The organism is Pseudoalteromonas sp. NSLLW218 (assembly GCF_015864775.1).
Classification (GTDB): Bacteria; Pseudomonadota; Gammaproteobacteria; order Enterobacterales; family Alteromonadaceae; genus Pseudoalteromonas.
On sequence record NZ_JADYWO010000004.1, the window covers coordinates 1 to 115,343 of the forward strand.

At 38.2% G+C, this 115,343-nt stretch carries 104 protein-coding genes; 64 read left to right on the top strand and 40 right to left on the bottom strand.

Annotated features, from left to right (window positions below; translation table 11 throughout):
* Positions 1-691 (top strand): IS110 family transposase (locus I6E80_RS06875; RefSeq protein ID WP_197185168.1); only part of this gene is annotated, 691 nt, incomplete at its 5' end.
* Between the two features lie 28 nt (positions 692-719).
* On the opposite strand, the gene I6E80_RS06880 is transcribed toward I6E80_RS06875, so the two are convergent.
* The 3 genes from I6E80_RS06880 to I6E80_RS06890 all read right to left on the bottom strand — a co-directional run bounded on the left by I6E80_RS06880 (position 720) and on the right by I6E80_RS06890 (position 2,936).
* Positions 720-1,259 (bottom strand): hypothetical protein, encoded by a 540-nt coding sequence (locus I6E80_RS06880; RefSeq protein ID WP_169045172.1) that lies wholly within the window; start codon positions 1,257-1,259, stop codon positions 720-722.
* A 79-nt stretch (positions 1,260-1,338) separates the two neighbouring features.
* A complete protein-coding gene (locus I6E80_RS06885) occupies positions 1,339-2,025 on the bottom strand; it encodes a hypothetical protein (RefSeq protein WP_197185169.1) in 687 nt (228 codons plus the stop codon).
* A 281-nt stretch (positions 2,026-2,306) separates the two neighbouring features.
* Entirely contained in the window at positions 2,307-2,936 is a 630-nt protein-coding gene (locus I6E80_RS06890; RefSeq protein ID WP_197185170.1) for a hemolysin III family protein, read from the bottom strand.
* 185 nt (positions 2,937-3,121) lie between these two features.
* Here I6E80_RS06890 and I6E80_RS06895 point away from each other — a divergent pair, with 185 nt between their 5' ends.
* Together I6E80_RS06895 and I6E80_RS06900 are read left to right on the top strand one after the other, a co-directional pair.
* Positions 3,122-3,472: a hypothetical protein gene (locus tag I6E80_RS06895; protein WP_197185171.1), complete on the top strand. Its 351-nt coding sequence runs from the start codon at positions 3,122-3,124 to the stop codon at positions 3,470-3,472.
* Positions 3,473-3,871: 399 nt separating this feature from the next.
* Positions 3,872-5,350 (top strand): cellulase family glycosylhydrolase, encoded by a 1,479-nt coding sequence (locus I6E80_RS06900; protein ID WP_197185172.1) that lies wholly within the window; start codon positions 3,872-3,874, stop codon positions 5,348-5,350.
* A 60-nt stretch (positions 5,351-5,410) separates the two neighbouring features.
* Here the strand turns inward: I6E80_RS06900 and I6E80_RS06905 are convergent, their stop codons facing one another.
* A complete protein-coding gene (locus tag I6E80_RS06905) occupies positions 5,411-7,102 on the bottom strand; it encodes an alkaline phosphatase (RefSeq protein WP_197185173.1) in 1,692 nt (563 codons plus the stop codon).
* A gap of 299 nt (positions 7,103-7,401) precedes the next feature.
* On the opposite strand from I6E80_RS06905, the gene I6E80_RS06910 reads away from it, so the two are divergent.
* The 15 genes from I6E80_RS06910 to I6E80_RS06980 all read left to right on the top strand — a co-directional run bounded on the left by I6E80_RS06910 (position 7,402) and on the right by I6E80_RS06980 (position 18,684).
* Positions 7,402-7,674: a hypothetical protein gene (locus I6E80_RS06910; protein WP_170071444.1), complete on the top strand. Its 273-nt coding sequence runs from the start codon at positions 7,402-7,404 to the stop codon at positions 7,672-7,674.
* Between the two features lie 235 nt (positions 7,675-7,909).
* Positions 7,910-8,488: an LON peptidase substrate-binding domain-containing protein gene (locus I6E80_RS06915; RefSeq protein WP_024598118.1), complete on the top strand. Its 579-nt coding sequence runs from the start codon at positions 7,910-7,912 to the stop codon at positions 8,486-8,488.
* Between the two features lie 68 nt (positions 8,489-8,556).
* On the top strand, positions 8,557-9,180 hold the full coding sequence (locus I6E80_RS06920) for a sigma-70 family RNA polymerase sigma factor (protein WP_024598117.1): 624 nt from the start codon (positions 8,557-8,559) through the stop codon (positions 9,178-9,180).
* Entirely contained in the window at positions 9,173-9,853 is a 681-nt protein-coding gene (locus I6E80_RS06925; RefSeq protein WP_197185174.1) for a ChrR family anti-sigma-E factor, read from the top strand. Before I6E80_RS06920 ends, I6E80_RS06925 begins: the two co-directional genes overlap by 8 nt.
* 8 nt (positions 9,854-9,861) lie before the next feature.
* On the top strand, positions 9,862-10,815 hold the full coding sequence (locus tag I6E80_RS06930; protein ID WP_076924725.1) for a DUF523 and DUF1722 domain-containing protein: 954 nt from the start codon (positions 9,862-9,864) through the stop codon (positions 10,813-10,815).
* A complete protein-coding gene (gene phrB, locus I6E80_RS06935; RefSeq protein ID WP_024598114.1) occupies positions 10,815-12,209 on the top strand; it encodes a deoxyribodipyrimidine photo-lyase in 1,395 nt (464 codons plus the stop codon). Before I6E80_RS06930 ends, phrB begins: the two co-directional genes overlap by 1 nt.
* 1 nt (position 12,210) lies before the next feature.
* Positions 12,211-12,639, top strand: coding sequence for a nuclear transport factor 2 family protein (locus I6E80_RS06940; RefSeq protein WP_197185175.1), 429 nt, complete (start codon positions 12,211-12,213; stop codon positions 12,637-12,639).
* A 2-nt stretch (positions 12,640-12,641) separates the two neighbouring features.
* Positions 12,642-13,352: an SDR family NAD(P)-dependent oxidoreductase gene (locus I6E80_RS06945; protein ID WP_197185176.1), complete on the top strand. Its 711-nt coding sequence runs from the start codon at positions 12,642-12,644 to the stop codon at positions 13,350-13,352.
* Positions 13,349-14,605, top strand: a complete 1,257-nt coding sequence (locus tag I6E80_RS06950; RefSeq protein ID WP_197185177.1) for an NAD(P)/FAD-dependent oxidoreductase — start codon at positions 13,349-13,351, stop codon at positions 14,603-14,605. Before I6E80_RS06945 ends, I6E80_RS06950 begins: the two co-directional genes overlap by 4 nt.
* Positions 14,598-15,335, top strand: coding sequence for a DUF1365 domain-containing protein (locus I6E80_RS06955; RefSeq protein WP_076924722.1), 738 nt, complete (start codon positions 14,598-14,600; stop codon positions 15,333-15,335). Before I6E80_RS06950 ends, I6E80_RS06955 begins: the two co-directional genes overlap by 8 nt.
* A gap of 37 nt (positions 15,336-15,372) precedes the next feature.
* Positions 15,373-16,635: a cyclopropane-fatty-acyl-phospholipid synthase family protein gene (locus I6E80_RS06960; RefSeq protein ID WP_197185178.1), complete on the top strand. Its 1,263-nt coding sequence runs from the start codon at positions 15,373-15,375 to the stop codon at positions 16,633-16,635.
* Complete coding sequence (locus I6E80_RS06965; protein ID WP_076924720.1) at positions 16,613-17,113, top strand: DUF2878 domain-containing protein; 501 nt, start codon at positions 16,613-16,615, stop codon at positions 17,111-17,113. Before I6E80_RS06960 ends, I6E80_RS06965 begins: the two co-directional genes overlap by 23 nt.
* A 55-nt stretch (positions 17,114-17,168) precedes the next feature.
* Positions 17,169-17,657 (top strand): chalcone isomerase family protein, encoded by a 489-nt coding sequence (locus I6E80_RS06970; protein WP_170071453.1) that lies wholly within the window; start codon positions 17,169-17,171, stop codon positions 17,655-17,657.
* 1 nt (position 17,658) lies between these two features.
* Positions 17,659-18,198 (top strand): DUF3833 domain-containing protein, encoded by a 540-nt coding sequence (locus tag I6E80_RS06975; RefSeq protein ID WP_024598106.1) that lies wholly within the window; start codon positions 17,659-17,661, stop codon positions 18,196-18,198.
* A 210-nt stretch (positions 18,199-18,408) separates the two neighbouring features.
* Complete coding sequence (locus I6E80_RS06980) at positions 18,409-18,684, top strand: HU family DNA-binding protein (RefSeq protein ID WP_002962474.1); 276 nt, start codon at positions 18,409-18,411, stop codon at positions 18,682-18,684.
* A 92-nt stretch (positions 18,685-18,776) separates the two neighbouring features.
* On the opposite strand, the gene ilvN is transcribed toward I6E80_RS06980, so the two are convergent.
* On the bottom strand, positions 18,777-19,274 hold the full coding sequence (ilvN, locus tag I6E80_RS06985; protein ID WP_007580691.1) for an acetolactate synthase small subunit: 498 nt from the start codon (positions 19,272-19,274) through the stop codon (positions 18,777-18,779).
* Positions 19,274-20,998, bottom strand: a complete 1,725-nt coding sequence (locus I6E80_RS06990; protein WP_024598105.1) for an acetolactate synthase 3 large subunit — start codon at positions 20,996-20,998, stop codon at positions 19,274-19,276. The genes ilvN and I6E80_RS06990 overlap by 1 nt, the downstream gene beginning before the upstream one ends.
* Before the next feature lie 488 nt (positions 20,999-21,486).
* On the opposite strand from I6E80_RS06990, the gene I6E80_RS06995 reads away from it, so the two are divergent.
* Positions 21,487-24,483, top strand: coding sequence for an immune inhibitor A domain-containing protein (locus I6E80_RS06995; protein ID WP_197185179.1), 2,997 nt, complete (start codon positions 21,487-21,489; stop codon positions 24,481-24,483).
* Positions 24,484-24,540: 57 nt separating this feature from the next.
* On the opposite strand, the gene I6E80_RS07000 is transcribed toward I6E80_RS06995, so the two are convergent.
* From I6E80_RS07000 to I6E80_RS07025, 6 genes are all read right to left on the bottom strand, one after another.
* A complete protein-coding gene (locus tag I6E80_RS07000; protein ID WP_024598103.1) occupies positions 24,541-25,548 on the bottom strand; it encodes an isocitrate dehydrogenase in 1,008 nt (335 codons plus the stop codon).
* A 206-nt stretch (positions 25,549-25,754) separates the two neighbouring features.
* On the bottom strand, positions 25,755-27,443 hold the full coding sequence (locus I6E80_RS07005; RefSeq protein ID WP_197185180.1) for a hypothetical protein: 1,689 nt from the start codon (positions 27,441-27,443) through the stop codon (positions 25,755-25,757).
* A gap of 11 nt (positions 27,444-27,454) precedes the next feature.
* Positions 27,455-27,838 (bottom strand): DUF3192 domain-containing protein, encoded by a 384-nt coding sequence (locus I6E80_RS07010; RefSeq protein WP_024598101.1) that lies wholly within the window; start codon positions 27,836-27,838, stop codon positions 27,455-27,457.
* A gap of 69 nt (positions 27,839-27,907) precedes the next feature.
* Entirely contained in the window at positions 27,908-28,681 is a 774-nt protein-coding gene (gene xni, locus I6E80_RS07015; protein ID WP_197185181.1) for a flap endonuclease Xni, read from the bottom strand.
* Between the two features lie 10 nt (positions 28,682-28,691).
* The gene (ppnN, locus tag I6E80_RS07020; RefSeq protein WP_197185182.1) at positions 28,692-30,035 is read right to left on the bottom strand and encodes a nucleotide 5'-monophosphate nucleosidase PpnN; all 1,344 of its coding nucleotides are present in this window, start codon (positions 30,033-30,035) and stop codon (positions 28,692-28,694) included.
* A gap of 65 nt (positions 30,036-30,100) precedes the next feature.
* On the bottom strand, positions 30,101-31,636 hold the full coding sequence (locus tag I6E80_RS07025; protein ID WP_197185183.1) for a GGDEF domain-containing protein: 1,536 nt from the start codon (positions 31,634-31,636) through the stop codon (positions 30,101-30,103).
* A 204-nt stretch (positions 31,637-31,840) separates the two neighbouring features.
* Between I6E80_RS07025 and I6E80_RS07030 the strand changes: the two genes are divergently transcribed.
* From I6E80_RS07030 to I6E80_RS07040, 3 genes are all read left to right on the top strand, one after another.
* Positions 31,841-33,628 carry a M61 family metallopeptidase gene (locus I6E80_RS07030; protein ID WP_197185184.1) on the top strand — a complete coding sequence of 596 codons (1,788 nt, stop codon included), beginning with the start codon at positions 31,841-31,843 and terminating at the stop codon, positions 33,626-33,628.
* A gap of 180 nt (positions 33,629-33,808) precedes the next feature.
* On the top strand, positions 33,809-35,899 hold the full coding sequence (locus I6E80_RS07035) for a bifunctional diguanylate cyclase/phosphodiesterase (protein ID WP_197185185.1): 2,091 nt from the start codon (positions 33,809-33,811) through the stop codon (positions 35,897-35,899).
* 98 nt (positions 35,900-35,997) lie between these two features.
* Positions 35,998-38,169 (top strand): S46 family peptidase, encoded by a 2,172-nt coding sequence (locus I6E80_RS07040; protein WP_197185186.1) that lies wholly within the window; start codon positions 35,998-36,000, stop codon positions 38,167-38,169.
* Positions 38,170-38,297: 128 nt separating this feature from the next.
* Here I6E80_RS07040 and I6E80_RS07045 read toward each other — a convergent pair whose 3' ends face one another.
* The 3 genes from I6E80_RS07045 to I6E80_RS07055 all read right to left on the bottom strand — a co-directional run bounded on the left by I6E80_RS07045 (position 38,298) and on the right by I6E80_RS07055 (position 40,449).
* Entirely contained in the window at positions 38,298-38,474 is a 177-nt protein-coding gene (locus I6E80_RS07045; protein WP_165722958.1) for a hypothetical protein, read from the bottom strand.
* Between the two features lie 450 nt (positions 38,475-38,924).
* Complete coding sequence (locus tag I6E80_RS07050; RefSeq protein ID WP_197185187.1) at positions 38,925-39,563, bottom strand: hypothetical protein; 639 nt, start codon at positions 39,561-39,563, stop codon at positions 38,925-38,927.
* A gap of 181 nt (positions 39,564-39,744) precedes the next feature.
* Entirely contained in the window at positions 39,745-40,449 is a 705-nt protein-coding gene (locus tag I6E80_RS07055; RefSeq protein WP_197185188.1) for a toll/interleukin-1 receptor domain-containing protein, read from the bottom strand.
* A gap of 410 nt (positions 40,450-40,859) precedes the next feature.
* On the opposite strand from I6E80_RS07055, the gene I6E80_RS07060 reads away from it, so the two are divergent.
* From I6E80_RS07060 to gntR, 4 genes are all read left to right on the top strand, one after another.
* On the top strand, positions 40,860-42,131 hold the full coding sequence (locus tag I6E80_RS07060) for an O-acetylhomoserine aminocarboxypropyltransferase/cysteine synthase family protein (RefSeq protein ID WP_197185189.1): 1,272 nt from the start codon (positions 40,860-40,862) through the stop codon (positions 42,129-42,131).
* Between the two features lie 257 nt (positions 42,132-42,388).
* A complete protein-coding gene (locus tag I6E80_RS07065; protein ID WP_002960288.1) occupies positions 42,389-42,769 on the top strand; it encodes a BlaI/MecI/CopY family transcriptional regulator in 381 nt (126 codons plus the stop codon).
* Between the two features lie 11 nt (positions 42,770-42,780).
* Positions 42,781-44,397 carry a M56 family metallopeptidase gene (locus I6E80_RS07070; RefSeq protein ID WP_197185190.1) on the top strand — a complete coding sequence of 539 codons (1,617 nt, stop codon included), beginning with the start codon at positions 42,781-42,783 and terminating at the stop codon, positions 44,395-44,397.
* A 204-nt stretch (positions 44,398-44,601) separates the two neighbouring features.
* Positions 44,602-45,612, top strand: a complete 1,011-nt coding sequence (gntR, locus tag I6E80_RS07075) for a gluconate operon transcriptional repressor GntR (RefSeq protein WP_197185191.1) — start codon at positions 44,602-44,604, stop codon at positions 45,610-45,612.
* Between the two features lie 95 nt (positions 45,613-45,707).
* On the opposite strand, the gene gntU is transcribed toward gntR, so the two are convergent.
* On the bottom strand, positions 45,708-47,051 hold the full coding sequence (gene gntU / locus I6E80_RS07080; RefSeq protein WP_165723886.1) for a gluconate transporter: 1,344 nt from the start codon (positions 47,049-47,051) through the stop codon (positions 45,708-45,710).
* 149 nt (positions 47,052-47,200) lie between these two features.
* Here gntU and I6E80_RS07085 point away from each other — a divergent pair, with 149 nt between their 5' ends.
* Complete coding sequence (locus tag I6E80_RS07085; RefSeq protein WP_024598090.1) at positions 47,201-47,749, top strand: gluconokinase; 549 nt, start codon at positions 47,201-47,203, stop codon at positions 47,747-47,749.
* Positions 47,750-47,788: 39 nt separating this feature from the next.
* Here I6E80_RS07085 and I6E80_RS07090 read toward each other — a convergent pair whose 3' ends face one another.
* The 10 genes from I6E80_RS07090 to hisG all read right to left on the bottom strand — a co-directional run bounded on the left by I6E80_RS07090 (position 47,789) and on the right by hisG (position 55,734).
* The gene (locus I6E80_RS07090; RefSeq protein WP_002960277.1) at positions 47,789-47,977 is read right to left on the bottom strand and encodes a DUF1289 domain-containing protein; all 189 of its coding nucleotides are present in this window, start codon (positions 47,975-47,977) and stop codon (positions 47,789-47,791) included.
* Between the two features lie 2 nt (positions 47,978-47,979).
* Complete coding sequence (locus tag I6E80_RS07095) at positions 47,980-48,534, bottom strand: hypothetical protein (protein ID WP_197185192.1); 555 nt, start codon at positions 48,532-48,534, stop codon at positions 47,980-47,982.
* A 115-nt stretch (positions 48,535-48,649) separates the two neighbouring features.
* Entirely contained in the window at positions 48,650-49,264 is a 615-nt protein-coding gene (hisIE, locus tag I6E80_RS07100; protein ID WP_007376299.1) for a bifunctional phosphoribosyl-AMP cyclohydrolase/phosphoribosyl-ATP diphosphatase HisIE, read from the bottom strand.
* Complete coding sequence (hisF, locus tag I6E80_RS07105; RefSeq protein ID WP_024598087.1) at positions 49,255-50,034, bottom strand: imidazole glycerol phosphate synthase subunit HisF; 780 nt, start codon at positions 50,032-50,034, stop codon at positions 49,255-49,257. Before hisF ends, hisIE begins: the two co-directional genes overlap by 10 nt.
* The gene (locus I6E80_RS07110; RefSeq protein ID WP_010552951.1) at positions 50,016-50,750 is read right to left on the bottom strand and encodes a 1-(5-phosphoribosyl)-5-[(5-phosphoribosylamino)methylideneamino] imidazole-4-carboxamide isomerase; all 735 of its coding nucleotides are present in this window, start codon (positions 50,748-50,750) and stop codon (positions 50,016-50,018) included. The genes hisF and I6E80_RS07110 overlap by 19 nt, the downstream gene beginning before the upstream one ends.
* Positions 50,751-50,783: 33 nt before the next feature.
* Complete coding sequence (hisH, locus tag I6E80_RS07115) at positions 50,784-51,374, bottom strand: imidazole glycerol phosphate synthase subunit HisH (RefSeq protein ID WP_165725513.1); 591 nt, start codon at positions 51,372-51,374, stop codon at positions 50,784-50,786.
* Complete coding sequence (gene hisB, locus I6E80_RS07120; protein WP_024598085.1) at positions 51,371-52,432, bottom strand: bifunctional histidinol-phosphatase/imidazoleglycerol-phosphate dehydratase HisB; 1,062 nt, start codon at positions 52,430-52,432, stop codon at positions 51,371-51,373. Before hisB ends, hisH begins: the two co-directional genes overlap by 4 nt.
* Positions 52,429-53,538, bottom strand: a complete 1,110-nt coding sequence (gene hisC, locus I6E80_RS07125; protein WP_197185193.1) for a histidinol-phosphate transaminase — start codon at positions 53,536-53,538, stop codon at positions 52,429-52,431. Before hisC ends, hisB begins: the two co-directional genes overlap by 4 nt.
* On the bottom strand, positions 53,528-54,829 hold the full coding sequence (hisD, locus tag I6E80_RS07130; protein WP_197185194.1) for a histidinol dehydrogenase: 1,302 nt from the start codon (positions 54,827-54,829) through the stop codon (positions 53,528-53,530). The genes hisC and hisD overlap by 11 nt, the downstream gene beginning before the upstream one ends.
* 5 nt (positions 54,830-54,834) lie before the next feature.
* On the bottom strand, positions 54,835-55,734 hold the full coding sequence (gene hisG, locus I6E80_RS07135) for an ATP phosphoribosyltransferase (protein WP_007580644.1): 900 nt from the start codon (positions 55,732-55,734) through the stop codon (positions 54,835-54,837).
* Positions 55,735-56,153: 419 nt separating this feature from the next.
* On the opposite strand from hisG, the gene I6E80_RS07140 reads away from it, so the two are divergent.
* Positions 56,154-56,390 (top strand): hypothetical protein, encoded by a 237-nt coding sequence (locus tag I6E80_RS07140; RefSeq protein ID WP_197185195.1) that lies wholly within the window; start codon positions 56,154-56,156, stop codon positions 56,388-56,390.
* Positions 56,391-56,502: 112 nt separating this feature from the next.
* Here the strand turns inward: I6E80_RS07140 and I6E80_RS07145 are convergent, their stop codons facing one another.
* Positions 56,503-58,359: a cytochrome c/FTR1 family iron permease gene (locus I6E80_RS07145; protein ID WP_197185336.1), complete on the bottom strand. Its 1,857-nt coding sequence runs from the start codon at positions 58,357-58,359 to the stop codon at positions 56,503-56,505.
* Between the two features lie 283 nt (positions 58,360-58,642).
* Positions 58,643-59,926 carry a sodium:proton antiporter gene (locus tag I6E80_RS07150; protein ID WP_197185196.1) on the bottom strand — a complete coding sequence of 428 codons (1,284 nt, stop codon included), beginning with the start codon at positions 59,924-59,926 and terminating at the stop codon, positions 58,643-58,645.
* A gap of 342 nt (positions 59,927-60,268) precedes the next feature.
* Here I6E80_RS07150 and I6E80_RS07155 point away from each other — a divergent pair, with 342 nt between their 5' ends.
* From I6E80_RS07155 to I6E80_RS07165, 3 genes are all read left to right on the top strand, one after another.
* Entirely contained in the window at positions 60,269-62,185 is a 1,917-nt protein-coding gene (locus I6E80_RS07155) for an ATP-dependent DNA helicase (protein WP_197185197.1), read from the top strand.
* A gap of 9 nt (positions 62,186-62,194) precedes the next feature.
* Positions 62,195-62,896, top strand: a complete 702-nt coding sequence (gene tsaB / locus I6E80_RS07160; RefSeq protein ID WP_197185198.1) for a tRNA (adenosine(37)-N6)-threonylcarbamoyltransferase complex dimerization subunit type 1 TsaB — start codon at positions 62,195-62,197, stop codon at positions 62,894-62,896.
* 68 nt (positions 62,897-62,964) lie between these two features.
* Entirely contained in the window at positions 62,965-63,294 is a 330-nt protein-coding gene (locus I6E80_RS07165) for a hypothetical protein (protein WP_024598148.1), read from the top strand.
* A gap of 257 nt (positions 63,295-63,551) precedes the next feature.
* Here I6E80_RS07165 and I6E80_RS07170 read toward each other — a convergent pair whose 3' ends face one another.
* Entirely contained in the window at positions 63,552-64,841 is a 1,290-nt protein-coding gene (locus I6E80_RS07170; protein ID WP_197185199.1) for an alkaline phosphatase, read from the bottom strand.
* Between the two features lie 414 nt (positions 64,842-65,255).
* Here I6E80_RS07170 and I6E80_RS07175 point away from each other — a divergent pair, with 414 nt between their 5' ends.
* From I6E80_RS07175 to rnd, 3 genes are all read left to right on the top strand, one after another.
* On the top strand, positions 65,256-66,107 hold the full coding sequence (locus tag I6E80_RS07175) for an alpha/beta hydrolase (protein ID WP_197185200.1): 852 nt from the start codon (positions 65,256-65,258) through the stop codon (positions 66,105-66,107).
* Positions 66,108-66,222: 115 nt separating this feature from the next.
* Positions 66,223-67,875 (top strand): long-chain-fatty-acid--CoA ligase FadD, encoded by a 1,653-nt coding sequence (fadD, locus tag I6E80_RS07180; RefSeq protein ID WP_170071468.1) that lies wholly within the window; start codon positions 66,223-66,225, stop codon positions 67,873-67,875.
* Between the two features lie 51 nt (positions 67,876-67,926).
* Positions 67,927-69,057, top strand: coding sequence for a ribonuclease D (gene rnd, locus I6E80_RS07185; protein WP_076924693.1), 1,131 nt, complete (start codon positions 67,927-67,929; stop codon positions 69,055-69,057).
* Between the two features lie 316 nt (positions 69,058-69,373).
* On the opposite strand, the gene minE is transcribed toward rnd, so the two are convergent.
* The 3 genes from minE to minC are packed head-to-tail and all read right to left on the bottom strand — an operon-like array spanning position 69,374 to position 71,158.
* Positions 69,374-69,637: a cell division topological specificity factor MinE gene (gene minE / locus I6E80_RS07190; protein ID WP_004334706.1), complete on the bottom strand. Its 264-nt coding sequence runs from the start codon at positions 69,635-69,637 to the stop codon at positions 69,374-69,376.
* 1 nt (position 69,638) lies between these two features.
* On the bottom strand, positions 69,639-70,448 hold the full coding sequence (gene minD, locus I6E80_RS07195) for a septum site-determining protein MinD (RefSeq protein ID WP_007583272.1): 810 nt from the start codon (positions 70,446-70,448) through the stop codon (positions 69,639-69,641).
* Between the two features lie 5 nt (positions 70,449-70,453).
* The gene (minC, locus tag I6E80_RS07200; protein WP_024598152.1) at positions 70,454-71,158 is read right to left on the bottom strand and encodes a septum site-determining protein MinC; all 705 of its coding nucleotides are present in this window, start codon (positions 71,156-71,158) and stop codon (positions 70,454-70,456) included.
* Between the two features lie 155 nt (positions 71,159-71,313).
* On the opposite strand from minC, the gene I6E80_RS07205 reads away from it, so the two are divergent.
* Both I6E80_RS07205 and I6E80_RS07210 read left to right on the top strand, forming a co-directional pair.
* Positions 71,314-71,601, top strand: coding sequence for a YcgL domain-containing protein (locus I6E80_RS07205; RefSeq protein ID WP_024598153.1), 288 nt, complete (start codon positions 71,314-71,316; stop codon positions 71,599-71,601).
* Positions 71,594-72,610, top strand: coding sequence for a lytic transglycosylase domain-containing protein (locus tag I6E80_RS07210; RefSeq protein ID WP_024598154.1), 1,017 nt, complete (start codon positions 71,594-71,596; stop codon positions 72,608-72,610). Before I6E80_RS07205 ends, I6E80_RS07210 begins: the two co-directional genes overlap by 8 nt.
* Positions 72,611-72,650: 40 nt before the next feature.
* Here the strand turns inward: I6E80_RS07210 and I6E80_RS07215 are convergent, their stop codons facing one another.
* Positions 72,651-73,196 (bottom strand): GbsR/MarR family transcriptional regulator, encoded by a 546-nt coding sequence (locus I6E80_RS07215; protein WP_024598155.1) that lies wholly within the window; start codon positions 73,194-73,196, stop codon positions 72,651-72,653.
* Positions 73,197-73,399: 203 nt separating this feature from the next.
* Here I6E80_RS07215 and adhP point away from each other — a divergent pair, with 203 nt between their 5' ends.
* Positions 73,400-74,410 (top strand): alcohol dehydrogenase AdhP, encoded by a 1,011-nt coding sequence (gene adhP, locus I6E80_RS07220; protein ID WP_076924691.1) that lies wholly within the window; start codon positions 73,400-73,402, stop codon positions 74,408-74,410.
* Between the two features lie 68 nt (positions 74,411-74,478).
* Here the strand turns inward: adhP and I6E80_RS07225 are convergent, their stop codons facing one another.
* A complete protein-coding gene (locus I6E80_RS07225) occupies positions 74,479-76,899 on the bottom strand; it encodes a TonB-dependent siderophore receptor (protein ID WP_197185201.1) in 2,421 nt (806 codons plus the stop codon).
* A 247-nt stretch (positions 76,900-77,146) separates the two neighbouring features.
* Complete coding sequence (locus I6E80_RS07230) at positions 77,147-78,418, bottom strand: amidohydrolase family protein (RefSeq protein WP_197185202.1); 1,272 nt, start codon at positions 78,416-78,418, stop codon at positions 77,147-77,149.
* Positions 78,419-78,572: 154 nt separating this feature from the next.
* Here I6E80_RS07230 and I6E80_RS07235 point away from each other — a divergent pair, with 154 nt between their 5' ends.
* From I6E80_RS07235 to I6E80_RS07320, 18 genes are all read left to right on the top strand, one after another.
* Entirely contained in the window at positions 78,573-80,414 is a 1,842-nt protein-coding gene (locus tag I6E80_RS07235; RefSeq protein WP_197185203.1) for a DUF885 family protein, read from the top strand.
* A gap of 97 nt (positions 80,415-80,511) precedes the next feature.
* Positions 80,512-81,024: a YcgN family cysteine cluster protein gene (locus I6E80_RS07240; RefSeq protein ID WP_024598160.1), complete on the top strand. Its 513-nt coding sequence runs from the start codon at positions 80,512-80,514 to the stop codon at positions 81,022-81,024.
* The gene (locus tag I6E80_RS07245) at positions 81,024-81,542 is read left to right on the top strand and encodes an RNA methyltransferase (protein WP_024598161.1); all 519 of its coding nucleotides are present in this window, start codon (positions 81,024-81,026) and stop codon (positions 81,540-81,542) included. The genes I6E80_RS07240 and I6E80_RS07245 overlap by 1 nt, the downstream gene beginning before the upstream one ends.
* Positions 81,543-81,612: 70 nt before the next feature.
* Entirely contained in the window at positions 81,613-82,506 is an 894-nt protein-coding gene (locus I6E80_RS07250; RefSeq protein WP_197185204.1) for an ABC transporter substrate-binding protein, read from the top strand.
* Positions 82,507-82,591: 85 nt separating this feature from the next.
* Complete coding sequence (locus I6E80_RS07255) at positions 82,592-83,848, top strand: sugar MFS transporter (protein WP_197185205.1); 1,257 nt, start codon at positions 82,592-82,594, stop codon at positions 83,846-83,848.
* A 257-nt stretch (positions 83,849-84,105) separates the two neighbouring features.
* Positions 84,106-85,995, top strand: a complete 1,890-nt coding sequence (locus I6E80_RS07260) for a methyl-accepting chemotaxis protein (RefSeq protein WP_197185206.1) — start codon at positions 84,106-84,108, stop codon at positions 85,993-85,995.
* 5 nt (positions 85,996-86,000) lie between these two features.
* A complete protein-coding gene (locus I6E80_RS07265) occupies positions 86,001-87,083 on the top strand; it encodes a GGDEF domain-containing protein (protein ID WP_197185207.1) in 1,083 nt (360 codons plus the stop codon).
* 13 nt (positions 87,084-87,096) lie between these two features.
* Positions 87,097-87,711, top strand: a complete 615-nt coding sequence (locus tag I6E80_RS07270) for a DsbA family protein (RefSeq protein ID WP_197185208.1) — start codon at positions 87,097-87,099, stop codon at positions 87,709-87,711.
* A gap of 241 nt (positions 87,712-87,952) precedes the next feature.
* Positions 87,953-88,705 (top strand): DUF3450 domain-containing protein, encoded by a 753-nt coding sequence (locus I6E80_RS07275; RefSeq protein WP_076924682.1) that lies wholly within the window; start codon positions 87,953-87,955, stop codon positions 88,703-88,705.
* Positions 88,706-88,715: 10 nt separating this feature from the next.
* Positions 88,716-90,095, top strand: a complete 1,380-nt coding sequence (locus tag I6E80_RS07280) for a MotA/TolQ/ExbB proton channel family protein (RefSeq protein ID WP_197185209.1) — start codon at positions 88,716-88,718, stop codon at positions 90,093-90,095.
* 3 nt (positions 90,096-90,098) lie between these two features.
* Positions 90,099-90,626 (top strand): MotA/TolQ/ExbB proton channel family protein, encoded by a 528-nt coding sequence (locus tag I6E80_RS07285; RefSeq protein WP_024591043.1) that lies wholly within the window; start codon positions 90,099-90,101, stop codon positions 90,624-90,626.
* Positions 90,627-90,680: 54 nt separating this feature from the next.
* The gene (locus I6E80_RS07290) at positions 90,681-91,091 is read left to right on the top strand and encodes a biopolymer transporter ExbD (protein WP_024591042.1); all 411 of its coding nucleotides are present in this window, start codon (positions 90,681-90,683) and stop codon (positions 91,089-91,091) included.
* A 9-nt stretch (positions 91,092-91,100) separates the two neighbouring features.
* Complete coding sequence (locus I6E80_RS07295; protein WP_197185210.1) at positions 91,101-91,706, top strand: energy transducer TonB; 606 nt, start codon at positions 91,101-91,103, stop codon at positions 91,704-91,706.
* Between the two features lie 45 nt (positions 91,707-91,751).
* On the top strand, positions 91,752-93,080 hold the full coding sequence (locus I6E80_RS07300) for a lipopolysaccharide assembly protein LapB (RefSeq protein ID WP_121954671.1): 1,329 nt from the start codon (positions 91,752-91,754) through the stop codon (positions 93,078-93,080).
* A 284-nt stretch (positions 93,081-93,364) separates the two neighbouring features.
* On the top strand, positions 93,365-97,453 hold the full coding sequence (locus I6E80_RS07305) for a hypothetical protein (protein WP_197185211.1): 4,089 nt from the start codon (positions 93,365-93,367) through the stop codon (positions 97,451-97,453).
* 64 nt (positions 97,454-97,517) lie between these two features.
* A complete protein-coding gene (locus I6E80_RS07310; protein ID WP_197185212.1) occupies positions 97,518-100,220 on the top strand; it encodes a TonB-dependent receptor in 2,703 nt (900 codons plus the stop codon).
* 220 nt (positions 100,221-100,440) lie between these two features.
* The gene (gene asd, locus I6E80_RS07315; RefSeq protein ID WP_170071483.1) at positions 100,441-101,580 is read left to right on the top strand and encodes an aspartate-semialdehyde dehydrogenase; all 1,140 of its coding nucleotides are present in this window, start codon (positions 100,441-100,443) and stop codon (positions 101,578-101,580) included.
* 176 nt (positions 101,581-101,756) lie between these two features.
* The gene (locus tag I6E80_RS07320; RefSeq protein ID WP_197185213.1) at positions 101,757-103,646 is read left to right on the top strand and encodes a bifunctional diguanylate cyclase/phosphodiesterase; all 1,890 of its coding nucleotides are present in this window, start codon (positions 101,757-101,759) and stop codon (positions 103,644-103,646) included.
* Between the two features lie 152 nt (positions 103,647-103,798).
* Here I6E80_RS07320 and I6E80_RS07325 read toward each other — a convergent pair whose 3' ends face one another.
* Entirely contained in the window at positions 103,799-104,959 is a 1,161-nt protein-coding gene (locus I6E80_RS07325) for a GGDEF domain-containing protein (protein WP_197185214.1), read from the bottom strand.
* A gap of 477 nt (positions 104,960-105,436) precedes the next feature.
* On the opposite strand from I6E80_RS07325, the gene I6E80_RS07330 reads away from it, so the two are divergent.
* The gene (locus tag I6E80_RS07330; RefSeq protein WP_197185215.1) at positions 105,437-106,561 is read left to right on the top strand and encodes a DUF748 domain-containing protein; all 1,125 of its coding nucleotides are present in this window, start codon (positions 105,437-105,439) and stop codon (positions 106,559-106,561) included.
* 87 nt (positions 106,562-106,648) lie between these two features.
* Here the strand turns inward: I6E80_RS07330 and I6E80_RS07335 are convergent, their stop codons facing one another.
* The gene (locus I6E80_RS07335) at positions 106,649-107,458 is read right to left on the bottom strand and encodes an ion transporter (RefSeq protein WP_007583228.1); all 810 of its coding nucleotides are present in this window, start codon (positions 107,456-107,458) and stop codon (positions 106,649-106,651) included.
* Between the two features lie 100 nt (positions 107,459-107,558).
* Here I6E80_RS07335 and I6E80_RS07340 point away from each other — a divergent pair, with 100 nt between their 5' ends.
* The 5 genes from I6E80_RS07340 (at position 107,559) to I6E80_RS07360 (ending at position 109,755) form a co-directional block, all read left to right on the top strand.
* The gene (locus tag I6E80_RS07340; protein WP_007583226.1) at positions 107,559-107,771 is read left to right on the top strand and encodes a hypothetical protein; all 213 of its coding nucleotides are present in this window, start codon (positions 107,559-107,561) and stop codon (positions 107,769-107,771) included.
* Between the two features lie 14 nt (positions 107,772-107,785).
* Complete coding sequence (locus I6E80_RS07345) at positions 107,786-108,067, top strand: hypothetical protein (protein ID WP_076924672.1); 282 nt, start codon at positions 107,786-107,788, stop codon at positions 108,065-108,067.
* Between the two features lie 68 nt (positions 108,068-108,135).
* Positions 108,136-108,327, top strand: coding sequence for a YwbE family protein (locus tag I6E80_RS07350; RefSeq protein ID WP_197185216.1), 192 nt, complete (start codon positions 108,136-108,138; stop codon positions 108,325-108,327).
* Positions 108,327-108,845, top strand: coding sequence for a DUF4240 domain-containing protein (locus I6E80_RS07355; protein ID WP_197185217.1), 519 nt, complete (start codon positions 108,327-108,329; stop codon positions 108,843-108,845). Before I6E80_RS07350 ends, I6E80_RS07355 begins: the two co-directional genes overlap by 1 nt.
* A gap of 448 nt (positions 108,846-109,293) precedes the next feature.
* The gene (locus I6E80_RS07360; RefSeq protein WP_010552920.1) at positions 109,294-109,755 is read left to right on the top strand and encodes a hypothetical protein; all 462 of its coding nucleotides are present in this window, start codon (positions 109,294-109,296) and stop codon (positions 109,753-109,755) included.
* Positions 109,756-109,775: 20 nt separating this feature from the next.
* Here the strand turns inward: I6E80_RS07360 and I6E80_RS07365 are convergent, their stop codons facing one another.
* The 3 genes from I6E80_RS07365 to I6E80_RS07375 all read right to left on the bottom strand — a co-directional run bounded on the left by I6E80_RS07365 (position 109,776) and on the right by I6E80_RS07375 (position 111,937).
* Positions 109,776-111,035 (bottom strand): Y-family DNA polymerase, encoded by a 1,260-nt coding sequence (locus I6E80_RS07365; protein ID WP_197185218.1) that lies wholly within the window; start codon positions 111,033-111,035, stop codon positions 109,776-109,778.
* Positions 111,023-111,436: a S24 family peptidase gene (locus I6E80_RS07370; RefSeq protein WP_076924667.1), complete on the bottom strand. Its 414-nt coding sequence runs from the start codon at positions 111,434-111,436 to the stop codon at positions 111,023-111,025. The genes I6E80_RS07365 and I6E80_RS07370 overlap by 13 nt, the downstream gene beginning before the upstream one ends.
* Positions 111,437-111,517: 81 nt before the next feature.
* On the bottom strand, positions 111,518-111,937 hold the full coding sequence (locus I6E80_RS07375) for a MarR family winged helix-turn-helix transcriptional regulator (RefSeq protein WP_076924666.1): 420 nt from the start codon (positions 111,935-111,937) through the stop codon (positions 111,518-111,520).
* A 123-nt stretch (positions 111,938-112,060) separates the two neighbouring features.
* On the opposite strand from I6E80_RS07375, the gene I6E80_RS07380 reads away from it, so the two are divergent.
* From I6E80_RS07380 to I6E80_RS07390, 3 genes are all read left to right on the top strand, one after another.
* Complete coding sequence (locus I6E80_RS07380) at positions 112,061-112,804, top strand: siderophore-interacting protein (protein ID WP_197185219.1); 744 nt, start codon at positions 112,061-112,063, stop codon at positions 112,802-112,804.
* A 141-nt stretch (positions 112,805-112,945) separates the two neighbouring features.
* Positions 112,946-113,935 carry an LLM class flavin-dependent oxidoreductase gene (locus I6E80_RS07385; protein ID WP_010552915.1) on the top strand — a complete coding sequence of 330 codons (990 nt, stop codon included), beginning with the start codon at positions 112,946-112,948 and terminating at the stop codon, positions 113,933-113,935.
* 293 nt (positions 113,936-114,228) lie between these two features.
* Positions 114,229-115,242, top strand: a complete 1,014-nt coding sequence (locus I6E80_RS07390) for a patatin family protein (RefSeq protein WP_197185220.1) — start codon at positions 114,229-114,231, stop codon at positions 115,240-115,242.
* Positions 115,243-115,343: the final 101 nt, after the last annotated feature.

A 115,343-nucleotide genomic window follows, 5' to 3' on the forward strand; every position in this document is an offset into this window, starting at 1 on the left:
ACGTTTCGCAGGCGCTATTGGCCAAAAAGCAAAAACAGATAAACTTGATGCGCAACTCATCGCTCATTTTGGTGAAGCAATAAAGCCACCACTCTCTTCTTTAAAGCCAGAGCAGATGCGCTTGATGAGTGATTTACTTTCTAGAAGAAGGCAGTTAATGGATATGCAAACGATGGAGAAAAATCGTTCACAAATAATGCCAAAAACAATATCATCACTAATAAAACCTATCCTAACGGCATTAAAAAATCAGATTGAAAAAGTAGATTTGAAACTACAAAAACTCATCAAAGAATGTGACGAATATAAGGTCAAGAATGACATTATTCAAAGTGTGCCTGGCGTTGGGAATGTTGTCGCATTTAACTTACTTAGTGACATGCCTGAGCTTGGGTGTGTAAACAATAAAGAGGCTGCATCACTGGTTGGTGTTGCACCATTTAATCGAGAAAGTGGTGCTTATCAGGGTAAACGGATGATACGAGGTGGACGGCCAAAAATTAGAACCGCAATGTATATGGCAATGATGTCAGCTATCCAATGTAACCCTAAATTTAAAGCTATTTATCATCGGCTAGTCGCGGCAGGGAAACCTAAAAAAGTGGCTATTATTGCCTGTATAAGAAAGCTTATAGTAATCATAAATTCTATGGTGAGGGATGGTGTCATGTGGGATCCTAAAATGGTTTGAAATTAGGAATTGACACCATAGTCACTTGTTATGTTTTATTTGACTCAAAATATTCAGTTAGCTTTTTTAAATATACCCTTCTGACATTATACGGTTTTCCATGTTGATTATTAGGAGAAACTTCTCTTAAGTCATAAATGTATTCAGGTATATTTATCAAATTTATCATATAGATATCCATATCTAAATCAACAAAAAACTCTTGAGTAGAATAGTCTTTCTCTATTTTCCAAAAGGATCGTCCAATAATTGAAGCTTCATATTTTCCATTATCATTTTTCTTTAAGAAGACAACATAATTATGGTAAATATCAAATAATGGCTGACTGATTCTTCCAATACTCCAATCAATATCAATTTCTTTGTGATTGTCGGTTCCATTTATAACTTTCAGGACTTTTACTTTTGTTACGCCATATACTTCATCAATACGTTTCATTTCTTGAATTGATACAACTGCGACTAATTCAGTTTGCTCTATGAATTCATTCCAAGAAATATCAGCTATCTTTGCATTTACAGGAAAAGATAAAATAATAATGAATGATAAAATTGCTAGAACTCGCACCAGAACTCTCCATAAAACATAACACATTCGATAAGCGGTTTTCACGCGCTCTTCGAGAAAATCCGTCTTCATCGTTTTGTTAGGTAACCGGCAACTCCGAGGTATCAATTGAAAATATACGTTTCTCAACTCTATTTGTAATTGTGAAAATTGAGTCACGCCATGCTCCGTGGAAAAGAATAAACCAAACAGAGTCTCTGAATTGGTTCGAAAATAATTGCTTTGTGTATAAAACATTACCACTTTTGTCGATCAATGCAAAGTTGATGTCTATCCCGCCAATTTTATAAGATAGGGTCGTAGTAGCTCTAATATTCCTAGACTTATTCCACTTGCTGGTTTTTTTATGTATTCGCTCCAACTGGAAATCACAACCTAAGACCTTTTCAGCAATTAAGTCAATGGTGTTTAATATCTCAAAAGGCACGTTGAGCCTATTTCCAATAATTTGTAGAGAGTCAGTTAGATAATACAGAGACTTAACACACTTATTATGGTCGGAGAGCTCGCTAAAATCATCGAATCTAAAGTCATCTCTTTTATAAGCAGCTATTCCACCAGATCGTGGAGGAATGTAATCCTCACCTGAATATTTTCCCAGATATACATTCAGCTTTGCCAACCCTGCAAAATCAAACTTATCAGGCAGATATATACAAAAAATATCTTCAACTAAATTCCAATAGTTCATCAAGTGCTTATTTTGTTCAAGCTTCTCGTTACTCGATTTACCACCATTAACTAATTGGACATCGCGAAGTATCATGAGGTTACCTAACAATTTAATAGTGCGCTCGTCGCGCATATTTCTACCGACACCACGCTCATTTATCTACTTTATATAGTTTTAACAAATTACCTAAGGCATTACTATCACTAAGTTTTCTAAATTTTTTAGGTAAAGTTAAACGAATCAATATGCGCGCAGCGCTCATTTTAATGAATATATGAGCAAAGAACAATTTGAACAATCAATTTACTTATATTTAGCCAACCTCAATGACCGGTTTTCGCTCAAACCAGACCATTCTAATTGACTTAACCAGCCTAATAAACGTAATTACTAATTGAAATATAATGGCAAACACACCCAGCAATAACAAATAAGTGCCAAATTGCGTGGCTAAATTGGGTGCTTTTAGCACTGTAAAAAAAAGTGCCTAAACTATAAAAAATACCGCCGGCAAGTAGCCAGTAAAGTGCTTTTACATCAACACTTGAATAAAGCGGATAAACAATAGCCAGTGCAAACCAACCCATGAGCAAGTAGGTGGCGAGAGATATTTTTTTATTACCGTTTTTTACAAATACTTTGTACGCAACGCCCGCCAGTGCCACCGCCCAAATAAATGTAAGTGTTGCCCATGACCAAGCACCGGTTAATGAGATTAATAAAAAGGGAGTGTAGGTGCCAGCAATTAATAAGTATATGGCGCAGTGATCGCACTTTTTATAAAAGGCTCTTAAGCGCGGTTGAATACTGCCATGGTACAAAGTGGATGACAAAAACAGCACAAATAAGCTGCTGCCATAAATTGCAGTACTAACATACGCGTTAGTGCTGGTGGCTTGGCTAAATAAATCCCACATAACAAACGCGGCAAATATAATACCGAGTGCATGGCTGATTACGTTTAATTTCTCTTCTTTACGGGAATAAGGCGCTTCTAACGACATAACTGTTCCTACCACTATTGGAATTAATTTCAGTGTACAACTGTACGCTGAAAGTTTCAATCTTAGCTGTGAGTAATTCTAAATAACTTTATTTGATACGCTACTTTAGCTTTTACTTGATTTTAAAGAGAATTAATTCACTATGTTGGTGTCTAGTGTAATACATATTACGAGCTGAAATAACCATGAAACAAGATCTAAAAGCTGCTTTACTTACCGCCATTGTTTATCCTGGAGCGGGGCATTTCTCTTTAAAAAAACACCTTATAGGCGCTATTTTTGCGGGTGTATTTACTGTTCTTTTAATTTTAACCTTTCAAGATATATTTGCGATTGCACAGTGTACTGCAAATGAAATTGTACACGGTAAAATCCCCATGTCGGTTACGGCCATTTTAAAAGCCGCGCAACAACCTTCCGACGCCTGCGCTAAACTCGCTGAATATAAGTATGTACCTTTAATGATTATAATTTGGGTGCTGAGCATGATGGATGCATACCGTTTGGGCAGAAAAGTACTTCCCACAAAAAAATAAGCCAATTAATCAGAGCTAGATTTGGTTGGCTTATTAATTGCCTCCCTAATATTTATTCCTGATATTTAGCTATTATTAATGGCGGTAATAATTATTATTACCGCCTTTTCATTTTTATATATATTTTTTGTAACCGAGATTTTTTGCCTGCATCATGTAAACATCGTGTAAATGCCTGTATATACCCAGTAAAATCCTCAAACCTCGTTAAATTGCTCATTTGTTGATATTTAGTTAATTAAATTCCTTATCCTTGTACCTTTTTATTCATTTAATGTTAATAAATAAATGATACTTTCTGCTCGCCAAATTAACTTTGTTTAGCTATTAAGTATTGGTTTGGTGTCAATTTATTACGTCAAGCAATGACGACTGATAATTTCAATTTAAGGAAATACGATGAATAACAGTTCAAATAATCACAAAAGAAAGGATTTTAAAGTGGCGAGCTTATCGTTAGCTTTATTATTAGGATGCTCAACAATGGCCAATGCCGCTGTTGAAAAGTTAACGGTGAGTGGGAACCAAATTCTTGCGGGTGGAGAAAACACAAGCTTTGCAGGACCTAGCCTATTTTGGAGTAATACGGGGTGGGGCGCTGAAAAATTTTACACAGCAGAAACAGTAGCAAAGGCAAAAACTGAATTTAATGCAACATTAATTCGTGCAGCTATTGGCCATGGTACGAGTACCGGTGGTAGTTTGAACTTTGATTGGGAGGGCAATATGAGCCGTCTTGATACTGTTGTAAACGCAGCTATTAGCGAAGATATGTACGTTATTATTGATTTTCATAGCCATGAAGCACATACCGATCAAGCAACTGCAATTCGCTTTTTTGAAGACGTAGCGACCAAATATGGGCAGTACGACAATGTTATTTATGAAATTTATAATGAGCCGTTACAAATTTCGTGGGTTAACGATATTAAGCCTTACGCAGAAACAGTTATTGATAAAATTAGAGCAATCGACCCTGATAACTTAATTGTGGTTGGTACGCCTACGTGGTCGCAAGATGTGGATGTGGCATCACAAAACCCGATAGATCGCGCCAATATTGCTTACACTCTGCATTTTTATGCTGGCACGCATGGCCAATCGTATCGAAATAAAGCACAAACTGCACTCGATAACGGCATTGCACTATTCGCCACAGAGTGGGGTACAGTTAATGCTGATGGCAATGGTGGTGTTAATATTAATGAAACCGATGCATGGATGGCATTTTTTAAAACAAACAATATTAGCCACGCTAACTGGGCTTTAAACGATAAAAACGAAGGTGCATCGTTATTTACTCCAGGCGGTAGTTGGAATTCACTAACCGCGTCAGGCACTAAAGTTAAAGAGATCATTCAAGGTTGGGGTGGTAGTACGGTTGCTTTAGACTCTGATGGCGATGGTATAAGTGATAGTAACGATCAGTGCGATAACACTCCTGCAGGTACAACGGTTGATAGTATTGGTTGTGCAGTAACTGACAGCGATGGTGATGGTATTAGCGATAGTGTTGATCAATGCCCTAATACACTTGCAGGTGAAACTGTTAATAATGTAGGTTGTGTTGTTGAAGTAGTTGAACCACAAAGCGATGTGGATAACGATGGTGTGAATGATGATATTGATCAGTGCCCAGATACACCCGCTGGTACAAGTGTTGATACAAATGGATGCAGTGTTGTAAGTTCAACCGATTGTAATGGCATTAATACATACCCTAATTGGGTGAACAAAGATTACACAGGTGGTCCGTTTACTCACAATAACACCGACGATAAAATGCAATATCAAGGCAATGCATACAGCGCAAATTGGTATACAAATAGCCTTCCAGGAAGTGATGCTTCGTGGACGCTTCTTTATAGTTGTAATTAAGCACGTTTTATAAAATATGCGAAGAAGGTAAATAATACATTTACCTTCTTTTTAAAAGTATTAGCCTTTATAAACACTTTGGTGTTGATCAGTGATGTTGTAGCTAGGGGAGTTTATGTTATCTATATAGCGCCAATTGGTTGTGATTTGCTCTTTAGTAATCGTCAATAACATGTATCCACGGTGTGATAAGTCACAATAGTTTAAGTCGTTTATTAACAATGAAAGCGAGTCAGCCATTTGCTTTGCTTGTGCTGTATTAAGCGCTAAATAATGCTCCATACCCGGGGATGTAACACCTGGTGTTGCAAACTCTACTCCTACGCTTTCGCCTTTTGCATTTTTTAATGTGCCATGCCACGCATTGTGCGTATCACCTGCAACCACGACTAACTTTTTATTTAATGCAGTAACGCTTTTGTATAATGCTTCGCGCTCGCTTGGGTAACCATCCCACGCATCTAAATTGTAAGGCATTAAAGTATTTACGCGTGCGAGTTGCGCGGGTGTTACCGCTTTATTTGCTAACACGGCTTTTTTAATGGCAACAAGCTCTTTTAATACCTGGGGTATTTTGGTGCGATCGGATTGCGAGAATATTTCAGTAGGTAGCCACATTTTAGTCATCAATACTTGCTGGCCTAATATTTGCCACTTTGCATTCGATTTAGTTATTGCACTCGTAAGCCAGTTAAGTTGTGTGTTACCTAGTAACTGCCTTTTTGGATTATTTAAATCACTGGCAAAGCGAGCAACATCCATTTGTTTGGTCTCTAGGTTTTTATAGTCGCTGTAAGCGAGTTGTTTATCGCGTGCTATTACGCGAGTATCTAGCATGTGTAAGCTTATTAAATTACCAAAATCGAAGGTACGGTATATTTGCGGGCTTTGCTCGCCCATAGGCGGTCTAATTGGCAGCCATTCGTAATACGCTTGAATAGCTGCTGCGCGGCGCTTAAAAAAGTCACCCTCATCAGGGGTATGATTTTCAGCACCACTTTTATAGGTATCGTTGGTAACTTCGTGATCATCCCATATTGCGATAAATGGCGCTGCAGCGTGAAGTGCTTGAAGGCCTTGGTCTGTTCTGTAAATAGCATAACGCTTGCGATAGTGGCTAAGGGTAATAATTTCACCGCTGTTATCGGCTGCTAATTGGCGGCCAATTTTTTCAGCATTTTCGGTAGCGTATCCACCCATTGGGTATTCGTAAATATAATCTCCCAAATGTAGCACTACATCTAAATCTTTTTGCTTAGCGATATCAGTGTATGCATTAAAGTACCCAGCAGGGTAGTTTGAGCACGACACCACAGCCATTTTTATTTGTTCAACATTGTTTATTGGTAGTGTTTTAGCCCGGCCAATAGGGCTTTGTGTATTCAACCCCATAAAACGATAAAAGTACTCTGTGTTTGGAGTAAGGTCTTGCACATCTATTTTTATTGTAAAGTCGCGGCTTTTATCTGTTTGTTCTCGCCCACTACGAATAATATTTTTAAATTGAGAATCACTTGCCAACTCCCAGGCAACAGTAACTTCAAAATTTGATTGAGCAGTGGTTGCGCGTGTCCAAATAATTAAAGCATGGCTAAGCGGATCGCCACTCGCTACACTGTGTTTAAATTCAATAGCCGATAGAGGTTTGTTTATTAATGTTTGAGCACAACCTGTAATGGCACTCGATACTGCGACGGTAAATATACTTGCTGCTGAGGTTTTTAAAAAATTTCGACGTGATGAAAGAGTCATACTGCACTTTTTTAATTATTAATAGTGGTGCGCACTTTAACGATTAGATATGACGTTTTTATAAACGCTAAATGTATTTAGTGTGACGATATTAATACACTTAAACCTCTTTTATTTATTAACTAAAAAGTAGTCAAAAAATTAAATTTAATGGTTAAATTAACAAGAGATGAATTTTTTAAATTAAAGCTATTTTTATAAAGTTCTTTAATTACAGTTGTTTAAATTTTATTTTTATGTTGGCACAACCCTTGAGTATGTAATTACGTCTAAACAATACACAAACAAGGAATACCATTATGAAACATTCAATTAAAATCGCTATGGCAAGTTTATTAGTATTAGGTTCTGCGCAAGTACATGCAGTAGAGGTGGACCTAGATGTAACTGATATATTAACTCAAAGTGTAGCAAGCTATGTTCAGCAAACCACAACTGAGCTTGAAAAATCATTAAAGGAAACGCTTTATTTTGATGCCAAAACTGTTTTAGAGAGTTTATTAGATGAGCCCGCTTTAACAGATAGCACAACGCTTAAAAGTACTGACACTAGTATTAAAAACGTAAAATAAATCATTTAAAGGATTAAAACGATGAGCAGTGAACTTGGATTATTTGCATTAATGTTAGCACCCGTAGTCAGTATGATTAGCGCTTATTACTCGGTACAAGTGTTTAAAGCTATGGGAGGTTGGTTTAATCTTTAGCCAATTATATAGCTGGTAATTAATTCGATTCATACAAAGCTGATCGACTTAGCAAAAGCGCACGTAAATAAAGGCAGAGTGTTTGAAATAAGTAGACTTTATGAAACGTGCGATTTTTCCATTACCCATTTTTATGTTACCTGAAGGTTATACGCGATTACGCATATTTGAGCCTCGTTATTTAAATATGGTTAAAACCGCATTAAAAAATAATACAGGGTTTGTGCTTTGTACGTTTGAGCATGACACGCCTTTTAATATAAGCGCGCAAGGTTGCCTTGTTGATATTATTGATTTTGACCAAGACGATAACGATGTATTATTAATTGATGTATTTGCATCGCAAAATGTGCAAATTAATGACGTTTATCAAGACGAAGACGAATTACGTCATGGCTTAGTATCGCCTTGTAATACGCCGTATTGGTACAACGATTCTAACAATCAAATTGGTGAACATTACCTATTACACGACGCGCTTAAAAACGTGTTTGATGGTAATACGGAACTTAATTTGTTGTACAAGAAAACTCATTTTGACAAGCTTCCTTGGATTGCAGCACGTTGGCTTGAACTCCTACCTGTTTCTATTGAGAAAAAACAGCAACTTGCATTTGAAACGAATTTTGATAACTTACTGAATTTCCTCCATACTGTGATTAATAACGAATTTGCCTAAATTTTATGATCCTAAATTAATTATTGCCCGTATTACTTAATACAAAAGCAATAACGGGATAAATTATTATGGTAAGTCAACAACAGTCACCACGTTGTGAACCTAATACAGGTAAGTACACTGCCATGCCAGAAACGCCGAGTAAAGAGCTCATGCAAGCGCTTATAGATGTTGCGCAATCACGCGACAAAAAAGCGTTTTCTTATTTATTTGAATACTTTGCGCCAAAAATTAAACGCTTTGGAATAAAGCAGTTTGGTGTTGAAGCTCAAGCAATGGAGCTTGTGCAAGAAACGCTAACCTCTGTTTGGCGTAAAGCACATTTGTATCACAGTGATAAAGGTGCAGCGACTACGTGGGTCTATACCGTTATGCGTAACGCGTCGTTCGATATGCTTCGTAAGATGAAAAGTAATAAAGAAGAAAATATAAGCGAAGATATTTGGCCGTTACTAAACGACTCACAAGATACGCATCATGAGTACAGTGATCATTTAGAAGATAAGCAAATTAAGCGCTATTTAGACAAATTACCAATTGCTCAACGCGAAGTGGTAAGAGGCGTTTATTTCCAAGACATGTCGCAAGAGCAACTTGCACATCAACTTAATATTCCAGTAGGCACGGTAAAATCACGGTTACGTTTGGCCTTGCAAAAATTACGTAATGAAATGGGAGATCAGCATGATTAAACATCACCCGAGTGAAACTTTACTGACACAGTATTGCGATGCATCACTTGCTACATCATTGAGTTTAGCCGTTTCTATTCACGTAGATATGTGCCCTGTGTGCCAAGCTAAAGTAGCTAAAATTGAAGCAAGTAATGCAAATGCATTATTTAGTGAAGAGCCTGCTCAATTTGAGAAATCTCAAACTGAGAAATCTGATTTACTTGAAGAATTTGAACTAAATGTACTTGATATGATCATGTCTGATGATTCTATTGATGAAGTTTACGAAGTAGAGCCTGTATCTATTAAAGTGAATGAGCATAACTATCAACTTCCACGTGCTTTAACACGTATTTCTCATAGTAAGTTTACACAAGTTGGTAAGTTAGCGCGTTCTCGAGTTGCATTAGATGATGGTGCACTGCGTTCTAGCTTGCTACATATTGATGCTGGCGGCGAAATTCCTGAGCATACACATACCGGATTTGAAGTTACTTTACTACTAGACGGTGAGTTTAGTGATGAAGATGGTAATTACGTACCAGGCGACTTTATTTGGCAAGATGGTAGTCATCAACATACACCTTTAACAAAAGATGGATGTTTATGCTTTACAGTTGTCAGTAGTGCGCTACATTTTAATAAGGGCTTCAGCAAGTTACTAAATCCAATAGGTAATTTGATTTACTAAGAGAATATATGCATACAGATATAATAAAAATAGGTATAAGCGCCTGCTTAGCAGGCGAAAAAGTTAGATTTGACACAGGACATAAAAAGTCAAATTTTTGTATGGATGAGCTAGGTAAACACGTTGAATACACACGGTTTTGTCCGGAAGTAGCGGTAGGTTTACCAATACCCCGTCCAACTATTCGCCAGGTTAAAGTGGGTGATACTATTAAAGTATGCCGCCCAGATGGCACCGGTGAAGTAGGCCAGCAACTTACCGAATATGGTAAAAAAGTTGCAACTGAACAAGCTAAAGAACTAAGCGGATTTGTATTTTGTGCAAAAAGCCCAAGTTGTGGCATGGAGCGCATTAAAATCTACAATGAAGCAGGAACAGGTAACACCTCAGAAGGTGTTGGTTTTTTTGCTGAGCAAATAATGAAGCATAACCCATTATTGCCATGTGAAGAAAACGGACGTTTAAATGACATGCACTTACGTGAAAACTTTGTAATGAGAATTTACGTATTTAAAAACTGGCAAAAATTAGTACAAGAGCCGCTTACGGTTCATAAGCTTACTCAATTTCATTCTCAGTATAAGTACTTGTTGATGGCCCATAACTATCAAGCTTATCGTGATTTGGGTAACCTGTTAGGAACATATGTAGGTGACGATATAAGCGCAGTTGCTGATGAATATATTTTAGGTTTGATGACGGGTCTTAAAAAGCCAGCTTCTCGAAGAAATAACTGCAACACGCTAATGCATTTACAAGGTTATTTTAAAACATTTTTATCGAAGGTTGAAAAACAAGAACTTCGTGATGCAATAGATGAATACCGCGAAGGGTTGGTGCCATTGTATGTACCACTTACTTTGCTAAAACATCATTTGAAGGTTCACCCAAATGAGTACCTTGAAAAACAAGTGTTTTTTAACCCTTACCCTCACGATTTAAAACTACGATTTGGTATTTAATGGATACATTATTTTGGTTTAGGCGCGATTTGCGCCTTTTTTCTAACGAAGCGTTAATTCAAGCGCTAAATAATGGCGCTAAACACGCCATTTTTTTTGTGTCTGAAAAACAGTGGCAACAACACCAAGCTGCGCCTATCCAGATTGACTTACTCAAGCGCCGAGTTACTTATCTTCAATCTCAGCTTGCTGATTATGGCATTACCTTACATGTTATTGAAGCGCCTAGCTTTGGCGATTGTACGCGTGAGCTTATTGATTTTTGTAAATCAAACGATGTAAAACATGTAATTGCTAATACAGAATATGAGCTTAATGAAGTAAACCGCGATAAAGCAATTTTGCACGAATGCGATGAGCTTTCTATTACTTTTACTTTGTACGAAGGTGATTTGATTGCACCTGTTGGAACGGTTAAAAATCAAAGTAATGAAATGTATAAAGTGTTTACTCCATTTAAGCGAGCATGGCTAAAGCAGTATCAAGATACACACTTTAGTTTGCCTCAATGGCCTCTAACTTCTGATCCAATAAAATTTGATGAAAGCGACTTACTAAAAAGTGATGGATGCTCAGATAAGTGGCCGGTTGACGACGATACACTGTCTACCGTGGTCGATAACTTTATATGTGACAAGCTTACAAGCTACGACGATCAGCGTGATATACCCAGCGTAAAAGGCACATCAGGTTTAAGCCCGTATTTAGCATTGGGTATTGTAAGCACTAAACAGCTGCTTATTAATATTCAGCAGCGTTATCCTGATATTTTAACTACGTCAAAAAGTAAAACGTTTACGTGGATTAACGAGCTTGTTTGGCGCGAATTTTACAGGCATTTAATTGCTGAATTTCCGAAGCTTTCGCGCGGTGATAACTTTAACGAAAAGTATAACGCCGTAGTGTGGCGTAAAAGCGAAAATGAATTTACAGCATGGTGTGAAGGGCGAACAGGTTACCCGTTAGTGGATGCTGCAATGCTACAACTAAAGCAAACCGGTTGGATGCACAATCGTTTACGTATGGTTGTTGCGAGCTTTTTAACTAAGCATTTATTAATAGACTGGCGCGAAGGTGAGCGCTTTTTTATGCAGCACCTAATTGATGGCGATTTAGCCTCAAATAATGGTGGCTGGCAGTGGGCTGCAAGTACCGGGTGTGATGCTCAGCCTTACTTTAGAGTTTTTAACCCTATCAGACAAAGCGAGCGCTTTGATCCAACTGGCAAGTTTATCCGTAAGTATTTGCCAGAGCTTGAAAACGTGCCAGATAAACACATTCATTTTCCACACACTTATTTAGCCGCAATAGGTAAAGATAAGGAATGTTACTGGCCAGCAATAGTTGATCATAAAGCGGCACGAGAACGTGCACTTGCTGCATTTAAGGTGTGATATGGATAACCAGTTACCAGTAGATAAATTTGTTGAAATATACCAACAGCTTGATAGCACTAACCTTGATTTATTGAGTGATATTTACTGTGACAACATACAGTTTATAGACCCGATGCATGAAATTAATGGCATTGTAGAATTGCGCAGATACTTTGCTAACTTATATAGCAATGTTAAGCATTGCCAGTTTGATATTAGTGATTCGTTTAATAGCGGAAACAATGCTTTTATTTATTGGACTATGCACTACGCACATCCAAAGCTTTCATCAGGTAAAACTATCTCGGTAGAAGGTCATAGTAAGCTTATTTTTGAAAGTGGCAAAATTATCAAGCACAGAGATTACTTTAATGTAGGCGAGTTGTTATATAAGCATATTCCTTTAATTGGTAGTGTTATAAAGCTAATTGATAAAAGGGCAGGTTAATTATGATCACACTAATTACGGGTGCTACTTCAGGTATTGGTGAGCAGTTAGCAATTAAATATGCGCAGTTGGGAGACACTGTTATAGCTTGTGGCCGTAATAATGAAAAGCTCGCTGAGCTTGCTAAATACGACAATATTCAAGCATGTAAATTTGATGCAACTAATCTACATGACATTAAAGAGTCTACTATTGGCTTCCCTCATTTTGACCGTGTTATTTTAAACGCGGGTAACTGTGAATACATAGATGACGCGCGAAATTTTGATAGTGCATTGTTTGAGCGTGTAATTAATGTGAATTTACTATCTATGGGGTATTGCCTTGAAGCGCTACTTCCTAAAATAAATTCAGGCGGCCAGCTTGTTTTAGTTAGCTCAAGTGTTACTTATCTTGCGCTACCTCGTTCAGAAGCTTATGGTGCATCAAAAGCGGGTGTAAGTTATTTAGCAAAAAGCTTAGCTGTTGATTTAGATGATGTTGATGTGACTTTAGTTCATCCAGGCTTTGTGAAAACTCCGCTCACTAATAAAAATGATTTCCCGATGCCTATGGCTGTTACCGCTGAAAAAGCAGCTGACTACATGATTAAGGGAATACATAAGCGCCGAAAAGATGTTCACTTTCCGTACCGTTTTACACTTATATTAAAAGCATTACGTATTTTACCACTCCCAATTTGGCTTAAAATCGCAAAAGGATTAGCCCGTTGAAAAAAATAGCAATAATAGGAACTGGTGTATCTGGTTTAACATGTGGGCATTTGCTTCACAAACATTACGATGTAACCGTATTTGAAAAAAATGATTATATAGGTGGCCACACTGCAACGGTTGACGTTGATGTGTGCGGCATAAAATACGCAATAGATACTGGCTTTATTGTATTTAACGACAGAACTTACCCATACTTTGAAAAGTTATTATCGCGTATTGGTGTAGATAAACAGACAACGCAAATGAGCTTTAGTGTTCATAATGAAGCCACTGGCTTTGAATACAATGGTCATACATTTACGAGCCTATTTGCACAGCGACGTAATATTTTTAGACCTAAGTTTTGGCGATTATTGTACGACATTGTTAGGTTTAACAAACTGTGTAAAGCACTACATGAAAAAGATAATTACCAGTCTGATCAATCATTAGGGCAGCTGCTTAGCGACAATCACTTTAATGACTTTTTTAAATACCATTATATCCTTCCGATGGGCGCGGCTATTTGGTCTACCAGCATTAAAGAAATGGAAAATGTAGGCGTTGAATTTTTTGTTAAGTTCTTCTTTAATCATGGCCTTTTAGATGTAACAAACAGACCACAGTGGTATGTAGTACCAGGTGGCTCTCGTCAGTATATTAAGCCGCTGATAAGAGGCTTTGCCGATAAAATTAAACTCAATACAAACATCAAATCTGTTACACGTCAAAATGATGAAGTAACAATAGAGTTTGCCAGTGGTGAGCAAAGTAAGTTTGATAAAGTAATATTTGCTTGTCATTCAGATCAGGCGCTTGCACTACTTGGTGATGCGACTGAGCAAGAAAAGTCAGTATTGGGTGCAATAGCTTACACTGAGAATTCAGTGGTGCTGCACACCGATACAAACCTTTTACCAGATAGAAAAGCAGCATGGGCAAGTTGGAACTACCTACTTAATAACAATACTGATAAAGCAGCTGTTGTTACTTACCAAATGAATATTTTGCAAGGTATACAATCGGATACACAGTTTTGTGTAACGCTTAATCACCTTGAAGGAATAAGCCAAAGTAAAATTTTGCGCGAGTTTACTTATCATCACCCTGTATTTAACCAAGAGTCAATTGCTGCTCAAAAACTTAAACACAGTATTGATGGACAAAACAATAGTTATTTTTGTGGTGCTTATTGGTACAATGGTTTTCATGAAGATGGCGTACACAGTGGTGTAGATGTAGCCAAGCAACTTGGGGTCGAATTTGACTAGTGCAGTGTATTTAGGCGATGTAAAACATCGCCGTTTTGCTGTTAAAGAACATCGTTTTAGTTATCCATTGTATATGATGTGGGTAGACTTAAATAATCCTCAACAACTAAATGGTGTGCATAAACACATAGGTACTTCAGGATTAAAAGCGTTAAAATTTAATGAAGCTGATTATCTTAAAGGCACCTCACAACTTGCTAAACGACCTCTTATTGAGCGTGCACATGAACAACTTGCCAATTTAGGTATTACCGAAACCTTTTCTCATATTTACATGCTAGGGCAATTTCGTTGTTTTGGTGTGTATTTTAGCCCTGTTAATTTTTATTTTTTTGGCCACAACGATACTCGTTTTAAGTATATGATTGCTGAAGTGAGTAATACCCCCTGGAACGAACGTCATTATTATTTAGTCCCTTTAGAAAAAAAAGTGAACTTTAAGAAGGTTTTTTCCGTATCACCTTTTATGAATCTGGATATGAACTATCATTGGCATGTCAAACAATCGCCTGATAAAACATTGATACACATTGAAAATAAGCGAAATGAAGAGTTATTATTTGATGCAACACTTCGTTTAAAACGTAAAGAACTCACTAACGAAGAGATTAATAAGTTGTTTAAACGTTTTCCGGCCATGACATGGTCTATTTTCAAAGGTATTTATTATCAAGCATTAAAGTTGTTTTTAAAACGAGTGCCTTTTTTAGGTCACTCAGGTAAGCCATAAAGCACATAGGTAGTCAGGACAATTAATAGGTATTTTAATGGATAAAGTGTCGAGCTTAAATTGCGAACAAAGCACTAGTTGGTTAACTAATATATATAAAAAATTAGTGACTAAAGCCTTTTCGTCAATTGAAACAGGTCAAGTTGTTTTAATTGAAGGAAATGAGCGTACAGTTTTTGGCGATGTATCGTCTGCGTTAAAAGCAACAGTAACAGTTAACGATAAAGCTATGTATAAAGCGTTTGCATTATCTGGGAGCGTTGGCGCTGGTGAAGCGTATATTTTGGGTCACTGGTCTTGTGACAACTTAACTTCATTTATAGAAATATTTGCTATAAACGAAAAGCAACTCGATGAGTTTGAAAAAAAATTCGCATTTTTTAGTAATATCGCACACCGATTTAATCACACAAAAAATAAAAATTCAGAATCGGGCTCTAAAAAGAACATTGTTGCTCATTACGACTTAGGTAATGATTTGTACGAATCATTTTTAAGTAAAGAAATGCTTTACTCAAGTGCTGTATATCCTACAAAAGAAGCAACACTTGAAGAAGCACAGCAATACAAGCTTAAACGCATTTGTGAGCAAGTTGAGCTTCAAAAAAATGATTCAGTAATCGAAATTGGTACAGGGTGGGGGGCTTTTGCTATATACGCAGCCACACATTACGATTGCCATGTAACAACAACCACCATATCTGATGAGCAACATGATTTTGTAGCTAAAAAAATTGTTGAACTTGGTCTTGAGAATAAAATAACATTACTCAAGCTCGATTACAGATTACTAAAAGGTAAATACGACAAACTTGTTTCTATTGAAATGATAGAAGCGGTTGGTCATGACTATTTACCTAGCTTCTTCACTCAGTGTGGTGAGCTCTTAAAAGACGACGGCGCAATGCTTATACAAGCAATTACTATTGGCGATCAGCGTTATAAGCACTACTTAAAAAACTCTGACTTTATCCAACAGTATATTTTCCCAGGTGGGTGCTTGCCATCACTTAACGAAATGAGTGAGCAAATCAAAAATAATACCGATATGGTTATTCACACTGTTAATGATATTGGCGCTCACTACGCACGAACATTAGCGGATTGGCGAACTCGTTTTATAAAAAGCTGGCCTGATTTAGACCGCTCTAAATTTGATGAACGTTTTTATCGTTTATGGTTATTTTATTTTGCTTATTGTGAAGGTGCATTTAGAGCTAGAGCAACAAGTACAGTGCATTTAATGGCGCGTAAACCACGTTTTATTAGCGATAACGATGATATTGCGCTCAATTACTAATTTTGTTTTGTTTCAAGCAGTGTGGTTTTTATCATTACTGCTTGAAGCTGATTCGCTAATTTTTAGTGGCTTGATTATTGTTTTAATGTTTTTGTTGTCAAAGCAGAAAAAACAAGACTCCTTACTATTAATTAAAGCCCTACCTTTAGCCCTGTTATTAGAATTTATAGCGGTAAAGCTAGGCTTGTTAGAATTTAAAGTATATCCCTTCCCACTATGGCTCGCTTTTTTATGGGCTGCATTATTACTTTCTTTAAATACCTCTATGGTCTTTTTAAGTAGATTAAAACTTTGGCAGGCCTTTTTGGTATGTATTGCTTTTGCGCCTGCAAGTTATTGGGCAGGTGCTCGCTTTGAAGTAATAAGCCTGGGATTACCTTTATGGCAATTTTGGCTTGTTTATGGAGCGATATGGTCTGCAGTGTTTACCGCTATCCTTTTTATAAACCAAAAAATTAAGTTGTTTATTAATCGCTGAACGCCCACAAATTTTCATTTGGCAACATTACTCACTTATTCAAAGGGAACTTATTTTGAAATTTTTACTAAAGGCAGTTACTTTTTATTTGCTTACAACTTCAATTGTTTTAGCTAACACACAATTTAATAAAGTAGGCGAAGCACGAATGGAGTATTTATTTTGGGATGTATATGACGCTGTGCTATTTACCCCTTCAGGTAATTACAGCGCAGGAACACATCCTATTAAGTTTAAGCTTACCTATTTACGCGACTTTGAAGCTAAAGAAATAGTTAAAGCAACAAATGAGCAGTGGGAACATCTTGGAAAAACAGAATTAGCTGACAAATATGACAGTAAATTGTTGTCTATTTGGCCTGATATAAAAAAGGGTGACTCGCTAACGTTAATCACAAATGAGCAAGGTATGAGCACTTTTTATCATAATGATGAAAAAATTGGTGAAATTAATGAGCCTCAATTTTCGAGTGACTTTTTAGCCATTTGGCTTGATAAAAAAACCTCTGAGCCAAAACTACGAAAGCAACTATTAGGGAATTAATATGAACATATTAAACACGTTGAAAGCAGCTGTAATGACCGTCTCGGCTCTACTTTTAATTAGCTGTTCGGCACCAAATGTTGAACATTATAAAAATACATCGCCAAATTTCGACTTTAAAACGTTTTTTAGCGGAAATTTGAAAGCCTATGGTGTTGTACAAGACTTTAAAGGTGAATTGACCCGAAAGCTTGTCGTAGATATGAATGCGACCTGGGACGGTAACCAGGGCGTTATTGAAGAGGACTTTGTTTATGATGATGGTGAAACCCAAAAACGAATCTGGAAAATAACATTAAATGAAGACAATAGTTTAACGGGGTCGGCAGCTGATGTTATAGGTACAGCAAAAGGTAAAAGTGATGGCAGTGTATTTCACTGGAATTATGATGTTGAACTTCCATACGATGGCAGTACTTTGGAAGTGAATTTTGACGATTGGATGTACTTGGTTACACAATCGCGCTTGATAAACCGCACGTCTATTGTTAAGTTTGGAGTCGAGGTCGGGGAAGTGACCTTAGTTATCGAAAAAATATAGCTTATTTACCCAGTTGCTTAACTTGCGCCAAAATTGTACTCAAATTAAGTCTTTGTTAACCCAACATGCTGTATTTTACCGAGAATTATTTAAATTTTACTCATTTTTTAAGAATTTAAGCAAAAAATGCAATTTGCTGTTGCTAACTCTTTAAAAATGCATAAAGATAGGTTTTGCGAAGGCAAAATAATAACGAATAGGAATCTAACAATGAATAAAGCTCAATTAGTTGAAAAAATTGCTACTGATGCAGAAATCTCTAAAGCCGCTGCTACTCGTGCTCTTGACGCGTTTACAGGTGCTGTAACTTCTTCTTTAAAAGAAGGTGATTCAGTAGCATTAGTTGGTTTTGGTACTTTCTCAGTAAAAGAACGTGCAGCTCGCACTGGCCGTAACCCACAAACGGGTGCTGAGATCCAAATCGCAGCGGCAACTATCCCAAGCTTTAAAGCAGGTAAAGGTCTTAAAGACCAAGTAAACCCTTAATAGGTTTAACGAATTAAATTAAAAAAAGAGCTATTTAGCTCTTTTTTTTTATGTTTAAAAAGCCGCTATATAACGGCTTTAATAGATGAGTGTTATGCTTTTAGCGCTTTATCGCCTCGCCCAATACCAACAGCACCAGAACGTACAACTTCAATAATATCGGTTTCATGGCGAAGTGTGTCTAAAAACGATTCTATTTTGTCTGTACTGCTCACTAGTTGCAGGCTATAGCTTTGTCGGCCCATATCTAAAATAACACCTTGAAATACATCAACTACGCGAGTAACCGCTGCTCGAGTCGTCTCGTCTTGAGCAAATACTTTAACAAGTAATAGCTCGCGCTCAATGTGGCTCATTTCTGTTAAATCGATAATTTTAAGCACATCTACTAACTTGTTAACTTGCTTTGTGATCTGCTCAACAACTCTGTCGTCACCCATAGTAGTAATAGTAATACGTGACAATGATTGATCATCAGTTGTGCCAACAGTTAGGCTGTCAATGTTGTATGCACGTTGTGAAAAAAGCCCAACAATACGCGACAGTGCACCGGGTTCGTTTTCTAATAGAATAGATAAAATACGACGCATTATGCTTTTACTCCTTTACGTAACCACATCTCATCAATGCCACCTAACTTGATTTGCATTGGGTATACATGTTCTTTCTCATCAACGTTTATGTCTAAAAAGACTAATCGGTCGTTAATTGACATTGCTTTATCTATAGCAGGTTGCAATTCATCAAGTGTATTTACTTGTATTCCTACATGCCCGTAGCTTTCAACTAACTTAACAAAATCAGGTAGCGAGTCCATGTAAGATGATGAATGACGTCCGCCGTAAACCATATCTTGCCATTGGCGTACCATACCTAAAGAGCGGTTATTAAGTGATACAACTTTTACCGCTAGGTTGTATTGTAAGCAGGTAGATAGCTCTTGAATATTCATTTGAATAGAGCCATCACCCGTAATACATACAGACTCTTTGTCTGGAAAGGCTAGTTTTACACCCATTGCTGCAGGTAAGCCAAAGCCCATAGTGCCTAGGCCGCCTGAATTTATCCACTGACGAGGGTGCTTAAATGGGTAATATTGCGCTGCAAACATTTGGTGCTGACCAACGTCAGAACTTACATAAGCATCGCCATTAGTGGCTTTATAAACAGCTTCAATTACGGCTTGTGGTTTAATTTTGTCGCCATCAGTGTTGTAGCTTAAACATTTTTGTTCACGCCAACTAATAATTTGACGCCACCAATCTTCTTGTGCGCTGCGATCTATTTTAATTGGGCTTTTATCAATTCCAGCTTGTAGTTGTTCGAGTACTGTTGCTAAGCAACCTACAACCGGTATGTGCGCTTTGATTGTTTTTGAAATTGAAGTTGGATCTACATCTACATGTACAATTGTGGCATTAGGACAAAACTTTTTAACGTTATTTGTTACACGATCATCAAAACGTGCACCAAGGGCTAATATCACATCAGCATTGGCCATTGCTTTGTTAGCCTCAAGTGTGCCGTGCATGCCAAGCATACCTACAAAGTTTGGATGTACACCTGATATACCGCCAAGCCCCATTAGTGTATTTGTAATGGGTGCATTTAACGATTCAACTAAATGCGTTAATTGCTCTGACGTATTTGAAATAACAATACCACCGCCAGAATAGATAACCAGTTTTTTGGCCTCTAAAATAGTCGTTACCGCTTTACGAATTTGTTTTGAGTGCCCTTTAGTATTAGGGCTGTATGTTCTTAGCTCTGTTGTTTTAGGAAATTCGTATTCAAACTTAATAGCAGGGTTAAGCATATCTTTAGGAAGCTCAACTACAACAGGCCCCGGGCGGCCTGTGCTGGCTATGTAAAAGGCTTTAGCTAAGATTGTTGGGATTTCTTTAGCACTTCGACAGTTAAAGCTGTGTTTTACTACCGGGCGAGAACAGCCAACAATATCAGTTTCTTGGAATGCATCATCACCAATTAAATTTGTAGGCACTTGGCCTGATAATACAACCATAGGAATTGAATCCATGTATGCTGTTGCAATACCCGTTATACAATTTGTAGCGCCTGGGCCTGAGGTTGCAAGTACAACACCAACGTCTCCTGTAGCACGGGCATAACCATCAGCCATATGCGTTGCAGCTTGTTCATGACGAACTAGTATATGCTCAATATCATCTTGCTGGAAAAGTGCATCATATAGGTCTAAAACCGAACCACCGGGGTAGCCAAATATGTATTTTACCTTTAACTCTTTTAATGCCTGAACTACTAGTTCAGAGCCATTATATTCTTGTTTGCTCATCCTCATTCCTCTGTGCGCTTTTTTATGCATAAAAAAACCCCCGCGTAGTGCGAGGGTTTTTAAAAAGCAGTATCACCTTTTAATACATCCCCGCTGGGCTTATAACTAAGACCAGTACGAGTACGACTAAAAGGTTAATATGTGTGTTCATAGTTTTTACCCTATTAGCAAAACACTGCTTTTAAATTAAAAATTCTGTATGGGTTTATTTTTAAGGGTTTTGAGCCTTCATGTCAACCTTGAAAGTGCTTATTTGCATTTTAAATTCGTTTTTCGTCTTTTATTAATTTAAAACTGCAAAAATATTAACGTTAAGTGAGTTACCTAGCAGAAATTATGCATTTATTGGCTGTACTATAAAATTAGAATATAAAAGTATTTATGAACCCATAATTATCAGAACATATGTTAACTATATGTTTTTATCGCATGTTTAAATTTTTATTATTAGGTATGATTACTACATAATTCTGTTTGAGGAAAACACAGTGAAAAAAGTGACGTTAATTGCGCTTTTATCTACGCTATTAAGCCCTATCGTAGCGGCTAATAGTTTAAGCCCACACGATGTTGGTATAACTAACGAAGAACGTATTTTATATTGGCTTAAAAAAAGAGACCAAGTACCTTCAAGTGAGTTAGATAGTTCATTTAAGTCGTATATGAGTAATATTGAGGTTGCCAATCACTCAATTAAAAATGGCTTTAGGCAATTTAAATCCTCCTCTACTGATTTTTCAAACACAAATAAACAACAAGCCGCTTTTTCAACGTCGCTAGTGCCAGATCAAAGCATTAATGATGTAAAAGTGTTAGCTATCTTAATTGATTTTCCTGATCTCAAACATGACGATAATCAGCTTGTAGATCAAGATACAGAGATGTTTTACGTTGAATATTCAACTGAGCACTATCAGCAAATGCTTTTTAATACCCAAGGTTATGCAGGTCCTGATGGGCAAAGCTTATCAACAGCTGCTGATTATTATAAAGCAGCGTCTGGTAATAGTTTAAACTTTACCGGGCAAGTATATGGTTGGGTAAGCGCTGATAATAACGCAAAAGTATATGGTGAACGCCAAGGTACAACACGAGATAAAAATGCGCCCGCTTTAGTCAAAGAGGCTGTGGAGAAGGCGGTTGCAAAGTTTAATATTAATTTAGCTGATTATGATTTAACTGATTTAGATGATATTGATGGCGATGGAATCCTTAACGAGCCTAATGGCATTATTGACCATGTAATGATTTTTCATTCAAGTATTGGCGAAGAAGCAGGTGGTGGCTACCTAAGCACCGATGCTATTTGGTCCCATCGTTATTATGTATTTGATGAAAATAGCGGCCCGAGCGAGATTGCAGGCAGCAGTATTAAACTCTTTGGTTACACAATTAATCCAATTGATGCTGGTATTGGTGTGGTAGTGCATGAGTTTGGGCATGACTTGGGATTATTGGATGAATACGACTTACAGTCTAACACGGTAGGTGAGCCCGTCGCGTCTTGGTCAGTTATGTCTACAGGAAGTTGGGCAGGTTCGCCAAGAGGTTCAGAGCCCGTTATGTTTAGCCCTTATGCACTTGAGTATTTACAAAATCGATACCAGGGAAATTGGGTTAATCAGCTAACGCTTGATATGGATGAGATAGACGCTAACTCACAGCAGACATTAATTAATACTGCGAGCACTTCACAACTACAAAACCAAATAAAAGTGACACTGCCTCCAAGGCTCGAAAAATTTAAAACGCCAGTAGAAGGTGATTTTCAGTACTATTCAAATACGGGCGATAACATTAACAACAGCTTAGTTAATACCATAGCGCTACCAAGCACAACTGAGGCACTTACTTTAAGCTTTATTGCTTATTACAGTATTGAGCGCGATTACGATTTAGTACAAGTAAAAGTAAATGGGGAGCCTATTGCTAGTAATTATACACAAGCAGTTAACCCATATTATGGCAATATTGGTCCGTATATTTCAGGTGATTCATTTTTAAATAGCGATGCTAAGCAACCCAATGGATACTTAACTCATAAGTTTGATTTATCAGCTTATGCTGGGCAAACAATAGATTTGAAAATTGAATACATTACAGATGCGAACACACATTATTATGGTTTTGTTGTTGATGATATGCGTATTGAGCAAAGTGATACCTTAATCTGGCACAATAATGCACAAGATCAAATTAACACTGAATTTAATGGCTTTGCAAAAGTTGGTAGTTATACGTACGCATCGCCATCACATTACTATTTACAATTGCGTTCGTACACAGGTGTTGACAGCAGTTTGCAAGCAGAGCAGTACTCACCAGGATTATTGTTGTGGTATAGCGATGAATCTCAAGCGGATAACAACACGACAGAGCATCCAGGCAGTGGTTTTGCATTAGTGGTAGATGCCGATCAGCGTTCAATAAATAAAGGCAGCACGCAAACTCCCGCTGCTTCAGCAATTCAAATACGTGATGCTGCTTTTAGCCTATATCAACAAAGGGCAGGGTTAGGTGATGATGATTTATCAGCTATCACAGAGTTTACTGATAAAACCGACTATAGTTTTTCAGCGCAACAGCCATCGGGTGTTGTGCTTCCACAGGTTGGTTTTGGGTTTAATATTATAAACCAGTCAGCTGACAGTGAAGACATAGAAGTACAGCTTAATTACGATGTTATTAAGGGTATTAATTTTACCAAAACAGGTTTAATCGTTGATTTTAATATAGAAGGTTTAACCCTAACACCTGCGGATAAATTTGCGTGGAATTTTGACGATGGCAGCTCAAGCACAGAGTTAAATCCAACGCATACATACCAAAACTATGGCACCTACGATGTCGAGTTTACTGCTAGCAATGGTACTTCACAGCAAGTAACTGTAGTTGAAGTTACACTAGTTAAACCATTATCTGTAAATGAAATTGAATATGAAGTAAACCAAGGAATATTGACAGCTCAAGCTTCGTTTACAGGTGGAGTAGCACCGTATACTTATAATTGGCAGCTAGGGGATGGAAGTACTTTAACGACGCAATCGATCACCCATAATTATTTATACTCTGGTGATTACCAAGTAACGCTTACAGTGACAGATAACGAAGGCACGGAGCAAACTAAAGCGGTTGATGTAACTGCAGTTGTTCCGCTTAGCATAGATGCAAACGTTACAGTAAATGATTTAAGCGCTCAATTTAATGCGCAAGTGACCGGTGGCTTTAATAGTTATACTTACAGTTGGGATTTTGGTGATGGCAGTGCGCTATCAAATTTACAAAACCCAATACATACTTATCAAGCTGACGGGGCATTTAATGTAACGTTGAGTGTTACTGATACTCAAACAAATGATACTTTTACTAAAGAGCTATCCCTTACAGTGCAAAAGCAGCAAAGTAGTTCTGGTTCAAGTGGCGGATCATTGGCAGGTTTATTAGTGTTATTACTTTTATGCTTACCTAGGATAAAACGCAGCTAGCAAACACAAAAAAGCCCGCTAAATTAGCGGGCTTTTGAAATTAATAACAAATATTAATTATAAACGGTCAATTACTGATTGAGTGAAATCAGTTGTACCGTGGCTGCCGCCTAAATCGCGAGTTGTACGGTCGCCAGATTTTATTACATCAGCAACAGCACTACGAATACGCTCTGCTGTGTCGCCCATATCTAAATGCTCAAGCATTTGGATAGATGCTAAAATTACAGACGTTGGGTTAGCTAGGTTTTTGCCAGCAATATCTGGAGCACTGCCGTGTACAGCTTCAAAAATTGCTGCGTCTTCACCAATGTTAGCACCTGGAGCCATACCTAAACCGCCAACTAAACCAGCACAAAGGTCAGATAAAATATCACCAAATAAGTTAGTCGTTACAATTACGTCAAATTCTTCAGGTGTCATTACCAGTTTCATACACGTTGCATCAACAATCATTTCGTTTGATTCAATTTGTGGGTAACGTTCAGCTACTTCACGCGCAACTTTTAAGAACAAACCAGATGTTGATTTTAAAATGTTAGCTTTATGAACAGCTGTTACTTTTTTGCGGCCTTCACGTACCGCTAGCTCGTATGCAAAAGTTACGATTTTTTCTGCGCCTTCACGCGTAATTATTGATTTTGCTTCTGCTTCATTACCGTCTTCACTTACTATTTGGCCTGCACCTGAGTACATACCTTGCGTGTTTTCACGAATAGTAATGATATCAATATCGTCGTAACGAGCTTTAGTACCAACAAATGATTTAACAGGACGTACGTTAGCGTATAAACCAAATTGCTTACGAAGTGTTACGTTAATAGACGTAAAACCTTCACCTACAGGCGTTGTTAATGGGCCTTTAAGAGTGATTTTGTTTTTAGCTATTGTATCAACCGTGTCTTGTGGAAGTAACTCACCTGTTTTTTCAAGTGCAGCTAGGCCAGCATCAACAAATTCATAATCAAAGTCGCAACCTGCGGCTTTTAATATTTCAAGTGCTGAGTCGATAATGCTCGGACCGATGCCGTCGCCTTTGATCACTGTGATGGTTTGTTTGGCCATTGACTTTTCCTTTAAAGAGTTTGATTTGCACATAAATTATTACCCTGAGAGAGTAATAGCTTGTTAGGTCATTTATGTGAACGTGCTTGAAAATTTAAGGGCGCATTTATACCAAGTTATCGCCCATTTTGCTAGTTTATACAGGAAATACCGGGTATACACCAAAGTTATAATGGGTATAAGAACGTTAAATAGTCCTCTATAAATTAAATACTATTAAATAGCGCAAGCGATTCTAATTTTTGGTTGAAATCAGTTAGATTTTGCCACTTTAGTATTTTCAGTTGTTCGTTTAATGTTTGCAGTTGCCACGCTGTAAGCGCAAGTTCCGGTTTAAAAACACTCTGCGCAACAATTTTAAGCGTGATCCAGAGTTTATGAGAGTCAGTTAAATGTTTTTTAGGTGTTTGCTCTGCTTCTAAAAGTGCCGTTGTCCATGGGTTGTCACTTAATAAATGAGTAAGCTGTTGCGTTAGTTGCTCGTTATTAATTGCATCCACTCCAAAAAATGAGCTAATAGGAGCACTCAATGTTTTATTTGGTGTGTCGTCAATCAGCGTTTTACGAGAAAGCTGTGTACTGCATTGCGTTAATAAAAAATGAGCATAAGCATATAAAGGTAATGTAATGTGTTCAAATTGGTCGTGTTTATTTTTACTGACTAATAAGGCCATTATTTTCACTAAACAATTTAATCTGTTAGTAACGTATGCTTGCAGAGGGTGTGGGGTAACATTAACTAATTGCTCAAAAACAACTCTTTGAATTATCGCAGGCGCATTATAATAACCGACCATCGATAAGCTATGCTTTAAGTCTTTAGCGGCCTGATGCTCCTTATTGTAAGGTTTTACTGCCTCACATAAATTCGCGACTACCTGAGGGTGAACCGCCATTAGTTGGCTTAACCCTTTATAGCTATATTCGTGCTGCAACTTAATATTACTTATTAGTTCAAGTAAAGACTGTGCTTTATCAACGTCAACTGCACTTTTCGACTTTACATGTTCACTGTTGAACACTTTAAAGTTAATAGTTTTATCAGCGCAATGCCATTGTTTTGGGTTGTCGTTAAGCGTTGCTTTAACGCTAAACCAAGCTAATTTATTTGGATTAGCGGTACTAATTAAAATATGTTTTTGCTGCGCATCAGTCGCTAAATAAATCATGGTTTGCTCGGCATAAAAAACGCGGCTTCCCGGTAACAGTGGCCCCAAATGAGCTATGAGTGATTTGATTAGCTGCAGTCCAAATAAGTTGGGAGTGCGAATGTACAAATCAGCAAGTGCTTTAAATAAACTCATATGTTTATTAGCCGTATTGCTAGTGATGTTCATGCTAATAATATTTGCTAAAGCAATCAGTGTTATGCCCCCATCGTAAAGCATAATTTTAGGGGCACTTACTAATGCTTGTTTATATTTACTTAATTTAGCTAACAATTGCGTAACGGGTTTGGCAGAATCGCCACCGGATAGCATAACTTTTGCTGCTAGTTGATGACGCACTTGCCATGTTTTTTTATCGGAGTCTTGAAAAGGTGTCTGCTCACAGAGCTTGTTTAATTGTGCTCCAACACATAAATGCTCAATAAGTGAAGCTGCAATGTATAGCTCGCTTAGGGCATTGTTGTAGTGTTGAGATTTACAAAGTGCAGCGGTTATAACGCTCTGACTAACAACTAAATTAGTAGCATAAGAATAATTAGGATTATAAAGTGTTAAACGTGCTTGTAATGCGAATGGCTGTTCGCTATAGAGCACTCTATATTGCTCAGCTAACTTACTTGCCATGGGGTATAAGGCTGTCCACTTTTGTTTATTGTTATAATAGCTTAAAAACAGCTGCGTATTATTAAGCAGCTGCTCTAAAGTAGTTGAAACAGCTTCATCCATTAAACCTTCACCTAATTTTGTTCTTGATATTTATTATATGCACTAGGACCCCATAAAAATAGCTGCCCATTTTTAAATAATAACCCAGTACATTCATCCATAGTGGTTATACCGTCAGATGTTTTATGCTGTGTACGATAAAAAACTATCTGAAATACCTGTTCACCATCTCGTTTGGCATAAGTAAGGTCAGGGCTGCCTAAATAATCAAGCACAGTATTTAGTGTTGTTGGCTGCTCAAGTGATAGTTTTTCGATATAACGTTTATTAAAAGCTTCTCGGTCTTGCCAGATCATAGCCTGAGGATCGTCTTTATAAAAGGTGATCACCAACGTTGCTATCAGTGCATATAGCCCTAAACCTAAGATTAAATATCGGATAAATTTTTTCAATATGGTTTACTCTGACTCCGGTAACTAATAATAGTATACGTTTTGTAATGTTTAGAGGCTATTAACTTGCGACTAATTAAGTCTTAACTGCTTTAAACTAAAGCCTAAATTTATATCGGTGCGTAAACTAACCAAGTGCTTTGAGATTACGTACATATCCATATTAGCGGCTAACTTTGCTTTAATACTTGGGCTTAGAGACTCATCTTCGGCCGCATGCTCAATTGAATTATAGTTATTAACTATTTGCTGCGCAGACTTGGTACCTATTCCTTTTACTCCCGGAATATCATTTGTTTTATCACCAGCTAAAGCCCAAAAATCAACGAGCTTATTTTGCTCAACACCAAAACGCTCTTTTATACTTGTCTCATCTAAATAGAGTTTTTTAAAGTAATCATAAACTGTAATGTAGGGGCCTAAATAGGGTAAAAAGCCTTTATCAGTAGAAACAACAGTATTAGCTATTTGATTATTTGATGCTTTAAACGCAAGCGTTGCAATAATGTCATCGGCTTCATCGTTAATAGGCTCAAATACAACAATACCAGTTTCTTCTATTGCGGTTTTAAAGTGCTCTAAGGCATCTTTTAGCACTTGAGGCATTGGCGCACGGGAGTGTTTGTAGTCTTTATAAAAATGATAACGCCAGCTTTTGTCACCATCAAATACCGCAATCGCATGGGTTGCACTACTTGTATCTAAAAGCTTTTTACACGCATGAGCTACACGTGCGCAGCACGTTTGTATCATTTGCTCATCGCTGTGATGTTTTTGATTTGCGTCAACGGCGTATATGCGCCTAATTAAATTAAGCGCATCAATAAGAAGTAAATGGGGTTTCAAACTATAAAACTCATGCTTTTATTTTGTAACACGGAATGTATTTACTGCCAGGGAGTTTCATACGGCCCTGATCAACAAATGCTTGTAATAACGTATCCATATTTTCCATAAGGGCAGGCTCGCCACTTAAAATGTATGGACCGTTTTGCTTAATGGCTTTTACGCCTTCGTCTTTTACATTTCCAGCTACAATACCTGAAAAAGCTCTGCGTAAATTAGCCGCTAATAACTGTTTTGGTTGATCAAGATGTAAATCAAGACTTGCCATATTTTCGTGTGTTGGTGCAAAAGGTTGTTGAAAATCGTTATCGATTTTTAATGTCCAGTTAAAGTAGTAGGCATCGCCTTCACTTTTACGGTAATCACGAACATTGGCCATAGCCGACCTTAGCTTTTGACCTACTAATTGCGGATTATCAATAATAACTTCAAACTTATCCAATGCTTCTTTACCCAGCGTCATTTCAATAAATTCACACAGCTCTTTAAAGTACGCTTCACTTTCTTTTGGGCCAGTTAAAATAACAGGTAAACATTGTTTGGTGTTATCTGGATGCAGTAATATGCCTAATAAATATAGCAATTCTTCAGCAGTCCCTGCGCCACCAGGAAAAATGATAATAGCGTGGGCTGTTCTTATAAAAGCTTCAAGGCGCTTTTCAATGTCAGGTAAAATAACTAATTCGTTAACAATAGGGTTTGGTGGCTCTGCAGCAATAATGCTTGGCTCTGTTAGGCCTAAGTAACGGTTATTGGTATTGCGCTGTTTTGCATGGCCAATAGTGGCACCTTTCATTGGCCCTTTCATGGCACCAGGGCCACAACCAGTACAAATATTTAATCCACGTAAGCCTAGTTCGTAGCCTACTTGTTTTGTGTATTTATATTCAACTTCGTTTATTGAGTGTCCGCCCCAGCAAACAACCATACTTGGCTCGCTATTAACACGCAAAGCACCTGCATTTCTGAGCATATCGAACACCATATGAGTAATGGCTTTTTGCTCTTTTAAATCTTTTTCGTATTTTTGACAAATAAACAAAATATCGCGAATAACAGAAAATATATGCTCGTGAATTCCGGTAATTATTTCGCCATCAACAAATGCGGTTTCGGGTGGGTTTTCAAGCTCAATTTTAATGCCTCGTTCGCGGCTTACTAAACGAATATCAAAATCTTTGTATTTGTCGTATATATCGCTACTTTCGTCGGTATGGCTACCTACATTAAGTACTGCTAATACGCAGTTTCTAAATAACCTATAACGCTCACTAGCAGAAGATTGCTCTAATAAATCAACTTCTAATTGCGACAGTAAATCTAAAACCCCAGTTGGGTTTAACTGTATTAACATAGACGTTCTCCTTACTGCTAAATCGTAAAAAACTACTTGTCATAAAATTTATAATAGCTATGACATTATTTACTGGTACAAAGTCTATCTCGTCCTGAATTTTTGGCCTCGTAAAGAGCATCATCTGCTCTATCAAATGCCTTTAACAGAGTATCGCCTTTTTTAAACTGAGTAGCACCTACCGAAATAGTGATCTCAATTTGTTTTTCTCTAAATTTAAAAGGTATATTTTTAATTACCTTTCTAACTTTATCCAGAGGTGATGTTGCGTTTTCAAGCGACACACCTGGCATTAACAATACAAATTCTTCACCGCCGTAACGCGCTATAAAATCGGACTTTCTTACCGACTTTTGCAACGCTTTTGATATAACTTGAAGTGTTATGTCACCAGCGGTGTGGCCAAATCTATCATTGATAGATTTAAAGTGGTCAACATCAATAACTGCAAGCGTAACATCAGAGGGCTGAACATTAAACAAGTGCATTTCATGGCTGTAACGTTCATCAAATGCAGCTCGGTTAGGCAGTTTTGTGAGCCCATCAAGTAAACTTTTAAAGCGCTGTTCGTTTAAGCGTTTTTTATACGTTGTTAACTTGTCTTCTAAAGTAACAATTCGTTTATTTATTTCACTAAAGCTAGCGCTAAGCATTTCTCTATCTTTTCGCTCTAACTTTTCTTTTGCTAAAAAGTCTTCGCTTAGTGATTTTAATTCGTTATCTACGAGTTCTTTTAAAGATGAAATTGATGTTGCTTTTTGCGTTTGATCGTTGAGATTTTTAATTTTTAGTTCAATGCTTTTATTTAACGAATCAAATTCAACACTCATCGATTCAGAGTGCCTGCTAGTAGAGACAATAGAATTATGTAAATCTTCGAGGGTTTGATTTAACGAAACTAAAAAGCTTTGCGCAGACTTACGCTCATTACTAATATTTTTTACTACGACTTCAATTATCTTTATGGCGACATCGAATAGTGCATCTATAGTGTCACTTTCCGTAATACTATTTTTTATACTATTAATTTGTAGTGTAGCTTCTTCTTCAAGTATAAGTTCATTAGCAAGCTCAAGTAGTTTTTTTGCACGAGCCTGTTTAGCAGGCCGTTGCTTATTAACTTCAGGGTTTTGTTTAGTTAGTAATGCTTCGTGATAAAAGAGAATAAGTTGATCAAGTAGCGGAATATAACCATGAGTTGATTGAACGTTATTAATCTCTTGATCGAGTAAATTTCTCAGGGCTCTGCGAGTTTCATCAGGTAAGCCTTTGGTTTTTTGTAACTGTTTACCTGCATTTTGTACACTGTTAAATAAATCACGTTGCTGAGCTTGCTGAATCGATTCTTGATTTTTAAGTAATATCAAAGTTTCACTAACAAGAGGAGAGAGGTCTTCAAAGCTCATACCTTTGTTGAGTGCACTTCTAAATTTAGCAAGGCGATTATCTAACTCAATATCAAGCCCTTTGCAGCTTAGCGAAAGTTTAGCTGCAAAGTCACACAAAATATCAACTTGATGTTTGCGTGCACTCTCAACAGCCATACGAGCATCAATTGCTTGTTTGAGTTTTTTATCTGTTGGATTAGATCTTTCAGACACTTAAGCGTACCGCCATCAAATTAATTTTATTATCTTCAGTTTACAACAAATTTTTATTATGTGTAGTTATCTAGTAAAAAACTTAGAAATTTTAATAAGCTACTACGTATAAACTCGTATACAGGGCAATTTGTCGTATTTAATTCACTTTTAAATAGGGGCTTGTTAGTCTTATAGGTAATTAAGTTTCCACTAAGAGTCTCTATGAAAAAGTTATTAGCCCTATCTATTTTAGCTGCGTGTTCAGCACCTGTATTTGCAGATGTAAATTATTCTTTAGAAATCTCACAACCTCAACACCATTTAGGCGATGTAAGTGTAGGGTTTCCAAAAACAGCGCAAGCACATCTTGATATAAAACTTCCAGCATGGCGAACCGGTCGCTATGAAATGCTTAACCTTGCCAATGGTGTTCGTTATTTCAAAGCTAAAGATGAAGACGGCAAAGAATTAAAGTGGGAAAAAATAGATCACAGTACGTGGCGTGTACATCTTAATGAGCCAACAGAAATTAATGTTGACTACCAAGTGTATGCAAACGAGCTTGGTAAGCGCGCACGTCACATTGACGACAGCCATGCATTTATAGATGCGTCAGGCTTTTTTATGTTTAGTGAATCATTTCGCCAAGAGCCAGTAACCGTTAATTTAGACGTGCCTAAAAAGTGGCGCTCTGTATCGGGTATGGATAATTTAAAAGGGAAAAATTCATTTAAAGCAGCAGATTACGACGTACTTGTTGATTCTCCAATCGAAACGGGTATTAACCAACTTCACACATTTGAAGTAGATGGCCGTGAATACGATTTAGTTATATGGGGTGATGGTAACTACGATGTAGAACTAATGCTTACCGATCTTAAAAAATTGGTTGCTACTGGTAATGTAATTTGGGATGGCTACCCATATGAACGTTATGTATTTATGGTTCATGCTACGTCGGGTGCCGGTGGTGCAACAGAGCATTTAAACTCAACAATTATTCAACGTCCACGCGATAGATTTGGTAGCCGAGAAGATTACCTAGCGTTTATTAGTACCGCTGCACATGAATTTGTTCATACGTGGAATGTTAAAGCATACCGCCCTCAAGGTTTGGTACCTTACGATTACACGAACATTAACTACTCAAAACTACTGTGGATCGCCGAAGGTTCAACAAGTTACTTTGAAGATCATCTATTAGTGCGCTCAGGCATTCAAACAACAGATGAATTTTTTAAAGTGATGAGTAAAACTATTAATCGTCATTTACAAACTCCGGGCCGTGAAGTGCAAAGCGCAAGCGAAACAAGCTTTGATAAATGGATTAACCAAGGTGGCGATCATGCACGTAACTACAGCACCAATATTTATTCAGAAGGTTCGTTAATTTCACTTGCTTTAGATATCGACTTGCTAGAAAAAAGCCAAGGTAAAATAAGCTATCGCGATGTTCACAAAGCACTTTATGACAATCATAAAATACCAGCAGGCTTTACAGACGTAGATGTGCTTAATATTTTAAAAGATTTAACCGGGCGTGATTACTCTAGCTGGTGGCAAGACAATGTAGAGTCACCTGCAAGTATCAACTTTGACGACTTACTTACTAAAGTAGGCTTGAAATTTGAGCGCCCTGAAAAAGCAAAAGCGCTTGCAAGTATTGACGCTACTGCTAAAAACACGGGCGAGTTACTTACGCTAAGTTACGTTCGTCGTGATGGTAGTGCGTGGAAAGCAGGTTTAACTACCGATGATAAAATTGTCGCTATAAACAAACATCACGTAGGTAAAGATTTAAAAACCAGCTTAGAAACGTTTAAAAAAGGCGATAAAGTAACTATTGACTATCTTCGTCGCGATGCTCTTGAAAGCTTAACATTAGTATTATCAGAAGAGTTTGATAAGCCTAAAAAAGTAGTTGCTGATAAAGAGGCAACGTCTGAGCAAAAAGCACTATTCAAAGCATGGATTGGCGTGGAACATCCAAATGATGTGACAAAAAATTAAACTCAGTTTTTATAGTGTTTAAATATAAATAACTACCATTAAAAAAAGAGCTTCGGCTCTTTTTTTGTTTTGCATAATGACGTATAAAATGTATATGGAAATTTAACATTAAAGTTAAATTTAATTATTATTTAGTATTTCTCTATTATTAAATAAAATTATTATGGATATAGCCTCAAAATGAAATCAGATAACCCGACTTCAAATTTAACCCATCAATTTGTAATTAACGACTATTTGCATCAGTTATTTGATGCAGTAAATGTTATTTCTGTTCAAGGTTATGACAATGAACGTCGTGTTATTTATTGGAATGAAGGCAGTGAGCGACTTTATGGCTATACCAAAGAAGAAGCCATAGGACAAAAAATAGAAGATCTTATAATTCCAGAGCCAATGTGTGAATTTGTTATTGACGCGCACAGTGATTGGGTAAAAAAAGATATAGAAATTCCAGCGTCTGAAATTATTTTACAAGACAAGGATGGAAACAACGTATCGGTTTTTTCCAGCCATGTTATGTTTACAAATCAATATAATACAAAACAAATGTACTGTATTGATATCGATTTGTCGGATGTGAAAAAAGCACAAGCAGAGGCTTCATTTAATGAGGATATGCTAAAAACCATTTTTGGGGCAATCCCTGATTTATTTTTCTTGATGGAAAATGATGGAACTATCCTAGAGTATCATGCGAGCAATGAAACCGATCTTTATACCAAGCCAAAGCAGTTTATTGGTAAAAAGATGGGAGATGTATTACCTGAGGAAGTAGCCAAAAAATTTGAAACTTATATCAGCCTTGTATTAGAAAAAGAGCAGATGATGAGCTTTAAATACGAGCTAGCTTTGCCCCATGGGCTCGTTTTTTTTGAAGCAAGAATAAATAAAATAACAGAACATAATCAGTTAATGGTTATTATTCGAGATATTACAGAACAGCATAAATCAGATGAAATAATTAGACATCAAGCGTATTACGATAGTCTAACTTTACTCCCAAATCGTTTTTTAGCACTTGATCGTTTGTCGCAATTACTTATTGAAGCACAAAGAAATAATGAGAAAGCGGCAGTACTGTTTTTGGATTTAGATGACTTTAAAAAAATAAATGATTCTTTAGGCCATGAAACAGGGGACAAACTTTTAATTGAATCAGCGCAAAGGCTGCAAGAGGCACTGCGAAAAGACGACACGGTAGGGCGCCTAGGTGGAGATGAGTTTATCGTATTACTACGAGGTATAACTGATCACCATGCAGCGCTAAAAATCACTGAAAAATTGGTCAATAACTTTAGAGCCCCTTTTAAAATTGAGGGCCGGGAACACATACTAACAGCGAGTATTGGTGTAGCCATATACCCAGAAAATGGTACAACCGTTGCTGATTTATTACGAAATGCTGACACTGCAATGTATCAAGCAAAATCATATGGTCGTAATACTTATTCATTTTTTACTAAAAAGATGAACGTAATTATTCAGCGCCGACTAGTAATAGAAGAGCAGATGCGTGGCGCCCTTGAGCGTAATGAATTTGAGTTATTCTACCAGCCCCAATTTGACGCCAAAAATAAACACATCATTGGTGCAGAAGCGTTATTACGCTGGCATAACCCTGTGCTAGGTAATGTAACACCCGATGAGTTTATACCTATCGCCGAAAATACAGGATTAATTGTACCTATTGGTAAGTTTGTAATTAGCCAAGCATTACACTTTTTAAACACATGGCAAAGTACCTGTAAACGCCAACAAAAATACACCATGGCTGTTAACTTATCTCCTCGCCAATTTAGAGACGTAGGACTACTCAGTTTTATTCAAAACTCATTGAGTGAAGCAAACATAAACCCCGAAAGTTTAGAGCTTGAAATAACTGAGGGAGTATTGATGAGTTGCCACACTAATGTTGTTGATATACTGACTGAAATTACTGCATTAGGCATTAACTTATCAATGGATGACTTTGGTACAGGTTATTCGTCATTAAGTTATTTGAGAGAATACCCTTTTAATGTACTCAAAATAGATAGAAGTTTTATTGACGGTATTGTACTAAACAATGAAGATTGTAATCTCGTAAAGGCAATTATTGCCATGTCGCACAGCTTAGGACTGACAGTGGTAGCCGAAGGTGTAGAAACAAAAGAGCAGCATACTTTATTGAACGAATTGGGTTGTGATTTTATGCAAGGCTTCTATTTTAGTAAACCAATACCAGCAAAACAGTTTCTTGATTTTTCGATGAATTTTGATAAAAAGTAAGATTAAACACTCGATTGTAACAATTCATTGCACGGCTATTGACCTTATTGTCCCATCGCGAGTAACCTGTTATAGAAACAAATAAAAAGGATTCTATAATGCGTTTAAAACCTCTTGTAGCTACATTAGTAGCCACATTTTCTTTATCACTTTCAAGTAGTGCCATAGCCGACGAAGGCATGTGGCAACCACACCAACTTCCAGAGTTAGAATCAATTTTAAAAGCCAAAGGGCTTGAAATTGATGTTGAATCTATTTCTAAATTAACCGAATTCCCAATGAATGCGGTAATTAGCCTAGGTGGCTGTACAGCATCGTTTGTATCGCCTAAGGGTTTAGTTGTGTCAAACCATCACTGTGTTTATGGCTCGGTACAATACAACTCAACGCCTGAAAACAATATTTTAGAAAATGGCTTTTTAGCTAAAAGTCCTACAGAAGATTTACCTGCAGCGCCGGGCTCACGCGTCTATGTAACAAAAACGGTTACCAACGTAACAGATGAAGTAATTAAAGGTACTAACGAGCTAACAGCAAAAGCACGCTACGACGCACTCGAAAAAAATGAAAAAGCGCTAGTAGCCCAATGTGAAGCCGATGAAAGCTATCGTTGTAACGTGTATTCGTTTCATGGTGGTTTAGAGTTTTACCTAATTAAGTCACTTGAAATTAAAGACGTACGTTTATCTTACGCACCAGCTATGGGCGTAGGTAAATACGGCGGCGATATAGATAACTGGATGTGGCCGCGCCACACAGGCGACTTTGGTTTTTACCGCGCTTATGTAGGCAAAGATGGAAAACCTGCAGAGTACAGCGAAGACAACGTACCTTACGTACCTGACTCTTACCTAAAAGTAAGTGCCAAAGGCGTGCAAGAAGGCGACTTTGTAATGGTTACAGGCTACCCAGGGCGTACTAACCGCTACCGTATAGCAACAGAGGTAGATAGCGTATTTAACGACAGTTACCCTAAAGCACGCGTTCATAACTCAAAATACGTGTCGCTTATTGAAGAAAATTCAGAAGACGGCAGTAAAGCGCGTATTGCTTACGAAAGCACCATTGCAGGTTATAACAACTATATTAAAAACTATGGTTCGATGATCGAAAGCTTCAAAAAAGGCACTATGCTTGAGCGCAAAAAACAGTTTGAGCAAGACCTAACACAATGGATCAATAGTGATGGTGGGCGTAAAGAACAATACGGAAGCGTATTAGGTGAGCTATCTGAGCTAATTGCGCAATCACAAGAGCATAGTGAACGCGACCGCATGTTAGGTTATGTACATCGCTCACAAATGATCAGTACAGCAAGACGTTTATACCGCTTAGCTTACGAAAAACAAAAGCCAAATAGCGAACGTGAATCTGGTTATCAAGAACGTGACTTACCTCGCATTAAAGCAGGGCTTGAGCGCATGACGCGCCGTTATGATAGCAAAGTAGACAAAGCTATTTTACTGCACTTTTTAGAACTGTATGCAGCACTTCCAAAAGAAGAGCGTTTTAGCGACGTTGATAACGTATTTAAAGTACAAAATGGGTTTGATAAAGCAACCCAAAGCGCGTTACTTGATAGCATGTATGAGCAGTCAAGACTCGATAATGCCACTGTTCGCAATTCATTATTTGAGCAATCGTTTAGCCAGCTAAATCAAAGCCAAGACCCATTTGTGCAGTACGCTAAAGCAATCTTTAAAGTAATGAAAGCTGAGGAAGATAAATCAAAGGCACTGGCAGGTAAATTACAAGCCGCTCGCCCAGAGCTAATGAGCGCAATCATTGCGTTTAACAAAGCTAAAAACAAACCGGTATACGCCGATGCTAACAGCACATTACGAGTAACCTATGGCACTGTAGGTGGCTATTCACCTCAAGATGGCTTGGTAGCAACACCGTTTACATCGCTTGAAGGATTACTTGCTAAAAACACCGATGTTGACCCATTTAATGCACCTAAAAAGTTACAAGAGCAAATTAAAGCCAAGTTTTATGGTGATTACACGGGCGGCATGAATACAGTACCAGTAAACTTTTTATCAAATGTAGACACTACCGGTGGTAACTCAGGTTCGCCAACACTTAACGGCAAAGCAGAGCTTGTAGGCTTACTGTTTGACGGTGTTTACGAAAGTATTATTGGTGATTGGGATTACAACCCTGAGCTTAATCGCTCAATCCACGTTGATTCACGCTACATGCTGTGGGTAATGGATAAAGTAGATAACGCACAAAACTTGTTAGACGAAATGACAATCGTAAAATAAGTAATTAGTGAGATAAGAGAAGGGCGCTTACCGTAAAAGAAGCGCCTTTTTTGTTGATGTTTGATTCGCTTATTTATGGCTACTAAGTGCCATGATCGGATAGTCCTAACCTTAGTCGCTTGTTATATTTAAATTTTACGCTCAAAGGCTAGATATAAAGTTGCAAATAAAAAACCACTAAAGCCTTTTTCCATTTTTGATAACACCCACCCATCTCTTGCCAACTCGTTTGCTTTAGCGTTTGCTCTATTTAACATACCACCTGTCGCCCAGATTTGAGAAACTGCAATAAACTTATACTCCATGTAACACTCCTTTAAATATAACTGCTTTATCAGAGGACTCTTTCTCTATTTTTAAGCGAAAACGTCCTTATTTTATGAGCTTCTATTAATAGCAAAAAGCATAAGTTATTGCTAGCTATATATATTATGCATATGATGGGTTATTTGAACATATAAAAAAGGGGGGGAAGTAGTCATTAATTAATTACTCACTCAATGACTAATTCTCGCTCACAGCACGCTTAAGCAAAGTACCACTTGCTGTCATATAAATAGAAATTAGCAAAGACGACCTCATTTTCTTACCTTTTTTGTTGGTGTTTGATTCGTATATTTATGACTGCTAAGTGCCAATTGCAGACAGTGGTAACGCCCTAATAATGGGCAAAAAAATGTTGGCTAAAATGTTGAGGAGGTGTCCACTAAAACGGGTGAGGAGCAACTTCTGTTTAAATGCCTTATTATGTTTTCTTATATGCTGTCTATCATTTCTTGAAATCTATCTTTTTCAGCATAACCTTCAATCCAGCACCAACCTGCGAATAGTGACCACAAAAACCTACTAAATGATTTTATTTCATCGTAATCATCAGTGATGTTTTTTAATAAAACAATTTGCTTATTAAAGTGATGGAAAAATTCAAATGATTCTGGTTGATTAAACTCAATATTATTTAGAACGTAGCCTGTACTTTCTTTAAAAGCCTCAAATTCTAGTAGCATAATTTCTAAAAGTTCATGATCCATTTTATTCAAAACAACATGCCACTTATCTTCTGAATCTGTTGCTTTCAGCGAGAAGTAACGTTTAAATTCTTTTTGGTCTAATAAGGTGTCTACCAAGTCTGACGGATAAGATGTTTCACACGCACTTAAAAAGTGACTAATCATGTTCTGTTTAAAGTGTTTGTATTGATTTAGGTAATTGTTCTTAATAATTTTACGTTTACGTTTACGGTAGTCGGGAATAAACACTGTAAAGTAGTAAAATAAAGCACTAACAAAAAGACCTAATGAAATATTCAATACAATACTATTACCGATAGGAAATTGATTGAATATAGGAAATTGGCTGTTAAATAAAAATGGTTCGTTACTCGATTTAAGCATTAACAAAATACTTAGCACTAATATTATGAATACCAATTTAGGTATATTTTTCACCAAACATCTCCGTAAACATAACGGTTTGCTAAGCGGCAATAAAGTAGCTGGCCAAAATTAACGAGGAACGAGTAAAAAGCCAGCTGTTGTTTTGTCCATTTAAGCAACTTACTAGAGCGTATTTTCACTAAAACTCAATATTAACTAGCTCTGCAATTTTCTCCGCAACTACTGCCATTGAATCTTCGGCAGTATCCAACCCGCTTCTAGAGGCGAGTAATGGGCTGACATTTCGCAAGTCTTCGTATGTAGCATTATGCATAATAGGAATAAGTTGGTTACCTGCCAAAAGCGCAGATAGTTCTTTGTCGGCAACACTCTCTTTAGGAAGGCGCTCAAGCATCGCTGGAGTAACAAGCACAAGACCAATTCGTGAATTTGCCAACCCTTTATCTATTGCACGCATCATTGGTACACCAAGAGCAAGATCTTTCTCGCTAAACCAAACTTTTACACCTGACGTCACAAGTAAATCGTTTAGTTCTTTTGCTGCTTCCTTACGATCTCCCCATGCGTGACAAAGAAATACATCTCTAAGATCTGGTTGAGCTGCCGCTCTAGCTTCAACAGTTTCACGAATTGGAGTAAGTGATTGAATTTGTGTAGGAGTATATGAAACAGAAGAACTTGATTTAGACCACCTGGGTCTACTAGAGCCTGATGAACTACCACGAGTGCTAGTACTACGAGAACTAGAACCATATGAGGTATATGACGGTGAGGTGTAAGAAGAGTAACCGCCATACCCGCGACTACGACTACTACAAGCGGGACAATTCGCAACCCCACTCGCAGTACGATGACCATTACTAGGTGCTGTACATCTTGCCATGTTAAAAATATCCTTTTTTTATACTTCTTAAAATTTGATGGAATGCGCTAAGCATCGCATACGCTCTAACAGCTTATTGAACACCATTTTGGTAGTTTATAACACACCAGAATAGCGTAAATTACATACCATAATAATTTCACCAATAATTACTTTTGTAAACAAGTAATTAAAACTGCTAGAAATTAATCATATTATTTTCCCCCAAAACGGCGTTTAATAATGTTATTGGACAAAATTAGATTTCTACTCAAAACACAGGAATAAATTTAACTTTCCCAATGACCGGTAATCGCTCCGAGCTGCCTTTAACTTAAATCAAATCACCTTAACACCCTTTAATATATTTCATGTGCATTTTATAACCAAGAAGTGCTAGCTTAGTGGTAAATTAATTGAAGGAAATAATTATGAAATTAGAGTCATTAGCACTGCACCACGGTTACGAATCTGAGCCTACGACCAAATCGGCAGCCGTGCCTATCTATCACACTTCTTCTTATACATTTGATAATACGCAGCATGGCGCTGATTTATTCGATTTAAAAGTACCTGGAAATATTTACACCCGCATAATGAACCCAACAAATGCCGTACTTGAACAACGTATTGCTGCAATGGAAGGGGGCATTGGTGCGCTGGCTGTTGCCTCTGGGATGGCGGCTATTACGTATGCTATTCAATGTTTGTGCGAGGTAGGTACTAATATTGTGAGCACCAGCCAAGTATATGGCGGCACGTATAATTTATTTGCACATACCTTACCTAGGCAAGGTATTGAAGCACGCATGATAAAGGCCGATGACTTTACCGCGTTCGAGAATGCAATTGACGACAACACCCGCGCTGTTTTTTGTGAATCTATTGGTAATCCTGCAGGTAATATTGTTGATATTGAACGTTTAGCACGTATTGCACATAGCAAAGGTGTGCCGCTTATTGTTGATAATACCGTGGCTACGCCGTATTTATGCCGCCCATTTGAGCTGGGCGCCGATATAGTGGTTCACTCACTTACAAAGTATATAAACGGGCACGGTACTGCTATTGGTGGCATGATTGTCGACTCTGGTAAGTTTGATTGGAAAGCCAACGCCACGCGCTTTGCAATGATGAACGAGCCCGATCCGTCGTATCACAATGTGGTGTATACTGAAGCCTTTGCTGAAGCAGCATTTATTGGACGCTGCAGAGTAGTGCCACTGAGAAATACCGGTGCAGCGCTTGCGCCTAAAAACGCATCTGACATTTTAATCGGCCTTGAAACATTAGGCTTAAGAATGGATCGCCACTGCGAAAATGCACAGCAGTTGGCTGAGTATTTAGAAAATCATCCAAAAGTGCTTTGGGTTAATTACGCAGGGTTAAAATCAAGTCCGTATAACGAAATGAGCAAAAAAATTACCAGTGGCAAAGCATCCGGTATTTTAAGCTTTGGCATTGCGGGTGGCCTAGAAGCGGGTACTCGTTTTATTGATGCACTAAACATGATTTTACGCTTAGTTAATATTGGCGATGCCAAGTCGCTTGCGTGTCACCCTGCGTCAACCACACACCGCCAATTAAACGATGAAGAATTAGCAAATGCAGGCGTAAGTCGCGATTTAATTCGTTTGTCAGTCGGTATTGAAAACATTGTAGATATAATGGCAGATGTAAGCCAAGCGCTCGATAAAGCATAGTTACCTCACTACCTTCCATAAAAACTTTAAAGCATAAAAAGCGTTAGTTGAAAATAAACTATCGTTTTTTATGTTTTTCTAAAATCTATTAATAAGTATACCTCTTTATTTTATCTACCTTTTTTATAAAACCTTCCTAAGACTTTTATATTTCTACCGTTTGTTTTTTATTCACATGTCAATTTTGTATTGACACTAAGATTACTTACTACTACATTTGTAACAGTACCACTACAAGTGTAGTAATAGGAGCGACAATGAAACTTAGTGATTTTGAAATGGATATTATGCAGCTGCTCTGGCAGGAAGAACCCTGTACCGCGAGTCAACTACATAAGGTGCTTTTAGCTGATAAGCAAAAAGATAAAAAAGTAGCCTATACAACAGTTAAAACTATTGTAGATAGGTTAGAACACAAAGGAGCGATTGAGCGTTGTGGACATGAAGGGCGAGCTATTGTTTTTAGAACAATCGTGACTCAAGACACATTATCGGAGCAAGCTATGCCTAGTTTTATGCAACGATTTTTTAAAGGTAATTCTCGTAGTTTAATTGCCCACTTTATCAAAGAAGAAAAGCTAAATGATGAAGATATAGAATATTTACAAACGCTTTTAAAAAATAAGAAGTTAGATTAAAGGAGAGGGTAATGACGGATTATTTACTAACTTGCACACTTATTAGCTTATGTATTTTGCTTACAGTAAAAGGACTAAAAAATGCCCCAGCACGATTAAACTTTTACATTTTAATGACTGCCTTGGCATGTTGGTTTGTCCCTTGGCAGTACTTTTCCCAGTTACCCTTATTTGAAGGGGCAAATCGTTACACATTCAACGTGGCGCAATTGATTCCCGATGTTAAAGCACTAATACCAAATGCTGAACAAGTAGCAATTAAGGACGAATTACAAAGCGATATGGTTATATGGGACTTATTGCCATCACTTAGTAATGTTTTTATAGTTTTAGTTTTAGCTGGTTTTGGATTGTTTTTATTACGCATGGGCTTATATGTAAAGCTTATAAAAAATTTATACATTAACTCAAAGCCAAGTCCTGAACTTAAACACATTAACAATCAGTATCCAATTAGACTAACAACCCATACAGAGCCTGCTTTTGCTACCGGGTTAATAAAGCCTGTTATTTGGTTAGAGTCGACGATGACACACCGTAAAGAATTAGATTCAGTCATTCAACACGAGGTAACTCATTTACAACAAGGTGATATTTATTGGACGTGGCTTATTTGTTTTATAGAAAGCGTTTTTTGGTGGAATCCTATTTGCTTAAAGTTAACTGGTTTAGCAAGAGAGCAACTCGAACTTAGCTGTGATGAGTTGTGTATGCAAAAGCTAAAAGGTAAATACCAATTGGATTTAGCAAGTTTATTGCTACAAGAGCAAAGTGCTAAAAGCTCGCCTAACTTTTTTACCCCCCCACTTTTGAATATTGCTCATTCTAAGAGCTTTAATATTCAGAGGATCAAAATGTTAAACAAGGAAAAAACAATGAAAAGTAAATATTTGGTTATGGTTGCGGCGGCAATGTCTTTTAGTGCTTTAGCTGCAGCGCAAATTGTAGATGGTAATTCAGATAACAAACAGCAAAGTAATAATACGTCTCAGGCTCCTGTTAAAAGTGAAGAATATAAACAACAACTTGCACAGCTTCTAAAAAGCGCTGCTGGGGCAAAAAGTGATAACCCTGAACTGTTAAGCCAAGCTGCGCAAGGCATTCAAGATTGGCACTTGAATAGAGACAAACTTGTTGGTTTTGAAGAAGCTGAAATCAAACTACAAAGCTTTAGGCTGCTAAATCACGTTTACTCTAAACTTGAGCAATATGAAGACATACTAAGTGCTTACGAAAAATGGTATGAGCCTGGTAGTAACCCGCCTTACTTTTTAAAAAATTCACTAGCAACGGCCTATATACAGCTAGGGCGTTATGAGCTTGCTGTTGCAGAGCTTGAAGATTTATCAAAACAGCTTGAAGGTAAGCTACATGTTGGCTCAGCTGATAACTTAGCACTGGCATACATTTACCTTGATGATTACGATAAAGCGTTAAAAACCCTAGAGCAGGTTGATGCAAAAGACGATGTATACGGAAATATCCTTAAATATTATGTTTATGATAAACAAAATAACCGTAAAAAGATGGATGAAATCAAAAGTAAAATACCAGAAGCATTTGCAGTTACCCCCGCGTTATTACCACAAAGCGGCATACCTGGTTCGCAATTGTTGAGATTGCTATAAGTTTTTAATTACGATGAGGCTCGGAGTATCTGAGCCTCTGTTTAATGTTATTGGTACAAATACAGATTTATTCATTAAAATAGATCTAGGTTATTTAAATCTCTGGGTAATCGCTTAGCGATAACCTAAATAAAAATGGCTAAAAGTAGTGATTTTTCATAATAGTTGGTATGTTACAAGTAACATTTTATTTAATTGTGTGTGATGAAAAAAAACAAACGTTCTTCTCTTCAAGATATTGCCGATGCGGTTGGTGTAACCAAAATGACGGTGAGTCGTTATTTACGTAATCCCGAAAAAGTATCAGAGTCTACTCGCACTAAAATTAGTGCAGCTATTGATACGCTAGGTTACATTGCAAATAAAGCCCCTGATTTACTCTCTAATGCTAAAAGCTACTCTATTGGTGTACTCGTTCCATCGTTAACGAACCACGTATTTGCTCAAGTTATAAGAGGCATTGAAGATGTGACTGGGCCTGCAGGGTATCAAACAATGTTGGCCCATTATGGTTACAACCCTGAAATTGAAGAAAAACGGGTTGAGTATTTATTGTCGTATCACGTTGATGGTTTAATTTTATCAGAAACCACACATACAGACAGAACACTAAAAATGATTGAAATGTCAGGCGTGCCTGTGATTGAAATAATGGATACTCATCACTCTCCTATGCAGCAAGCGGTTGGTTTTGATAACGTTAAAGCCGCTTTTGATATGACGACAGCGCTTTTAAATAAAGGCTATCGCAATATTGTTTATATAGGTGCAAGGCTCGATGTACGAACACGCCTAAAATTTCAAGGTTATTCAGATGCTATGTTAGCTAAAGGCTTTACGCCTAAAAGTGTGATGACTGATCAAGCTTCATCTTATAGTTTAGGCGCTGAACTTTTACAAAAAGCGCGTACTGACTACCCAGATACTGACTGTTTGTTTTGTACTAATGATGATTTAGCAATTGGGGCTATTTTTGAGTGCCAGCGAAGCAACATCTTAGTGCCTAGCCAAATGGGGGTTGTGGGTTTTCATGGTCATGATATTGGCCAAGCAATGGTGCCTCAATTAGCAAGTGTGATCACCCCTCGTTATCAGATAGGTAATGTTGCGGGAAGAGAGTTGTTGAGTCGGATTAATTCCGATTTGGATACTAGCATGAATTATAAGCAAGTAATTGATACTGGCTATATAGTTCATCTAGGTGAGAGTGTTTAAATCCTCTAAGTACATGAGCTTAATCACCTGAGCCTAAATAACAAAAGGCTCAGGTAATTTTTATATGTGTGATGATAAATCTACATACTGTAATTTTACAAAAACAGAGAAATCATCATAGCGACAAGTGCGCCAACAGTACCAATAATGGTTTCCATTACCGTCCATGTTTTAAGAGTTTGCATTTCGCTCAAACCGAGATAGCGACTCGCTAACCAAAATCCTGAGTCGTTTACATGAGAGAGCACAATAGATCCCCCACCAATAGCGATAGTGACAGCGGCAAGCTGTGCCCCATCAAGTCCTAAAGGCTGAAGCATTGGAATAATTAAGCCACACGCTGTAAGCATAGCTACTGTCGCAGAGCCTTGAATGACCCGCACAGCGGCTGATAATACAAAAGCGAGTATTACAATCGGTAAGCCTGAGCCAGCTAAGTAATTACCTAGTGCCGTACCTACTCCTGAATCAACTAATACTTGTTTAAATACCCCACCGGCACCAGTGACAAGAATAATAATTCCTGCAGGTTGTAAGGCACTACCACAAATTTCCATGATTCTAGCATTAGGGACACCGCGCCTTGCGCCGAGTAAATAAAATGCCATTAGGCAGGCAACTAAAATTGCTGTAAATGGATGACCTATAAAGGCTAACCAATTATATAAATCAGAGTCTTTTTCAACAAAGCGACTACCAATAGTATTTAAACTAATCATAATTAATGGCAAAGCAATTAAACCTAATGCTAATCCAAAACTAGGCGTGCCTTTACCAACTCTTTGGTTATCGTCGATTTGTTCGTGCTGTGGGAGTTCTACATGAATAGATTTAGAAATAATAGAGCCCCAAATTGGACCTCCTATAATCATCGCTGGTATAGCAGCAATAAGGCCAAATAAAATCATATAACCATAGTCAGCGCCTAATTGAGAGGCAACCAAAATCGGCCCTGGCGCAGGAATAAGAAACGCCTGACAAGACGCTATTCCAGCAAGTAGCCCAATACCAATTTTAACAACGCTGCCACCGCCTTTTCTTACTACAGCAAAAACAATACCGATTAAAAGTACCACGGCCACATCAAAAAACAGGGGGAGGGCACAAATAAAGCCCGTAAAGGTAAGTGCCCAATTAGCGTTCTTTTCCCCAAAACGGTGTAAAAGTGTGTGGGCAATGCGATCCAGCGCGCCGGTTTCTTCCATTACTTTGCCAAACATGGCGCCTAAAGCGACCACCACCGCTACAAAGCCTAGTGTTCCGGCCATTCCTTTTTGAATTGTAGCGGCAATTATTTCAGGGCTCATTCCTGAGAATAATCCTGCAATCATAGAAACAAGGATCAAAGAGACTACAGCATGTAGTCGTACTTTCATTACTAAAAAAAGCAATAAAAATATGGAGCCTACCGCTGTTAGTATTAATGATAAATCTGACATTTTTCCCTACTTATATTCAGTGTGAATTATATGTTTAGTGTGTGTTTAACTTCACTTTCGTATTTGTTACGCGTAACATGTTACCCGTAACTCAATATAATATATACATTGAAAATAATTAATTATTAAATTAAGGCGAGGATAAATACATGAGTAACACAAATGTAGGTCGTGTTTATATTGTAATGGGGGTTTCAAGCACAGGAAAGTCAAGTGTGGGTGATGCATTAGCAAAGCGCATTGGCGCTAAATTTATCGACGGAGACGACTTACATCCCAAGGCTAATATATTAAAAATGTCATCTGGGCAGCCTTTAAATGATGCTGATCGTGTGCCTTGGCTAGAAAGAATACGTGATGCTGCATTTAGCATTGAAAAGAAAAATGAAGTCGCGGTAATAGTCTGCTCAGCATTAAAAAAGAAATACCGAGAACAAATATGTGATGGAAATATAGGCATTACCTTTTTACATCTTTTTGGTGATTTTGAGCTGGTTAAAAGCCGTATGCAGGACAGAAAAGGGCATTTTATGCCTGTTGATTTACTCAAAAGCCAATTTGAAGCGCTAGAAGTTCCAAAAGAAGATGAGCCCAATGTTATAAATATAGATATTAATAACTCATTTGAGCAAGTAGTCGAAAGCTGTATTAGCGCAACTAAAATGAATAGCCACAACAAGCAAAAAGTTTTTAGTTAATCAGTTAACTGTTACTTTTAACATTTAGGATTTTATTTGTTATGAGTTAGCATCTGCTCGTGGTGTTTCTAAAATCGCTTTTTTTTCATCTTCAGATAATATTATCCAATCAAAAATTTCTTCGTTGGTACGTCCACACCCGGTGCAGTAACCGCTGCGCCTTTCGCATATTCCTAAGCAATCAGTTTTAAATTTAGATGGTTTTTTGTTTTGATTTAATTGGCGCATTATTAAAGTCCTAACGGTGGAGCAATTTCAAAGCGAGTAGAAAACCCATTACCTTCTTGATTTGTAGAAAGTGTAATAACCGGATTTTTAGTATCAAGTACAAAGGTGCTGTAAATTGAACTTGCTGTTTCTTTTTGGCTTTCAAACCAACCTGTTTTGGTTAAGCATTGGCGTAATTGCTTAGCAAGTGTTTGATGAGACTTTATTGTTTTCGTTTGTGTTTTAACAGGTGTTTGGCATTGGTAGCTTGCTTGCTCAGACTTATTTAATGTAACTGTACAGGTTGCTCCAATAATATGAGTATTAGTACGCCATTGATTAGTAAACTGGTTATTTACTTTATCTGTTTTTATTGAATCAAAACCAGATTCATAACCATTTATTAAGTTATTTATGGTGCTGCATTCATCGGGTGTTACTGTGGTTTTTACAGACTGATTCGTTGTAGTAGTGGTTGCTGTAGTTGTAGTCTGATTAGTTTTGCTGGTACAGCCCGCTAAAATAAACGCGATAACTAAAGTAAATGCGCCAATAGAAGGAATAATATAGTTTTTCATAGTTCACAGTAACCGATTAATTTAGCCATGCACTATATCACACGTGATTTACTTAACTAAAAGGGAAAATAAAAAGGCCCATATAAATATGAGCCTTTTGTAGCCATAGCGAATGCTATTTATGGCGACCTTGCAAGCATTTAACTACATCTTCAAGGGCTAAGCCTTGGCGTTGTAGCAATACTGTAAGGTGATAAATTAAATCAGCAGACTCGTTTGTTAGCTCATCGTTATCGTGTTTCATAGCGGCAAGGGCAACTTCTACGCCTTCTTCACCTACTTTTTGACAACTACGGCTTAAGTCTTTTGCAAATAATGACGCTGTGTAGCTTTTTTCAGGGTCGTCGTTTTTACGCGCAACAATCACATCTTCTAACTGTGCTAAAAAGCTTAAACTTGGTTTTGCTTCATCACCAAAACAGCTTTGTGTGCCTAAGTGGCACGTTGGGCCTTCTGGATTGGCAAGTACTAAAATTGAATCGTAGTCACAATCGGTATGCACAGACACTACGTTTAAGTAGTTTTCTGATGACTCGCCTTTAGTCCATAAACGCGATTTTGAACGCGAGTAAAACGTTACCTTATTGGTATCAAGCGTAACAGCGAGTGCTTCGCTGTTCATAAAGCCTTGCATTAAAATAACACCAGAGCGGGCATCTTGAATAATAGCAGGGATCATATCACTTTTAGCGAAATCGACTTGAGCTTGGTTTTGTTGTGTTACTTGCATAATCTTGCTGCCACTTGGTTATCTGTTAAAAATTGTTTTAGTTCGCCAATGTTAATCACATTTTTATGAAAAACGCTGGCGGCTAATGCACCATCTACTTTGCTTTGTTTAAATACGTCAACAAAATCTTGCATTGATCCCGCACCGCCAGAGGCGATTAAAGGAATGTGGCATAGCTCGCGAATTTTACTTAACTGCTCGTTATCGTAACCGTTACGAACGCCATCTTGATTCATACAGTTTAATACGATTTCGCCTGCGCCTAGGTCTTGTACGCGTTTAACCCATTCTTGTGTTTTATAACGCGTACGGCTTGATGCATTAGGATCGCCAGTTAATTGGTAAACTAAATATTCACCAGTCGTTTCATCAAAAAAGCTGTCAATACCGACTACAACACATTGCTTACCAAACTCATCGTGTAATTCTTTAATAAGTTCAGGGCGTGCAATAGCAGGGCTGTTGATACTTATTTTATCGGCACCACGCTCTAAAACGCGCGCTGCATCGGCTACCGACTTAATACCGCCCGCAACACAAAATGGAATATCGATATTACGTGCAATGCTCTCTACCCAATTTACATCAAGTAGGCGTTTTTCAACGCTTGCACTGATTTCGTAAAAAACCAGTTCATCGGCACCGGCTTCGCTGTAAGCTTTAGCCATTGTTAAAATATCGCCAACTATTTCATGGCCTTTAAACTTAACGCCTTTAACTACTTGGCCGTCTTTAACGTCTAAACATGGAATTATGCGTTTTGATAACATGCCAGTGCCTCCTCAACGCTAAATGCGCCATCAAGCAATGATTTACCTAAAATAACGCCGCCCACACCGAGCTCTTTAAGCTTTTTAATGTCGTCAAGTGAGCTTACGCCCCCTGAGGCTTGCACTTTAATTGTGCTGTTGTGGCGAGTTAGGTCTTCGTAAAGCTCAAACGATGGACCAGTCATGGTGCCATCCTTACTGATGTCCGTGCATAAAAAGTCGATAACACCTAAGCCAACATAAAAATCTACCAGTTCGAGTAAACCAAATTCAGATTCACTTAACCAACCGTGTGTTGCAGGTGCCCAGCCTGTGGCTGTTTTATTTACATCAAGGGCAATTACAAAGTGCTCTGCGCCAAATTGTTCAATCCACGCTTTCACTTGTTCGCGTTTTTCTACTGCCATTGAACCAATAACAACTTGGTTTGCACCGGCTTTTAGCCAATCACTTACATCTTGCTCTGAGCGAATACCGCCGCCCACTTGATACGGTACATTAAGTGCTTTGGTTGCAGCTTGAATATGTTTCCACTGTTTTTTACTTGGATCGCGTGCACCTTCTAAATCAACAAGGTGTAGTTTACCTGCGCCGCTGTCGGCGTATTCTTTTAAACGCGCGCCAAGTTCGAAAGGGTAAAACTGTGCTGTGTCGTATTTACCTTGGTACAAGCGCACAATTTGATTTTGTAATACGTCTAATGCTGGAATAATCACAAATAATCTCTTTATTGTTAGTTAATGGGCAGCTTACAACTGCCAATCAACAAAATTTTGTAATAAACGTGCGCCAACTTTTGCGCTGCGCTCTGGGTGAAATTGCATGCCCGCGTAATTGTCTTTAGCAACAATGGCTGAAAAGGTTTGACCGTATTCGCCACTCACTAGTGTGGCGTCGTTTACGGTGTGCGCAAAGCTATGAACAAAGTACACTTGCTCATCGAATGTTAGCCCTTTAGTTAATGCATGCTCTTTATTAACGCTTAAGTTATTCCAACCCATATGCGGCGACGTTAAATTGCCTACATCAAGCGCTTTTACTTGCCCTGGTATTTTACCTAAGCATTGTACGTTACCTTCTTCGGTGCTTTCGCACAGTAACTGCATACCTAAACAAATACCCATAAGCGGGCGCTGGTATTCATTTATAGCTTGTTGCCAGCCGTTATCGACTAGGCGTTTCATAGCAACCGACGCGTGACCTACACCTGGTAATATAGCGCGCTCAAAACCCGCTAATTGCTCTGGTGATGTTATTACTGTTGGCGTTTGGCCTAAGCGTTCAAACGCAAAGCGTACGGAATTAATATTGGCACAACCGGTATTAATTATGGCAATCATAAACATCCCTTAGAGCTGGCTGTTTGCTGGGTCGTGTCTTGTGCCACTGCCATACGAAGAGCACGTGAAAACGCTTTAAATAAGCCTTCTACTTGGTGATGACAGTTACCGTCGCTTACCGATAAAATAAGGCTAATAGCGGCATTATCACTTAAGCTTTTGAAAAAGTGCTCAACCATTTGTACGTCTAAATCGCCTGCTTTTTCGCGACTAAAGTTAGCGTTTAATACAAATGATGCACGTCCCGATAAATCAATTTGTGCTTCAGCTTTACACTCATCCATAGGAAGCGCAAAACCATAGCGTGCAATTTGCGATTTAGTGCCAAGCGCTTGTTTAAGTGCGACACCAAGAGCAATACCAATGTCTTCAACAAGGTGGTGCTCGTCTATGTGTAAATCGCCTTTGGCTTTAATGTTTAAGCCAATGTTTGCGTGCGTACGAATTTGATCAAGCATGTGATCAAAAAAGCCAAGTCCGGTGTCTATGCTGCCATTTTTAGTTTGATCTAGGTTTATTGCCACATCAATTTGGGTTTCTTTAGTGTTGCGTGTAACACGACCTTCGCGGTTTGCGGTGGTCAATTTAGTCACTATCGCACTCCAATCTCCGTCGTATAAAATACCTTCACAACATAGATTTTGAGCAAGGCCAATATCAGTTTCACGGTCGCCAATAACAAAAGAGCGTGCTAAATCTACTTTGCCTGAGCGCATAAGCTCGGTAAGTAAACCAGTTTTAGGTTTACGGCAATCACAGTTTTGCTCGTTAAAGTGTGGGCAAATTAATACGGTCTCAAAGCTAATGCCTTGGCTTTGCATTATGTCCATCATCTTATCTTGTGCTATATCAAAGTCAGCAGTCGGGAAGCTGTCTGTGCCCAAACCATCTTGGTTAGATACCATCACTAAACGGTAACCTGCAGCTTGTAATTGTAATAACGCAGGTATAACGCCAGGTAAAAATGCTAGCTTTTCAAGGCTATCTACCTGTTTGTCGGTAATTGGCTCTTCAATAATAGTGCCGTCGCGGTCGATAAATAAATAGGGGTTACTCATGATACTTCGTTTCCTGCTAAAGATGCTGTGGTAGCCGGCGTTTGTAAGCCATCTAACCAAATTTTTACTTGTTCAAGTTCTTGTTCGCTGCCAATTGAAATTCGTAGCCAGTCGTTTTCACCGTATAGAGTAAAAGCGCGCATAACCAAACCTTGCTCAAGTGCAATTTTAAAGTAGTTTTTATCGGCTAATTTTAAAGTAACAAAGTTACCTTCACCAGTGAGAATTTTTAATGCAGCAGGGGAGGCGTTTAGCCAATCCACTAACTTAGCTTTTAAGCTATTTAAAATAGTCACTTGGCGGCGCATCGATGTAATTGCATCGGGTGCAATTGCTTGCGCTGCAATACTTGCTACTACGCCCGATACTGGATACGGCGCAATAACTTTACGAATTGGCGCAAGAACGCTTGCTTGTGCAAGCGTAAAGCCTGTTCTAAGGCCTGCTAGCGCAAAGGCTTTAGATAAGGTGCGCAAAACCACTACATTACTAAACTCATTAATAAGCTTAGTGGCGCTTTGCTCTGGACAAAACTCTATATAGGCTTCATCAACAATAACTAATGCCTTACCTGCAAGTGCTGTTGCAATCGCTTTCACTTTATCTAGTGGCGTTAAGCTGCCCGTTGGATTATTTGGGTTACAAATAAATACCAGTTTTGAGTTGCCAACAGCTGCGACTATTTCACAAGCACTGCCATTTAGTAATAACTCTTGGGTAAGCGCGTTAATACCAACGTTGTGTGTATCGGCGGTTACTTTGTACATACCGTAGGTTGGTACAAATAGCGCAATACTATCTTTAGCTGGTTCACAGTATGTGCGTACTAAAAGCTCAATGCCTTCATCTGCGCCGCGGGTCATTAATACATTTTCGCTTGCAAGCTCTGTATAAGCTGCGTACCTGTCAATAACTAGTTGCGGTTGTGGATCGGGGTAGCGATTTAAATCTTCAATACTTAGTTCAAGATTTTTAGCATATGGGCTTTCGTTAGCATTTAGCCACGTAGTACCGGTTAGCTTTTCACTTTTTGCAGAGCTGTATGCAGCAAGGGCTGCAATATTTTTAGGTAATAAGCTAGACGCTTGTGCGCTCTCATTGCTCATTTTTAATTGCCTCTAAACGAATTGAAACCGCATTAGCGTGGGCATCAAGGCCTTCTGCATCTGCAAGTGGTAAAATTGCTTTTGAAAGCTCAGTTAATCCACTTTTAGTAATTGTTTGCACTGTGTATGTACGGAAAAAATCAAGCAAGTTTAAGCTCGAGTAAGTTGCACTGTAACCATATGTTGGTAACACGTGGTTAGTACCCGATGCGTAATCGCCTGCAGATTCTGGCGTGTAGTCACCTACAAATACTGAGCCTGCATTTTTAACTTTATCTAGGTAAGGTGTTGCATCGCCTAGTTGTAAAATTAAGTGCTCTGGGCCGTATTGCGCCGATACATCAAATGCTTGCGCAACTGAATCAACCAAAATAAGTGAAGAATTAGCGAGCGCTTGCTCGGCTGTTTCTTTGCGGCTTAAGTTAGCTAACTGGCGTGTAAGTGCCTGCTGAGTTTGTTCTATAATACTTTCGCTGTTACATAATAAAATAACTTGCGAGTCTGCGCCGTGCTCTGCTTGTGAGAGTAAATCGGCGGCTATAAATTCTGGGTTTGCACGTTCATCTGCAATAACTAATACTTCAGACGGGCCTGCTGGCATATCAATTGCCATACCTGGAATAGTTTGCGCAACGAGCTGTTTAGCCATTGTTACAAAGCTATTACCTGGGCCAAATATTTTGTTCACTTTAGGAACCGATTCGGTGCCATAAGCCATTGCTGCAATTGCGCCTGCGCCACCACTTTCTATCAAAGTCGTAATGCCACATAACTTAGCTGCATATAAAATAGCAGGGTTAATCGCTTTATCACCTTGTACTGGTGTAGCAAGTACAACGGTTTTTGCGCCGCTTAATTGCGCTAATACACCCTGCATAATAACCGACGATGGCAGTGGAGCACTGCCACCGGGTACGTAAATACCGACTGCTTCGATGGCTTGATATTTCAGTTCACATACAACGCCTGGTTGGGTCGATAATTTAATATCTTTTGGCAATTGCGCTTCGTGAAAACGTTTAACGTTTGCATAAGCGGTATCAATTGCGTATTTAAGCTCTGCACTTAGTGCTTGCTCTGATGCGTTAATTTCATCAAGCGGAACACATAGGCGAGGGTTAGCTCTATTATCAAACTCTTTAGCCATGCTAAGTAAGGCTTCATCGCCTTGCTCTTTTACATTAACTAAAATAGTTTTGCATATAGCTTCAACCTTGGCGCTGGCAGAAACTGCAGGGCGCATTAGCGCCGCTGCTTGTACTTGTGAAGATTCCTCATTCCAACGAAGCATGGCACTTACTCCATCATTTTTTCAATTGGCATAACTAAAATAGAGTTAGCGCCTAGGGCTTTTAACTGCTCCATTGTTTCCCAAAATAATGTTTCGCTGCTTACCATGTGAAGTGCTACATATTCATCGTTACCAGCAAGGGCAAGTAGAGTAGGCTGACCAGAACCTGGTAAAATCTCACAAATTTCATCAAGTTTGTTTTTTGGTGCGTGTAGCATGATGTATTTGCTTTCTTTAGCTTGTCTAACACCACGTAGGCGCGGCATAAGCTTATTAATTAGTGCTAGTTTGTCAGCATCTTGAAGATCTTTATTTTGAATTAAACACGCGTTTGATTCTAAAATTGTTTCGCCTTGAATTAAGCCGTTAGCTTCAAGTGTTGCGCCAGTAGATACTAAATCACAAATTGCATCAGATAAACCCGCACGCGGTGCTACTTCAACAGAACCCGTAAGCATTACAGTACTTGCGTTAATGCCTTCGCGCTTTAACCACTGAGTTAAAATTTCTGGGTAGGTAGTAGCAATACGTTTGCCTTCAAACCAGCTCTTATCGCGAGCGCCAAGCTCTTGTGGCCATGCAAGTGCAAGACGACAGTAACCAAAGTCTAGTTTTGAAAGTTTGGTTACTTCACTTGGAACACCCTGGCGTTCACGTTCTGCTTGAACTTCTACTAGTACGTTTTCGCCAACTATGCCTAGGTCACATACACCGTCCATTACTAAACCCGGAATATCGTCATCGCGCACACGTAGTACGTCAATTGGCATATTAGTTGAGTGTGCAATTAAGCGTTGTTCACGAAGGTTAAGTTTAACACCTAACTGTTTAAGCAGATCTTGACAATCTTTTGATAGGCGGCCGCCTTTTTGGATGGCGATACGTAGACGATTACTGTTGTTCATTATTCATTTTCCTTTAATTTAAAAACTAAAAACCCCGAGGGGAACCTCAGGGCGAAAATGAATCAATGTTATTTGAATCGCCAGAGGTTCCTTTTAGGAATAACCTCTCAGCGAAAGACCTGACAGGTTATTCCGGTGAATGGTGGTGATGATGTACTGTTGTCAGGTTTAAGCGCATTTTTTATCCTATTTAACTGCCCGTTGTTTTGTGAACGTGCAATTGTTATCTGTTTAAATAAATTTCGCATTCATAAAAACATAAACAGCTATATTATGGCAAGTTTTTTTTAGCTTAATTAAAGCATATGTTATAACTGTCGATAATATTAAGATAATAAGCGCAATTTTCGCCAACAATTGGTTGTTTATCACTCAAACCAAGTGGTTAATGAATAAAATGAAAAAATAAGGAAGTACGCATGGATATTATGATCCCTTATTTAGGAAGAATAACCAGGCTAGAAGTTGAGTCAAAAAGTGCTTTTCATATTGCGGGTGTGCAAAGTGGGACTGCCGCTGAAAAAGTTGAACTAGAGAATAAAAAAAGGCGTGAGTTACAAAAAAAGAAAAAGCTCAATATGCTTGATGATCAAAATAATAAAAAAAAGTCCAACTTAGATGATGACGAAAACCCCCATTTAGATACATGGGCTTGATAACAGCAATTTTACTAAATACATAAGCAATCAAATCAAAAAGGCCCTTTCGGGCCTTTTTACTATGTATTTTGCTTATGCCAATTAGCTTAAACTCTTAAGCAGATTGGCATTACTCTTGGCTTTTGCTTTTAAATATATAAAAGCTAAATATAGCGAACACACATACTTGAGCCACAATACCTTGCCATGTTGACTTTATACCAAGCCATGCAATATCAAAGCTAATTGGCAGTGAAGCAATACCTATTATGTCGGCCTCTTGCAGTGCAATAACTGCTTTGCCCATAAGCACGAACGAGAGTGCAAATAATAGGTAAGTGGTAATTGCAAAAAACTTAGCAACCGGTAATTTAATTGAGTATTTAATTAATACCCACGTAATAATAGCCAGTATTGCTACAGCTATGGCAAAACCCGATGCAATAGATGAATATTGAGCAGGCGAGCTTTGTGTTAATAAAGACTGATAGAACAGCACGGTTTCGAATACTTCACGGTATACGGCAATAAAAGAAAGCCCTGCTAAACCCCATAATGTACCCGACTCAAGACGCTTATCTATATTGTCTTTTATGTATTTTTGCCATTGCTGTGCACTCGTTTTACTGTGCATCCATACGCCAACATACAGCAATATTACAGCGGCAAACAATGCTCCAGCACCTTCCATTACTTCGCGACTTGCACCACTTATTTCTATTAATGTTTGCGCCGCAGCCCACGTTAAACCACCTGCAATAAGTGCGGTTACCCAACCAACATGTACATATTTAAGCGCATCTTGGCGTTTAGTTTTAATAAGTACGGTCATAAGGGCAATAATAACGAGGAGTGCTTCTAGGCCTTCGCGTAGTAATATAACCAAACTTGCTGATAGGAGTGCACCATCAGTTAGTTTGGTTTCGTTTAGCATGCTATCTGCTTTAGCGAGTTGAGCTAGCGCTGCACTTACTTTTTCGCCAACGATGGCTGCATCTTTCTCGTTTTTAAATGTTTGGCGCAGGTTCATCAGTTGTACTTCGATGTTTTTACGCAGTGTTTCGTCGTAGGCATTTAAGTTGTTTTCAACAAGCTCAAAGCCATCTAGGTAAGCGCTAATTGCTAAATCACTTGCTTGTGAGTAATTGCCTTTAGCATGCGCGGCTTGCGCTGCAAGTAACTGCGTGCGAGTAACCGTTATCGGATTCTTTTTACCGGTAAATAGTTGCTCTGGATTACCACGAAGCCATTTAACGTAATGTGCTTGTGTTTCACTTTGACCTGCCGACAATTGTGCTGGATTTAAGTTTACAATCTGCGAAGCGGTAATGTTTTGCGCTAAATTTTGTGGTTTTTGAACATCTTTAAATGCCAAGCTACCTACATAAAAAGCTAAAGACCAACGTTGTTGTTCATTAAATTGAGTAAAAGCAACCATTGGCGTGTCGTTAATACCGTTACTAACAGCGTCAAACAAACCCATTAATGAGCGGTTAGTTGCGCGTTCTTCATCGGTAAAATTAGTAGGCTCTGGCGATAAGTCTTTTGCAAGAGGCCCGTCGCCTTGACCACTTGGGCCGTGACACATTGAACAGTTAGCAGCAAAAAGCGCTTTGGTTTGCTCAACGGGAAGAAGTGACGTAGGTAACGATAGTTGCGGCATAAAGGTAAGTAGCGACTCACGAAGCGCTGAGCTTGTTGCACGTACATCAGCAACACTTGCTTTATTGGCAATCGCTGAATGCAGGGCTTTAGCTTGTGCCTTTACTGTATCAAACTCATTTGTTTGGCTTGATAGCTGCCCAGCTTGGTCAATAATGACGTTCGAAAATTCAGTCATTTCTTGATATTCGTCGGGGTCGAGTATTTCACCATTCCCAACAGCTGCCACGTAATCAACACCTACATACTCTGCAAGCTGTGCAATTTGTTTTATTTTTGTTTGCTCATTAGGCGAGGCTAAAACACTAAAGCTTGCCATGACCATTATAAAAAGCATAAAAAAACATTGAAATTGTCGTTTTCCCAGAGAAACCAAATTGAAAAATATGTGAGAATTATTTATGGACATCGAAAAGCCCTGTAGAGGAAAAGCCAAAATTATAATTGTTTTCATTTGCATTTCAAGCGGATTAATTTAAACAAAGCAGATAAATAAAAAGGATAACAATTTGTAGAACTTTAAAGTGTTTTTGTAACACGTGAGTAACAGTAACCAAGTGATTTTTTTAATAACTTGGTTACTGAATGTGTTGCAGGTAAAGCATTTATTACTTTGCTTGCTCAGCTGACTTAATGCTGCTTTGAATAAGCGGCGAAATAGTTAAGCCTTGTACAATAATAGAAAATATAACCACTACGTAAGTAACAATTACTATTAGGTTATGTAGGTCAGAGCCGCCTACAAAAACTTGCTCGCGTGGGATTGCTGCTGCCATTGCCAGAGCAAGGCCACCACGTAGTCCACCCCAGGTCAAAATTTTAACACTGTGTTTATCGTAAGTTCTAAAGCGTTTAAAAATTACAAATGGTGCGCCTACACTTATAAAGCGTGCAAGTAATACAGCCGGCACCATTAATAAACCTAAACCAATTTCGCCAAGGGTAATTGGCATAGTGACTATCAACATGCCAATTATTAAAAACAGTAGCGCATTTAAAAAGCTGTCGGTTGCATGCCAAAAATCTTTTACGTAACGAGTGTCTTCAGGCCCCGTGCGCTCGGTTGCTTTGGTGCGAGTAATGTTACCCATTAATATTCCACTGGTTACCATGGCAAGTGCGCCAGATATTTCCCAAATATTTGCAGCAGCAAAACCTGCAGTTGGGATAGTTAAAGTAATTAATAGGCGAATATTTACATCGCGGCTATTAATAATTAAAAAGTGGCCAACTAATGCAATGACTAAACCAAACGCAATGCCCCCTATTGCATCAACAAAGAATAGCTCTGCTATGTCACCAAATTGTGCATCTGTGCCATAAAAAGCAACAGAAAATATAGTGGTAAATATTACTAAACCAATACCGTCGTTGAATAGCGACTCACCCTCTACTTGAACCGATATACCTTCTGGCGCTCGCATTTGTTTAATAATAGCAAGTACAGCGATAGGGTCAGTTGGGCTAATAAGCGCGCCAAACAATAAACAATAAATAAAAGGAATATCAAAACCAAAAACGGGGAATAAATAAAAGCTTAAATAACCCACTATAAATGTGGAAGCAATAGTAGAAAATAGCACCAATGCGGTTATTTCCCAGCGCTGCTTACGCAGGGCTAGTAGGTTTATTTCAAGCGCACCCGCGTAGAGTAAAAAACCCAACATGCCCTTAAGTAGCAACTCGTTAAAATTAATACTGGAAACAATTTGGGTCATTGCTAATGCGTTCTGATCGCCTAATAATTTAACGGCAATGATCAGTAATAAAGAAATAACCACAGAGCCGGTTGTAATGGCAATGGTAGTTTGCATTTTGAGGATGTACTGGTTTGCAAAGGCTATAAATATTGCAATTGCAGAGAGAAAACAAATGAGGTACCAAGCATTCATTGATTAACCTTAACTATTTTTAAACGACACACAAAAAGGAGGATTATAAACCCGCGTATGGTACTCCTGTAATATTTGAGAGTCACAGTATTTATGCCTTTATATAGCTTTAAATAAGGATTATTTTCAGTAATGGTTAATAAGAAATGTGGCTTTGTAAATATTGTCATTATTAAATTAAATGTACGTTATAAATACAGGGTATATTGTAAAATTGAATAATAAATTACTCTCTAGAGTCGGAAAATAAAGCCGTGTTAACCTACAAAATAAAAGTGGGTTTTGTAATTGCTTGCCCTTAATGCTTTGCTTACGTAAAATCCCGCTATTATTTACTTTAAAGTGATTGGTATTATCAAACAGCTGTTTAGTGCAACCGGACCTTTGGCGTTATCCTTAGATGGATATACGCCTCGCCAACCACAAATTGATATGGCAGTAGCTGTTGCAGATGCATTAAAAAACAGTTCGCAATTGGTCGTTGAGGCAGGTACTGGTACGGGTAAAACGTTTGCCTATTTAGCTCCAGCACTTAAATCAAAAGGCCGAACGATAATATCGACAGGCTCAAAAGCCTTGCAAGAGCAGTTATACCACCGCGATTTACCTCAATTAGTGAAAGCGCTTGGCGCCTCTAAAAAAACCGCCTTATTAAAAGGGCGTGCCAATTACTTATGTACCTATCGACTTAATCAGCATGTTGCACATGTGCCTACTGATGACTCCGACGTAATGCATCAACTAGCTATGGTGGCTAAGTTTGCAAGTGAAACACAGTCAGGCGATTTAGCCGATTGTATTGGTATAGAGGATGATGCCAAAGTACTGCCTTATGTAAATTCAACAGCTGATAACTGCTTAGGCAAAGAATGCCCAGATTTTCAAAGCTGCTATATACGCAAAGCACGTTTAACTGCGGCCGATGCCGATGTGGTTGTTATTAACCATCATTTATTTTTTGCTGATATGGCCGTAAAAGAAAGTGGCTTTGCTGAGCTAATGCCAAAAGCCGACGCATATATATTTGATGAAGCCCACCAGTTAAGTGAAATTGCCAGTGATTATTTTGGTGAGAGTGTAAGCACTAAAAAGCTGGTGGATTTAATTAATGATTTACGTGCTATTTATAGAGCTGAAATACCCGATATGCTGCAACTTGGTAAAAGTTTAAATAAGCTTGAGACAAGCGTTGCTGATTTACGACTACAGTTTGGTGTTGATGGCAGTAGAGGCGATTGGCGAGAAAAGCTAAGCGATAAACAAATATGTGCGGCGCTCCACCGCGTCATTAGTGATTTAGACTTTGTCTATCAAGTACTCAAACTTTGTTTGGATAGAAGCGATAAAATAGAGCACCCGTTTGAGCGAGCATTGGCATTTAAAGGGCAGTTAGAACGGGTTTTTGATACGGCTCAAACTGGTTTTAGTTACTGGTATGAAACAACGCGCCGTTATTTAACTATTAATATAACACCATTAAATGTATCCGCTAAATTTGCTCAAATGATGCAAGACACAGGCGCAGGCTTTGTATTTACATCGGCAACACTTTCGGTCGACAATAAACTAGAGCACTTTAATGCAAGCCTTGGTTTAAAACCAAAGCAAAGCATGATGGTAGATAGCCCGTTTGATTACCCTAATCAGGCGCTGCTGTGTTTACCGCGTTACTTACCTGAATCGCACGCTGATAATATGCCCCATGCGATTGTAAAATTAACACTTGAGCTTATAAAGTCAGCGCAAGGGCGTTGTTTTGTGTTATTTACGAGCTATCGAATGATGCACTTGGTGGCCGAAGGGCTCACCACACAAATAGACTACCCAGTTTATATGCAAGGGCAAATGTCTAAGCGTATTATTTTAGAGAAATTTACTCGCCATGGTAATGCGGTATTACTCGGCACGGCTTCTTTTTGGGAAGGTGTTGATGTACGCGGCAGTACACTAAGCTGTGTTATTATAGACAAATTGCCATTTGCAGCCCCTGACGATCCATTGCTTCAAGCTAAAATGCAAGATTGCCAAATGCAGGGAAAAGACCCTTTTTCACACATACAATTACCGCAGGCTGTTATTGCGCTAAAACAAGGTGTAGGGCGTTTAATTCGAGATAGTAAAGACAAAGGCGTACTTGTAATATGCGATAATCGCTTAGTTACACGCCAATATGGCCAAGTATTTTTAAAAAGCTTACCGCCGATGCGCCGCACGCGAAGCTTAGAAGATGCCAATACATTTTTAAAACAAATTAATTAGAGTAATAAAATGATCAAAAGTAATATTCTTGCCCTTGATGCTTCAACAGAAGCACTTTCAATTGTTTTACATTTTCAGGGCCAAACGTTTCATCATTTTGAAGAATGTCCGCAGCAACATAGCCAAAAAATACTTCCACTTGTGGATGAGCTATTAACTAAAGCAAACTGTAAATTAAAAGACTTAGATGTCATTGGTTTTGGACAAGGCCCGGGCAGTTTTACTGGTGTACGTATTAGTGTAGCTATAGCGCAAGGTTTAGCGTATTCAACTAATTTGCCGCTTGTAGGTGTGTCTACTTTGGCTATTATGGCGCAACAAGCGTTTGAACAAAACGGTAGCCTTAGTGTTTACCCAAGCATAGATGCCCGCATGGGGGAGATATACTTTGCACATTACCAAGTGCAAAATAATCTAATGCTTTTAGTTAACCAAGAATGCGTTATAAAACCTGATTTACTAAATAATGACTATATAGCGACCACTGAGCCATCTGTAGCTGTGGGCACGGGCTTTAAAACCTATCCTGATGCGCTAAATGACTTTGAAAATGTGACAATTAATACTGATATTACATTGCCTGATGCGCGTTATATGTTAGCGCATGTTGAAGCCGCGCTTTTAACGGGTGACGTTGTAAAAGCGAGTGACGCTCAACCTAAATATGTGCGAGATACGGTAACGTGGAAAAAGCTACCAGGGCGTGAGTAATCATATTATTTGCAAATTGGTTGTTTTTAAATCATAATTTTATGCAATATTAAGGTTGGAGACGCGTAATGACGCTGCCTATTGGTTCAGGTTTTTTTACCGGAGATATTCCGGGTAGGGTTAGCCCTGCTAAAGTTGTTACTAATAAACCACAGAGTTTATTAGACCAGCCGGCTGCTCAAAAAACGAATACCGATTATGTAAAAAGCAGTGTCGAGGGCGTCGAACTAGCTAATCAACTGTTTAAAAGCAGTGCTAAAAGCAATGAATACAGCCAAACAATTTACGACCAACCGACAGCTCAAGTAAGTAAAGCGATTTCTACTTATACTGAATTTGCTAATTTAGAACGCAGAGCCGAAGTACAAAATTTAATAGGTGTTGATATATACGCTTAAAGCTTAATTGAGCGTTTTAGATAAATACAGCGATAAAATTCAATAAAAAGCCCGAACATGTGTTCGGGCTTTTTATGTTCAAAACGAGGTGAAATTATACCAATTCGCTTAATTAAGTGATCTATTTTGAGGGAAGAAAATCGTGTCGATAACAAGGCAAAAATTTCGTTATTTAGTTGTTCTATATCAGAAAATTTTAACGTAGTTAACGTCAGATTTAACCCCTCAAATTGATTAAGTATTATTGCGGATTAGTATTACTGTTCAATAAAGCCAATCAGCTTATCTGCAATATCAGTATTATTTTGTGAGCCGATAAATTGCTCACTGCCTTTGCCATAGGCAAATACTTGAACGTCTACAGCGGTGTGTCCGCCAGTTGTCCAGCCAGTAAAGCTTGCATCACTAATAATACTTTTAACAGCTAAATTAAGCGCTTTTTCGCCCATTTTTTTAGCTTGCTCAAGTTTGATTTGGTTTTCAGTTGTAAATTCAATATTGGTGTTAGCAGTCCATACTGGTTTTAAGTCTTTAGACTCCATAAGTTTGTCTGTTAACTTACTAGCCGTTGCCTTAACACCTTTAATTACGTCTGTTTCCCATTTAAATTGGCCGTGCGAACCAATAGTTAAGCCGCCCGTTGAGTGATCGGCTGTAACTACAAGTATAGTGTCTTTATTTTTATCAACGTACGCTTTTGCTTTTTCGATTGATTTAGCAAAGTCGTCCATTTCAGCCATCGCACACGCTATATCGTTAGAGTGACCACACCAATCAATTTGGCTGCCCTCAATCATCACAAAAAAGCCTTCTTCGTTCTGGTTATCTAGTAAACCAAGCGCTTTAGATGTTAACTGAGTAAGGCGAGTTGGGTTCATATCAAGGGCAAATGGCAAGCCTTTGCTTGCATACAAACCTATGGCAGGTATTTGTGTAATTTGTCCCAGATTATTAATATCGTCACCGTATTGGTAACCTGCCGCTTTAAATTCTTCAACTAAATTACGGTCGTCACGAATAAAATATTTAGTACCGCCACCTAGCATTAAATCAACAGGTAATTTACCAGCAATCTTATTATCAATATAATCGTTGGCAATATCATCGTAGTTGTAACGAGATTCATTGTGAGCTGCAAAGCTAGCAGGTGTTGCATGGTTTATTTGTGACGTTACAACAAGCGCTGTTGTCATACCGCGCTCTTTTGCCATTTCAAGCATGGTTTTAACTGGCTTTTTATCTGTATCTACAGCAACTGCACCATTATAACTTTTATGGCCGCTACTAAGCGCTGTAGCACCCGCAGCGCTGTCTGTTACATAAGTATGGTCATCAGGGTAGGTGTGAGCCATGCCTTTTAAAATAGTGTCAAAAACCGTGCCTTCTACTTCTTTTGTTGCAGGGTCATCTTTAAAATAGCGATAAGCCGTGGTGTAAGCCGGACCCATGCCGTCACCAATCATATAAATTACATTTTTAGGTGCTGATTCTGCGTAAGCACCAGAAGCGGTGCATAAAAGTGCCAATAAGCTGATCTGTTTTTTCATGGTTGTACCTTATGAGTGTACCTTATTTAATAGCCGCTGATATTGTATACAGATAGGATGATAAATAAATGAATATCTGAGATATTTATAATTTATACTTTGATTTTATATACATAGAATTATAGTTAACGCTGTTAGTTCTATTTATTTAAATTATACTAGTTATAAGTTAAGTATATACAATGCCGCCACTTTTAAATTGTTCAAAATACATACAGAGTAAGCTTATTAAAAACGGTTAGTTTGTTGTTTTTAGTTTAAGTTATTAATAATGTTATGTTTAATTATTATGCTTTGCTTCTTTTTTCATCACGAAGATAATTAAATCGTGAATTTGGCACCATTTTCTAAGTTAGTGGTCTGACAACTTGTATGCTATAAATAATGATGCTCTAAATTAATAAAGGACTTACCGTGCAGCCATTTAATATTGAAACCAATAATTTAAATATCCATGGCTTAAAAGTAGGTTCAGGGAACGAAATAGTAATAGCGTTGCATGGGTGGTTAGACAACTGCCATAGCTTTATGCCAATGTTAAACAACGGTAACCCAAAGCATACGTGGTACTGTATTGACTTTGTCGGGCACGGTTTATCATCTTGGCGAAGTGATGATGCACACTATTATTTTGTTGATTATATTGATGATGTGTACCAACTTATAAATGCCCTTGGTATTAAAAAAGTACATTTAGTAGGTCATTCCATGGGCGCTATGGTTGCAGGACTTTTTGCTAGCTGCTTTAGCGATTATGTAGAGTCTGTTACCTTTATTGAGGGAATTGGTTGTGTTACAACCCCTAGTGAAGGTGTGTGTGAACAGTTACAAAGTGCAGTACTAAATAGAGCGCGTTTAAAAAATAAAAAGTCGAGAATTTATAAGTCGAAAGAACTTATTTATGAAGCTCGTGCTCAAACAACCGATTTGAATAGCGAGCTTATTAAGCTCTTAATGCAACGAAATATTAAACAGGTTTCAGATGGTTTTGCGCTAACAACAGATCCAAAGCTCAAAAATCACTCAGGTTTTAGGTTTGATGAAGCGCAATGTATTGGTGCAATAAAAGATTTAATTGCACCATGTCAATTAATTTTAGGTAACGAAGGTTATTCGTTTGTAAAACAAAATTTGGCAAAGTATATTAGTTATTACAATAGCTTGAAGGTCATTAATGTAGATGGTGGGCATCATTGCCACATGCAAAGCAGTGAACACTGTTTTGAGCATATTCAAGACTTTATGCTGCAAAATGGTGCATGTTAATTGTAAATATGTGTTAAATGTGGGATTATTCCTGCATTAGAGTATTTGCTCAATTGTTAAAGCGCCTTACTTAGATTAAGGTTAATAAAAATATAATTATAAACAGGGGCTAAGAGTGGAAAAAATCTGGCTTAAGCGCTACCCAGAGGGTATGCCTGAAACAATCGATCCTGAGCATTACAACTCGTTACTCGAAGTGTTCGAAAAAAGTTTTAGTGACTACACCGATTTACCTGCATTTACGAATATGGGTAAAACGATGTCTTACGATGAAATAGATACAGCAACAAAAAAAGTTGCTTCCTATATTCAAAATGACTTAGGTCTCAAAAAAGGCGACAAAGTTGCCGTAATGATGCCTAACTTACTACAAACACCAGTCACAATTTTAGGTGTTTTACGTGCAGGTTGTGTCGTTGTTAATGTTAACCCTCTCTACACTGTGCGTGAATTAGAGCATCAGCTAAAAGACTCTGACACTACTGCTATTTTCATCCTAGCAAACTTTGCTGACACACTTGAAAAGTCACTTGCCCATACTGATGTTAAACATATTGTAGTAACGCAAGTAGGCGACATGGTAGGCGGGCTTAAAAAGCACATAGTTAATTTTGTAGTGAAGCACATTAAAAAAATGGTGCCAAAGTTCAACTTGCCTAACACAATTAAATTTTCAGACGTTTTAGCTGCAGATGAAGCTAAATATACACGTCCTGAAATGAGCTTATCTGATCTTGCTTTTTTACAGTACACCGGTGGTACAACAGGTGTATCTAAAGGAGCAATGCTGAGCCATGGCAATATGGTTGGTAACCTTGAGCAAGTTTCAGGTTGTTTAGACAAAGTGTTAAACCGTGGTGAAGAAGTTGTTGTTACTGCACTGCCTCTTTATCATATATTTGCTTTAACAGCTAACTGCCTAACGTTTATGAAGTACGGCGGTTTAAACATATTAATTACAAACCCACGAGATATGCCAGGGTTTGTTAAAGAGCTGGGTCAACATAAATTCACAGCAATTACTGGCGTTAATACATTATTTAATGGTTTGTTAAACACACCAGGTTTTGCTGAACTTGATTTTAGCCATTTAAAAATGTCTTTAGGTGGCGGTATGGCCGTTCAACGTCCTGTTGCTGAAAAATGGCAAAAAGTGACTGGCTCAAAATTAATGGAAGGTTATGGCCTTACAGAATGTTCTCCTTTAGTTACTATTAGTCCTTTTGATTTGAAAGCATATAATGGCTCTATTGGTTTACCTGCACCGAACACTGATATTAAATTAGTTTTAGATAACGGTGAAGAAGCAGCTAAAGGTGAACCTGGTGAGCTTTGCGTTAAAGGCCCACAAGTCATGGTTGGTTATTACAAACGACCAGATGCAACCGCTGAATGTTTAAAAGATGGCTGGTTTGCTACAGGTGATATTGCGACTTATGATGACGAAGGTTTCTTCTTTATTGTAGATCGTAAAAAAGACATGATCATTGTATCTGGCTTTAATGTTTTCCCTAATGAGATTGAAGAAGTAGTGGCTATGCACGAAGGTGTGCTTGAAGTAGCAGCTATTGGTATTCCTCACGATGTAAGTGGTGAACAAGTTAAAGTTTTTGTTGTGAAAAAAGACCCTTCTTTAACTGAAAAAGATATAATAAGTCACTGTCGTGATAATTTAACTAATTACAAGGTCCCCAAACTGGTAGAGTTTAGGGATGAGTTACCTAAAACTAACGTAGGTAAGATACTCCGAAGAGCCTTGAAAGATTAGCAACCTATAAAAAAGCCGACATATGTCGGCTTTTTTATTGTAGGAGATTAAGTGCAATACCAATTGATCGAAACCCAAAATCAACTTAATACTTTTGTTGAACAAATAAAAAATAAGCCTATTTTAGCTATTGATACTGAGTTTATGCGTCGTCGAACTTTGTATCCAGAAGTTGCACTTATCCAAGTTTTTGATGGTGAGCATTTAGCGCTTATTGACCCATTAGCTGAACTTTCACTATTTGATTTTTGGGAAATACTTAAAGATCCTGCTGTTTTAAAAGTACTGCATTCTCCTTCTGAAGATATTGAAGTTTTTCAAAAATACGCAGGGTTCGTTCCAGCTCCATTATTTGATACACAATTTGCGTTGCAGTTACTCGGTGAAGGTAACTGTATGGGCTTTGCACTTATGGTAAAAGAACTTCAAGGTATTGAAATAGATAAAAGCGAGTCACGCACTAACTGGCTGCAACGTCCGTTAACCAAAAAACAATTAGACTACGCTGCTGCTGATACTTTTTACTTATTACCATGTTTTGAGCAGATCATCGACCGTATCAATGTGGCTGGTTTCTTTGACATTGTAATAAACGAAAGTGAATTGATTGCAAAAAAACGTGCATTTCAAACACCTGACGAGCTTTTATATAAAGATATTAAAAATGCATGGCAACTTAAACCGCACGAATTAGCGGTATTAAAAGAGCTTGCTGTATGGCGAAGAAATAAAGCTATCAAGAAAAATTTGGCGCTTAATTTTGTGTTAAAAGAACATAACATGACTGAAATTGCCAAACGTGGTCCTTCAAGTTTAAACGCTCTACGTCAAATTCCAGGAGTTGAAGCAATTGAAGTTAATCGCTCTGGTGTAGATATAATAAAGTGTATTGAAGTTGCCAAAGCAGTTCCTGATGCTCAGCATCCTGATGTACTTAAGCGTTTAATTGATTTTCCTACTTATAAAAAAGTAGCAAAAGATATAAAACAAAAAATCACTAAAGTAGCTAAAGAGCACAATATACCAGAAGACGTTATGGCCTCTAAAAAGCAGGTAAATCAATTGATTAGTTGGAATTGGAAGCTAACTAATGAGCAAAAACAGAGTCATATAAAGCCAGATTTACTTAGTTCTTGGCGATATACCTATGTTAAAGACGCTTTAAAAGAATGGGATACTTAAGGCTTAATGTTTTCTTTAACTGTGTAATACTTATACCAATCCGCAATAATACTTAATCATTTTGCGGCGCTAAACGTGTCGTTACCTGTGTTAAAAAAATCTCTTTTAGAACAACTAAATAGCGATTTTTTTGCCTAGCTATCAACACGTTTTTCGATCCTCAAAATAGATCACTTAATTAAGCGAATTGGTATTATCTATAGTTTTTGTGTTACATAGTTAAAAAGTTTTAGTTGCACGAAGGGGATTAAAGCGTAGGTATTTAGAAAGTTATTGCGAAAATAAAGAGGGCGCTCATAAAGCGCCCTTTCTTCAATTACTTCTTTTCTTCATCAGGTAGTGTAACGTTTAGCTCAAGTACGGCTAAATCGTCTTCGTTCTGATCAAACTGAACCTGAACTGCATCGGTACTTACGTTCACGTATTTACGGATCACATCTAAAATGTCTTGTTTTAATTGTGGTAAGTAATCCGGCGTTCCTCGTTGAGAACGCTCGTGCGCGACAATGATCTGCAATCGCTCTTTTGCTAGTGACGCACTGTTTTTCTTTTCTGAGCGGAAGTAGTCAAGTAAAGACACGTTAACCTCCAAAAATCCGTTTAAATAAGCCTTTTTTCTCAACGTCTAAGAAGCGAAAATCGACGGTTTCACCTAGTAAGCGGTTAATTGCATCAGAATAAGCTTGGCCTGCATCAGATTCTGTATCCAATATAACAGGTTGGCCTGAGTTTGAAGCACTTAATACCGCTTGCGATTCAGGAATAACACCTAATAGTGGGATTGACAGAATATCTTGCACATCTTCTACCGATAGCATTTCACCTTTTTCAACACGACTAGGATTATAGCGTGTTAATAGTAAGTGTTCTTTAATGTTTTCTAGGCCTTCTTCAGCACGTTTTGATTTGCTGTGTAAAATACCTAAAATACGATCCGAATCTCGAACTGACGACACTTCTGGATTTGTTGTCACAATTGCTTCGTCAGCAAAGTACATTGCCATCATAGCGCCAGCTTCTATACCTGCTGGTGAATCACATACAATGTAATCAAAGTCTTCTTTTAATTCGTTTAGTACGCGTTCAACACCTTCACGTGTTAATGCGTCTTTATCACGAGTTTGTGAAGCGGGTAGTAAAAATAATTTATCTACACGTTTATCTTTAATAAGCGCTTGGTTAAGGTTTGCCTCACCATTTATCACGTTTACAAAGTCATAAACAACACGGCGTTCACAACCCATAATTAAATCTAAGTTACGTAAACCAATATCAAAGTCGATAATAACTGTTTTATAGCCTTTTAACGCTAAGCCTGTGCCAATTGCAGCACTTGATGTTGTTTTACCAACACCGCCTTTACCAGAGGTAACGACAATTACTTTTGCCATGAGATTTATCCTTTAACCAAAGCTGAAATTTCTAATGATTCGTCTTTTTGTTGTATTTGCACCGCATTTCCCCAATGTTCACCTTGTAGTGAATCACTGATCCAGTAGTTACCATCTATTGAAACCAATTCGGCTTCAAGTTTTTGGCAAAAAATGTGTGCTTTTTTAAAACCTTTTGCGCCAGCAATAGCGCGACCGCGTAACGTGCCATAAATATGTACATTACCATCGGCAATTACTTCAGCGCCGTGACTTACTGCACCAAGTACTATTAAATCACGGTCTTTTGCATAAACTTGTTGGCCAGAACGAACGGTGCCGCTAATAATCTGAGCCGGCAAATGCACTGTTTTTTCTACAATAGACGTATTAGCCTCTTGTTTAACAGGTTCGCTCTTAACGTCTTGTGAATAGTTTAAAACAGATAAACCAGCAGCTTTAGCTTGGGCATGTTGTTCATCAGAACCATTACACACACCAACCGCATTAAAGCTCATACGCTCAATCAATGATTTTAAGTGCACAAAATCGAGTGGGCTGTTTTTCACTTCAAGTAAGTTAACAACAATAGGAGCACCCTCAAAAAATCTAGGTGCTTGGGCTATTTTTATATACAACTGTTCTGCTAGAAGGGCTATATCAGTACTATAAAGGTGCAAAACTGATAACGTAAAAAGATTCCCTTTTAACTCAAAAATTTGGTCCGACATACACGCTCAATTGAATTGTCTGATTAAAAATCAATGTTAGATAAACGTAGGCTGAATAAGGCCTTTATTGAAATTTCTAATCTAAATTTTCTAACTTATTATTACTCTCATGTTATAGTGTGCGGCATTGTTAAGCAAGAATTTATAGGGTCATAATGCTCACTGCTGTATATAAAAGTAAGAAAAAAGCGGATACCTTCTTATTTGTTGAAAAAAGAGATGATTTTAGTAAAGTTCCGGAACCTTTAATGACCATGTTTGGTCAACCTCATTACGTTATGATCATAAACTTAGCAAAACGTGAACGTTTAGGTGGGGCCGATTTAGAAACTGTAAAAGCAGCATTATCAAATCCTGATAAAGGCTTCTATTTACAAATTCCACCGCCAGAGGAAAACTTGCTAAGCCAATTACGAAAAGAAAATGGAGTTGATAGTGATTAAAAAACTGACCGTTTTATTATGTGGAGTCTGCTTGAGCGGCTCTGTAATGGCTAAAACACAAGCCGAGTTTCAAACATATTTAACTAATTTAAAGCAAGAAGCTATAGCTAAAGGTTATGAAGCTAAGCTTATTGATGATGCCTTTGCAACAGCAACGTATAAAGAAAAAGTGGTGTCGGCTGATAAAAACCAGCCAGAAGTAAAAGAAACGCTTGAAACTTATTTACCAAAACGTGTACCACAATGGAAAATTGACCGCGCTCGCAAACTTTATGCAGAAAATAAAGATGTGCTTGAACGAGTTGCTAAAGAGTTTGGTGTACAAGCTCGTTTTATAGTGGCACTTTGGGGACTTGAAAGTAACTTTGGCACTATTCAAGGTGGTCACAATGTTATTTCTTCACTTGTTACACTTGCTTTTGATGGACGCCGAGAAGCGCTTTATAAACGCCAGCTTTGGGCTGCACTGGATATTTTAAAATCGGGCCACATTACCTTAGATAAATTTAAAGGGTCGTGGGCAGGTGCTATGGGGCAAACACAATTTATGCCTACATCGTTCAACGCTTATGCGATTGATTACAATAATGATGGTCGCAAAGATATTTGGACTACAAAGGAAGATGCTTTTGCCTCAATTGCTAATTACCTAAAGCAAGAAGGGTGGAACGACTCTCTTACGTGGGGTCGCCAAGTCCAATTACCTGAAAACTTTGACAGTAAATACGTTTTAGTACGCGGTACTAAAACACGTAAGCAGTGGTTAGAATATTGGAATGACTCAGAGCGCTCATTAGCTGATTGGCAAGCACTAGGAGTTCGTAAAGCTGATGGTTCTGATTTACCTAATGTAGACGTACGTGCTGCACTGGTTATGCCTGATGATATAAATGGCCGGATGTACTTAGCGTACGATAACTACAAAGTGTTTATGCACTGGAATCGCTCGTATTACTTCGCTACTAGCGTAGGTTATTTGTCGGATAGAATTGGTTATCCAAAAATCTAATTTTTAAAACGTGCATATAAATAAAGCCGCAATTGCGGCTTTATTCTTTTTTGAATATCTTATCTTTTAAGTCAATAACTTTACCAATTCCTGAACCTAGCTTCATCAGTTTATTAAGTTGCTCTGGCGTTAAACGTTGCAGCTCTGATGACCATTTAGTGACGGTTTCAAGTAGGTTATGTATTTCACCCATTTGTTTTTGGGCATAAAGTTCATCCTCGTTCACAGCTTCATCTAACAGGTTATCACGCAGCAAGCTTAAGGTAGGGTCAATCTCACGTTTTTTACGTTCTTCAAATACGCGATTAGCCATATCCCAAATATCACCAGCAGGGGCGTAGTACTCTTTTCGATCGCCAGGAATATGCTGCACTTTAATTAATTGCCACGATTGCAACTCTTTAATACCCATGCTTACATTACCGCGAGAAATACTAAGCGCATCTGCAATCTCATTTGCTGTCATAGGATTTTTAGTAATAATCAGCAAACCACACATTTGCCCAATTGTACGATTGAATCCCCAGCGGCTGCCCATCTCACCACAATGCATTACGAAGGCAAAATTCTTTTCGGATAAACTCATAGCTTAGTAACTTTCAGTAATTTCAGAAAGTAAATGCTAGCACGCTCATTTTGGATAGCAAGTTCTTAGCCAGTTAATAAATTATTTTTAACGACTAAAGTATGATTTAGATTAATATTTATACATCTATATTGGGGTATGTTGTACACAACAATACGTAAATAAATCCTTTTTTTTATTTTTTCAAATACGATGGAATGACTATGAAAGCTGCAATTAATAATGAATACAAAGGTAAATTACAAATAACAGACCTGCCAATTCCTGAGGTTGGAATAAACGACGTTTTAGTTAAAATAGCTGCCTGTGGTGTTTGTCATACTGATTTACATGCATGTCATGGTGATTGGCCGGTAAAGCCAAAAATGCCATTAGTACCAGGGCATGAAGGTGTCGGTGTTATTGATAAAGTTGGTAGCAACATTAAGCACTTAAAAGTTGGCGACAGAGTTGGTGTGCCTTGGCTTTACAGCGCTTGTGGACACTGTGAGTTTTGCTTAGATGGTAAAGAAACACTGTGTTTATCGCAGCACAATACTGGCTATTCTATAGATGGTAGCTATGCGGAGTATTGTTTAGCGCATGGCGATTACGTTGTAAAAATACCAGAAGGTCTTGGATTTTCAGAAGCTGCTCCGTTATTTTGCGCAGGTGTTACAACGTATAAAGCATTAAAAGTTTCCGGTGCTAAACCTGGGCAATGGGTAGCGATTGTTGGTGTGGGTGGTCTTGGGCATTTAGCCGTGCAATACGCTAAAGCAATGGGTTTTAATGTAATTGCTGTTGATACAGGTAAAGAAAAGCTAGCGCTTGCTAAAGAGCTTGGCGCAGATATAACCCTCGACTTTAAAGAAGTTGTACCCAGCGAAGCTATTTTTGAACAAGTAGGTGGCGCACATGGCGTTGTGTGTACTGCGGTGTCAAAAGCTGGGTTTGAACAAGCTTATAAAAGTGTACGCCGTGGTGGTAAGTGTGTATTAGTGGGATTACCTCCAGAGGATATGCCGCTTCCTATTTTTGATACTGTGCTTAATGGCGTGTCAGTAGTGGGTTCTATCGTTGGTACGCGTAAAGATTTGCAAGAATGCTTGGAATTTGCCGCTCAAGGTAAAGTAAAAGCAATCATAGAAGAAAAACGCTTAGAGGATATTAACGAAATTTTTGACGATATGCTCAAAGGTGAAATTAACGGTCGCATAGTGGTTACTATTTAATTAAATAGCCATAGCAAAAAAGCACGGCTTGTGAAAATACAAACCGTGCTTTTTAATCATCTAAACTATCAAAGCGTGTAACTAAAACTTAGTTTTGCATTACGCTCTTCGCCTGGCATGCCACCTAAAAACATAGCTTTTGAGTAATACTTTTTATTAAACAAGTTATTTAAGTTTAACTGCATATGCCATTTATCAGTGGTGTACGATACCGCTGTATCGTAAGTCGTGTAACTTGGTACATAACCATCAGGAATCGAGAACGAACTCGAATTAGTACTTCTGTTATCTACAAAGGTAATACCACCACTTATATTCACAGCTTCAGGTAAGTTAAACATATCTGCGTAGTAAGTTACCCATGTGCTTGCTGTTACGTAAGGCACACCTTTTTGGCGTGTATCATAACTGCTGCTATTAGGATTACTTTTGTCACGTGCATCTTGATAAATACCGTTTACGTTAACTTTCCATTTATCATTTAAGTAAGCGTTTAAATCAAGTTCAATACCTGTTGTTTCTTCTTTACCATCATAATAGCTTTCAGGCACATTTGAGCCTGATGTTAACGCATCATAAAGTGGATTTGCGTATTCTAAATTAGTACGAGAGCTTTCAAATATAACAACAGAAGCCAGTAATTGATCATCAAACGCTTTAAATCTAAAACCTAAATCGTTACTCATTGATTCAGAATCTTCTCTGTCTGCTTCATTACCCGCAACAGAGCCTAATACACTGTACGCAGTACGACCTTTTGAATGATTTACAAATACAGATAAATCTTCAGATGGCTGGTATGTTGCACCTAGGTTATACGTTAAGCCAGAATCTGATGTACTCGCTTCAGGTGTTGGCTCTGCGCGGCTCGAGCTATAGCGCTCATCTACACCAAAGTGCTCGTAAGTTTGCTCAATGCGGTTATATGCTACACCAATACGCGTTGTAAGCTCTTCAGTAAGATAACCAACATGTTGAATGCCTAAACCCCATGCTTGTACTTTTTTATTGTAGTCGCTGGTTTTAAGTGGATCGAAGTCATCAAAGTTGCCAGATGGCCAATTTGGTTCTCTTATATCGTAAATATATGGCAATGATCCTTGGTACGTTACATCACCAGCATCGTTTGTGAGTACGTAATCTTGATCCCAAATTGAGAATTGTTTAAAACGAATATCTCTATCTTCGTAGTTGGCGTTAACAAGTAATTCGTTATCTACGTCGCCTAGCATAAAGTCATAACGTAAATCTAAAAAGTACTGCCACGATTTTTCATCTGCTTCTACTTGGCGGTATTCTTGGCGGCGTGCTGCATATGGATAAAGTACACCGTCTTCAACTAATGGAGCACGAGGGTCGTTATTAATAATTCCATCACGAGTAGAGTAAACGTAGTTATAAGCACCTGTTTGGCGCGCAAAACTTGATGTGTAGTTACGGTACTGTAGTTGCTGGTTTAAAAACAAATCGTCAGTAATGTAATAGTTATGCGTTAATTTAAAACGCAGCTCCTCACCTTCGTTAGCATCAGCCATTGGCGAAATTATACCGTTTGTGCCAAAGCTATATGGCGTTAAGCCATCTGATGCAGATAATGAATTAGCTAGCTGGTCGCGTTGTGCATCACTTAACTGTACGCCGCTTCCTGTCGGATCGTTTACTAAATCTGCACCGGTTACTTCACCCGCGGTTAAACCGTTTGCAGTTTCTGCGTTGTAAATACGAATAGGGTGACCAATAGAATCAACCGCTATTTCATCTTTTATATATGCTGCAGAAAGCATGATGTTTTGTTTGTCGTTAAGCACGTATTTAAGCGAGGTATAAATTTCGTCGCGATTTTCTTTTAAATCGCGAAAGCCGTCACTTGACGCTGTTTTAGCCATCACACGGTAGGCCAAATCATCTGTTATAGCGTTAGTGCTATCAAACGCTAATGAATAGCTATCCCACTGGCCAATCTCAGCCGATACTTTGTGTTTTTCTTCAAACTCTGGTTTTTTTTCAATTAGGTTAATTACGCCACCCGCACTACCAATGCCATATAAACCCGTTGCTGGGCCTTTTAAAACCTCAACAGATTCAACATTTGTAAGTGAACGAGTCGGGTTAAATGTATTACCTAGGCCTGCACCACCATACATACCATCGTAGGTATAGTTTGCATCTAAACCACGAATTACTAAGTTATCACCAATACCGTAGTTATTACCTGCTTGTGTTAAACCACTTACGTTTCTAACTAAATCTTGCAGGCTATCTACACCTTGAGATTCAATAAGTTCACGGTCAATAATAACAACCGGTGCAGGTGTTTCCATTAAAGACATGTCTGATTTAGTAGCAAGACCAGAGCTCATCACCACGCGGTTTTGTTTTTCGTATACGCTGATGCGTTCAATATCAGAGTCAGCTGTAGTATTTTGGGCAAATGCCATATTTGCATTTAAACAAGCAAGAGTAATAAGAGAGTACTTAAACGGTTTCATAGAGTGATAACTATTCGCGTTATTGAATTTGCGCGAATGATAATGGTTATTGTTTTTAAAGTGAATAAAAAGTTCACTTTTTTTTATTAAATAGAACTGTTTGGATGATTAATAATCAATGATGAAGTTTTATAAGGTTATATTGTTCCTTTTATGTGAATTAAGGGCTAGTAAGACTAAGTAATCTTAGCCTTACTAAACGAGAGAATTGTAATTTTCAAAGGTCAACACGCCTTAACGTTTACAATTAATCTTTATAAACAACACCGGCTTTCATTACAAAGGGGACTGACTCTAAGGTTTTAATATTTTTAAGAGGGTTTGCTTTTACAGCAATTATATCTGCTACAAATCCGGTTTTAATTTGTCCTAACTGAGCATCCATTTTTAATAACTTAGCGCTATTAATTGTGGATGCTTGAATAGCTTGCAGTTCTGTCATGCCAAATTCAACCATGCGGCTAAACTGTTTTGCATTATCTCCGTGCGGGTAAATTGCTGCATCCGTACCAAATACCATTTTAACACCTGCTTTTACAGCACGGCTAAAGCTATCACGTTGCCTTTTAGATACTTGGCGTTCTTTATCGAGGTTTTCTTCATCTACACCGTTTTGCTCGCCATAAGTTAGAGTGTATTCGGTATTGTAAATATCCATAGAAAGCCAAGTTCCATGCTCTTTGGCAAGAGCAATGGCTTCATCATCTAGAAAGCTGGCGTGCTCTACGCTATCAACACCTGCTTTAATTGCTGTTTTAATCCCGCTTGTACCGTGTGCATGAGCTGCAACTGGTAAATCTCGCATATGGGCTTCATCAACAATGGCTTTCATTTCTTCAAAAGAATACTGCTGTGCACCTACTTTAGTCCCTTTTGAAAATACGCCACCTGTGGCACAAAACTTAATAGCGTTTGCCCCGTATTTAATGTTTTCGCGTACTTTTATACGGGCAGCCCACGGACCGTCGGCAACACCGCTTGAAGTGTATTTAAGCTCAGGAGGTAGTCGGTTGTTATCACAGTGCCCACCAGTAATTCCAAGTGATGGCCCCGCAGCCCAAATACGAGGGCCAACTATGTCACCCGCATTTATACCGTCACGTACCGCTATAACGCTGTAACCTTCAGCGCCAACATTACGTACTGTTGTAAATCCGGCTTCTAATGTTTTTTTAGCAAAATAAGCGGCTTTAATCGCCATACGCGGTACTGACTGGCCTAAACGTTCGCTGCGTGGAACCGTAGGGTCGCTTGTTAAATGCACATGCATATCCATTAAACCTGGCATAAGGGTTAAATCAGGTAGTTGAATATGTTTATCACCTTTAACCAGCGTTGGTTTTTTATTTTGTTCAATATTAGTGATCACGCCATCATCAATAGTAATCAAGGGCGATTTAATGAGTTTGCCATCTTCAACATCAACCATGGCTTTAGCCGATAGGTATGTTACGGCATGGGTATTAAAAGTGGTTAAGCAAAGTAAGGCAATAGAGGTGCTGAGTAGTTGTTTTTTCATTTAATTTTTCTTTTAAGTCATATTTGAATTAATAGAAATGTAACAAGCTCAGATAAAAGTGCAAATTTAATACGATGAACGCAATCTATCGTAATTACTTTATTAAGCACGGTTTAATGCGCATAATCAAAAAACGATATTAAAAAGGATTATCATGAAATCAATTAAATTAGCATTAGTTGCCAGTGGCGTTATGTTTGCTTTAAGTGGCTGTATGAATACTGGGCTTAGTACAAACACTAATACCAGTACGCAGCTAAACACAGTTAACGCATCGGCAGGTATTGTTTCAGAGCTTTCGGCAGAGCAACAACTCGATGTACTTGTTGCACAGTATTACGATGAATCGCTCACATATAGCCCCATTAGCGCAACGTATAATGGTCGTAACGAGTTTAACGATCAATTTACGCCTGAGATTTCAAAAGAAAATAGAGCTAAAAAAGCGGCTTTTTATAAAAAATATCAACAGCGCTTAAACTTTATAGATGAAGCACAGTTAACAGGGCAATCGCTTTTAAGTTTTGAAATATTAGAGCGCGACCTTGCACTTAAATTAGAAGGTATGCAGTTTCCTGATTATTTACTACCAATTAACCAGATGGCAGGCGCGCATAACACCTTTGCAGGTTTTGGTTCAGGTCAAAGTGCTCAGCCGTTTAATACAGTTGAAGATTACACGGTTTTTATCTCGCGCAGCGAAGGTTTTGTAAAGTGGCTTGCCAGTGTAGAGCGCTCAATGGCACAAGGTATTAAACTAGGTATTACGTTACCAAAACTACTTGCTGAAAAACTGCAGCCACAATTTGCGGCTCATGTAGTTAAAAATGCTGAAGACTCACTATTTTTGGGACCAATTAAAAAATTACCAGAATCGTTTAGTGCACAGCAAAAGCAAAAAATTACAGCGCAGTATCGTCAATTGATTACGCAGCACTTAGTACCGGCTTATAAAGGCATGAGTGACTTTTTAGCTAATCAGTATATTCCTAATAGTCGAGAAAGTGTTGGTTATAGTGACTTACCAAACGGTAAAGCATGGTATGAATACCAAATTAAGAAAAACACGACGCTTAGCTTATCTGCAGATGAAATTCATGACATTGGATTAAGTGAAGTGTCGCGTATTTTAAGCGAAATGAAAAAAGTAAAAGAAACCGTAGGATTTAAAGGTGAGTTATCTGAATTTTTTGACCATTTACGTGATTCAGATGAGTTTTACTACAACTCGCCTGAGGAGCTAATTGCAGCATACGAAAATGTTAAGAAAAAAATAGACGCACGTTTGCCTCTGCTTTTTAACATTGCACCCAAAGCACCTTACGTTGTAAAAGCAGTTGAAGCATACCGAGCGCAGTCGGCAGCAGGTGCATCATACGCATCTCCGGCACCTGATGGTTCTCGCCCTGGTATTTTTTATATCAATGCTTATAACTTAAAAGCGCAGCCTAAATTTTTACTCGAAACTTTATCGATTCATGAAGCAGCCCCAGGGCATCACTTTCAAATAGCACTTCAACAAGAAATAGAAGGCTTACCTGATTTTCGTAAATTTGGTGGTTACACTGTGTTTGCAGAAGGTTGGGCGCTTTACGCAGAGAGCTTAGGCAAAGAGCTAGGCTTATTTACCGACCCTTATATGTGGTACGGGCGTTTATCAGACGAGCAATTACGCGCAATGCGTTTAGTGCTTGATACTGGTTTTCATGCGAAAGGGTGGACGCGTCAACAAGGTATAGACTACATGCTTGCTAACTCATCTATGGCAAAGAGCGATGTAATTGCAGAGGTTGAGCGCTATATTGCATGGCCAGGACAAGCGCTTTCTTACAAGTTAGGGCAATTTAAAATTCAAGAATTACGTGATTTTTCTAAAAAAGAACTCGGTAATAAATTTGATATTAAAGCATTCCATACGCAAATATTAATTGATGGCGCATTGCCAATGCCAATCTTAGAGGAAAAAATTAAGCGTTGGGTTAAATCTCAAAGCTAATTTGTAGCGTAAAGCCAGTACTTTGAAAGGGTATTGGCTTTGCGCCATTTACAGCAATACGGTAGAATGCGCGCTCTTTAGGGGGCACGAGTAAACTATGTTTGATCAACAATTAGCAAATACACAATTTTGGCTTAAAAAAAGCTTAAGCGACATGAGTCAAAACGAATGGGAAGCCATTTGTGATGGGTGCGGAAAATGTTGTTTAAATACGTTTATTGATAGCGAAGATGAAGACGAATTTACAGCTACCGATCAGTTACGTGAAGGTGAACAATTAATATTTACTAATATTGTATGCCAGTATCTTGATAACAACACCTGTGGTTGTAGCGAGTACGAAAACCGCCAAACGCTTGTTCCTTCTTGTGTAAAACTCACAAAAGAAAACCTTAAAGACATCTTTTTTATGCCACAAAGCTGCAGTTACCGTCGTTTACATGAAGGTCGTGGTTTGGCTTCTTGGCACCCATTATTAAATAGTGGCGATAAAACAAAGATGCATGAGCTAGGTATTTCTGTAAAAGACAAAACAGTAAAAGATTGTGATGTAAAGCTTGATGATTTTGATTTATACATTGCAGAGTGGCCAACAAAGGACGCTGATTAATGAATAAGTTAAAAGCGAGTATTGGTTTAATTAACCCTAAAAGCCCGACAAATGTTGGCGGTGTATTGCGTGCAGCAGGCTGTTATGACGCCAAACAAGTGTTTTTTACCGGTAATCGTTACTTAAACGCCAAAAAATTTCATACCGATACTAAGAACGCACTTGAGCGTATCCCTTTAACCGAAACCGATAGTCTAGAAGCGGTAAAACCAGAGGGTGCTACCGTTGTTGTCATTGAGCTTATTGAAGGGGCAACGCCACTTCCTGAGTTTAAGCATCCTGAAAATGCATTTTATGTATTTGGCCCCGAAGATGGCTCTGTACCAAAAGACGTTTTAAAGTGGTGTGATGAAGTGGTATATATTCCAACTATTGGCTGCATGAACTTAGCGGCTACCTGTAATGTTGTTTTGTACGATCGATTAGCTAAATTAGGCGGCGTTGAGAGCAGCGATACAACAATTATAAGCTCGCGCGATACAAATAATAAAATGAAATGGGAAAAAGCATCTAATTAAGATTTATTAGTGCAAAAGGTTTAGTTGTAACTAAACTTAAAAACATGATTAATCACAAATAGATTCTAAAATGCGCTGGTTTTATTTTATATTATTACTGACAAGTAGTAATTGTTTTGCTGAAACATCAGTTGAGTATTATCAAAATGGTACTCAACATGTTTTAACTGGACATTACCACAAATCAGGAGTGCTCTATGAAGCGAAAAATCCCAAACAAACACTCCATTTAGCCACACTCGATTGGCCTCCTTATATTGGTAATAATTTATGTAATAAAGGCTGGGTTTATCAATTTTCAATAGCTCTACTAAATAGTAAGGGCTACAGCGTATATATAGAATTTTTGCCTTGGGCAAGAGCTGTACGAAATGTAGAGCTAGGCAAAGCTGATATATTAATGCCTGAATATTTTATAGAAGATACAGCCCCCTCCGATTATGTTAATGGTAAAACACGTCGAGAATTACTCGGTTTATCAAATTCGTTTAAAGGTGGCGAAATTGCATTTTTAAAAAGGAAAGGCGATTCAGACCGTTTCACTGGAAACTTAAAATCGCTTAAAGGGCAAAAGATTGGTGTTGTTCGAGGGTATCAAAATACGCCTGAGTTTGATGCTATGATGGACAATGCTGAGTTTGAAGTTATTACCTCTGTTGATGATTTACAACTTGTTCAGCTCCTGGTTGCTAAACGTGTTGATTTGATTATAGGCGACCCTCAAGTTCTTAAATTCTCAGTGACTTACTCTTCTTTAACTAAACCTGAAAAACAATCTTTGCTTTCTTCCATTGAGCAAGAAAGCATTTCTTTGCAATACAATCCTTTATATTTTGCTATTAGTAAGCTTACACCTAAATGGCTTTTAGTCTTAGATGACATAAACGAAGGGCTTTATCAGTTCCATAATAGTGGTGAGATAGACCGTATTATCAATACGACCAATACTCAATGCAAATCATAAAATTGGAACGTTCCTTTGTTGCACTGACTAATTTATATATAAACATGTAGAATCGTTTTCAACTTGTTAATGGAGTGAAAACGACGTGAGTGAAATAAATACAAATCAATCATTCGCGGTCAACGAACAGCCAAATAAAAATTACCTGTTTCCACTGACTGCAATGACGACCCTATTTTTTTTATGGGGTTTTATTACTGTTTTAAACGATGTACTAATACCACGATTAAAAGGTGTATTTGATTTAAGCTTTTTTGAAGCGATGCTAGTACAGTTTTGCTTTTTTGGTGCTTATTTTATTGTTTCTATCCCTGCGGGTATTTTAGTTAAGCAGTTTGGTTACAAAAAAGGGATTTTAACCGGTTTAATTGTGGCTTCAATTGGCTGTATGTTGTTTTACCCTGCTGTTGTAGTACATGAGTATTGGCTATTTTTAGGCGCTTTATTCGTACTTGCCGCTGGTGTAACGGTACTTCAGGTTTCTGCTAACCCTTATGTTGCTGCTCTTGGGCCTGAAAAAACAGCTTCTTCTCGTTTAAATTTGGCACAAGCACTTAATGCGCTTGGTACTACTGTTGGGCCTTATGTAGGTGGTTTATTATTTTTTGGTACAGCAGGTAGTCTAGCCGCTTCTGCAGCAACTGCTGAGTCTGTAAAAGTTCCTTACTTAATGCTTGCTGGCGCATTATTGCTTATCGCTATTATATTTGCCTTTATAAAGCTTCCAGAAATTGAAGCCCATAAAGAAGAAAATAACGCGGCAGTAGAATATCGTTCATTAACTCAAGCACCGCACTTAACTATGGGTGTACTTGCTATATTTTGTTATGTAGGCGGGGAGGTTGCCATCGGCAGCTTTTTAGTAAATTACTTTGGTGAGGCACACATAGCAGGGCTTGAAGAGCATACCGCGGCCGCACTTATTAGTTATTATTGGGGCGGGGCAATGGTAGGGCGTTTTATTGGCTCTGTTTTATTACAAAAAATAGCGCCTTCTAAGGCTATCGCATTTAATGCATTTAGTATTATTGCGCTATTATTGATCACAATTTTTACTCAAGGTGACGTCGCTTTATATTCAGTTTTGGCAATTGGTTTATTTAACTCAATTATGTTCCCGACTATATTTTCGGTTGCTATCGAGCGACTAGGATCATTGACTAGTAAGGGTTCTGGTTGGTTATGCTTAGCTATTGTAGGGGGGGCACTTGTACCATTACTGCAAGGGTTTATAGCTGACACAGTTAATATACAACAAAGCTTTTTTGTACCATTGGTGTGTTATGTATTTATAGCATGGTACGGATTAAATGTTGTTCGCTTAGCAAATAAGTGGAAATAACAGACTATACAAAAGTGACTGAATACGTATTCAGTCACTTATAAAGCTACATTTAATAGGAACGTTCCACAAGTAATTAATACGAGTCATAATTTATCTCAATATTAGTCAGTTACCCCCTACAGCCTTTTGTTTTTTAATCCTTTATCCTTATTTTTATCTAATAATCTAGTCGCAAGCCTTATTTATTAGGACATTTTGCTAAATTTTTGCTAAAACTGTATGGATAATAAAGATAAATAATAAAAAGGATGTATATGCTTAACTCGTTGAAATTTACTTCCAAAGTGACTATTGCAGCCTCTTTAATTTTGGTTTTGGTGCTAGGGTTATTTACTTTTAATAACTACATTGCAATGCGCAAGCAAACAGAGCAGCAGTTAAGCCTAGTATTACAACAAAACTCAGAATCTGTTTCACAAAATATAGCGAGTTGGTTAAATGCAAAGTTGGCGATTGTTATATCAATTGCTAAAACCCACAAAGCCAATGATTCTAAAGCACTCACCCTTTCACAATTAAATACTGCAGAACTTGCCGGAAGCTTTAAAAATACCTATATCGGTAAATCCAGCGGCACGTTTATATTAAACGATCAATCTGTCGTTTTACCTGCTGATTTTGATGCGACCTCTCGGCCTTGGTACAAATTAGTCGAAAACAAATCAAATACCGCTTTTACAACTCCCTATATTGATGTAACAACTAACGAGCTTACAATCTCAGCGGTAGTACCCATTTTACAAAATGGGCAGTTTAGCGGCGTTGCAGGTGCCGATATTGATATGCAAACTGTAACTAAAATTATCAACGATATTGATTTTTTAGGTCTTGGTTATGGTTTTTTACTCGATAACAAAGGTCAAGTGTTAAGCCATCCTAATGCTAAGTTAAACTTAAAAAACACATCAGATATTTTTGGTACTAATACGCCCTTGCAAAGTGAGTTTACCCAATACGAAATAAACGGAGAGTCTAAACTTATCTCGTTTACAAAAATTAGTGGCATTGAAAATGTAGATTGGTACCTAGGTGTTGTTATAGATAAAGATAAAGCGTATGTCAGCGTTTCTAACTTTGGCCAAACTGCGGCTGTTTTTATGGTGATAGGGATCATTGCTATCATTATTATGATGCAGCTTTTATTACGCTATTTAATGCAGCCTATGAACCGTTTAAATGATGCCATTAAAGATATAGCACAAGGAGAAGGCGATTTAACAAGGCGTCTAACCGTTGAAAATGATGATGAGTTTGGCGACTTAAGTCATTCATTTAATATTTTCATCGAAAAAATTCAGCATTCAATAGATCAAGTAAAAGAGTCCACTGAGCAATTAGATACAGCTATTGAGAGCTTGGTATCACAAACACATTCATCACTGTCTATGTATGATGATCAAAGTAAACGAACCGATAGCGTTGCAGCGGCTATTAATCAGTTTTCAGCTACATCAATGGATATTTCAAGTAATGCAGAGAGTGCTTCGCAGCTTGCTAAAAATGCAGATGAGCACTCAACACAAAACCAAGAAGCATTAAGCCACAGTGTTGCAACCATCCACCAGCTTTCAGCTAATATGGAGAAAGCTCAGCAAACTATAAACAGTTTAAATACACACACAGCCAGTATTGGTCAAGTGCTTGAAGTTATTAAAGGTGTAAGCGAGCAAACTAATCTATTGGCACTCAATGCAGCAATAGAAGCCGCTAGAGCAGGAGAGGCAGGACGCGGTTTTGCCGTTGTAGCAGATGAAGTACGCCAATTAGCACACCGCACTCAACAATCAACGCAAGAAATTGAAGACACAGTGAGCCAGTTACAAAAAGGCTCAAACCTTGCTGTAGAGCTTATGAAAACAAGCCTTCAAGACAGTGAAAAAAGCGTACAACAAGCAGATGCCGTCGGCAATTTAATGAGTCATGTTATTCAAGCTATTAAGCAAATTAACGATGCAAATCATTCTGTGGCCAGTGCAACAGATGAGCAAAACCAAGTTGTTAAGTTATTAGATACTGATATTCAAACAATTAGTGCGCTTTCTATACAAGGCAAAGCTAACTTAAATGACACGCTTAACGAATGTACCAAACTAAAACAGCAGTTTAGTGCCTTAGAAAATATGGTTCAAAAGTTTAAAGTATAAAATTAATGACTAAAAAAAATGTGAATAAACCAAATTGGCTCAGTCTAATAAATATCGACAGTGTTTATAGCTCAGACATGCAACGCAAAGCGTTTTCTTTATTTACCATGATTGGGATATCAATTGTGGTGATTGCTGTACTCGTGTTTTTGAATTATAAGGTTTACTCACCGATACTCACCGCTTCATTAATTATCGTTAACATTACAAATATAAGCTGTTCTATCTACTTTATAAAAACAGGTAATCTTCAAGTAGTGGCATTAATAAGTATGAGCATTGTGTGCATGATGTTTGTTGCACTTGTTTATACCGGTGGTAAAGACAACACCGCGCTATATTGGCTAATGTTTTATCCAGTAGTAACGTTTGCATCTTTAGGGGTCAGATTAGGTGCTTGGTTAGGTTTTACTTTACTGTTTTGTTGTATTGTTATTTTATACGGCCCTGACTTTGGGCAAGTTAGCTATGGCGATGTAGAAAAAACACGATTTATAGCGTCATTTTCTATGGTGTTTTTATTCTCATTTATTGGTGAGTATTTTAGACATAAAAGCCACATGGCTATTGCCGATATTACGCTAGAGCAAAAACAACATGCGTACACAGATCCCCTTACTGGCATGGCAAACAGACGCTTTATTACCTCTCATTTTTTAAAGCTTGCCCAAACACGCCCAGATCAGTACTTACCTTTTTCAATTTTGTTAATTGATTTAGATAACTTCAAATCTTTAAACGATACGCATGGTCACGACTTCGGTGATACGGTATTGATTGAATTTACCAAGCTCCTTGAATCTCAGTTTTTGGCAACTGCGTATAAAGCGCGTTATGGTGGTGAGGAGTTTGTTGTTATTTTACCGCAGGTTACTGTTCCCACAGCCACTGTAATTGCAAACAAATTTCGAGATGCTGTCGCAGGGCACGTTATATTTACCGATGACAAGCAGCGTATTTCAATCACCTGTAGTATTGGTATTTCCCAAGTAAATAAAGTAACTGATTATGATGATTCATTAAAACAAGCAGATGAAGCTCTTTATAGTGCAAAGGCTGCTGGTCGTAATAGAGTCGTCTCGAACTAGTTGAAGGATTAATATGTCTCAAAGTAAATTAATATATGTTCATGACCCTATGTGTAGTTGGTGCTGGGGTTACTCACCAACCTGGCTTAAGCTAAAATCAGAGCTTGCTGGTAAAGTAGCAATTGAATATAAAGTAGGTGGATTAGCACCTGATAGCCAAGACCCAATGCCACAAAATATGAAAGAGATGCTTGAGGGTACTTGGCATAAAATTTCAGCGCAGTTAGGTACGCAATTTAATTATAACTTTTGGCGCGATTGCCAGCCAAGACGTTCAACGTATCCCGCATGCAGAGCTGCACTTATAGCGCGTAAAACTGATAAAGAAGCTCAAATGATTGCTGCAATTCAACATGCTTATTACTTAAACGCGCAAAACCCGTCTGATGAAAGTACATTAATTAGTTTGGCTGAACAAATAGGCTTAGATAAAAATGAGTTTACTGCGCAGCTAGCATCAAGTGAGCTTAATGATGAACTTAAAGAAGAGTTGTCTTTTGTTCGTACCTTACCGATTCAAGGGTTTCCCTCACTCGTGCTCATAAAAGACAATAAAGCATACCCAATAGAAATTAATTATACCGATTGGCACTATTCCCTTAATCAAATTAATTCAATTTTAAAATAACCCAGCTTGTTTATAGGGCATTTGGTTAACAAATGCTCTTATCATCTTAAAAACCTCCTCGTAAGTCTTAATTGTTACCATTGTCATAAAAGCGACTTTTTTGCGCAACATCCTTGTCATGTTTCATCTATAAACTCCTGCTCATTGAAATTATTAAGTCATAAATTATTTATATAACAAAATTTATGACCTTAAAAAACAAACTAGCAAATCCGCTAACTAACGAGTAAAGGTGTATGCGATGAAAGGCGTTAAACCATTAATCTTAGCTGGTATTGTGGCCGCAAGTGCAGCAGTACACGCAAACGATTTAGATAAGGTTATTGATAAAAGCAGTGAAATTAATAAATCAGCTGCGCAATCACAAACAAAAATAGACAAGATTGCAGATTCAATGCAAGGGCGTTTACAGCAGTTTAAAACCCTCAATAAAGAAATTGATGGTTTAGCTGTTTACAACGCTCAGCTAACTAAACAGTTAAATAATCAAATAGAAGAGATGGAATCTTTAAACCTGTCAATGGATCAGGTTTCTATTATTGAACGTCAAATTACACCTTTAATGATGCGTATGATCACAGGCCTTGAGCAGTTTGTATCACTCGACGTGCCATTTCTACAAGACGAGCGTGCAAAACGTTTAGCCTCATTAAAAACCATGATGGATCGTGCTGATATCACCTCAAGCGAGAAATTTCGCCGTGTTTTGGAAGCTTATCAAGTGGAAGTTGATTACGGGCGTACCATTGAAGCATATACCGCTCTATTAGAAGTAAGTGGTAAAGAGCGAGAAGTAGACTTTTTACGCATTGGTCGTTTAGAGCTTATTTATTTAACGCGCGATGGCAAGCAAGCAGGTAGTTGGGATACAGACACAAAAACGTTTGTAGCGCTTCCTGACTCTACTATAAGCCAAATTAACAAAGGTCTTCGCATAGCGCGTAAGCAACTTGCCCCAGATATGTTAACTCTGCCAGTACACGCAGCAGAATAAGAGGTTAAAAATGAAATTGTTTACTCAAATGACAAAAACGGCTCTTTTTGCTGCAAGCTTTACACTAAGCCTAGGTTTTACAGGTAATAGTATCGCGGCAGAGTCAATGGATCTTGATTCGTTACTTAAATCAATTGAAGACGGGAAATCGGTTCAAAGCGTACAAAACAAGCAACGAGAGCAAGAATTTACCTCGCGTCAAAACGAACAAGTGCAAATGCTAAAAGATACACAAGCAAAACGCAGTCAAATGCTTAGTGAATCAGAGCGATTAGAAACACAGTTTGAAGAAAACGAAGTTAAGCTTGCTAATTTAACTGACACTTTATCAAAGCGTATGGGATCACTTAAAGAACTATATGGCGTTCTTCAGCAAGTTGCTGGTGATTCAAGCAATAAATTTGCAACATCGGTTGTATCGGCAGAAATTCCGGGGCGAAGTGCTTTTATGGACGATCTCGCTCAAAAAATGGGTTCAACATCAAAGCTTGCTTCAATCGACGATATTGAAAAAGTGTGGTACGAGCTGCAACGCGAAATGACCGAGCAAGGCAAAGTAAGTCGCTTTAATACTACGGTTATAGTCGAAGGTGGTAATAAAGCACAGCAAGAAGTTGTTCGCGTAGGTGCTTTTAACCTTGTATCGGGCGGTAAGTATTTAGAATACAACCCAGGTACGAATACACTAAGCGAACTAACTCGCCAACCAGTATCGCGTTACACATCGACAGCGGGCGATTTACAAGAAGCTAAGACAGGTGTTGTGCAATTTTCACTTGACCCAACAGGTGGTTCAATTTTAGGTTTACTCGTTCAAGCCCCAGATACTGCAGAGCAAGTACATCAAGGTGGCGCTGTTGGTTACGTAATCTTAGGTGTAGGTTTACTTGCATTATTAATTGCAATTGAGCGTTTTGTATCGCTATTACTTGTTGGTGGGAAAATTCGCCGCCAGCTAAAAGACAGCGTAGCGAGAGATGACAATCCACTAGGTCGTGTTATGAAAGTTAAAGACGACTACCCAAATGTTGCCTACGACACATTAGAGCTTAAATTAAGCGAAGCTATTTTACGCGAAATGCCAAAAATTACGCGTAACTTAACACTTATCAAAATTATATCGGTAGTTGCACCGCTATTAGGTTTACTTGGTACGGTAACCGGTATGATCAATACCTTCCAAGCAATTACACTATTTGGTACTGGCGACCCTAAATTAATGGCTGGTGGTATTTCTCAAGCACTAGTAACAACCGTATTAGGCTTAGTTGTTGCAATACCAACCGTATTTATTTACACGCTACTTAATACTCGCTCAAAAGGTTTACTGCTTATATTACAAGAGCAAAGCGCCGGTATTATTGCAGAGCGAAGTGAGAAAGGAGAATAAGCCATGGTGCTATTGATTGACTCAATCAATGCTATCCGTGATTTTCTCGACACTGGTGGCCAAGTTCTCTTGGTCATTGGGGTGTTAATCTTCGCGATGTGGTTATTGATACTCGAGCGATTTATTTATTTTTTTAATGGTTTTCGTGGTTATAAAAAAGACGCTAAAAGCACATGGAGTTCTCGCTGTGAGCGTAACAGCTGGAATGCAGAGCAAATTCGTCAAGCGATGATCTCGCGTGCAAGTATGCGCCTAAATACTAATTTACCGCTTATTAACGTAATGGTTGCGTTATGCCCGTTACTTGGCTTATTGGGCACAGTAACAGGAATGATTGAAGTATTTGATGTGATGGCAATTACAGGCACAGGCAGTGCGCGCTCAATGGCATCGGGTGTATCTAAAGCAACTATTCCAACAATGGCGGGTATGGTAGGTGCGTTATCGGGTGTATTTGCATCAACGTATTTACAACGCAAAGCCAAGCGAGAAGTAGAGCTACTACAAGACAGCATGGTTTTAGACCATTAAGCAAAATTTTGATAAGCGGCCCATTTAAAGCCGTTCATCCTAGGAGAATAAAAAATGAGAGCCCCTTTAGGTAATTTAATGCAAGAAGACGAAGCTGAAGAAATAAACATGACACCTATGTTAGATGTTGTATTTATCATGCTTATTTTCTTTATTGTTACAGCGTCGTTTGTAAAAGAATCGGGTATTGACGTAAACCGCCCTGAAGCAGCAACAGCTGTTAAAAAAGAACGTGCAAACATATTAGTGGCGATTTCTGACACGGGTGAAATTTGGATTAACAAACGTCAAATTGATATACGTGCAGTGCAGGCCAATATTGAGCGTTTAAAAGCTGAAAACCCGCAAGGTAGTGTTGTTATTCAAGCTGACAAAAAATCAACAACCGATACTTTAATAAAAGTAATGGATGCAGCACGCGCAGCAGGTGTGTTTGATGTGTCGATTGCGGCTCAAGAAGCATAAGGGCAGGCAATGCGTTATTTAGTAGCATTAGTAATAGCCGGTGTAGTGACCTTTATGTTGTTTTTAGGCATGCAGGCACTTATTACTGGTGGCGAAGGTGTAATGAGTGAACCCGCCAAGGGTAATGTACTTGATTTTGTAAGGCTTAAAAAAGAAGAAAGCGTGCAAAAAAAAGAACGCAAACCACAAAAACCACCAACGCCTAAAGAGCCACCTCCGCCAATGGAATCGCCGCAAATGCAAAATAGCGACGCGACTTCGAACGCTAATAACTTCGACTTTGGAGCCAATGTGGATGCGGATGTAAATTTAGCCGGTGGTTTAGCGCTTGAAACAAGTGATGGTGAGTATTTACCTATTGTTAAAGTGGCGCCTGTTTATCCTCGTCGCGCATTATCACGTGGCATTGAAGGCTACGTTATTGTTGAATTTACAGTAACTAAGCAAGGTACGGTGCGAGACCCACAAGTGATTAAAGCAGAGCCTGAGTCTCTCTTTGATAGAGCGGCGATGGATGCAGCCCTTAAATTTAAATATAAACCGCGCGTAGTAAATGGTGAAGCCGTTGAAGTTGCGGGTGTTCAGAACAAAATATCTTTCCAAATTAGCGGTTAATTTAGTAATTAACCACGAGTAAACGGACAGAAATGCGAGGCGATTATGAAATTACTACCTACAGCTAAATTTTTAAAATTAACACTATTTTGTACTGCTGCAATAAGTACAAGTATTGTTGCACCAAGTGCCCTAAGCCTAATACCAGGGTTAAATGTAGCTACAGCATATGCAGAGCAAGAGCAAAAAACAAAACGTGTCCCAGCGCTACGTGAAAAGGTTTATAGTCAACTGGCTCGTGCCCAAAAGCTTGCTGATGATGGCGATGTAAAAGGCGGACTTGAAGCGCTCGATAGCATTAAAGAACGAGCCTCGAGCATGAATTCGTACGAAGTTGCAATGATGCATAATTTTTATGGATTTATTTATTACAACGAAAACGATTTACCCAAAGCGATAGCTTCGTTTGAAAAAGTCGTAGCAGAGGAGGCCATTCCCGAGTCGCTTCGTTTAAGCACCACGTTTAGTTTGGCGCAACTAGCTATGGCTAATAGTGATTACACTAAAGTTATCGCATTTTTAGATGACTGGGACAGTATTAACACTAAGCCTAAAACAGAAGGCTATTACTTGCTAAGGGCTCAAACATACTATCAGTTAAAGGATTATAAAAAAGGGCTTGAGTATATCTCCCAAGTTATCTCCTTAAGTGATAGCGAAGGTAAAATTCCTAAGGAAAACTGGTTAGTACTTCAGCGTGCAATGTATTACTCGCTTAATCAAGCTGACAAAGTAGTTGAAGTACTTGAGCGTATGGTTAAGCTTTATAACAAACCTGAGTACTGGGTACAGTTATCGGGTATGTATGGCGAAACTGGGCAAGAAAAAAAGCAGCTAGCCATTATTGAAGCAGCTTACCAGCAAGGTTTTTTAACGTCTAAATCTGATCTACGCCAATTAGCGCAAGTGTATTTATATAACGGTTTGGCTTACAAAGCAGGCGTTGTAATGAGTAAAGCGATTAAAGAAGGTGTCGCAGAGCAAAACGCTAAAAACTATGCCTTTATAGCTGAGGCGATGATCCAAGCAAAAGAAGACGAAAAATCAATAGAATACTTTGTAAAAGCAGCTGATTTATCATCCAGTGGTAAGTATGACCAACGCCTAGCTGAAGTTTACGTTAACACTGAGCAATACGAGGAAGCGGCCGACGCAGCGCGTAAAGCACTTGATAAAGGCTCACTTGATTTTGAATCAAATGCATTTGTTGCCTTGGGTATGGCTCAGTACAACTTACAAAATTTTGATGCATCAATTTTAGCGTTTGAACAGGCAGAAAAACATAAAAAATCACAGCGTTTAGCACAACAATGGATTAAATATGTAAAGCGCGAGAAAGTGCATGCAGAAACATTAAGAACGGCACTGCTTTAAGCTTTAGTAATAACGTTTAAAAATAATTTCATAATCGCAAATCCAAACCACACTATTTTTAGTGTGGTTTTTTTATGTTTTTAATAAATTAACTACTTGAATTTTATGCAAATAACTTTGTCATCTTATGTTTATTAAAGTGTAACTGTAATGTCATATAGCTACCGTAAGGTAGGCGCTGCTGATAACTCAAGTGACCTTAAAGCATTACTTAATGTTTTAAGGTGACTTGAGTTTATTTAAAGCACTTAACAAAATAATTAAATACTTTAACGGAGTGAACAATGAAATTATCTGACTTATTCAAAGTAAGTTTGATTGCAACTGCAATATCATTAGCGGGTTGTGGTGGTGACTTAGTAGTATCTGAAGGCGACACAACAATAAATGAAGGCGACACAGTTACTAATGTTGTTGAAGGTGGCAGTGATACATTAGATGAAACATCATCGCGTGATGATTCTCAAAATGGAACTACGGGTTTTCCTGCTGATATCGACAATGCACTTGTTCAAGGCTTAGCAACGGATGTCTCAAGTGAATTTCCAGCAATAACAGATAAACCAGTGTATCGCTTAAGTGCTGATACAACATTGATTGCTGATGTTTCATTAACTAATGATGCACATTGGATTGTGAGTGGTCGTACTGCTGTGGGTAATGACCGTGCAGATAGTACAACGCTTTATATTCAGCAAGGTACAACGATTATTGGTGAGTCAGGTGATGACTTTTTAGTTGTGCGTCGAGGTTCACAAATTGAATCAGTAGGCACTGCAAGCCAGCCAATTACGATGACATCAATTCAAGATGTTACGGGTAGCGAGACAGCAATTGGCCAATGGGGTGGTTTGGTATTACTTGGTAATGCACCTGCAAATTCATGTGGAGACCAACAAGGTGAAGCAACAGCAGACGAACTTGCTAACTGTGGTGTGTCAGCTGAAGGTGATGCAGGTCAGTTCGGTGGAAATATCAGTGATGATAATTCAGGTACTCTAAAATATGTACTTGTTAAGCAAGCAGGTAAAACGCTTGGTAATGGTGATGAGTTAAATGGTATTACATTTGCCGGTGTTGGCTCTGCAACTACAGTTGACTATATCCAGGTTCATGAAAACCTGGATGACGGTATCGAGTTTTTTGGTGGTACGGTTAATGTAAGTAATGTAGTGCTGACTAACATTGGTGATGATTCACTAGATTGGTCTTTTGGTTGGACGGGTTCGGCTACTAATGTTTACATTCAACAAGCCGCTAACGTAGGCGATAACGCTATTGAAGCGGATAACTCTGAGTTTGATTCAAGCGCCACGCCATTAACACTGCCTACTATTTCTAACGTAACAATCGTCGGTGCAGAAGGTAATAATGGTATTCGTCTACGCGCTGGTACTGCGGGCGCTCTTAAAAATGTATTTGTAACGGGTCCTGCTACTTACGAAAACTGTTTACGTGTAGGGTCTGATTCAGTTCCTCGCGCTGAAGATGGCACACTAACGATTGTAAACTCTATTGTGGCGTGTCAAACAACGGCAAATAATTTTGGTAGTGAAGTAATTAACGGTGGCGATGTACAATCTTGGTTTGAAGGACAAGATGGTAACCAAGTACTTACGCCAGCAGAGCTTATGCTTGCTGATGACGGTTACACGCCACTTGCTGGTTCACCGCTTATCGCAAATGGTCAAATTGGTGCTTTTGATGGATCAACTAACTGGATGGAAGGTTGGACTGTCGGTATTAATGGCGGCTTCCCTACTGATATTGATAACGCGCTTGCACAAGGCTTAGCATCAGATGTTTCTAGTGAATTTCCAGCAATTACAGATAAACCAGTATACCGTTTAACTGAAGATACAACGTTCACAGCAGATGTAACGCTTACTAACGATGCACATTGGATTTTAAATGGTCGTACTGCAGTTGGAAATGACCGTGCAGATGCAACTATATTATATGTTCAAGCGGGTACAACGCTAATTGGTGAAACAGGTGATGACTTTTTAGTTGTACGTCGTGGTTCACAAATTAATGCCAATGGTAATGCAACTGCGCCAATCACTATGACATCTATTCAAGATGTAACAGGCGCTGAAACAACGATTGGTCAATGGGGCGGCTTAGTATTATTAGGTAATGCACCTGCTAACTCGTGTGGCGATCAAACCGGTGAAACGACAGCTGAAGAATTAGCTAACTGTGGTGTATCAGCTGAAGGTGACGCTGGTCAGTTTGGTGGTGATATTAGCGATGATAACTCAGGTGTTCTTCGTTATATTGTTGTTAAACATGCAGGTAAAACGCTGGGTAATGGCGATGAACTTAACGGTATCTCATTTGCAGGTGTTGGTTCACAAACGAAAGTTGAATACATTCAAATTCACCAAAACCTAGATGATGGTGTTGAGTTTTTTGGTGGCACAGTTAATGTTCGTAACATTGTACTAACTGATATTGGCGACGATGCATTCGATTGGTCATTTGGTTGGTCGGGTCGTGCACAAAATATCTATATTCAACAAAGTTCAGTTGAGGGTGATAACGCAATAGAAGCTGATAACTCAGAATTCGATTCAAATGCGACACCATTGACTAAACCGCTTATTTCTAACGTAACAATTGTTGGTGCTGATGGTACTAACGGTGTTCGTTTACGTGCTGGTACTGCAGGTGTGCTACGAAATGTTGTTATAACGGGCCCTGAAGGTTACTCAAACTGTTTACGTGTAGGCTCAGACTCTGCTGCTAATGCAGAATCGGGTGAGTTGTCTATCGAAAACTCAGCAGTTGCATGTAGCGAAGATAATAACTTTGGTTCACAAGCAATTGGTAGTGGCAATGTGCAGTCTTGGTTTGAAGGTCAAACGGGCAACTTAACGCTTACGGCTTCAGCACTTAATTTAGCGACAGACGGCTTCACACCAAAATCGGGTTCACCTTTATTAGGTGCTGGTGGGGATTCATCAGAGCTTGACTCGTTCTTTACCAAAACAGATTACATCGGCGCATTCGATGGCGATAATAATTGGATGGATGGTTGGACAGTTGCTATTACACCAAGCTTTCCTGACGATATTGCTAATGCATTAGCACAAGGACTTGCAACAGATGTTTCTGCTAGCTTTCCTACAATTACAGACAAACCTGTATATCAATTAAACTCTGATGTTGTATTTACATCTGATGTAACACTGACTAACGATGCGCATTGGATTTTAAAAGGACGTACAGCCGTTGGTAATGACCGCGCTGACAACACAACACTTTATGTTCAGTTTGGTACAACGTTAATTGGTGAGTCGGGTGATGACTTCTTAGTTGTTCGCCGTGGTTCTAAAATTGAAGCAGTAGGCAGTGTAAATCAACCAATTACTATGACGTCAATCCAAGATATGACGGGCGGCGAAACTACGATTGGTCAATGGGGCGGTTTAGTATTATTGGGTAATGCACCTGCTAACTCATGTGGCGACCAAGAAGGTGAAGCTACCGCAGATGAACTTGCAAACTGTGGTGTGTCTGCTGAAGGTGACGCAGGCCAGTTCGGTGGTAATGACCCTGAAGATAATTCAGGTACGCTAAAGTATGTTGCAGTTAAACAAGCGGGCAAAACGCTCGGTAATGGCGATGAGCTTAACGGTATTACACTTGCGGGTGTTGGTCGTCAGACTGAACTAGATTACATTCACGTTCATGAAAATCTAGACGATGGTGTTGAATTTTTTGGTGGTACTGCAAATATTAGTCACCTTGTTTTAACAAGCATAGGTGATGATTCACTTGATTGGTCATTCGGTTGGACGGGTAAAGCGCAATATGTACTGATTAAACAATCAGACTCTGAGGGCGACAATGCAATTGAAGCTGATAACTCTGAGTTTGATTCAAGTGCAACGCCACTAACAATGCCAACTATCTCTAACGTAACAATTATTGGTAATGTGGGTGTAAATGGTATCCGCTTACGTGCAGGTACTGCGGGTATGCTTAAAAACGTAGTGGTTACAGGTGGTGCAGACTATTCAAACTGTTTACGAGTAGGCTCTGATTCAGCGCCGCGAGCAGAGGACGGTACATTAACTGTTACTCACTCAATTGTTGCGTGTGAAACCGCTAACAACTTTGGTACGCAAGCAATTGGTACAGGTAATGTTGAATCTTGGTTCTTAGGACAAACAGGCAATTCAGTTCAAGTAGCCGCTGACCTTGGGCTTGCAGATAATGGCTATATGCCAACTGCTGAGTCGTTATTACTTGGTAATGGCTTTGATTCATCAAGCTTAGATAGTTACTTTGATTCTGTAGATTACATTGGTGCGATGGATGCACAAACAGACTGGACAGCAGGTTGGGTAAAAGTAGGCCTTTAACCCAAACCACATTATAGCCGAGCGAAAGCTCGGCTAATGTCTTGTTTTGTTTCGGAGTATAAAAATGAAATCTTTTAAACCCTCTACACTTGCTTTATCAAAGTTAAACTACGCTGTAATGGCTGCGTTACTTGGTTTATCAGTAAATACAGCGACGGCTGCTGAGCAGCAAGTAGAAGAGCAAGAAATAGAAGAAGTTGTTGCTGTAGGGCAACGATTAAAGGGCAGTGCGGGTGCTGTACTGCAAGAACGTCAAAACCAAGCGTTTGTTGCTGATATTATGGGTGCAGACCAAATATCACGTACTGGTGATGGCGATGCTGCCTCTGCACTTCGCCGTGTTACTGGTTTAACGTTAGTCGATGGCAAATTTATTTATGTGCGTGGTTTAGGTGAACGCTATTCTAGTACTCAGCTAAATAGCATGTATGTACCAAGTCCTGATCCTACTCGCTCAGTGGTTCCTTTGGATTTATTTCCATCTGAAATTATTGAAAGCTTGAGTGTACAGAAGTCATTTTCACCGGATATGCCAGCTCATTTTGGTGGTGGTAATGTAAATATTCGCACTAAATCAATTCCTTCTGACTTTTTATTAAAAGTACAAGTGGGTACATCGTACAATACTTCTAATAGCGATACCGGTTACTTTTACAGTGGCGGTGATGATGACTGGATGGGTCGAGATGATGGTTCGCGAGCATTATCGGATGTGTTTACTACTGCGCTTACCAGTGATGCTGGTCTTGAGGGCAATATAAACACTACGTTAGCTGAGCGTAAAAACCTGATTCAATCGCTTGATTGGGATGTAGGTATTTCAGAAAAGGATGTTGACCCTGCTATGAACTTCTCTATTGCCTTAGGTGATAGATTTGAAAGTGAGGTCGGTACTTTTGGTGTGCTTGCAGCCGTATCTTACGATAACGAGTGGGAAGTAGTTCAAGAGCAAAGCGGCTCAAGCCTTGGTAGCTTAGGCTGTGAAGACAAATGTTTTGCCCAGTATTACGATGGTACATCGACTGAGCAAAATGTACGTTGGAGCGGCACATTAAATTTAGGATATGAGTTAAATTCAAACCATAAGTTTGAGCTTACTAATATTGCACTTCATGACATGAGTGACCGCGTACGTAACCGCGATTACTTTGATGCAAATGAAACTGAAGAAGGTGTCACCGAATTACGCCGAGTAGATATTACGTACGAAGAGCGCGAAATGTTTTCGACTCAGCTTAAGGGGACGCACAACTTTGCAGAGCTAAATAATTTATTTTTTGATTGGTATGGCGGTTTAAGTCGAGCAAACCGTAATGCACCTGGTGGTTTAGATGTTGTTTATCAGCAAAACTTAGTTGATGGCGTGCTTGAATCTGAACAACTGCAAGATGTAGCTGCAACAAATATCACCCGTGAGTATCAAGTATTACACGACGATGTTGAAACATTTGGTTGGAATATGGGTATGCCTTTTTATGGTGACGGCTATGAGCTTGAGTTAAAAATAGGCGGTGATTTTTCAGAGAAAAAACGTGATGCAAGTAATGTGAAGTTTGGCATTACGCACCGTGGTATAAGCGATGAGTACTCGTTTGGCTCTAACGTAAGCGATATTTTTGCTGATGAAAACACGGCGAATGACGCTTTTTATGCAAGTGCAACTGGCTCAGGTATTTTTGATGACGGCACCACTGATGGTGATAAGTACAGTGCAGCGCATAAATTAGATGCTTATTATTTTATGGCCGATTACTTCTATCAGAACACTTGGCGTTTTACTGGTGGCGTTCGATGGGAAGATTTTTCGCAAGTATCAGTCGGTTATGAAGCGCATACGAATTTCTTTGAAAATACGTTACAAGAAATCCAAGATATAGCTATTAATGAAGATAACTTTTTTCCTTCTTTAGCTGTTACGTACATCATGGATGAAGAAATGCAATTTCGCTTAAATTTAAGTGAAACAACCATTCGCCCTGATCTACGTGATGTAAGCTCTTCTTTCTTTGTTGACCCGTTAACTGAGTTTCTAGTGAGAGGATCACCTAGTTTACAAAGTTCTAATTTAAAAAATGTAGATTTTAGGTTTGAATGGTATATGCCATCAGGTAATAACCTTTCTGTTGCATTGTTTTATAAAGACATTGAAAACCCAATTGAAATGGTTGAGCTTGCGGGCGTAGGCGGTGCATCTCCACAGTTATTAACAGCAAATGCTCAGTCGGGTAAATTGTCGGGTATTGAAGTTGATTTTTTAACTGACTTTGGCTTTATAAATAAAGATTGGTCTTCAGCATTTTTGTCAGGCAACGTTACGCTATCTGACTCAAGTGTTAATTTGGGGATTAATGACTCGGACGGTGTTGACTCACTGTTTGAAACACAGCTTAAAGAAGCCCTTGAGGCCGATACGGTATCGAATATTGTAACTAACAATGAGCGTCGTTTAGTTGGTCATTCTGAGTGGGTTGCAAACTTACAAATGGGCTATGACTCGGATGATGGATTTCATTCTACTTCATTAATTTATAATGTGTTTGGTCCTCGTATAATTGTACCTGGTACACGTGGTAATGAAGATGCAGAAGAAAAGTCCTTTCACTCAGTTGATCTAGTTTATTCTTACTTCCCTAACTTTAACTCTAAAGTTAATTTTAAGGTTAAGAATATGCTTGGCCAAGAAAAAGAAATTGAACAAGAAGGTCTTACCCTTTGGGGACAAGACACCGGCACTGAGTTTAGTTTAAGTTATAGCTATGAGTTTTAAGCTTTATTTAAAATAAAACTCAAGGAATGAAATAGTAAACTTCACTATCTATTAGCTCTGTATTTTAATACAGAGCTTTTTTGTGTTTATGCTCAGTATGAAAAATATTTAAGTTCTGTTTTATTCGCTAGTTTTAGCCGTCTACGAGTGTTAGTTTAGCGTTAATGAAAATTAAATCTCACGCAATGAATTTAATTTTTAATGTATTAAGGCATCTTTTATGAATCAAACAGTGGAACAAACAATGAAAAAAGTAGGATTAGTCGGTTGGCGTGGCATGGTTGGCTCTGTGTTATTAGAACGTATGCAGCAGCAAAGTGATTTTGCCCATATCGACACCACCTTTTTCACCACCTCACAAGCGGGTCAACTAGGCCCAGATATAGCAGGCGACGCAAAACCATTACTAGATGCAAGTGACATTAGCGAACTTGCTAAAATGGATATTATTGTTACGTGCCAAGGCGGCGATTACACCAATGCGGTATATCCAAAACTTCGAGAGTCGGGTTGGGATGGTTACTGGATTGATGCGGCATCTGCACTTCGTATGGTTGATGACAGCATTATTGTACTTGACCCTGTAAATAAAGATGTTATTGAACAAGGCTTAGAGCAAGGCGTTAAAACCTTTGTGGGCGGTAACTGTACTGTATCGCTTATGCTACTTGCATTAGGTGGTTTGTTTGAGCAAGACCTAATTGAGTGGGTAAGCCCAATGACTTACCAAGCGGCGTCGGGCGCTGGTGCACGAAATATGAAAGAGCTTATTGCACAAATGGGCGCTATTCATGCAAGTGTTGCAGATAAACTAGATAACCCAAGCTCTGCTATTTTAGAAATTGATAAAATAGTAAGTGAAACAATGGCTTCAAAAGACTTACCACAAGACCAATTTGGTGTGCCATTAGCGGGCAGTTTAATCCCGTGGATTGACGTACCTATGCCAAGCGGTCAGTCTAAAGAAGAGTGGAAAGCGCAAGTAGAAGCCAATAAAATTTTAGGTTCTTCTAAGCAACCGGTGCCAATTGATGGTTTATGTGTACGTATTGGCGCTATGCGTTGTCATTCACAAGCGATGACCATTAAGTTACGTGAAGATATTAGCGTAGAAAAAATTGAAGAAATTTTAGCCTCACATAACGAGTGGGTTAAGGTAATTCCAAACGAGCGCGAAATTAGCGCAACAGATTTAACACCCGTTAAAGTCACAGGCACTTTAAGTATCCCTGTTGGCCGTATTCGTAAATTAGCGATGGGGCCAAAATACATTAGCGCATTTACAGTAGGCGATCAGCTTTTATGGGGAGCGGCAGAGCCACTTCGTCGTATGCTACGCATAATTGTTGATGGTGAGTGATAAGTAATCAACATTAACAAAAAGGGGTTGGCAATTTGCCAGCCCTTTTTAGTTTAATGGCTTATAAAACTGCTTAAGAGGCTCAAATAATACTTTTTTATGAATGTTCACTGTTGTTTATTATTGAACTTAAGTAAACTGTTTACATTGAGCAACAGCCTATTCAAGTAACATTAATGACCTCTCACATAAATAACTTTGCCAATAAGCGATTAGCATTTGTTAGCTCCTATTTTAGTTCTGCAATTGCTATAAACACGGTTGTTTCTTGTTTTCTTATTTTTAGTAGTATTAACCACAGCGCCTCGCAAGAAAAACTTTACTGGCTTTTTACGTTATCATTTATTTCATTACTTCGAATAGCGAGCCATGTATTTGTTAACAACACCCATGCTTTTAAATATCACCTGTATTTTATAGGTTTATTATTAACGGCTTTAACATGGGCTGCTTTTCCTATTTTGTTTTATGAAAAAATGCAAATGCAGGAGAAGTTTATATCACTCGTTGTTTTTAGCTCCCTTGCTGGTGGCGGTGTAAATGTTTTAGCCTCTGATATTCGCTCTTCATTGTCGTATATAACCTGTTTATTGGTTCCTTTTAGTATTTTATTACTTTTACAGCCTATTGAAGATGAGAATGTACTAGGTATTTTAGGGCTCGTTTTATGGTTTATTTTATGCTTTGTCACTGCTGTACGTACTGCAAAAGATGTAAAATTATCAATTAATAATGAACTTAAATTAGATCAATTCATTGAAAACTTAGAAAATGAAGTGCAACTTCGCACCGAGCAAATAATCCTTTTAGAGCAAAAAGATAACCTCACTAAGTTATTTAACCGTGGTAGTTTTGTTTCTAATGTTGAACTTGATTTAGCCAATCAAGATGATGATATTAAAGCCGTTTTATTTCTAGATATGGATGATTTTAAAATCATCAACGATAAATACGGTCACGATTTTGGTGATTTTGTGCTGGCCCAAACAGGTAAACGATTAGTTGAAACACAAACTCAAGGCGATTTTATTGCGTGTAGATGGGGTGGGGATGAGTTTATTTTTTATTCCCGTAATAACACCGAAGACGAACTTTTTGACTGTGTTTTTCGATTAGTTAAAACATTAACAAAAACAGTGAGTATGGATAGCTATCAAGTAAACCCTTCTTTTAAAGTTGGGCTTTATTTTACGCGTGAAAATTTTAATCTTGAAGACGCGATTAAATACGCTGATGTTGCTATGTATGAAGGTAAGAAAAGCCGTAACGAAATATCGGTATTTGACGAGCGAATGCATGAATCGCTTAAAAGAGAAGAAGTACTTCGTAGCTCAATTAAAGAGTGCGTAGAAAAAGGTGACTTTCATCTTTGTTATCAACCCATTGTTGATATAAGCACAAATGAAATAACCACGTTTGAAGTATTACTTCGTTGGCAGTTTAATGATGAATTTATTCCCCCTTCAGAATTTATAGATATTGCAGAGCGATATGGAAAAATTAATATATTAGGTGAATTTGTACTAGAGCAAGCCATTGCGAGTTTAAGTAAGTTAAATGCGGTGAATAGTAATATTGGATTGTCGATTAATGTGTCTGTGTTGCAACTAGAAAACCATAATTTTTTAGAGTTTTTAGTTGCGCTTTTAAATAGATACGCAGTTAAACCATACAATGTGCATTTAGAAATAACAGAAACAGTCATGATTAAAAATTTACCGTATTTGTCAAAAGTGATCACGGCCATAAAAAATACCGGTGTACGTATCTCTATTGATGACTTTGGTACCGGGTTTTCTTCTATTTCAGTTTTAAAAGAGCTGTCAGTTGATTACATTAAAATAGATAAATCTTATATTGATAACATTTGTGAATGCTCAAAAGATAAAAGTATTGTTTCTGCGGTAACTAATATGTCGCATATGATAGGTTGCCAAGTAATAGCGGAGGGCGTAGAAAGCCCAGCTCAGTTAACGTTATTACAAAGCTTACAAATTGATAAGTATCAAGGTTTCATATTCAGTAAACCAGTTAGATTTGCCGACGCGCTTAAACTTATTAGTTAGAGCGCTGACTTTTTTCACAAAGTTTGTTTATGTAGGGATGATCCAACAGTGCCGTGCGTTTTGCTTAGCGTTTTCATCATGCTTTGTACATAATCCTGCTACTGAAAAATCAGTCGCTAAAGGTCAATACCCCTAGTAATAATGAACTTTTATTAACTTAATGTGTTCACATGAGCCACCTGATTACGCCCTTCATTCTTGGCATGGTAGAGTGCTTTGTCTGCTTCATTTATTGCACTCTCAATTGTCGTTTTATTACATTTAATATTTATTACGCCAAAACTTGCCGTTACATTAATTACTTTATCGTTAAAATGAATTGGGTTACTGGCCAGTACACTTCTTAGTTTTTCGGGAAGATCTTTAGCTGACGATTCGTCGTTTCTTGCTATTAATAAAGCAAATTCTTCGCCGCCAATGCGGCCAAATAAATCACATGGGTTTATGCAGTTTTGCATTATTTTTGTAGCTTCTACTAAAACTAAATCACCACCGGCATGTCCAAATTCATCGTTTATTTTTTTAAATTTATCTATATCCCAATAAATTAAGCTGACGTAGTTATAATTATTAAGTTTATCCTTTAGTTGCTCTTGGCTTTTATTATAGAATCCACGCCTATTTAAGCAGCCTGTAAGTTCGTCGCTCATTGCAAGATGGTTCATTTTTTCAGCTAAATCTGATGCCATCATAAATATTATAAATACGGCCATGCCTACATGTGCAGTAGGGACAGTAATAAAATTAATTAATGTATACAGCGCTATATATTCTTCATTTACTTGGCTGCCTTGCAGTAACGCTATGCTTGCTGCAACAAATAAAAGTAATCCACATAGCGTATAAGTAATACTAGCGCCTATTTCGGCAGGAAGTGATTTTTGTTTATGCCTGAAAATAATAACTGCATTGAGTACAAGTAAAATCACATCATAATACACATACAAAGACATAAATAAGCCAACATGCACATATATGGCTGTAAAATAATAGACAGCAGCAAGAGTAACTATTGCTGAGATAATTAAATAGCGAATTTTTATACCCGAGTTTACCCTAATGCAATGCCCCCACGTACCTAGCAGTACTGAACTTACAGAGAAGCTACTTCCTAACATCCAATATAATGTGTGTGAGTTAAATAATGGTTCTGCCAACATTGTTGCCCATTGGCATGCAGATAATGCAAATGCGATTGTCCAAAGCATGGCATATTGCTTTTTACCTAACGTATACCACGACATTAAAAATATGACAGACCAAATAATACTGGTGAAAAAGAGGGTAACTAATATATAAAAAATAGGATTCATGTATTTTTATTCTTGTTTGCGTTAATTTTACTTTAGTAGATGAAAGCGGTTTATTCGACCTAACGCCGGTTATTAGTTAGCTAAATTGTAAATAGATATGTATGCAATCATTTCTTAAGTTGTGTATTTGAATAGTGGTATATCCCTTGCTGTAATAACTGTTGTCTAGAGCTTTAAGCTTATATGGCTTTGCTTTGTTTATAATTTTATTCCTAACAGGTATTTAAATTACAATTATTAGTAATTTTTACACGTTTATTTATGTGCTCAATTAAAGAATCCAGCTAGGGCTTATTTATTCTTCTAGGTTAAATTTGTAACTGTACGTTTAGATTTTAGGTAAAGCAGAGTTTATGTTGTGTGGCTATCTTCATAAGTGCTTTATAAAAATAAATATTAAACATACGCAGCCCTTTATATAGAAAAATTTAATCCTGAAAGGTCAAAAGGCCCTCGTTTTTAGTAAAGGAAATTACAATGCATTTTTCATCCAAAATATTTCACGACAAATACCTTAAAGGTGTAATAGCGCTGATTGTGTTACTTATATTAACGCGAATAGCCGCGCCTTATGTAGTTCAGCACTACGTAAATTATCAGCTAAAACACACACAAGGTGTTACTGGGCATGTTGGTGACGTAGATTTGTTTTTATATCGCGGTGCTTACGCGATTGACGACGTTGAAATTTACGCTGTTGATGCAACTTCAGCTCCTAAGCCTTTACTGAGTATTCAAACTCTCGATTTTTCACTTGCGTGGTCAGCCCTTTTAAAAGGGAATTTAGTAACAAATATGGCGTTTGCGCGTCCTAAAATAGTTATTTACGATAAAGACCCCAATGCTTCTGAGCAAAATAAACAAGTAAAAGACGAAACTACTTGGGTAGGTCTCGCCAATAATTTAGTACTGTTTTCTATTGATACCTTAACAATTGAGCAAGGCAAGTTAACTTTAGTTAACTCAACGAATAGTGGTGAAAAACCAACTTTTATATCAAATATCAACGCTCGAATTGAAAATATAACCAACGCGCAAAACCTATCAAAAACACTAGTGACTACTCTAAGCGTAGAAGGTGCATTAATGGGGGAGGCCGCATTAAAGTTTGATGGCAAATTAGATCCCTTTAGCAAACAAGCCAATTTTGATTTTAACGCAGAGGTACAGCGTTTCTCTGTTAAAAACCTCGATACTGTATTTAAGGTATACACGCCTTTTGATATTGAAGCGGGTGGCATTGATGGCGCTATGGAACTTGTGGCTAAAGACAATAACTTAAATGGTTATGTAAAAGCGGGCGTTCAAAACTTGAGTGTGTTCTCGTGGCGCGAAGATATAGAAAAAGATGACGATGGAATATTTACGGCCATATTTGAAGGCAGTGTTGATTTACTGGGCTCTATACTCGAAAACGATGAGTCTAAACTTGTTGCTGCACGTATTCCTATAGAGGGGCAATTAGATAATACGGATGTTTCGACTTTTCAAGCTGTGATTTCGGTATTAGAAAACGCATTTTTTGATGCGTTTAAAATGAAAGTGGATAACGTTATTTCTTTTGAAGATACGGATGAAAAACCTGATAATGAGGAAAATTAAAGCTCTTTGGTAATTCTATTTCAATTAGATCTTTGAATTGCACCCACTTTTTAAACTTTAAGTGGGTGCTTTAGTACTCTTCTCAGATTAGTTTTTGCGGTTACTCAATAGTTCTTTAAGCTCAGCAATTTGGGATTGTAGTTCGTTTACTTGCCCTTGCGTTGCAGGTAAAGAGCTGTCGTCTGCGAGCTCTTCTCGCGCTTTGCGGTGCTCCTCACTCATTACCTCTAAAATGGCACCTACCATCATATTTAAAAATACAAATGCGGTTAAAAATATAAACGTAAGGTAATAAATCCAGCTTAGTTCGTAGACCGCCATTGTTTCATACATTATGTCGGTCCAATCTTCAAATGTTGCCACCCTAAACAGAGTAAGCATGGAGATTGAAACATCTTGCCAAAGTACGGGGTTTATTTCAGCAAACATCATGCTGCCCATCGCAGCGTATATATAAAAAATAACAAACATTAATAGGGCTATATAACCCATTTGTGGAATGGCTTTAAGCAATGAATTAACTAATAAGCGCAGCTCTGGGATCATCGATACCAATCGCAGTACTCTAAATATGCGAAGTAGACGAGCAATTAACATAGTAGAGCCAGCAGCAGGATATAAACTGCCCAATACTATGATGGTGTCGAATATGTTCCATCCTTTAGAAAAAAAGTGTTTTATGCCTTTACTTGCAATAAAGCGGATTACTAGCTCAATTAAAAAGAATGCGGTAATGCCAACGTCCATCCAATTTAGAGCAAGCTCTACAGTAGGATGTAGTGAGTAAGTGTGCGCACCTACTGTCAGGGCAGAAACAATAATTACAGCTATAACAAATGATTGAAATATCTTGCTTTTGTCTATACGCTGAAACAACTTTTGTAACTGCGACATCATAGAAATAGATCCTTTGGAAATTAAGATTTTATGGCGCTAATATACAATAATATTGTAATAATTTAACGCTTTTTCGATATAGAAAGTGTAAGGAAATTTAATGTTTATCAATAAACTAAAAAGTAGCGCATTACTTATTGTTGGATTATGTGTTTTAGCAGGTTGTAGCTCTGATGCGCGTTTTCATGAAGTTCAATCGGCGCGCCTTGATGAGTGTAACTATAAAGCTGACAAAGAATATTACGAATGCTTAGATAAACAAGATTCTAACTACGAAGAATTTAAAAAACAGCAACAAGCAGAAACTAAATAAGTAACCTTTATATTATGACTAAAACTCAAAAGCAGCGCGATAAGCACATTAGACTAGCACTTACTAATGCATGCGAAGCAATAAAAGAAAGCGTAATTGGTTTTGATTATCTAACGCATACCATTGATTTAAATAATGAGGCCAATACGTTAAAAGTACAATGCTATTTTAATGATGATATAGCCCTTGAAAGTGCAAAACCGCAACTTAACGAATTAACAAATATAATACTCAAAGAGCTTACTAGTATTAAGTTGAACGCAAAACCAGCACAGATTTCATTTTCCGCCAATTAACAGAGCTTTTGTTGGTTTGATAGCACATGGACGTTATAATTAGATAAATTATTTTTAGGGTTTAAATTATGGCTGTTCCTACGCGTTCGCAAATTTCACCAGGTACCACAGTAAATATTGTATTAAAAGAAGATCAACGCAGCTGCACATTAACTGAGGGTGTTGTTGAGCGTCTTTTAACAAAATCACCCAATCACCCACACGGCATTAAAGTACGTTTAGAAGATGGTCAAGTTGGCCGAGTAAAAGAGATTTTATAATGGCAGCGTTAACAGAACAGGCTTTTTGGGAATTAGTAACAACGCCTGATTTAGGGCTCGATCCGCAAAGTGTGAGCGATAACCTAAAAACTAAACTTAATGATTTAAGCGATCAACACCTTATTGATTTTGATAAGCATTTTGGCATACATATGCGCAAGTGTTTTACCTGGGATTTGTTTGGTGCCGCTTTTGTAATGGCGGGATGTAACGACGATTACGGTTTTAGCGAATTTAGATGTTGGTTAATTTCTCGTGGTAAAACAGTATTCGAAAACGCCTTAGAAAATGCTGATTCGATAGCGCAGTGTACACCTATTTATTACTTAAACGAGCAGCCTTATCCGTATATTGATGAGTATGATTTAATAGCCGGTTTATTATTTGAAGAACGCAGCGAAGACGAATTACCGTTTATCCCATCTGGCAGTGATGAACCTAAAGGTAAACGTTTTAAAGACAAACCTAAGTTTTTAAAACAAAGCTACCCTTTATTATTTGCAAAGTACTGGCAATAAAATAAATACTAATTTGTATAACGAGTTAAACAATTTAATGAGTCTAATTTACCCTTACAATTAAGCGCATTGGTATAAATCGTTTTGTTGTTTAAGTACGTATTAAATAAAGTGCTTAACAACAAAATGGTTTGTAATGAGTATCTAGGGCATGTTTACCTTTGGTGGTTTAATTTGTTCAATCTAAGAAGGATTTAATCGCGGCGCGACATTTGTAAACTAGTGGGCTCGACAACTGCTCCTGCGTTATTCTAATGGCTTACATCCATTTAAGAATAAGTAAAAACCGAGCAAAGCTTCCGCGTCCTACTCACGGGCTGGCTCCTGTAATACGACTTCTCTCCTTTTATAGTAAATCTCTGTTATAGTTGCTAAAAGTTATAAAAGCTAAGTGATTAGGCATTTTGCTATTATTTAACACGCTGACTCACGAGGATATACCCACGAAATGAAATATTTAACACTCGCTTTATTAACTGTCGCTTTTACAAGTGCAAATGCTTTTTCTGAGCCGAGCAATAAAACACGATTTATACCGTTTTTAAAGTCAAAATTGGGTGCATACGAAGTTGTGTCGACCAATTCAGGGCTATGCGTTAATAGCGATTTGAGTTTAACAGACGAAAGTGATTTAAGTGCAGGTTTTAAACTGGGAGAGCAAATTGTATTTGGATCGCTCCACAATGGTACTCGCACTATTAAAAAACCAAACTTTTGTTTTATAACCAGTACGCTTAAATACAAAAGTGATGGCCTTGAAAACGGTTTAAGAATGAGCCGTTGTGAAAACCCTGCAAACGAAAAAACAATCAGTCAAAGTATCAAATTTTTAGCTGATAACACACTAAAATACACGTTAAGCGAACCTAGTGTAGAGTGCACATTTAAAAAAGCAGACGAGAGCAAATAAAGCATCTACTAAGTAGTAAATCACTCGCAGTATATTTTAGGAATATCGCGCCAACGTGTAGTGTACTGCGGCGATAAAAAGTCACGGTTCATGTGCCATCGGTCATTTAATTTACTGCTTGCAAGGCTGAGCATCCCTTTCCCGTATCGATTGTTTATTGTATCTAGGCATTGCATAAGCTTTGGATTATCAGGGCTTTTATTAAACAAGTCACTTTGCTGAAACTGTTCTGATATTAGCTCTACAGCACCCACACCACACTTATAAAATCGGATCCCCGGTTTATAAATCTCATTAAATACCTCAGATACAGCATTAGCCATTACACAGGTGTCGTTAGTGGGTGAGGGGAACTTATACACAAACGACTTTTTATAATATCTGTTTTCGTGCGCGCCACTGGCTGCAAAAATATAAAGCTGGTGAGTGAGAGAGCGTTGCGCTCTTAGTTTATTAGCCACTGTAGTTACATGGTTAATTAACGCCGTTTTAAGGGCTGTTGGCTCGCATATGCGCTCTCCAAAACTACGGGTCGAATAAATCTCCCGCTTGTCTTGTCGTACATCATCCCAGTTTAAACATGTTATTCCGTTAAGCTCGCTTACTGTACGTTCAACCACCACACTAAATGCACGGCGCATTGCTCTAGGGTTTTGCTGAGCAAGATCCCAGGCGGTGTGTATATTCATTATTTTAAGCTTTTTAGCTAGCCGCCGACCTATTCCCCAGACATCTTCGCAGCTCATTCTTTGTAAAATAGCTTGGCGACTTTGCTCGTTATTTATTACAGCTACACCATTAAAACCACTGAGCTTTTTAGCTGCATGGTTAGCGGCTTTTGCTAAAGTAGGAGTCGGGCCAAAACCTACACCTACAGGAAGCTTTGTTTCGCGCCATACTGTTCGCCTTATTGTATGGCCGTATTCGTGCCAGTCTTTAATTAATGATGTGTAGCCATTAAAGTGCAAAAACGATTCATCAATACTGTATATGTATTGTGTATCGCAAAAGCGGCCAATGGTATTCATCATTTTGTCGCTTAAATCAGCATAAAGCTCGTAATTGCTAGAGCGAATAACAACGTTGTTCTGCTCAAGTAAATGCTTAACTTTAAAGTACGGGCCAAATTTAGGAATATTTAAGCGCCGAGCAATAGGGCAAATAGCGCATACACAGCCATCGTTATTGGTAAGTACAACCACAGGTTTGGAGCGAATAGCAGGGTCGAATACTTTTTCGGCACTGGCATAAAATGACACAGCATCAACTAAGGCATACATTTTAGTAACTCTGGGCTTTGCCTGTGCATTCTTATTGATAGCGTTACTACGCCTTCGAGCTGAAACTCGTCTGCAGAGGTTAGTTGTACAGGCTTATGTAAAGAAGAAGCAGAAAGCAGCCGTCCATTGGTTTTATCAAGTAGTTTGCATACAAAAAGACCATTTAAGTTAGCAACAATAACGTCACCATTTTCTGCAGGCTCTGCACGGTCGATAACTAATAAGTCACCTTCAAAAATTCCGACTTCTTGCATAGAGTTACCCGATGCAATACCAATAAATGTAGCATCTGGATGCTTTATTAAAAGCTCATCAAGGGTTACACCTAGCTCGGTGTACTGCGCTGCGGGGGATTCAAAACCACACACGCCTGCTTCTATATAAATGGGAATAACAAACATAACACAACCTAAAACGCATATACTGTATAAGTGTACAGTATATGCGTTTTATGTAAGTTATGCCAAGAAATGTATGGCTGATCAATTCATGTTTTTGATCATTTGTTGCGCGGTATCTAAAAAGTCTTTGATTTGTTGAGGGTTTAAGTTTTTACACATTTGATTATTTATTTTTTGCTCTGAGGCTAATAACTTATCAAAAAGAACTTTACCTTGTTCTGTAAGCGACAAAATAAAACAGCGCTTATCGTGCTCACTTGCCTGCTTATCAATAAGGTTTAAGGCAATAAGATCTTTAATTAGCCTCGCTATTTGCGCTTTGTCGCGCTGCGTTTTAGTAACAATATCGTTAGCCGTACAGTTATTTACGTTTGCGATAATATGTATGCAGCGTACGTGCATAGCATTAATACCAAGTTCGCCTGCGTTAATTGCTTCGCGAATTGTTACGCGGTAATTTTGCATTAATTCAAACAACGTATTTGATAAGGGCGTATTCATAAGATTCTCAATATGGTTGACAAAGTCAATCAGTTTGCTATAGTTGATTTTATCAACCAATGGGGCGTTGTGCAATGCCTGCTTTTTATAGCAGTCAATTATTAATGTAAAACGAGGTAATACATGAGTAAACAAGTTCGTAAAGCCAGCGTATTAAGTACAGAGCAAATCACACCCCACCTACAACGTATTGTAGTAGGCTCTGATGATTTTAAAGACTTAACCTCAGAGTATGTTGGTAACTATGTAAAAGTACTGGTCCCAAAAAATGGTGAAGTAGATTTTAACTTAAAAACAGCCTGTATACGGTCATATACAATAAGGCATGTAGATGCACAAACAGGCGCGCTAACGATTGATTTTGTTATAAATATGCACCAAGGCCCTGCAACTGACTGGGCTAAAATTGCAAAAGTAGGCGACGAGCTAGGTATTGCAGGCCCTGGCCCTAAAAAGCTAGATAATTATGAGCATTCGCATTATGTATTACTAGGTGATTTAACATCGGTAAATGCAATAAAAGGGTATGCGCAGCAATTACCTTTAACTTCAAAAATTGATGCTTTTGTACATGCGCCCACTGAGCAAGATATTATTGATTTAGAAACAAATCGCGATATAAACTGGGTAATTACCGATAGTGCCGATACAGCAATGCTAAGCGCACTCAAAAGTTTGCACATTACATCAGAGCCGCCCATTATATTTATGGCATTGGAAGCTGGGCTTGTTCGCAAAGCAAAAGCATTGTTAACAGAGCAACTTAATATACCGCGCGGTAATATTATTTCCTCTGGTTATTGGAAAAAAGGCGTAGACTCAGAAGGCTATAAAAAGCAGCGTCAACGTGATGCACAGCTTGCCTGAATACCTTAGAGCAAAATAACATATACCTATTTTGCTCTAATACCTCTGCGTAACTTGAATTGACCTAATAGCAGACCCATTTAAGTGTTTTATGCTAATGATGAAACCCATTATTAGCATGCATTTTTAGGAGCTGCTATTTTGTTAAATTCCATTCCTTTTTCGTTATTAGAACTTGCCCCCATGATCAAAGGGGACAGCGTTACTAACACTCTTCATAAAAGTACTAAATACGCACAGCGAGCAGATGAACTTGGCTTTAATCGCTTTTGGCTTGCTGAGCATCATAATATGCCAGGTATTATTTGTGCAGCTACTTCAATTTTGGTTGGCCACATTGCAGGTAATACTAAAAAGATACGTGTAGGCTCAGGCGGAATAATGTTACCAAACCACTCCCCATTAGTTGTTGCTGAACAATTTGGTACATTAGAGAGCTTATATCCTGGGCGAATAGATTTAGGGCTAGGGCGAGCGCCAGGCAGCGACCAAGTAACGAGTCGTGCGCTAAATAACGATATGAGCCGCGCAGAAAACTTCCCGGGTGAAGTAACTGAGCTGCAAACATTGTTAGGTCCTTACAACGGTACGCATCCTATACGTGCTATACCGGGTGAAAACACAAACGTTCCTATTTGGTTATTAGGCTCGAGTTTATTTAGCGCGCAGCTAGCGGCGCAAAAAGGACTACCGTATGTATTTGCAGGGCATTTTGCACCGCGCTTTGTGCACGATGCAATAGCGCTGTATAAGCGCGAATTTAAAGCATCAAGTGTACTTGATAAGCCTTACGTAATGCTTGCACTACCTTTAGTGGCAGCAGACACCGACGATGAAGCGCAATACCTGTCGACTACTTCTAAGCAACGTGTGCTCGAACTCATACGCGGTAACGAGCTGTGGCTAAAACCACCTGTTGAAAGCATGGACGGGTTGTGGAGTGAACAAGAACGCGCTCATGTAGAGAACTTTTTAAGTCTAAGCGTAGTAGGCGGGCATGTAAGTATTAAACACAAGTTAGAGATGATAGCGAAACAGCTAGAAGTTGATGAGTTTATATTTACCAATGATGTATTTGATAGTGAAAAACGCCACCGTGCACTCGAAATTTTAATGGAAATAAAGCACTAACTAGCCAATTAGCGAGTTAGTTAAGCAAGCGTACACACTGGGCTTGTTAACATACAGACATCATCAAAAGTTAAACTTTTTTAACTCATTTTATTAACTTTAAGTGATGTCTGTATTTGTTATTTAAATATTCAAAGTAAAATTGATTTCTATTTTCAATATCTATTTTTGCTTTGCATAGCGTTCTGTTTTTTCAATCGAACTGATTTAAATAATCCATTTTAAGATATTACTTTTATTTTTTATAATGTAGGTATTAAACCAAACGTCATTAAATTAAAGGTAGGTACACCGTGAGCTCTCTAAACACCGCAACAGCTAATTCAGTTAATCAAACAGCGCAGCCAAAAGTTGCACTGATTGCTGAAGGTGGCGGACAGCGAGGGATATTTACAGCCGGTGTACTGGATGCGTGGTTAGAGCAAAGCTACGACCCATTTGATTTATTTATTGGCACTTCTGCAGGTTCGCAAAACCTAACTAGCTACTTAGCTCGTCAAAAAGGCTATGCTAAACGCCTAATTAGAGGGCTTTCGCGTAACAAGCGTTTTTTTCAGCTTGGTCGTGGGTTAATGGGTAAGCACATAGTTGACCTAGATTGGTACTTTGACAAAACGACTGAAGTAAAAAGAGCCATAGATTTTAAAACGGCAAAAACCAGTTTAGGTGAGCGTGAACTGCTTATTACAGCAACAAATGCACGAGACAGAAAGCCGTATTATTTATCACCAACAGGTGAAGATAATCAATGGCGTGATCTTTTAAAGGCGTCAAGCGCACTGCCATTTTTGTACAAACAAGGCGTAAAATTGACACCTTGGTTAGATGCAAAAGCAGCGAACGAAGCTCACTTGGTCGAAGAGAAAACACAAGCTGATTTTTATCTCGATGGCGGCTTAGCAGCACCATTGCCTGTACGTGAAGCTTACAACCGAGGTGCACGTAAAATTGTGGTAATAAGAACGGTTGACGCTAACTTTCAAGCGCAATCTGCATGGGTACAAAAGCTAAGAACATTTGCTATAGCATCGGGTTATTGTCCAAAAACATTAGACTACTTAATACAGCACGAGAAGGCTTATTTAGATGAGCTTGAGTTTATTGCAAATCCACCAGATGATGTAGAAATAATCCAAATTTTTGCAAACGAAAAACTGCATAGCAAATTATTAGGTAGTTCTGATAACGATTTACGCTTTGATCATAAATTAGGCTTGGCTGCAGGTCGATCTTATTTAGCACAGCAAAGCCAATTCGAGATCAGCAACACGCATAACTATACGCAAAGCGAATATAGTTACAATTAAACCAAATTCTTATACCTAGATTGCAAATAGTACTGCAACTTAAAATTGCAGTACTATTCTTCATTTAAATGACACCCACCTAAATTTGTATGTTTATTAAC

Excerpts from the sequence above, each read along its gene's own strand:
- I6E80_RS06890 (WP_197185170.1), bottom strand. The coding sequence starts at position 2,936 with ATGTCGTTAGAAGCGCCTTATTCCCGTAAAGAAGAGAAATTAAACGTA.
- I6E80_RS06975 (WP_024598106.1), top strand. The coding sequence starts at position 17,659 with ATGAACATATTAAACACGTTGAAAGCAGCTGTAATGACCGTCTCGGCT.
- I6E80_RS07280 (WP_197185209.1), top strand. The coding sequence starts at position 88,716 with ATGAAATTGTTTACTCAAATGACAAAAACGGCTCTTTTTGCTGCAAGC.
- I6E80_RS07070 (WP_197185190.1), top strand. The coding sequence starts at position 42,781 with ATGACGGATTATTTACTAACTTGCACACTTATTAGCTTATGTATTTTG.
- ppnN (WP_197185182.1), bottom strand. The coding sequence starts at position 30,035 with ATGTTAATACAGTTAAACCCAACTGGGGTTTTAGATTTACTGTCGCAA.
- I6E80_RS07320 (WP_197185213.1), top strand. The coding sequence starts at position 101,757 with ATGACCTCTCACATAAATAACTTTGCCAATAAGCGATTAGCATTTGTT.
- I6E80_RS07375 (WP_076924666.1), bottom strand. The coding sequence starts at position 111,937 with ATGAATACGCCCTTATCAAATACGTTGTTTGAATTAATGCAAAATTAC.
- I6E80_RS07325 (WP_197185214.1), bottom strand. The coding sequence starts at position 104,959 with ATGAATCCTATTTTTTATATATTAGTTACCCTCTTTTTCACCAGTATT.
- hisH (WP_165725513.1), bottom strand. The coding sequence starts at position 51,374 with ATGATTGCCATAATTAATACCGGTTGTGCCAATATTAATTCCGTACGC.
- minD (WP_007583272.1), bottom strand. The coding sequence starts at position 70,448 with ATGGCAAAAGTAATTGTCGTTACCTCTGGTAAAGGCGGTGTTGGTAAA.
- hisC (WP_197185193.1), bottom strand. The coding sequence starts at position 53,538 with ATGAGCAATGAGAGCGCACAAGCGTCTAGCTTATTACCTAAAAATATT.
- I6E80_RS07205 (WP_024598153.1), top strand. The coding sequence starts at position 71,314 with ATGCTCACTGCTGTATATAAAAGTAAGAAAAAAGCGGATACCTTCTTA.
- I6E80_RS07355 (WP_197185217.1), top strand. The coding sequence starts at position 108,327 with ATGGCAGCGTTAACAGAACAGGCTTTTTGGGAATTAGTAACAACGCCT.
- I6E80_RS07215 (WP_024598155.1), bottom strand. The coding sequence starts at position 73,196 with ATGAGTTTATCCGAAAAGAATTTTGCCTTCGTAATGCATTGTGGTGAG.
- I6E80_RS06930 (WP_076924725.1), top strand. The coding sequence starts at position 9,862 with ATGCATACAGATATAATAAAAATAGGTATAAGCGCCTGCTTAGCAGGC.
- gntR (WP_197185191.1), top strand. The coding sequence starts at position 44,602 with ATGAAAAAAAACAAACGTTCTTCTCTTCAAGATATTGCCGATGCGGTT.
- I6E80_RS06940 (WP_197185175.1), top strand. The coding sequence starts at position 12,211 with ATGGATAACCAGTTACCAGTAGATAAATTTGTTGAAATATACCAACAG.
- I6E80_RS07250 (WP_197185204.1), top strand. The coding sequence starts at position 81,613 with ATGCGCTGGTTTTATTTTATATTATTACTGACAAGTAGTAATTGTTTT.
- I6E80_RS07285 (WP_024591043.1), top strand. The coding sequence starts at position 90,099 with ATGGTGCTATTGATTGACTCAATCAATGCTATCCGTGATTTTCTCGAC.
- I6E80_RS07040 (WP_197185186.1), top strand. The coding sequence starts at position 35,998 with ATGCGTTTAAAACCTCTTGTAGCTACATTAGTAGCCACATTTTCTTTA.
- I6E80_RS07145 (WP_197185336.1), bottom strand. The coding sequence starts at position 58,359 with ATGGTCATGGCAAGCTTTAGTGTTTTAGCCTCGCCTAATGAGCAAACA.
- hisB (WP_024598085.1), bottom strand. The coding sequence starts at position 52,432 with ATGAGTAACCCCTATTTATTTATCGACCGCGACGGCACTATTATTGAA.
- I6E80_RS07230 (WP_197185202.1), bottom strand. The coding sequence starts at position 78,418 with ATGAAAAAACAACTACTCAGCACCTCTATTGCCTTACTTTGCTTAACC.
- I6E80_RS07005 (WP_197185180.1), bottom strand. The coding sequence starts at position 27,443 with ATGGATGAAGCTGTTTCAACTACTTTAGAGCAGCTGCTTAATAATACG.
- I6E80_RS06945 (WP_197185176.1), top strand. The coding sequence starts at position 12,642 with ATGATCACACTAATTACGGGTGCTACTTCAGGTATTGGTGAGCAGTTA.
- I6E80_RS07380 (WP_197185219.1), top strand. The coding sequence starts at position 112,061 with ATGAGTAAACAAGTTCGTAAAGCCAGCGTATTAAGTACAGAGCAAATC.
- I6E80_RS07050 (WP_197185187.1), bottom strand. The coding sequence starts at position 39,563 with ATGCTTAAATCGAGTAACGAACCATTTTTATTTAACAGCCAATTTCCT.
- I6E80_RS07260 (WP_197185206.1), top strand. The coding sequence starts at position 84,106 with ATGCTTAACTCGTTGAAATTTACTTCCAAAGTGACTATTGCAGCCTCT.
- I6E80_RS07350 (WP_197185216.1), top strand. The coding sequence starts at position 108,136 with ATGGCTGTTCCTACGCGTTCGCAAATTTCACCAGGTACCACAGTAAAT.
- hisD (WP_197185194.1), bottom strand. The coding sequence starts at position 54,829 with ATGCTTCGTTGGAATGAGGAATCTTCACAAGTACAAGCAGCGGCGCTA.
- asd (WP_170071483.1), top strand. The coding sequence starts at position 100,441 with ATGAATCAAACAGTGGAACAAACAATGAAAAAAGTAGGATTAGTCGGT.
- minC (WP_024598152.1), bottom strand. The coding sequence starts at position 71,158 with ATGTCGGACCAAATTTTTGAGTTAAAAGGGAATCTTTTTACGTTATCA.
- I6E80_RS07270 (WP_197185208.1), top strand. The coding sequence starts at position 87,097 with ATGTCTCAAAGTAAATTAATATATGTTCATGACCCTATGTGTAGTTGG.
- gntU (WP_165723886.1), bottom strand. The coding sequence starts at position 47,051 with ATGTCAGATTTATCATTAATACTAACAGCGGTAGGCTCCATATTTTTA.
- I6E80_RS07240 (WP_024598160.1), top strand. The coding sequence starts at position 80,512 with ATGTTTGATCAACAATTAGCAAATACACAATTTTGGCTTAAAAAAAGC.
- I6E80_RS06895 (WP_197185171.1), top strand. The coding sequence starts at position 3,122 with ATGAAACAAGATCTAAAAGCTGCTTTACTTACCGCCATTGTTTATCCT.
- I6E80_RS07225 (WP_197185201.1), bottom strand. The coding sequence starts at position 76,899 with ATGAAACCGTTTAAGTACTCTCTTATTACTCTTGCTTGTTTAAATGCA.
- I6E80_RS06900 (WP_197185172.1), top strand. The coding sequence starts at position 3,872 with ATGAATAACAGTTCAAATAATCACAAAAGAAAGGATTTTAAAGTGGCG.
- I6E80_RS07360 (WP_010552920.1), top strand. The coding sequence starts at position 109,294 with ATGAAATATTTAACACTCGCTTTATTAACTGTCGCTTTTACAAGTGCA.
- I6E80_RS07310 (WP_197185212.1), top strand. The coding sequence starts at position 97,518 with ATGAAATCTTTTAAACCCTCTACACTTGCTTTATCAAAGTTAAACTAC.
- I6E80_RS07345 (WP_076924672.1), top strand. The coding sequence starts at position 107,786 with ATGACTAAAACTCAAAAGCAGCGCGATAAGCACATTAGACTAGCACTT.
- I6E80_RS07150 (WP_197185196.1), bottom strand. The coding sequence starts at position 59,926 with ATGAATGCTTGGTACCTCATTTGTTTTCTCTCTGCAATTGCAATATTT.
- I6E80_RS07030 (WP_197185184.1), top strand. The coding sequence starts at position 31,841 with ATGAAAAAGTTATTAGCCCTATCTATTTTAGCTGCGTGTTCAGCACCT.
- I6E80_RS07290 (WP_024591042.1), top strand. The coding sequence starts at position 90,681 with ATGAGAGCCCCTTTAGGTAATTTAATGCAAGAAGACGAAGCTGAAGAA.
- I6E80_RS06915 (WP_024598118.1), top strand. The coding sequence starts at position 7,910 with ATGAAACGTGCGATTTTTCCATTACCCATTTTTATGTTACCTGAAGGT.
- phrB (WP_024598114.1), top strand. The coding sequence starts at position 10,815 with ATGGATACATTATTTTGGTTTAGGCGCGATTTGCGCCTTTTTTCTAAC.
- I6E80_RS06910 (WP_170071444.1), top strand. The coding sequence starts at position 7,402 with ATGAAACATTCAATTAAAATCGCTATGGCAAGTTTATTAGTATTAGGT.
- I6E80_RS07365 (WP_197185218.1), bottom strand. The coding sequence starts at position 111,035 with ATGTATGCCTTAGTTGATGCTGTGTCATTTTATGCCAGTGCCGAAAAA.
- I6E80_RS07330 (WP_197185215.1), top strand. The coding sequence starts at position 105,437 with ATGCATTTTTCATCCAAAATATTTCACGACAAATACCTTAAAGGTGTA.
- adhP (WP_076924691.1), top strand. The coding sequence starts at position 73,400 with ATGAAAGCTGCAATTAATAATGAATACAAAGGTAAATTACAAATAACA.
- I6E80_RS07065 (WP_002960288.1), top strand. The coding sequence starts at position 42,389 with ATGAAACTTAGTGATTTTGAAATGGATATTATGCAGCTGCTCTGGCAG.
- I6E80_RS07265 (WP_197185207.1), top strand. The coding sequence starts at position 86,001 with ATGACTAAAAAAAATGTGAATAAACCAAATTGGCTCAGTCTAATAAAT.
- I6E80_RS07085 (WP_024598090.1), top strand. The coding sequence starts at position 47,201 with ATGAGTAACACAAATGTAGGTCGTGTTTATATTGTAATGGGGGTTTCA.
- I6E80_RS06980 (WP_002962474.1), top strand. The coding sequence starts at position 18,409 with ATGAATAAAGCTCAATTAGTTGAAAAAATTGCTACTGATGCAGAAATC.
- I6E80_RS07165 (WP_024598148.1), top strand. The coding sequence starts at position 62,965 with ATGACGCTGCCTATTGGTTCAGGTTTTTTTACCGGAGATATTCCGGGT.
- I6E80_RS07370 (WP_076924667.1), bottom strand. The coding sequence starts at position 111,436 with ATGTTTGTTATTCCCATTTATATAGAAGCAGGCGTGTGTGGTTTTGAA.
- I6E80_RS06920 (WP_024598117.1), top strand. The coding sequence starts at position 8,557 with ATGGTAAGTCAACAACAGTCACCACGTTGTGAACCTAATACAGGTAAG.
- tsaB (WP_197185198.1), top strand. The coding sequence starts at position 62,195 with ATGATCAAAAGTAATATTCTTGCCCTTGATGCTTCAACAGAAGCACTT.
- I6E80_RS06925 (WP_197185174.1), top strand. The coding sequence starts at position 9,173 with ATGATTAAACATCACCCGAGTGAAACTTTACTGACACAGTATTGCGAT.
- ilvN (WP_007580691.1), bottom strand. The coding sequence starts at position 19,274 with ATGCGTCGTATTTTATCTATTCTATTAGAAAACGAACCCGGTGCACTG.
- I6E80_RS07340 (WP_007583226.1), top strand. The coding sequence starts at position 107,559 with ATGTTTATCAATAAACTAAAAAGTAGCGCATTACTTATTGTTGGATTA.
- I6E80_RS06885 (WP_197185169.1), bottom strand. The coding sequence starts at position 2,025 with ATGATACTTCGCGATGTCCAATTAGTTAATGGTGGTAAATCGAGTAAC.
- I6E80_RS07035 (WP_197185185.1), top strand. The coding sequence starts at position 33,809 with ATGAAATCAGATAACCCGACTTCAAATTTAACCCATCAATTTGTAATT.
- I6E80_RS07245 (WP_024598161.1), top strand. The coding sequence starts at position 81,024 with ATGAATAAGTTAAAAGCGAGTATTGGTTTAATTAACCCTAAAAGCCCG.
- I6E80_RS07045 (WP_165722958.1), bottom strand. The coding sequence starts at position 38,474 with ATGGAGTATAAGTTTATTGCAGTTTCTCAAATCTGGGCGACAGGTGGT.
- I6E80_RS07060 (WP_197185189.1), top strand. The coding sequence starts at position 40,860 with ATGAAATTAGAGTCATTAGCACTGCACCACGGTTACGAATCTGAGCCT.
- hisG (WP_007580644.1), bottom strand. The coding sequence starts at position 55,734 with ATGAACAACAGTAATCGTCTACGTATCGCCATCCAAAAAGGCGGCCGC.
- I6E80_RS06990 (WP_024598105.1), bottom strand. The coding sequence starts at position 20,998 with ATGAGCAAACAAGAATATAATGGCTCTGAACTAGTAGTTCAGGCATTA.
- I6E80_RS06965 (WP_076924720.1), top strand. The coding sequence starts at position 16,613 with ATGATATTGCGCTCAATTACTAATTTTGTTTTGTTTCAAGCAGTGTGG.
- I6E80_RS07300 (WP_121954671.1), top strand. The coding sequence starts at position 91,752 with ATGAAATTACTACCTACAGCTAAATTTTTAAAATTAACACTATTTTGT.
- I6E80_RS07170 (WP_197185199.1), bottom strand. The coding sequence starts at position 64,841 with ATGAAAAAACAGATCAGCTTATTGGCACTTTTATGCACCGCTTCTGGT.
- hisF (WP_024598087.1), bottom strand. The coding sequence starts at position 50,034 with ATGTTATCAAAACGCATAATTCCATGTTTAGACGTTAAAGACGGCCAA.
- I6E80_RS07095 (WP_197185192.1), bottom strand. The coding sequence starts at position 48,534 with ATGAAAAACTATATTATTCCTTCTATTGGCGCATTTACTTTAGTTATC.
- I6E80_RS07140 (WP_197185195.1), top strand. The coding sequence starts at position 56,154 with ATGGATATTATGATCCCTTATTTAGGAAGAATAACCAGGCTAGAAGTT.
- I6E80_RS07305 (WP_197185211.1), top strand. The coding sequence starts at position 93,365 with ATGAAATTATCTGACTTATTCAAAGTAAGTTTGATTGCAACTGCAATA.
- I6E80_RS07275 (WP_076924682.1), top strand. The coding sequence starts at position 87,953 with ATGAAAGGCGTTAAACCATTAATCTTAGCTGGTATTGTGGCCGCAAGT.
- I6E80_RS06960 (WP_197185178.1), top strand. The coding sequence starts at position 15,373 with ATGGATAAAGTGTCGAGCTTAAATTGCGAACAAAGCACTAGTTGGTTA.
- I6E80_RS07335 (WP_007583228.1), bottom strand. The coding sequence starts at position 107,458 with ATGATGTCGCAGTTACAAAAGTTGTTTCAGCGTATAGACAAAAGCAAG.
- hisIE (WP_007376299.1), bottom strand. The coding sequence starts at position 49,264 with ATGCAAGTAACACAACAAAACCAAGCTCAAGTCGATTTCGCTAAAAGT.
- I6E80_RS07090 (WP_002960277.1), bottom strand. The coding sequence starts at position 47,977 with ATGCGCCAATTAAATCAAAACAAAAAACCATCTAAATTTAAAACTGAT.
- I6E80_RS06905 (WP_197185173.1), bottom strand. The coding sequence starts at position 7,102 with ATGACTCTTTCATCACGTCGAAATTTTTTAAAAACCTCAGCAGCAAGT.
- I6E80_RS07235 (WP_197185203.1), top strand. The coding sequence starts at position 78,573 with ATGAAATCAATTAAATTAGCATTAGTTGCCAGTGGCGTTATGTTTGCT.
- I6E80_RS07055 (WP_197185188.1), bottom strand. The coding sequence starts at position 40,449 with ATGGCAAGATGTACAGCACCTAGTAATGGTCATCGTACTGCGAGTGGG.
- I6E80_RS07295 (WP_197185210.1), top strand. The coding sequence starts at position 91,101 with ATGCGTTATTTAGTAGCATTAGTAATAGCCGGTGTAGTGACCTTTATG.
- I6E80_RS07000 (WP_024598103.1), bottom strand. The coding sequence starts at position 25,548 with ATGGCCAAACAAACCATCACAGTGATCAAAGGCGACGGCATCGGTCCG.